Genomic DNA, 112,438 nt, shown 5'->3' with positions numbered 1-112,438 from the left:
TCAGTTTTTTAAGCCTGGTGAGCCGGCCACAAACCGACGATGACGAACGTGCTCCCAAAGGCAAAAAGGCGCTGGCGTCTACCCTGGCGGCGGTGCATCTGTTTGGCTCTGTCATTAACCTGTCTTCTGTCTTTATTATCGGCGACCGGCTGGCAAAGCAAGGCAGCGTAACCCGGGAGCAGGCGCTGGTGCTTATTCGTGGTTTTACCGCAGCGGCCTTCTGGTCTCCTTTTTTTGCCGCCATGGCGGTGTCGTTAAGTGTGGCACCCAATGCCAGTCTGGTCCGCCTGTGGCTGGTGAGCATGCCGCTGGCGCTGTGCAGTTTGCTGCTGACCGGCTGGCAGCTAAGTCGCCGGCCGGCTCATACGGAAAACGCCCCGGTGCAGCACTTTACCGGCTATCCGCTGCATGCCGGCGGCCTGTTGTTGCCCGGTTTGCTGGCGATGGCGGTGCTGGCCATGCATCAGTGGCAGCCGCAGTTATCCATTCTGGCAGTCATCACGCTAATGGCACCGGCACTCACCCTGATCATGCTGGCAGTGAAACGGCAGCCACCGCTGGCGGCGGTAAACGGGCTGACCCAGGGCCGGCTGCCGCAAATGGGCAATGAGCTGGCGCTGTTTCTGGCTGCCGGTGTGCTGGGTTATGGTCTGGAAAGTCTGTTTTCCACCCTGGGCGGCAGCCTGCCGTTAACCCGGTTTGGTGCTGTGGAGGCCAGCGTCACTTATCTGGCTACGGTCGGGTTGTCGTTACTGGGCATTCATCCCATCATCTGCATTGCGCTGGCAGGTGCTGTGCTGATGCCGCTGGAGCCTGATCATACCCTGCTGGCACTGGTGTTTTTGTCGTCATGGGCGGTGGGCACCTCTACCGGGCCGCTTTCCGGCATTAATCTGGCCTTTCAGGGGCGCTACGGGCTCGATTCATTTCGCATTATGCGCTGGAACCTGAGCTATGCGGCCATCATGTCGGTATTGGTGGTGGCAGCTATTTTTATCCTGACGAGTGTGCCGGGGCTGGCATAAGCTGAAAGAGGGTGTCACAATCCTGCTGAACAGGGCAGTAATGAAGCCCACGGGAGATAAGCGTGAAATTTATCTGGCTCAAGGTGTTACTGACCGTGATTATCTTTGCCGGCCTGTTTGGTTGGGTCTACTACAAAGTAGCCAACGGCGGTATATGAGTGCACTGGCATAAAAAAACGGGCCGGAGCGCGAAGACAAATCTGCACAAAAAGTACACGTAAACCCGCTTTGGCCATTTGCGCAGGGGCGGGTTCTGCTGCATAATGTGCGCCTCGAATTCTGAGGTGCGGTGTGCTGGTACTCTTCGCATGCTCCGTCTACTTCTTCAATCAACCATATAAAGTTGCATCATGTCTGATTTATCACATTACAGAAACATCGGTATTTTTGCTCACGTTGACGCGGGCAAGACCACCACTACCGAACGTATCCTCAAGCTGACCGGTAAAATCCACAAAGCGGGCGAGACCCACGATGGTGAGTCCACCACCGACTTCATGGAGCAGGAAGCCGAGCGCGGTATTACCATTCAGTCTGCAGCCGTAAGCTGCTTCTGGAAAGGTCACCGTTTTAACGTTATCGACACTCCCGGACACGTTGACTTCACCGTTGAAGTATACCGTTCACTGAAAGTACTGGACGGCGGCATTGGTGTGTTCTGTGGTTCCAGCGGTGTTGAGCCTCAGTCTGAAACCAACTGGCGCTATGCTAACGAATCCGGTGTTGCCCGTCTGATCTTCGTAAACAAGCTGGACCGCCTGGGTGCCGACTTCCTGAACGTGGTTCAGCAGACCCGTGACGTGCTGGCTGCCAACCCGGTTGTTATGACTCTGCCCATCGGCCGTGAAGACGAGTTCAAGGGTGTTGTTGACCTGCTGACCCGTAAAGCCTGGATCTGGGATGACTCCGGTGATGCCGACAACTACACCATCGAAGACGTACCGGCCGACATGGTTGAGCTGGTTGAAGAGTACCGTGAAAAGCTGATTGAAAGCGCCGTTGAGCAAGACGACGACCTGATGGAAGCCTACATGGAAGGTGAAGAGCCTTCTATCGAAGACATCAAGCGTTGTATCCGTAAGGGTACCCGCACCATGGATATCTTCCCGGCCTACTGTGGTTCCGCGTTCAAGAACAAAGGCATGCAGCTGGTGCTGGACGCCGTGAACGACTACCTGCCGAGCCCGACCGAAGTTGATCCGCAGCCGCTGACCGACGAAGAAGGTAACGAGACCGGCGAATACGCCATTGTTGATCCGGATGCGCCGCTGAAAGCACTGGCGTTCAAGATCATGGACGACCGTTTTGGCGCCCTGACCTTCGTACGTATCTACTCCGGCCGCCTGAAGAAGGGTGACACCATCCTCAATAGCGCCACCGGCAAAACCGAGCGCATAGGCCGCATGGTTGAAATGCAGGCCGACGAGCGTACCGAGCTGGACTCTGCCCAGGCTGGTGACATCATCGCCATCATCGGTATGAAGAACGTGCAGACCGGTCACACCCTGTGTGACGTCAAGCACCCCTGCACCCTGGAAGCCATGGTGTTCCCCGAGCCGGTAATCTCCATCGCCGTTGCGCCGAAAGACAAGAACGGCTCCGAGAAGATGGGCGTGGCCATTGGTAAAATGGTTGCTGAAGATCCGTCTTTCCGCGTTGAAACCGATGAAGATTCCGGTGAAACCATCCTGAAAGGCATGGGCGAACTGCACCTGGACATCAAGGTAGACATTCTGAAGCGTACCTACGGCGTTGAGCTGATTGTAGGTGAGCCGCAGGTAGCCTACCGCGAAACCATCACTTCTCAGGTTGAAGACAGCTACACCCACAAGAAGCAGTCTGGTGGTTCCGGTCAGTACGGTAAAATTGACTACATCATCCGCCCGGGCGAAGCCAACACCGGTCTGGTGTTCAAGTCTTCCGTAGTGGGTGGTAACGTACCGAAAGAATTCTGGCCTGCCATTGAAAAGGGTGTTGCCAGCATGATGGGTACTGGTCCTGTTGCCGGCTTCCCGGTACTGGACATTGAGTTTGAGCTGGTTGATGGTGCCTACCACGCCGTTGACTCCTCTGCCATCGCGTTTGAAATTGCCGCCAAGGGCGCTTTCCGTCAGTCTCTGCCGAAAGCCAACCCGCAGCTGCTTGAGCCGATCATGAAAGTTGACGTGTTCACTCCTGAAGATCACGTAGGTGATGTAATTGGTGACCTGAACCGTCGTCGTGGCATGATCAAAGATCAGGTAGCTGGCATGACCGGCGTACGCGTTAAGGCTGATGTACCCCTGTCCGAAATGTTCGGTTACATCGGTCATCTGCGCACCATGACTTCTGGCCGTGGCCAGTTCTCCATGGAATTCTCTCACTACGCTCCCTGCCCGGCCAACGTTGCCGAGAAAGTGGTAGCCCAGGTGAAAGAGCGCAACGCCGCTGAAGCCAAGAAGTAAGTTCGGTTAATTCCGGTTACTTTGATAAAAACCGCTGCTTAGGCAGCGGTTTTTTTATGCCTGCAAATCAAGACTGCGCTTTACGCACGGAAAATGTCAGTACCACTTTTGCACTATCAGGTAATGTTGTTATACTCTGCTCATAACATTAGTTTCAGGTGGTTCAGATGGATGGACTCGACATCCTGTTAAGTATGCATGGCGAGCAGGTTCATCGTGACGATGGCTACTGGTGGAAAATTGAGGCTTGGGTTGTTCCGCCAACCAAAGAGCGTCCTCATGGCGTGCGCTATAATCTCACGCTGCATAATAAGTATAATAAGCGTGTCTTTGGGCATGACAATGCACATGCTGTAAAACCGCCAAAAAGTAAAAAATTCAGTGGTAAGCGTTACGAATATGATCACCTGCATAGAACATCAGTTGATCAAGGAACTCCTTATGAGTTCTCCGATTGTTATATATTACTTCAGGACTTTTTTGAGGGTATTGACAGAACAATTTCGGCAATAGAAGGTAAATAATATGAAGGCAAGAATTGGCATTATGTCTGAAAAACTCATTCGCATGAGATTACTGGCTATTGCACAAGGAAAATACAAACCTCAGCCGAATGAGCCAAGGGTTTGGTATACCTCAATTAACGCAATTTCTCAGATCCTTCGTCCGGAGAATATTGAGCTGTTACGGCTGATTGATTCAGAAAGACCCGAAAGTCTGACCCAGCTCTCCGAGCTGACAGGGCGGGCCAAGTCTAATCTCTCCAATACACTTAAAGTGTTAAGCGAAAAAGGGTTTGTTCGACTGGAGCAAGGTAGTGGCAAAGCAGTAAAGCCCGTTGCGCTGTTCACTGACTTTGAAATAGTCACAGACTCTGAACTTGAGCACTACCTGTTACAGCTGTCGGTGGCGCAGTCAGTAGCCTGACTTGCTAAAGAAGAGCTATCTCATCAAGTTCGTCACTCCGGCGAACGCCGGAGCCTTTCTCACTAAAATATAAGATTTTTATAGTCACAATTGAAACCCAGCCATGACTGGGCCAGAATAGCTGCATCAAATTGAAAGCCAGCAGGGCACGGCGGCCCGTAACGCTTGGGCGGTAGCGTGCCTGATGCTGATGTTTTATACAGTGAATTGGCTAATTTTCAGGTTGGCTGCGCATTATCTCCAGACCATGCTCGTGTACAACAAAACGGGCTGAAAAAACGCTGTATTTTGAGAAGATTAAGGCAGGCGAATGTTGATAACGAGCAAGCGGCCGTTGATAGTGAGCGTGCTCATTTTTGCTCACTGCTGCATACGGAAATTGAGTGATAATTTATTTATTATCAATGGGTTAGGTGTGGGTGCTGCTCTGGTGTGCAGGAAGAAATATGAGCGTGCTTACTATTATAATGTTAACCCAGGATGAGAACCTTGAAAGTATCATTGATGGCTGCGAAAGCGAAAAACGGCGTGATTGGTTGCGGTCCAGACATACCCTGGTCCGCGAAAGGGGAGCAGCTACTTTTTAAAGCATTGACCTACAATCAGTGGCTTCTGGTGGGTCGCAAGACGTTTGAATCTATGGGCGCACTCCCCAATAGGAAATACGCGGTCGTTACCCGCTCAGGTTGGACATCAAATGATGACAATGTAGTTGTATTTCAGTCAATCGAAGAGGCCATGGACAGGCTAGCTGAATTCACCGGTCACGTTATAGTGTCTGGTGGCGGAGAAATTTACCGAGAAACATTACCCATGGCCTCTACGCTCCACTTATCGACGATCGACATCGAGCCAGAGGGGGATGTTTTCTTCCCGAGTATTCCAAATACCTTCGAAGTTGTTTTTGAGCAACACTTTACTTCAAACATTAACTATTGCTATCAAATTTGGAAAAAGGGTTAACAAAGCTATGCAATCGACGGCAAAAAGCTTCGTTCGCTTCGCGCACTACGCCTTTTCCGCGATTGATAGCGACGTTATGACTTTTACGAACCCGCTTGTCATTGCGTCTTTTGAGATTTGAATAAAGGAAACATTTTAGTGGCAATCATATTCCAAAAGCTTGCTAGGCGTGGTTACCTCCCCGCTCAAGCTCGTAATACGGCCTATCTGCAATCTGATAACTGGGATGATTTCGGTCATAAGACGCTATTTACCCTTACTGTCTTTGATGAACAAGGTAATAAGCGAGAAATCGGTAATCTTAAGATCGGCTTTGTTGGTCAAGATGGGGGGTGGACTGAAGAGCAGATCGCGCAACAGTTCGATGTGTTGCCAGAAAATTTCTTTTCTCTGGGCCAGGATGCCGACTACTACCGAAATATTATAGATAGCCTATCTAATGATATGGCAGTTAATGTGCTAACGGCGCTAGGCGATGTCACTCACGATCCAGGCCGCTTGGCTATAGCTGAGAATGAAGGTGCTTTTAATACCTCGTTAATGAGGAATGTTAATCGTTCAACTATAGAGCAGCAGTTTCGTAGGATTCTACGACACGAGGCTCCACTTACAAGCTATGATTTTTTCTACCAGAAGGCGCCGAATGAACGTTATTCGGGTATTACAGTTGAGTTTCGCGTTGAGCCAAATACCAAGCCTTCTTCCAATATCCATATATTGATTGGCCGTAATGGCGTAGGGAAAACAACCCTGTTGAATAATATGGTAGATGCATTGCTTCCTGAGCGGGGGGATGTGGTGGAAACGGGCTATTTTGCTACGCGCTCTGCCTGGTCAGGTGCCGCCGCGCTTCATGATGATTATTTCGCAGGAGTTGTATCAGTATCCTTTAGTGCGTTCGATCCTTTTACCCCCCCTGAAGACCAGCCTGATGAGAACGCAGGGATGCGTTACTACTACGTTGGATTAAAAAAGCGAGTAGCTCAACAAGGTCAGGCCCGGTGGAGCCTAAAAGAAAAAGATGATCTATGTCGAGATTTTACTGGAAGTTTAAAACTGTGCTTTGCGCTAATGGCAAAACGAAATCGGTGGGTTAATGCTGTTATAAAATTGGAGTCAGACTTTAATTTTGCAGAAATGGACTTGTGCCAGCTAACCAGTGTATATGACGAAGATCTATCGGATAACAAACGTCAATTTTCTGAAACAGCTACAGCGTTGTTTGATCGAATGAGTTCAGGTCATGCAATAGTACTTTTAACCATTACAAAATTGGTTGAAACCGTTGAAGAAAAAACATTAGTCCTACTTGATGAGCCAGAAAGCCATCTTCATCCGCCACTGCTTTCTGCATTCACTCGGGCGTTGTCTGATCTACTTGTTAATCGTAATGGCGTAGCGATTATCGCCACTCACTCCCCAGTTGTTTTGCAGGAGGTGCCTAAATCATGTGTGTCTATTCTTCGAAGAACCCGACTGGTTTCAAACGTCGATAGGCCAGAAAACGAGACTTTTGCTGAGAACGTGGGTGTTTTGACGCGAGAGGTATTCGGGTTAGAGGTTTCAAAGTCAGGTTTTCATGATTTGCTGGCAGGCTCAGTTGATGAGGGTAAGAGCTATGAAGAAATAGAGCAGGAATATCATTATCAATTGGGTTTTGAAGGTAAAGCGATACTGCGATCGATGATAGCAATTAGAAACTCACAGGCAGGTGCTCAAGAATGAGAGCCATGATCGCCCCAAATGAAGATCCGCAGGAAGTTTATCAAACCTGTGTTAATAGCATTACAGATGGAGATCTACGCATTCGGCTAAATGCATTAAAAAATGTTATCGGCGTTGCAGCTAGTGATTACCATCAAAGGGCTACGGCTAAACAGCTTTATACTCTTCCTCCAAATGATTGTGGTAATGAAGATATAGCATTAGGTACTGTAACTAAAAAGGAGCTAACGACTGTCTATAGCACGCATATGGTGGGCAGGGCCAAGCCTGCTAGGGCAATATATGATTCATTGTTGTCCCGAGCACCATTAGGTCGATGCCCATTTTGCGGAATGGGACATGCATCTACTCTCGATCACTATTTGCCGAAAACCAAGTATCCGCAGTTGTCGGTTGTGCCACTTAATCTCGTGCCTTCCTGTAAGGATTGTAATACGGGAAAAAGCATTGCTGTTTCTTCTACAGCAGGAGATCAGAGTCTACACCCATATTATGATCATCAGAGCTTTGTTGATGAGCAGTGGCTTTATGCTGAGGTTATGCACACGGCGCCGGCGACTATCCGTTTTTATGTTCAGGCGCCGACTCACTGGGATGACATTTCTAAGGCGAGGGTCCAATCTCATTTTAGAGACTTTAAATTGGCAGCTCGTTATTCGGTAGAAGCTAGTAACCAAATTGCTTGTTTGAGAGATACCTTATCGCGTTATAGAGAGTTGTTGGGTGCAGAGGGAGTCAGACAACACCTAATGATTGAAGCACAGGCAAACTATCGGCAGCACAGCAATTCATGGCAAACAGCCATGTTTCAAGCGCTTGCTATCAGTGATTGGTATTGTGATAGGGGGTTTTTGTGAGTGGTGCGATTGGAGGTCTAAGACTAGGTCATAACAAGCGCATATTGTCGGACTGGTTTTACGCTGCGCTCCAAACCAGCCGCAAATGCGAGCGTTAGGCAACACTAAGGAAGATCATGCCTTTAGCAGAAGAAACTAGAAATCTCATCCATGATTATTGTGTAAGAGATCTCCCTGGAGATATGTCTTGGCACATAGATAAATTCTCATTTATTGACGACGCTGAGCTTAGGCTTCGTTTGGGAAGGGCTTTTTACTCTGCACGTTATGTCTACAAACTAATGGAGGCTACATTCGTTCAAAATGACGAGCAGCATCCATTTGTGAAATTCCAAATTATGCAATATGCCTCTATATATGAGGCTGTGATAACCAACTTGTTGTGGGGGTTGCTTAAAGAACATCCAGAAGTGATGCAGCTTCAAACTCATAAGGCATATAAGCCAGTTAACGCCTTGGGCAGTCTAACCAAGGTTAAGTATGGGGACGAAGATATATTCACCTGCGTGTATCGCGACGCAAGAACCCCCAAAAATTCAATACCATTTAAAGATAAAGTTGATTGTGCAGTACGCATTGGCTTTCTCGAAGCGGCTTATGCTGAGGATATTAAGCGTACCTATGAGCTAAGAAACCTAGCTCATATTGAAACAGAAGCATCGAAACAGCTTGATGTAGAAATAGCTCAATCAAAAACTGCATATTGGCGTCTCGGCCCGTTTCTTGATTATGCTGCATCGTTTGTAAGTAACTACAATGCCTAACAAGTCAATCAACTACGCGCCTGCGGCGCCGGACAGCCTACATTCCGCTTCGCTGCATTTCGGCTGCCGGTTATTGAGGCGTTAGATGCACTAAGCACATAATTGCTCACAGCCAAACTATCAGGTCAAGTCTGCTTTTATTATTTTTAAGCGTGCATAATAAGCCCTACACAAATTGGGAGATATATCATGAAAGGCTGGCTTTTTCTTGTTATCGCAATAGTTGGCGAAGTAATCGCAACATCCGCATTAAAATCTAGCGAGGGCTTTACTAAGCTTGCCCCTTCCGCCGTTGTCATAATCGGTTATGGCATCGCATTTTATTTTCTTTCTCTGGTTCTGAAATCCATCCCTGTCGGTGTTGCTTATGCAGTCTGGTCGGGACTCGGCGTCGTCATAATTACAGCCATTGCCTGGTTGCTTCATGGGCAAAAGCTTGATGCGTGGGGCTTTGTAGGTATGGGGCTCATAATTGCTGCCTTTTTGCTCGCCCGATCCCCATCGTGGAAGTCGCTGCGGAGGCCGACGCCATGGTGACGGTGTTCGGCATTCTGAATCTCACCGAGGACTCCTTCTTCGATGAGAGCCGGCGGCTAGACCCCGCCGGCGCTGTCACCGCGGCGATCGAAATGCTGCGAGTCGGATCAGACGTCGTGGATGTCGGACCGGCCGCCAGCCATCCGGACGCGAGGCCTGTATCGCCGGCCGATGAGATCAGACGTATTGCGCCGCTCTTAGACGCCCTGTCCGATCAGATGCACCGTGTTTCAATCGACAGCTTCCAACCGGAAACCCAGCGCTATGCGCTCAAGCGCGGCGTGGGCTACCTGAACGATATCCAAGGATTTCCTGACCCTGCGCTCTATCCCGATATTGCTGAGGCGGACTGCAGGCTGGTGGTTATGCACTCAGCGCAGCGGGATGGCATCGCCACCCGCACCGGTCACCTTCGACCCGAAGACGCGCTCGACGAGATTGTGCGGTTCTTCGAGGCGCGGGTTTCCGCCTTGCGACGGAGCGGGGTCGCTGCCGACCGGCTCATCCTCGATCCGGGGATGGGATTTTTCTTGAGCCCCGCACCGGAAACATCGCTGCACGTGCTGTCGAACCTTCAAAAGCTGAAGTCGGCGTTGGGGCTTCCGCTATTGGTCTCGGTGTCGCGGAAATCCTTCTTGGGCGCCACCGTTGGCCTTCCTGTAAAGGATCTGGGTCCAGCGAGCCTTGCGGCGGAACTTCACGCGATCGGCAATGGCGCTGACTACGTCCGCACCCACGCGCCTGGAGATCTGCGAAGCGCAATCACCTTCTCGGAAACCCTCGCGAAATTTCGCAGTCGCGACGCCAGAGACCGAGGGTTAGATCATGCCTAGCATTCACCTTCCGGCCGCCCGCTAGCGGACCCTGGTCAGGTTCCGCGAAGGTGGGCGCAGACATGCTGGGCTCGTCAGGATCAAACTGCACTATGAGGCGGCGGTTCATACCGCGCCAGGGGAGCGAATGGACAGCGAGGAGCCTCCGAACGTTCGGGTCGCCTGCTCGGGTGATATCGACGAGGTTGTGCGGCTGATGCACGACGCTGCGGCGTGGATGTCCGCCAAGGGAACGCCCGCCTGGGACGTCGCGCGGATCGACCGGACATTCGCGGAGACCTTCGTCCTGAGATCCGAGCTCCTAGTCGCGAGTTGCAGCGACGGCATCGTCGGCTGTTGCACCTTGTCGGCCGAGGATCCCGAGTTCTGGCCCGACGCCCTCAAGGGGGAGGCCGCATATCTGCACAAGCTCGCGGTGCGACGGACACATGCGGGCCGGGGTGTCAGCTCCGCGCTGATCGAGGCTTGCCGCCATGCCGCGCGAACGCAGGGGTGCGCCAAGCTGCGGCTCGACTGCCACCCGAACCTGCGTGGCCTATACGAGCGGCTCGGATTCACCCACGTCGACACTTTCAATCCCGGCTGGGATCCAACCTTCATCGCAGAACGCCTAGAACTCGAAATCTAACGTCCGTTCGGGCATCGAGGTCCATGTCGGGGTGGGACGGGCCCGTGGCTTCAAGATCACTTGCAGTCCGACCGCGATGTCTTGGTTGCGCGAGAGGTTGTCGATATCCTCCACTTCCATCATCAACCCTGGATAATGCCGCCGCCGTCATCGCCGCCGACGCCCGTGCCGGGCTTTTCGGGCCTGTCAGGCTTGCTCGGCCTTCAGCCTGCCTGGGCGAGATCTCCGGCGGACGGATTAACGGCGGAGCTTCGCCGCCTTTCGTGCGTGTGAAGGCCGAAGATAGTTCTCTCAAAAACATCCGTTTATGAGAGATACCAAATGTCATTTTCAGAAGACGACTGCACCAGTTGATTGGGCGTAATGGCTGTTGTGCAGCCAGCTCCTGACAGTTCAATATCAGAAGTGATCTGCACCAATCTCGACTATGCTCAATACGGCACTGTTGCAAATAGTCGGTGGTGATAAACTTATCATCCCCTTTTGCTGATGGAGCTGCACATGAACCCATTCAAAGGCCGGCATTTTCAGCGTGACATCATTCTGTGGGCCGTACGCTGGTACTGCAAATACGGCATCAGTTACCGTGAGCTGCAGGAGATGCTGGCTGAACGCGGAGTGAATGTCGATCACTCCACGATTTACCGCTGGGTTCAGCGTTATGCGCCTGAAATGGAAAAACGGCTGCGCTGGTACTGGCGTAACCCTTCCGATCTTTGCCCGTGGCACATGGATGAAACCTACGTGAAGGTCAATGGCCGCTGGGCGTATCTGTACCGGGCCGTCGACAGCCGGGGCCGCACTGTCGATTTTTATCTCTCCTCCCGTCGTAACAGCAAAGCTGCATACCGGTTTCTGGGTAAAATCCTCAACAACGTGAAGAAGTGGCAGATCCCGCGATTCATCAACACGGATAAAGCGCCCGCCTATGGTCGCGCGCTTGCTCTGCTCAAACGCGAAGGCCGGTGCCCGTCTGACGTTGAACACCGACAGATTAAGTACCGGAACAACGTGATTGAATGCGATCATGGCAAACTGAAACGGATAATCGACGCCACGCTGGGATTTAAATCCATGAAGACGGCTTACGCCACCATCAAAGGTATTGAGGTGATGCGTGCACTACGCAAAGGCCAGGCCTCAGCATTTTATTATGGTGATCCCCTGGGCGAAATGCGCCTGGTAAGCAGAGTTTTTGAAATGTAAGGCCTTTGAATAAGACAAAAGGCTGCCTCATCGCTAACTTTGCAACAGTGCCGTTGCGGGCAACTTCAGCAGCACGTAGGGGACTTCCGCGTTTCCAGACTTTACGAAACACGGAAACCGAAGACCATTCATGTTGTTGCTCAGGTCGCAGACGTTTTGCAGCAGCAGTCGCTTCACGTTCGCTCGCGTATCGGTGATTCATTCTGCTAACCAGTAAGGCAACCCCGCCAGCCTAGCCGGGTCCTCAACGACAGGAGCACGATCATGCGCACCCGTGGCCAGGACCCAACGCTGCCCGAGATGCGCCGCGTGCGGCTGCTGGAGATGGCGGACGCGATGGATATGTTCTGCCAAGGGTTGGTTTGCGCATTCACAGTTCTCCGCAAGAATTGATTGGCTCCAATTCTTGGAGTGGTGAATCCGTTAGCGAGGTGCCGCCGGCTTCCATTCAGGTCGAGGTGGCCCGGCTCCATGCACCGCGACGCAGCGCCGGCAGGCAGAGCAAGTAGAGGGCAGCGCCTGCAATCCATGCCCACCCGTTCCACGTTGTTATAGAAGCCGCATAGATCGCCGTGAAGAGGAGGGGTCCGACGATCGAGGTCAGGCTGGTGAGCGCCGCCAGTGAGCCTTGCAGCTGCCCCTGACGTTCCTCATCCACCTGCCTGGACAACATTGCTTGCAGCGCCGGCATTCCGATGCCACCCGAAGCAAGCAGGACCATGATCGGGAACGCCATCCATCCCCGTGTCGCGAAGGCAAGCAGGATGTAGCCTGTGCCGTCGGCAATCATTCCGAGCATGAGTGCCCGCCTTTCGCCGAGCCGGGCGGCTACAGGGCCGGTGATCATTGCCTGGGCGAGTGAATGCAGAATGCCAAATGCGGCAAGCGAAATGCCGATCGTGGTCGCGTCCCAGTGAAAGCGATCCTCGCCGAAAATGACCCAAAGCGCGGCCGGCACCTGTCCGACAAGTTGCATGATGAAGAAGACCGCCATCAGGGCGGCGACGACGGTCATGCCCCGGGCCCACCGGAACGAAGCGAGCGGGTTGAGAGCCTCCCGGCGTAACGGCCGGCGTTCGCCTTTGTGCGACTCCGGCAAAAGGAAACAGCCCGTCAGGAAATTGAGGCCGTTCAAGGCTGCCGCGGCGAAGAACGGAGCGTGGGGGGAGAAACCGCCCATCAGCCCACCGAGCACAGGTCCCGCGACCATCCCGAACCCGAAACAGGCGCTCATGAAGCCGAAGTGCCGCGCGCGCTCATCGCCATCAGTGATATCGGCAATATAAGCGCCGGCTACCGCCCCAGTCGCCCCGGTGATGCCGGCCACGATCCGCCCGATATAGAGAACCCAAAGGAAAGGCGCCGTCGCCATGATGGCGTAGTCGACAGCAGCGCCGGCCAGCGAGACGAGCAAGACCGGCCGCCGCCCGAAACGATCCGACAGCGCGCCCAGCACAGGTGCGCAGGCAAATTGCATCAACGCATACAGCGCCAGCAGAATGCCATAGTGGGCGGTGACGTCGTTCGAGTGAACCAGATCGCGCAGGAGGCCCGGCAGCACCGGCATAATCAGGCCGATGCCGACAGCGTCGAGCGCGACAGTGCTCAGAATTACGATCAGGGGTCTGTTGGGTTTCACGTCTGGCCTCCGGACCAGCCTCCGCTGGTCCGATTGAACGCGCGGATTCTTTATCACTGATAAGTTGGTGGACATATTATGTTTATCAGTGATAAAGTGTCAAGCATGACAAAGTTGCAGCCGAATACAGTGATCCGTGCCGCCCTGGACCTGTTGAACGAGGTCGGCGTAGACGGTCTGACGACACGCAAACTGGCGGAACGGTTGGGGGTTCAGCAGCCGGCGCTTTACTGGCACTTCAGGAACAAGCGGGCGCTGCTCGACGCACTGGCCGAAGCCATGCTGGCGGAGAATCATACGCATTCGGTGCCGAGAGCCGACGACGACTGGCGCTCATTCCTGAAGGGCAATGCATGCAGTTTTCGACGGGCGTTGCTCGCTTATCGCGATGGCGCGCGTATTCATGCCGGGACGCGGCCAGCCGCGCCGCAGATGGAAAAAGCCGACGCGCAGCTTCGCTTCCTTTGCGATGCTGGCTTTTCGGCAGGTGACGCGACCTATGCGTTGATGGCAATCAGCTACTTCACCGTCGGCGCTGTTCTTGAGCAGCAAGCTAGCGAGGCAGACGCCGAGGAGCGGGGCGAAGATCAGTTGACCACCTCAGCGTCTACGATGCCGGCGCGCCTACAGAGCGCGATGAAAATCGTCTACGAAGGCGGTCCGGACGCGGCATTCGAGCGAGGCCTGGCTCTCATCATCGGCGGTCTTGAAAAAATGAGGCTCACTACGAACGACATTGAGGTGCTGAAGAATGTTGACGAATGACAGGGGGCGGCAGGTGCGGAGGGCGCGGTTGCTTCGTCATATGAAGCAAAGTCACCTAGCTGAATTAATGGGTGTGGATCAGGCAACCGTGTCGCGCTGGGAGCGGGGCACCCTTGCATTGTCGGATGGGAGGTGGTCAGCGGTTCTTCAATTGCTTACCGGGCCTTCCGATTCATCGTACGACGCTGCGCTGAAGCGTCTGGTGCAATCCTCCGCCCACAAAGTCCATCTGGTAGCGACCGGACACATTGTTTGCTCGCGGCATCTCCGGCCAGGCAAAGGGAATTGCGGATTGACCTAGCCGAACTCCTTGGTAAATCGCTGCGTGTTTATGCGTCCCCGAGATAGTTGCGGCCGACTCTGCGCTTAATGGGCTCGGTTGGCATGAGGGGCGGCTGGGGTCACTCGAGGTGGATACCGGCCCGAACTGGAGCGAGGAACTTCCATACTGCCAAGGCGAATGCTGTGGGAGCGCATCATGCTCGCTGATGGTAGCCCGGCACTACTTGTTACCACCACAGCTTAATGCGAAGGGTGCTCCTGTTCTTGTGCATATTTTATGCGCTGCTGATTGTGCATCGAACTGATAACCTCAACGGGTCTGCTTTGTAGTTCACCACACCCCTGACGCGCGCGTGCCGGATAAGCAGAACTATGGTGCCGATGGATGTCAGGAACACTCGGCCTGGTTCGTAACTAGGTCGTCCTGCGCGATCCTGCGGCTAGGGCCGGAATCGTGCTCGCCAGTCAGGCGCTGATGAAGCCTATGGGCACTGTTGCAAATAGTCGGTGGTGATAAACTTATCATCCCCTTTTGCTGATGGAGCTGCACATGAACCCATTCAAAGGCCGGCATTTTCAGCGTGACATCATTCTGTGGGCCGTACGCTGGTACTGCAAATACGGCATCAGTTACCGTGAGCTGCAGGAGATGCTGGCTGAACGCGGAGTGAATGTCGATCACTCCACGATTTACCGCTGGGTTCAGCGTTATGCGCCTGAAATGGAAAAACGGCTGCGCTGGTACTGGCGTAACCCTTCCGATCTTTGCCCGTGGCACATGGATGAAACCTACGTGAAGGTCAATGGCCGCTGGGCGTATCTGTACCGGGCCGTCGACAGCCGGGGCCGCACTGTCGATTTTTATCTCTCCTCCCGTCGTAACAGCAAAGCTGCATACCGGTTTCTGGGTAAAATCCTCAACAACGTGAAGAAGTGGCAGATCCCGCGATTCATCAACACGGATAAAGCGCCCGCCTATGGTCGCGCGCTTGCTCTGCTCAAACGCGAAGGCCGGTGCCCGTCTGACGTTGAACACCGACAGATTAAGTACCGGAACAACGTGATTGAATGCGATCATGGCAAACTGAAACGGATAATCGGCGCCACGCTGGGATTTAAATCCATGAAGACGGCTTACGCCACCATCAAAGGTATTGAGGTGATGCGTGCACTACGCAAAGGCCAGGCCTCAGCATTTTATTATGGTGATCCCCTGGGCGAAATGCGCCTGGTAAGCAGAGTTTTTGAAATGTAAGGCCTTTGAATAAGACAAAAGGCTGCCTCATCGCTAACTTTGCAACAGTGCCTTCTACGGCACGTTTGAAGGCGCGCTGAAAGGTCTGGTCATACATGTGATGGCGACGCACGACACCGCTCCGTGGATCGGTCGAATGCGTGTGCTGCGCAAAAACCCAGAACCACGGCCAGGAATGCCCGGCGCGCGGATACTTCCGCTCAAGGGCGTCGGGAAGCGCAACGCCGCTGCGGCCCTCGGCCTGGTCCTTCAGCCACCATGCCCGTGCACGCGACAGCTGCTCGCGCAGGCTGGGTGCCAAGCTCTCGGGTAACATCAAGGCCCGATCCTTGGAGCCCTTGCCCTCCCGCACGATGATCGTGCCGTGATCGAAATCCAGATCCTTGACCCGCAGTTGCAAACCCTCACTGATCCGCATGCCCGTTCCATACAGAAGCTGGGCGAACAAACGATGCTCGCCTTCCAGAAAACCGAGGATGCGAACCACTTCATCCGGGGTCAGCACCACCGGCAAGCGCCGCGACGGCCGAGGTCTTCCGATCTCCTGAAGCCAGGGCAGATCCGTGCACAGCACCTTGCCGTAGAAGAACAGCAAGGCCGCCAATGCCTGACGATGCGTGGAGACCGAAACCTTGCGCTCGTTCGCCAGCCAGGACAGAAATGCCTCGACTTCGCTGCTGCCCAAGGTTGCCGGGTGACGCACACCGTGGAAACGGATGAAGGCACGAACCCAGTGGACATAAGCCTGTTCGGTTCGTAAACTGTAATGCAAGTAGCGTATGCGCTCACGCAACTGGTCCAGAACCTTGACCGAACGCAGCGGTGGTAACGGCGCAGTGGCGGTTTTCATGGCTTGTTATGACTGTTTTTTTGTACAGTCTATGCCTCGGGCATCCAAGCAGCAAGCGCGTTACGCCGTGGGTCGATGTTTGATGTTATGGAGCAGCAACGATGTTACGCAGCAGGGCAGTCGCCCTAAAACAAAGTTAGACATCATGAGGGTAGCGGTGACCATCGAAATTTCGAACCAACTATCAGAGGTGCTAAGCGTCATTGAGCGCCATCTGGAATCAACGTTGCTGGCCGTGCATTTGTACGGCTCCGCAGTGGATGGCGGCCTGAAGCCATACAGCGATATTGATTTGTTGGTTACTGTGGCCGTAAAGCTTGATGAAACGACGCGGCGAGCATTGCTCAATGACCTTATGGAGGCTTCGGCTTTCCCTGGCGAGAGCGAGACGCTCCGCGCTATAGAAGTCACCCTTGTCGTGCATGACGACATCATCCCGTGGCGTTATCCGGCTAAGCGCGAGCTGCAATTTGGAGAATGGCAGCGCAATGACATTCTTGCGGGTATCTTCGAGCCAGCCATGATCGACATTGATCTAGCTATCCTGCTTACAAAAGCAAGAGAACATAGCGTTGCCTTGGTAGGTCCGGCAGCGGAGGAATTCTTTGACCCGGTTCCTGAACAGGATCTATTCGAGGCGCTGAGGGAAACCTTGAAGCTATGGAACTCGCAGCCCGACTGGGCCGGCGATGAGCGAAATGTAGTGCTTACGTTGTCCCGCATTTGGTACAGCGCAATAACCGGCAAAATCGCGCCGAAGGATGTCGCTGCCGACTGGGCAATAAAACGCCTACCTGCCCAGTATCAGCCCGTCTTACTTGAAGCTAAGCAAGCTTATCTGGGACAAAAAGAAGATCACTTGGCCTCACGCGCAGATCACTTGGAAGAATTTATTCGCTTTGTGAAAGGCGAGATCATCAAGTCAGTTGGTAAATGATGTCTAACAATTCGTTCAAGCCGACCGCGCTACGCGCGGCGGCTTAACTCCGGCGTTAAAAACCAAAGAGACTCGGAGTGCACATTGGAAATCAATATTATTGAAATGATGTCTCATGGAGAGAATCAAAACGTTGAGTTTCTACGCGCCGACGTCTCTCCACTCACCATCGCAAAAGTAGTGTCTGCATTTGCAAACACAGATGGTGGGACGATTCTGCTTGGGGTCAGTGATTCTTCTACTATAGATGGTGTAGATCCTGATTCAACAAGGACAAAGATCGAAAAAGCTCTTGGAATGCTCAGCTCATCTGATGTTGTAACTTTCGATATAAAGCAAACACGTACCGTGCTAAATGTTGCTGTTATAAGGGTCGAAAAATCGGATCAAATTGTCTTTTGTGACTCAGGTGCCTACATACGAAGCGGCGAGAACATTAGAGTGATGCACCAAGAGGAAATCAGGTCGTTACTCGGCTCATCAAGTGGCTCTATTGACGCCCTTTCTGGCGTTTTGGAAAAGCAAACTTTAATGATTGAAGCGCTAGAAAAGACCATTAGCAGTCTGAGCAGCGAAGTTTCTGAAGGAAATAGCTTGAAGTCGAAGATTAAAGACCATTCGATAGGTGGTATTGTCGGTGTGGTGGTCGGTATCACTCTTGGCGCAATCGGTTTTTAACAAGGCCAGGCACGGCGACGGTTTTTCCATTGCGGCTTCGCCTTCACTACAAAGCCGCGCGTGCTGGCGGCGTTAGGCAGAACATTATGATTTCAACATGTGAGTGGTTTTCTGTGAATTTGGGCGATGCGCTTATATCACAATCGATATTAAGTGAATATCAATGTCATCTGACCAAAGTTTATGAACAAGCCAGTAGCCCAGAGTACTTGGTTGCAGTATTTAGGCACGAATCCCGAGACCTCCATTGCCACATAAAGCTGTTTCTTACTTCGGAATTTCAGCAATTAGCAATGTTAGACGGTGCAGTAAGATGTGTTAAACCAAGCTTTGACAATACTAGCTATTTGGCTGGTAATCCAAACTATATGGCAAACAACAAGTAGTTATGCCTAACAAGGCGTTCAAGAGGGACAGTCAACGCGTGGCGACTTTGGCTTAAATGGTGGCATCTGTATTTTCGGTGGTAAATTGAAGTTTGGTGGTAGCGCGTTGCTGCCCCTTAACGCGGTGTTAGAACACCAAACTTAAGAGGGAATTGAGTGGCCTCAGAATTATTGAGAATCAAAAAAAGAAAGGAAACTCGAAATGAGTTGGTTTCCTTGTATGAAAAAGCAGACCAAGTTCTTCTGATTCATTACTCTTGTGAATCTTTTTATGACATCAAAGACGGAAGAACTCCACGCGTAACATCAATTGCTGTCAGAAATCTAAAGACGGCTCAAACTGAGAGTTTTTCTGTACATAAAATTGCTGAAAGAAATGGCGTGCCAATTGAAGAGATACCTGAAAGGTATGATGAGCTTGAAAAGGAAATGCTGGAAGATTTCTTCGAGTTTGTTAAATACAGACAGACCTTTCATTTTGTACATTGGAATATGCGTGATGGAGCATATGGCTTTTCTGCCATTGAGCATAGATTTCAAGCTCTTGGCGGTGAGCCCTATAAGATTCAGGATGATAAAAAGTTTGATCTAGCAAGGGCGCTCGTTTCTTTATTTGGCAGGCAATATGTAGGGCACAGCAAGGCAGGTCGATTTTTAGCTATCGTTGAGTTAAATAAGATAACTGATAAAGATGCGCTAAACGGAAAAGAAGAGGCTGACGCTTTCGAGGCTGGGGAATATGTAAAGCTTCATAGGTCAACGCTCAGAAAAATAGATTGCATGTCAAATATATTTGAAAGAACAATAGATGGTTCATTAATAACCAATGCTACATGGCAGGATCGTTACGGAATACACCCCAAGGCTATCGTTGAATACGTTAAAGATCACTGGTTATGGTCCACCATAGTAATCATCGCAATAATTAGTGGGCTTGTGGGGAAGATTGCAGGCCTGTTCTAACAATCAAAGGCTGCGGACGCCAAAAAGCGGCGCGCGCTGCTTTGGGCGTTAACTGATAAGGGACACAAGTGCCAGAATTTAAGCTGCGATTTCCTGAGAATGAGATATCAGCATGGGCCGAAAAATACCAGTTTGGTACAGATGATCGCCCTGAAAAAGTAGGAACGTTTGCCAAGGAGAATGGGTTCCTTGATGGACGTAACTTATACGATATTTGCGAATGGAAGAGCTCAAGAAAAGCTGGTAGTGCTAAGGAAAACTTGGAAGCTTCAGTTAAGGAGCTCACTAGGTTTTCGTTTTCTACAGCTGATGAATATTCGAGAATAGCAAGTCTAACGCTTTTAAAGGGCGTAATGTGGCCTACAGCAAGCGTCATACTTCATTTTTGTGTTTCAGAACGATATCCGATACTGGATGTTAGAGCGATTTGGAGTCTGGGCGAAGATAAGCCAAGTTATTACACTTTCGAGTACTGGCAAGAGTATGTAAGAACGTGCCAGGACATAGCAGACAGAAACAAAATATCCATAAGATATCTGGATAAAGCGCTATGGCAATATTCGCGAGAGAACCAAGACTTAATCAGTTAACAATCAGCAACAGCGGAAAAAACTACGCGCCGCCAATTTTTGGTTCGCTGCGCTCACTTTACCAAAAATTGGCTCTGCTCCGCTTTTCCGCTGTGCAGGGCGTTATGTGACGAAGTGAATTTTTAAGTATTTCTTCAATTTCGTTCTCTTTAACAATCCATTTTTCTGTTTCGGCAAATCAGTATTTTGGGCTCAAATTTTTGAATCCCTCAAACCGTAAAACATGCCAAAGTTCGTGAAGTTGCCTCATTAAAAATCGCATTTTGGCGTGGACAGTTTTTCGGGCGTAAAGTGGGAAACGCTGGATTTGTCAAAGAATACCAAGCTGAAGTATCTGTGGGCAAAAGAAAATAATCTGAAAGAAATGGATTTCAGCTTTAATCCTGATTTAATTCAGCTTGGTTTAAATTATAACCAGCTGACTGGAATCAATGTAAGCCAGAGCGAGTAGCTAAATAAATTGAGCCTGATGTATAACCAGCTCTCTGAACTGGATGTAAGCAAAAATATTAAGTTGACAAAGCTGTATCTGACAGACAACAAGCTTACTGCTCTGGATATTAGTCATAACCCTAAACTGAGGGCGCTGTGGGCAACCGGAAATCCGTTGGAAAGTCTTGATATCAGCGCTAACCCTTCATTAAGTGACTATGAAACAGACGAAGGTGTTTTAGTTAAACAATAATTTTTTACCATCAGCCCCAGCGCCTTGAGTGCCCGGCGCTGGGGTTGCCAGCATGCAGCATTAATACTATAAACTGGTTTACAATGGTTTATTTTTATACCAGCTTCAGGAGAAAAGTCATGATCAAGGCGCTCCCCCTTTTGTTAACGGTAACAGTCACTGTACTTTCCGGATTGCTCTTTTTCTTTTCAGCAGCTCCGGCCCTGGCGTCCTTGGACTGTGGAGAGTTAAAAGGGTGCGACAGAAAGTTCTGTGAGATAGAGAGTCAGCTTAAGATTGCTCAGGAAAGAGGCAATGATCGAAAAGCGGCTGGGTTAGCAAAAGCATTGGCCGAGGCAAAGCAGCATTGCACGGTTGAAGGCCTTCGCAAGGAGCTGGCCGAAGAAATAGAAGAAGCCAGGGAAGATCTGGCAGCGTATCGGGCTGATCTTAAGGAAGCTGAAGAAGATGGAGATGCGGATGATGTTCGAAAATACCAGCAAAAAATTGAAGAAGAGCAAGATGAAATTGATCAGCTTGAAAAGGAGCTTTCGGGTCTGAATTAAACAGAACTGCGCATAGTTATGGGCTGGAAGTAAGCTGACAGTGCGTGACATGTGTTTCAGTTTAACGCCATAAGAGAATTCCGATGACCATTCATTCCGGCTCCTGCCTGTGCGGCACTGTGCGTTTTGAGGTAAACGGCAAATTCGACAGCTTTTATCTGTGTTATTGCCGGCGCTGCCAGAAAGACACCGGTTCGGCCCACGGGGCTAATCTGTTCTCGCAATCGGCCAGTATTGAGTGGATCTCGGGAACGACGGCGGTCACGTCTTTTACGCTGCCAGGCACTCGCCACAGCAGAAGCTTTTGCAAGCATTGCGGCTCGGCCCTGCCCAACACACAAATAGCCGGCTTGCTGGTGGTGCCGGCCGGCTGTCTGGACACTGATATTTCTTTATTGCCCACGGCGCGCATTTTTACCTGCCATCAGGCGGACTGGAGTAAACAGCCAGATGGCGTGCCGGTGTTCAGCAAAATGCCGAATATAGATCCGTAAGACTACATTCCGGCTGCGCCGGCCTGTACCATTAGCGGTTTACTCCCCATAAGGCGCTGTTAGTTCATGTCCACTTTTCTTGCCGGCTTTGCCTTGAGCTTTTCTCTTATTCTGGCCATTGGCTCCCAGAATGCCTTTGTGCTGAAGCAGGGCATTAAGCGCCATCATGTGTTTGTGGTGTGTGCTGTATGTGCCCTGTCTGATGCGGTGCTTATCTCGTTGGGGGTGGCGGGTTTTGGTGCCATGGTGAAGCAGTTTCCGGCCATTGAAACGGTGGCCCGTTATGGCGGGGCGGCTTTTTTGGCGGTGTATGCGCTGTTAAGCTTTAAATCGGCCTTCAGTAACCGCCATGCCATGACGGCAGCCGGAGATACGCAGCAGTCGCTGCTGAAAACCGTGGCCATGTGTCTGGCCTTTACCTGGCTTAATCCGCACGTTTATCTGGATACCATGGTGCTGCTGGGCTCCATTTCTACCCAATATCAGGCCCAGGGACTGTTTGCCTTTGGTGCCATTTGTGCGTCACTGGTGTTCTTTTTCAGTCTGGGTTACGGAGCCCGTGTGCTGGCTCCGGTCTTTCAGCGGCCCCAGGCCTGGCGGGTGCTGGAGTTTGTGGTGGGGGTGATGATGACTACCATTGCAATCACGCTGGTGGCGGGAGCCTGAGGGTTATTTCAGCTCCGTCTCAATCAGCACTATATCCTGACTGCTGTTATTCAGCACATTGTGCTCAGTGCCGGCCGGCCGGTAATAGCACTCACCGGCACGCATTTCTGCCGGTTTGGGGCCATCGCCGGTATCAATGTGCAGCACACAGTTTTGCATGGGCACAATGACATAGTCGCGTTCATGACGGTGCCACCGGCTTTCGCCACCGGCAGGAAACAGCAGGTGATTAACGCAGGTGCGCTCGTTATCAATTTGCTGGGTAATCTGCAAAACCGGACGTTCAGACATTGACTGCTCCTTGTTAACGCTGTTGATAGTGCTGCACAGCCTGGATGATGCCGGCGGCATCCAGACCCAGGCGGGCCCAGATTTGCTGCTGGCTGCCTTGCTCCACAAAGCGGTCGGGTAACCCCAGGTTCAGCACCGGCATGGGCTTTTTATGCCGCATCAGGCATTCGTTTACCGCCGAGCCGGCACCGCCCATAATGGCGTTTTCTTCCAGTGTGACCAGCAGCTCGTGATCGGCTGCCAGCTCCAGCAGCAGGGCTTCGTCCAGGGGTTTTACAAAACGCATATCTACCAGGGTGGCATTCAGTGCTGCTGCGGCGGCTTCGGCCTCAGGCAGCAGAGTACCAAAGTTCAGCAGGGCAATCTTGCTGCCCTGGCGCAGCCGCCGGCCCTTGCCAATTTCCAGTGCCGTCATGGTGCTGTTCACTTCGGCACCGGGGCCGCCGCCACGCGGGTAGCGCACGGCGGCGGGGCCGGGGTGCATATAGCCGGTGTAGAGCATTTGCCGGCATTCGTTTTCGTCCGCCGGCGTCATGATCACCATGTTGGGCACGGTGCGCATAAAGCTTAAGTCGTAGGCACCCTGATGAGTGGGGCCGTCGGCACCCACTATGCCGGCACGGTCAATGGCAAAGAGCACATCCAGGTTCTGCAGCGCCACATCATGAATAAGCTGGTCATAAGCCCGCTGCAAAAAGGTGGAGTAAATGGCAACGATCGGCTTTTTGCCCTCTATGGCCATGCCTGCAGCCAGAGTGACGGCGTGCTGCTCGGCAATGGCCACATCAAAGTAGCGCTCGGGAAACTCCCGGGAATAGCGCACCAGCCCGGAGCCTTCGCGCATGGCGGGAGTAATGGCCATCAGCTTGTTGCACTGGCGGGCCATGTCGCACAGCCAGTTGCCAAAAATGGCGGAATAGCTGGGGCTGGCCGGCGCACTTTTGGGCAGGCTGTTGGTGGCGGGATCAAATTTGGGCACGCCATGATAACCAATAGGGTCTTGCTCGGCAGGCAAATAGCCTTTGCCCTTGCGGGTCATGACGTGCAGTAGCTGCGGGCCCTTGAGCTTGCGCATATTGCGCAGGGTGTCGGTAAGGGCACCAATGTCGTGGCCGTCTATCGGGCCCACATAGTTAAAGCCAAATTCTTCAAACAGGGTGCCGGGCACCACCATGCCTTTAAGGTGCTCTTCGGTGCGCTTGGCCAGCTCTTTCAGCGGCGGCAGCATCTCCAGCGCTTTTTTGCCGCCTTCGCGCAGGGTGCTGTAGAGCGAGCCCGACATAATGCGCGCCAGATGGTTGTTGAGTGCGCCCACGTTCTCGGAAATGGACATTTCGTTGTCGTTCAGCACCACCAGCAGATCTTTATGCAGATCACCGGCGTGGTTGAGCGCTTCAAAGGCCATGCCGGCGGTCAGGGCACCGTCACCAATCACGGCCACCACCTTGCGGTTCTGCTGCTCGGCATCGGCGGCCACCGCCATGCCCAGCGCCGCGCCTATGCTGGTGCTGGAATGGCCCACACAAAGGGTGTCGTATTCGCTTTCTTCCCGCCAGGGAAAGGGATGCAGGCCGTCCAGCTGGCGAATGCTGCTCATGCGCTCGCGCCGGCCGGTAAGAATTTTGTGCGGATAGGCCTGATGGCCCACATCCCACACCAGCCGGTCAAAGGGGGTGTTATACACATAGTGCAGCGCCACTGTCAGCTCCACCACGCCCAGCCCCGAGGCCAGGTGACCACTGCTGCGGCTTACCGAGTGCAGCAAATAGGATCTCAGCTCCTCACACAGGGCCGGCAGCCGCTCTTGCGGCAGGCTGCGCAGCTCTTCCGGCAGGTTGGCCAGAGCCAGTGTGGGATAATCGGCAATATTCAGACTCATCAATTCTGCGCGGGAACCCCCCTCCTTTTAGGACGGAGAGGGATAGCGCGGCGGCGTCAGCCGCCTCTGTTCCCGCCTCTCCTTTTAAACTGGCTATCTATACAGTGGTTTACTAAACTAAGCGCATGACAAAACGCGCTTATAAATATCGGTTTTACCCGATACCCGAACAGACTGATCTGTTGGCCCAGACCTTCGGCTGTGTACGTTTTGTTTATAACGCTATACTGCGCTGGCGTACTGATGCCTTTGAGCTGCGCCAGGAAAAAATCGGCTACGTTGGCGCTAACGCCCGGCTGACCGAACTCAAAAAAGATCCTGAACTGGCGTTTCTGTCTGAGGTGTCGTGTGTTCCCTTGCAACAGTGCCTGCGCCACCAGCAAACCGCCTTCAAACATTTCTTTGAAGGCCGCGCCAAGTATCCGGCATTCAAAAGCAAGCGGCAACGCCAGTCGGCGGAGTTCACCCGTTCTGCCTTCAAATACCGGGACGGTAAACTGTATCTGGCCAAGAGTAAAACCCCGCTGAATATTCGCTGGAGTCGTGAACTGCCCGGCGAGCCCAGTACCATAACCGTTTCCAAGGACTCGGCAGGCCGTTACTTTGTGAGCTGCCTGTGTGAGTTCGCGCCCAGCAAACTGCCGGTTACCCCCAACATGACCGGCATTGACTTGGGCCTGACAGATCTGTTTATCACCGACAAGGGGGAACGGGTCGGCAATCCCCGCCATACCGCGAAATACGCCGCCAGGCTGGCCAAGGCACAGCGCCGGCTGAGCAAGAAAAAGCTCGGCTCGGCCAACCGTGCCAAGGCCCGGCAGAAGGTGGCGAAACTTCACGCTAAAATCTCCGATTGCCGACAGGACAACTTGCACAAGCTGTCCCGCAGACTGATTAACGAGAACCAAGTAGTCTGCGTTGAATCCCTGAAAGTGAAAAACATGATCCGTAACCAGAAACTGAGCAAAGCCATTGCCGACGCCGGCTGGGGCGAGTTCGTGCGCCAGTTGGCGTATAAGGCAGAATGGGCCGGTCGCTTACTGGTCGCCATTGACCAGTGGTTCCCCAGCTCCAAACGCTGTTCGGGTTGCGGGCACACGTTATCGTCGCTGCCGTTGTCGGTCAGAAAATGGGACTGCCCCGAATGTGGCGCACACCATGACCGCGACATCAACGCCGCAACCAACATTAAAGCCGCCGGGCTGGCGGTGTTAGCCCTTGGAGAGAATGTCAGTGGCATGGGGTCAGTCTCCGTGTCCGGTTCTCGGTGAGTTGGGAATCCCCTTCCTTCAGGGAGGGGAGCAGTCAAAGGCTTATCGTTATTTAGTATTCGCGCTGCACTATGTAGTGGGCGAAAGCTTCCAGTGTGTCGGTATTGTAAGAAAGGCCGGCCAGCGCGGCCAGGGCGTCGTTGTGCAGGCGATCGGCCAGGGCTCGGGCACCGTCCAGCCCCAGCAGGGCAGGGTAGGTGCTTTTTTGCTGTTCCAGATCCTTGCCCCGGGTTTTGCCCAGGGTTTCGGTGCTGGCAGTAATGTCGAGAATATCGTCCTGCACCTGAAACGCCAGGCCAATGGCTTCGGCGTAGCGGCTCAGGGCATCCAGCTCTTCAGGCTGCACCGACACCGAGCAGAGCGCACCCATGCGCACGGCCGCACGAATAAGCGCACCGGTTTTATGCCGATGAATGGTTTCAAGCGTAGCAGCTTCTATTTGCCGGCCTTCATGATAAATATCCAGTGCCTGACCACCGCACATGCCGCCGTAGCCGCTGGCGGTGGCCAGCTCCTGCACCAGCTGCAGCCGGCGTTCGGCTGGCAGCCGGCCTCCGGCATCGCTCAGCAGCTCAAAGGCCAGAGTTTGCAGGGCGTCGCCGGCAAGAATGGCGGTGGCTTCGTCAAACGCCTTGTGCACCGTGGGCTTGCCCCGGCGCAGGTCGTCGTTGTCCATGGCGGGCAAATCGTCGTGGATCAGCGAATAGGCATGGATGCATTCAATGGCGGCGGCGGCGGCATCGGCGGCCGCCGGATCCGCATCCTCGGCAAGACCGGCAGTGGCATAAACCAGCATGGGGCGCACTCGTTTACCGCCCTGGGTCAGACCATATTCCATGGCGTCACGCAGTTGCGGTGAGAGCGGACCCAGCCGGCCAAGGGCCTGCTGCAGAACAGCATTAATGCGTTCACCATATTGCTGGTGCCATTGGGTGATCACGCCGGTTTCTCCGCCGGGTTAAAGTCGGCCAGAGTATCGCCGTCTTTCATCAGAATTTTTACCTGTTGCTCAGCCTGGCTCAGTCGTTGCTGGCCGGCACGCACCAGCTGCACGCCCCGTTCAAATGATTTAAGTGCCTGATCCAGGCTCAGCTCGCCCTGCTCCAGCTGATCCACCAGGCCTTCCAGCTCGGCGAGGGCGCTTTCAAAGTCCATGTTTTCCGGTTTTTTGGCAGCCACGGGCATCCTCTGTTCAATCACGTGCAAAATTGGGCCAATAGTAACACCGCTGTCCGGAATTTGGCGAAGGATTAGCAACATTCAGTTGCAGAACTGCTTCGCTGTTAAACATTTTTGCGCTGTGCCGATAACAACAACGGCGACAACTGCCGGGGCAAAGGGGTAAGATTGAGCCGTTTTTTGCCCGCATTGACAGAAAGAGGACTCCCATTTTGGATTTGGCAACACTCCTAGGACTGATTGGCGGACTGGCCTTTGTTGGCATGGCAATGGTTTTGGGTGGCAGCATCACCATGTATGTGGATGTGCCGTCCATTTTTATTGTGTTTGTGGGTTCACTGTTCGTGGTGATGATGAAGTTCAACCTGGGCCAATTTCTGGGAGCGGCCAAGGTGGCGGGCAAGGCGTTTATGTTCAAGCTGGAAAAGCCCGAAGAGCTGATTGAGCGGGTGGTACAGCTGGCCGACTCGGCCCGTAAAGGTGGCTTTCTGGCGCTGGAAGAAGCAGAAATTACCAATCCGTTTCTGCAAAAGGCGGTGAACATGCTGGTGGACGGCCACGATCAGGCGGTAGTGAAAGCCGCGCTGGAAAAAGACATTGATCTGAATGCCGAGCGCCAGGAGCAGGGAGCCAAAATCTTCCGCTCGCTGGGAGATGTGGCCCCGGCCATGGGCATGATTGGCACCCTGATTGGTCTGGTGGCCATGCTGGCCAACATGGACGATCCCAAGGCCATTGGCCCGGCCATGGCCATTGCTCTGCTAACGACCCTTTACGGTGCCATGCTGGCCAATATGATAGCCCTGCCCATTGCCGACAAGCTGGATTTGCGTTCGGAAGAAGAGCGTCTTAACCGCACGCTGATCATGGACGCCGTGCTGGGCATTCAGGACGGCCAGAACCCCCGGGTGCTGCAGGCGCTGCTGGAAAACTATCTGGCAGAGAATAAGCGCACCAAGGAGGAATAGTGGCCAAAAAGAACAAGCCGGCACCGGCAGGTGCTCCCGCCTGGATGGCCACCTTTGCAGACCTGGCCACCATTCTGATGAGCTTTTTTGTGCTGCTGCTGGCCTTTGCCGAAATGGATGTGCTCAAGTTCAAGCAAATTGCCGGCAGCATGAAGTTTGCCTTTGGGGTGCAGAATCAGATTGAGGTATCGGAAATTCCCAAGGGTACCTCCGTGATTGCGCTGGAGTTTCGCCCCGGCCGGCCCGAGCCTACGCCCATTAATACCATCATGCAGCATACCACCGACTCTACCCTGGCCGAGCTGGACTTTCAGCCCGGCGAGTCGGACCGGGCCTCGGGCCAGAGCAGGGAAGATGGCAACATGAGCGGCAGCCAGCAGCCGGAGCAGACCAGTGCCGAAGCCATCAGTCTGGCTCAGGCCATGGCCGAGCAGCTGAGCAGCGCCATTGAACAGGACGCCATTGAGATTGAAGCGCTGGGCCAGCAGGTGGTGATCCGCATTCGGGAAAATGCGTCTTTTCCCGCCGGCTCAGCATTTTTGCAGCCCAAGTTCTGGCCGGTTATTCGCCAGGTAGGGGCGCTGGTAAAAGATGTGCCCGGTGAAATTCTGGTGTCGGGCCATTCCGACGACATTGGCAGCGGCTATGAGCTGTTCAGCTCCAACTGGGAATTGTCTACTCAGCGGGCACTGGCGGTAGCGGATCAGCTCAGGCGCACCGAAGGCTTTGACGACAGCCGCATGGTGGTCATGGGCCTGGCCGACACCAAGCCCCTGGCACCCAACGATACACCTGAAAACCGCCGCCTTAACCGGCGGGTGGAAATTACCATTTCTCAGGGCAAGCCGGTCTACACAGAGCCGGTAGAGGCGGTTGCGCCCAACACCCCCTGAACTGCTTTTCTTTTAACCATAAGCCCGGCACGTGTATAATGCCGGGCTTATTTTTTTATGTGTTGTTCGAGCGTACCGAAATTATGAAATTTATTATCAAGCTTCATCCTGAAATGACCATCAAGAGCAAGTCGGTGCGCCAGCGCATGAGCAAGATCCTCTCGGGCAACATTCGCAATACCCTCAGGCCACTGGATGAAACCGTTAAAGTGCGGGTGGACTGGGACAAGATGGTGGTACGCAGCAATAACAATGACGAGGCCAGCCGCCAGCAGCTGACAGAGGCGCTCGGCTGCATTCCCGGCATTCAGTCGTTTCTGGAGGTGGTGGAATTCAAGGTCAGCTCCCTGGATGACATTCTGGAACACGCCCAGGCCATGTTTGGTGACCAGCTTGCCGGCAAAACCTTTTGTGTGCGTGCCAAGCGCCGAGGCAAGCAGGCGTTCAGCTCGCTGGATGTGGAGCGCTATGTGGGCGGCGGCCTGAACCAGCGTTGCAACACCGCCGGTGTTAAACTCAAGCAGCCCGATGTGCAGATTAATCTGGAGCTGGATGACGAGCGGCTGTATCTGGTGAGCAAGCAACACGCCGGCATGGGCGGTTATCCCATTGCCACTCAGGAAAGTGTGCTCAGCCTGATGTCCGGTGGCTACGACTCGGGCGTGTCGTCGTTTCAGTTCATCAAGCGCGGCAGCCGGGTGCATTACTGCTTCTTCAACCTGGGCGGGCGCGAGCATGAAGCCGGCGTGCGCGAGGTGGTGCACTTTTTGTGGAAGAAATACGGCTCGTCTCACCGGGTGAAGTTTATTTCGGTGCCCTTTGAAGGGGTGGTGGCCGAGATCCTGGAAAAAATCGACAAGGGCCATATGGGGGTGGTGCTCAAGCGCATGATGATGCGCGCCGGTGCCGAAGTGGCCCGGCGCCTGGCGGTTAATGCGCTGGTTACCGGTGAGTCCATGGGCCAGGTATCCAGCCAGACGGTGACCAATCTCAATGTGATCGACAGAGTGACCGACACCCTGATACTGCGGCCCTTGATCGCCACCGACAAGCAGGACATTATCGATCAGGCTCGGGCCATCGGTACTGCGCCTTATGCGGAAAAAATGCCGGAATATTGCGGTGTTATTTCGCAAAAGCCCACCATTAAAGCAGTGCTGAGCAAGGTGGAAGAAGAAGAAGCCAATTTTGACTTTGGTGTGCTCGACACCGCCGTGCAGTCCTCTTTTGTGGAAGACGTGCGCGATCTGGACAGAGTATGGGAGGTGCCGGAAGTGGAAATCAGCGAACAGGTAACGGAGCAGGAGGTGATCCTCGATATTCGTGCGCCGGAAGAAGAAGAGCAGTCTCCGCTGGAAGTGGCCGGCCACAGAGTGATACGTCTGCCGTTTTTCCGCCTGGCCAACCAGTTTGGCGAGCTGGACCAGAACAAAACCTACCTGCTTTACTGTGCCCGCGGCGTGATGAGCCGGCTGCAGGCCATTCACCTGAAAGAGCAGGGCTTTGAAAACGTAAAGGTGTATAAGCCCTGAATTAGCATGGTGAATAGCAGGCTGGGATTCGCTATGCGAATCCCAGCAACTTCAGCCGGCATCAACCATTCGTCACTCCGGTACTGAATCTAGTTCAGCATGACGGCGTTTTACACTTGCCCCTCGTGTTTTTTCACTTCCTGATACAGCTGCTGGCACACCGGCACCGGCAGTTCACCGGCGTGCTTGAGCAGATACCCTGTGATGTAGTCAATTTCCGTGGGCCGGCCGTGGGCCAGATCCTGGTGCATGGAAGAATAGTTGGTGGCGGTCAGTTCAATTACACTGTTCAGCCGGCGGCGATATTGCTCCAGGGTTTCGGTTTCACCCAGTGCGCTCAGCACAGTGTGAACTTCCTGGCTCAGCTGCTCCACCACATCGGCAAAGCGGGGCTCACTGAGCTGACCGTTATAAATATTGTGGCAGGCAGTGAGTGGATTAATCACGGCATTAATGGCGAGCTTACGCCGCTGCAGTGAGAGTATGTCTTCACTCCACCCGGCATGGCCCAGGGCTGAGGCCAGCGGTTTTGTCAGGTGTGAGAAGGACTTGCCTTTCTCATTAACCGGCCCCAGCCAGGTTTCGCCCTTACCGGTGTGGCGCACCTGTGAGTTACCTTCCCGCAGGGCACCATGGCTGGTTACGCCGGCCAGCAGCGGGTTGTGAGGCAGCAGTTTGGCTACGTCTTCGGCAATGCCCATGCCGTTGTGCAGCGATATTACCGGCACCTCACGAGACAGCCCCCGCAAACTGCCCAGCGCGGGCAGTACCTGATAGGCTTTGGTCATCACCAGCAAACACTCAATATCGGCTGCCTGCTCGGCAAAACGGTAGTGAGGGCTTACCAGCCGGCGGCGCTCATTCAGGGCAATAAACTCAAATGCCGGGTGAAAATGTCGGCGGCGACGGTCGCTCAGCATCAGCGATACCGGCCTTTTTTGTTCGGTCAGCAAAGCAGCAAAGGTGCAGCCCAGCGCGCCAGCTCCCAATATGGTCCACTCACGCATCATTCTCTCTCCGGTTTTTTGATATTATTCTGCGTTATTGATCCCATACGTTAGCCGTGAACCGCTTGGCTTGCCAGCGGTTTCGGCGCTTACTCAAGGAGCTTTCATGCCTTCTTTTGATATTGTTTCCGAAGTGGAAATGAATGAAGTACGCAACGCTGTTGAAAACGCCAGCCGCGAGCTGACCACCCGCTATGATTTTCGTGGTGTGGAAGCCAGCTTTGAGCTGAACGACAACAAGGTAAAGCTGGAAGCAGAAGCCGACATGCAGCTGCAGCAGATGCGTGACATATTACGCGGTGCCTTAATCAAGCGAGGCATTGATGTACGGGTGCTGGACGCCGGCAGCATTAATCGCACCGGAAAACGCCATGTGCAGGAAATGAGCTTTCTGCAGGGCATTGACAGTGCACTGGCAAAAAAGCTGGTAAAGAAGATTAAAGATAGCAAAATCAAGGTGCAGGCGTCCATTCAGGGCGAGCAGCTGCGGGTTACCGGCAAGAAGCGGGACGATCTGCAGCAGGTGATGGCCCTGCTGCGCGCCGAAGAGCAGGAGCAGCCGCTGCAGTTTAATAACTTTCGGGATTAAGGCAGCCAAGGCCGGGTTTCGTACCCGGCATGGCTTCTAGCTTTCGGCTTCCAGCTTGCCGACCCGCCGGGCGACTACCGCAATCAGTACCAGCACCGGCAGGCCAAGGGCGGCGGTGCCGGTAAAGAAGACCGCATAGCCCATGGCGTCCACCACCACTCCCGAGAAGCCGGCCATAAATTTGGGCAGCAGCAGCATCACTGAGCTGAACAGCGCATATTGAGTGGCAGAGAAGGCCACATTGGTCAGGCTGGAGAGATAAGTCACAAAGGCAGCGGTAGCAATGCCGGCGCTTAAGTTATCCAGCGAGATAATCACCGTCAGCAGGCGCACATCCGGGCCCAGCTGGCTCATCAGGGCAAAGAGTACATTGGTGCCGGCAGTCAGCACGGCACCCAGCATCAGAATGCGCAGTGTGCCAAAGCGCACCACCAGCACACCACCCAGGGCGGCGCCCAGCAGCGTCATTATCACGCCATACACCTTGGTCACGGTGGCAATTTCGGTTTTGGTAAAGCCCATATCCACATAAAAGGGATTGGCCATCACGCCCATGACGACATCTGCCACCCGATAGCTGGCAATCAGACTCAGGATCAACAGAGCATGCCAGCCATAGCGCTGAAAAAAGTCGGCAAAGGGGTTGACCACGGCGCTTTTGCCAAATGCGAGAAAGCCGGCCAGCCAGGCCGGCCAGCCCCGGTTTACCAGCTGCGCCTTGTGCTCCTGCTGAGACCGTTGCTGCTCACCCAGGTCTACCTTCGGCTCGTGCAGCAGCAGGCAGGTCAGTACACCCACCAGCATGCAGCCGGCCATGGTCAGATAGGCCACCTGCCAGCCGTACATGCTGTAGCTGATGTCGGAGCCGGCCCAGGCGGCAATGGCCAGCGCACCGGCCCCGGCCATGATCATCGCCAGCCGGTAGCCGGTCATGTAGGCGGCAGCCAGCGCCCCCTGCAGCCGCTCCGGAGCTGACTCTATGCGATAGGCGTCTATCACTATGTCTTGCGTGGCTGAAGCAAACGCGACGGCAAGCGCAAACAGTGCCAGTTGCACCAGGCTGACGGTGGGATCAGAAAACGCCATGCCCGCCAGCGCCGCCATAATAATCAGCTGGGAAAACAGCATCCAGCTGCGCCGCCGGCCCATCATACGGGATAACAGTGGCAGCGGCAGCCTGTCTACCAGCGGTGACCACAGCCATTTTACCCCGTAGGCCAGCGCCACCCAGCTGAAAAAGCCAATGCTGGTGCGGCTGACGCCGGCCTCGCGCAGCCAGAACGACAGGGTGCCAAACACCAGCAGCAGCGGCAGGCCGGAGGAAAACCCCAGTGCCAGCATAATCAGTACGCGCCGCTCAGTGTAGAGCGACAGACTTTGCTGCCATTTCAGTGCCCGGGTTTTGATGGTTATTCTCCGGGCAGGCGACGAACCTGCTCAAGAATAATGGGCTCTTCCGGTACTTCCCGGGAGCGCAGCTGCAGGTTCATGCCGGTGGGCACGGCAGCCATGCGCTGCAATACGTCCTCACCCTTTACCACTTTGCCAAAGACGGTGTAACCGGCACGGCGGCCGCCGTCCAGAGAGGTGTTATCAGCGAGGTTGATATAAAACTGGCGGGTGGCGCTGTGCGGATCCTGAGTGCGGGCCATGGCAATGGTGCCGGTGCTGTTCGACAGACCATTACCCGACTCATTCTGCACCGGATCACGGGTGGGCAGACGCTCATAATCGGCAGTAAAGCCGCCACCCTGAACCACAAACCCCGGGATCAGCCGGTGAAAAATGGAGCCGGCATAGCTGCCGTCGTCCACATAGCTCAAAAAGTTGGCCACTGTCTTGGGGGCGGCCTGTTCGTTCAGCTCCACTTCCAGGGTGCCCAGACTGGTGACCAGCTCCACGCGGGGGCCGGCCAGGGCGGTGGCGGACAGCAGGCCCGCCAGCAGGATTAATATGTTTTTCATTTAGTTACCGTTAATAAAGCTTTGTACGTCACGATCGGCCAGTATGTCCTGCACCATCAGGCTCAGCTGACGGTTAAGGGCATCGGTGACCTTGTCCAGCTCCGGATGCAGACGGCCGGGAAATTCCTGCTGGGCGCTGCGGCGATATTGCTTGGTAATGCGCTGGCCGTTGCGCTCCAGCACCAGCTGTACTCTTACCTTCTGTACCACGTCATAGCTGATATGACCGCGGATCACCCGGGCCAGTACTTCCTGCAGCTCCAGGGTAGCGCGGGTGTTGGCACCCTGCTCAATAAAGGCTCCCTGCGTGCTGAACCCTTGCGCCAGCGCCTGCTCCAGCTGCAGCCGCAGATTATTGGCCGCACCCACCACCACCGGTGATTTGTCTTTTTGTTCAATCTGAATGATGAAGTCACTGCTGCGGTTGTCACTGCTGGACAGCGCCAGGGTCTGGCCACGATAAACACCGCCGCTCACGTTGGCGGTAGCGGGATTTACATCTACCGCTATAGGGTAATAGCTGGCACAGGCAGACAGGCCCAGGGCCAGCAGGGGAATAGTTAACCATTTGATACGATTCATGAACAGGTCCTTCAGGCGGTATGAATGGCTCTCAGAATAACGAATTTGCGGTTGGATGCCACTACTCGCTGATTACCGAACAGTCGTTTAAGTTTCTGGTGATAGTCGAGGTGGCGGTTACCCACCAGTAACAGCTCGCCGCCCCGGCGCAGTACCCGGCGGGCATCGGTCATCATTTGCCAGGCAATATGATCGGTAATGGCCTGCTGCTGATGAAAGGGCGGATTGCACAGCACCAGATCGGCACTGTCGGGGGCTACGCCGTCAAGACAGTTATTGACCATAAAGCGCGCCCGGGGCAGGGCATCGGGCAGGTTGTGCTCCACATTAAGCCGGGCACTGGCCACTGCCATATGGGATTCATCCACAAAGGTGACGGTGGCTTGCGGATTGCGGGCCAGGGCCATCAGCCCGAGCACGCCGTTGCCGCAGCCCAGGTCGATGATTCTGCCCGGCCGGTTGGCGGGCAGCTGCTCCAGCATAAAGCGGGCACCAATATCCAGGCTGGCGCGGGAGAACACAGCGGCATGGTTATAAATGGTGAAGGCGCTGCCCTCCAGCGGCCAGGCCAGCGGGGCCGGCGCGGGAGAGGGGGCAATGGCCATATTCCGCTCGGTAAAAATCAGCCTTGCCTTTTTCCAGGCCAGGCTGGTGCGGGTGGGGCCAAGCAACTGCTCAAACAGCGTCAGAGTAGATGTATGCACGTCCTTGGCCTTGGCACCGGCCACTATTCGCGTGTTTGGCCCCGCTACCCGGCTGATGGCGGCGAGCTGGTGTTCAAGCATGGCATTGGTCTTGGGCAGCTTGAGGATCACCAGGCCGGGCGCTGCGGGCAACTCGTCCAGGCTGGTGAGCGAGTGCCACTCAGGCTCAAGCCCGTTGTCGGTGGCGTTGGCAGCCAGCGCCAGCCCGGCTACCCGGGAGTCGGTAACGGTAAAGGGCCGGTACTGGTGCAGGCCCAGCGTCAGGGCACCAAAGCCATCGTTAAGAATCACCAGGGGAGCAGTCCGGTCCCACTCCAGGGTGGCCAGTTCGTTCATGATATATTCGTCCGCCGCTTCCCAGGCCTGCAGACCGTGGCGGGCCTGGCGGGGGTAGCGGTGCAGCGTCAGCTCGCCGCCCTCGGCAAGAGGAAAGTGATGATTCATGGGGTTGATGCCTGATTATTTGCAAAGAGCGGCATTTTAGCAGTTTAAAGAGGAAAATCAGCATGCAGCTATGGTCAGAGCCAGAGTGGCTCACGCTCAAGCAGGGCCGTCTTTTATGGTGGCCGGACGCCTTTGCCGCCGACGCCGGTGCCTGGCAGGCTGAGCTTGAGCAAAGCATTCCCTGGCAGCAGCACCGGTTAATGATGTTTGGTCGTGAGCTGAATGAGCCGCGGCTGTCCTGCTGGATGGGCGACTGGCCCTATCGTTATTCCGGCCGGCAGCGTGCGCCTGAGCCCTGGCATCCTTTGGTAAAGGAAATAGCCGGCCGTCTTGAGCGAATTTGCGGTCAGCCCTTTGATGGTGTGCTGCTTAATTGTTACCGCAACGGCCAGGACAGCATGGGCTGGCATGCCGACAATGAGCCCGAGCTGGGCCGGGACCCCATGATAGCGTCGGTCAGTCTGGGAGCGGGCAGGCGTTTTTTGCTGCGTCATCATCAGGGGGAGCAGCGTGAATTATGGCTGGAGCACGGCAGTCTGCTGGTGATGGCGGGACAAATGCAGCATCATTGGCAGCATGCCCTGCCCAAAATGGCCCGGGAGCCAAATTTGCGTATCAACCTCACATTTCGGCGGTTTGCCGGCACCGGGTGAAAGTGCCCGAGCGTCGGACCTGTCCTTTGTTGTGAATATCACCGGAGATTAACATGTCGATTCAGAACACCATTGAACAAAAAGTGATGGCTGCGCTGTCACCTGAGCATCTGGACGTGATAAATGAAAGCTACATGCACAGAGTGGAGCCCGGCTCGGAAACCCACTTCAAGCTGGTGGTGGTGAGCGATGCCTTTGAAGGTCAGCGGCTGCTGGCCCGTCATCGTACCCTGAACACCCTGCTGGCCGAGGAGCTGGCCGGTGGTGTGCATGCGCTGGCACTGCATACCCTGACGCCTGCCGAATGGCGTGCCCGTGGCGGTGTGCCCGACAGCCCCAACTGCATGGGCAAGGCGGGAGTGTCGGTTTAAGATATCTGTTATTTGTGGTTAGCAGATTTGTTACCAGCCCGATGTGACTGGAAATCACTTCCATTTTTCCGCCTTGTGCGACCAAAGCATGATTCTGCCTTGAAAATCATGGCCTTATTTTTGCTTGGTGAAAAATGAAACAAGCTGGTTTTACTGACTGCGGCGGTAAATTTTAGCAATTGCCGTGGCAGCCGCCGCTTTAAAAGTGCTAGAATTACGCGCCTTTTAAATCGGGCTGGATGTTACCGGAGTGTAGTCGTGCTGTTGTCAGGGCGATGCCAACATGCCGGTAGCGACTCATCAGCATGTTGTCATGTTTTTCATGGCAAGTACCTGTCTTCCCCTAACAAGTAGTGCAAGTGAGTATGATTACAATTAAAAAAGGACTGGACCTCCCAATTGCCGGGGCACCAGAGCAAGTAATCTACGATGGTCCCTCCATCAAGCGCGTTGCTACGCTGGGCGAGGAGTATGTGGGTATGCGCCCTACCATGCACGTCAAGGTAGAGGATCGCGTCAAGAAAGGTCAGATTCTGTTTGAAGATAAAAAGAATCCTGGCGTTAAATTCACAGCTCCCGCCGCAGGTACCGTGGTTGAAATCAACCGGGGTGCCAAGCGTGTTTTGCAGTCTGTTGTTATTGCCGTAGACGACAGCGAAGAGCAGATTACTTTTAAAAGCTATAGCTCTGCCGAACTGGCCAAACTGGAACGTGAAACTGTGCAGGAGCAGCTGGTTGAATCCGGCATGTGGACTGCGCTTCGTACCCGCCCCTTCAGCAAGGTGCCGGCGCTGGACTCTGCTCCGCGCTCCATCTTTGTGACCGCCATGGACACCAACCCGCTCAGTGCCAATGCCGAGCTGGTGATCAAGGAAAACGCCCAGGCGTTTACCGATGGTCTGCAGGTGCTGAGCCGCCTGACCGACGGCCAGGTGCACGTATGTAAAGGCGAAGGCAGCCTGCCACAGGCCAACTCCGCGAACGTAAAAGAACACGTTTTCAGCGGTGTGCACCCTGCTGGTCTGGCCGGTACCCACATTCATTTCATTGATCCTGTGGTACCCGGCAAGGTGGTCTGGTACATCAACTATCAGGACGTGATTGCCTTTGGCAAGCTGTTTACCAGCGGTGAAATCTGCACCGACCGTGTGGTTGCTCTGGGCGGCCCCGTGGTGAACAAGCCCCGCCTGCTGCGCACCCGTATCGGCGCATCTCTGGATGAGCTGACTGCCGGCGAGCTGCAGGAGGGTGAAAACCGCGTGATTTCCGGCTCGGTACTGGCCGGCACCAACGCTAATGGTCCGCATGCTTATCTGGGTCGCTACCATTTGCAGGTCTCCGCACTGAAGGAAGGCCGCGAGAAGGAATTGTTCGGCTGGCTGGCGCCGGGTTCCAACAAGTTCTCGGTTACCCGTGCTTACCTGGGCCATCTGGCCAAGGGCAAGCTGTTTGACCTGACCACGACCACCAACGGCTCTGCCCGTGCCATGGTACCAATTGGTAACTATGAGCGCGTGATGCCGCTGGATGTTCTGCCGACCCTGTTGCTGCGTGATTTGCTGTCCGGTGACACCGACAGCGCCCAAAGCCTGGGCTGTCTGGAGCTGGATGAAGAAGATCTGGCGCTGTGCACCTATGTTTGCCCGGGCAAATACGATTATGGCCAGGTGTTGCGTGAGTGCCTGACCAAGATTGAGCTGGAGGGCTAAGAAGTGAGCTTAAAGCAGACTCTGGAAAACATGGAGCACCACTTTGAGCAGGGCGGTAAATACGAGAAGTTTTACGCTCTGTACGAAGCGGTTGCTACCGTACTTTACACTCCGGGCATGGTTACCCGTAAATCCTCCCATGTACGTGACAGCATCGATCTGAAGCGCATCATGATCATGGTGTGGATGGCCACTTTCCCGGCCATGTTCTTTGGTATGTACAACGCCGGTGGCCAGGCCATTGCGGCCCTCACCAGCATGTACAGCCCGGCCGATCTGGCTGGTGTGATTGATGGCAACTGGCGTTACAGCCTGGCCAGCGGTCTGGGGGCAACCCTGGGCGAAGGTGCCGGCTGGGGCAGCAAAATGCTGCTGGGTGCGACTTACTTCCTGCCTATCTACCTGACTGTGTTCATTGTGGGTGGTTTCTGGGAAGTGCTGTTCGCCTCTGTGCGCAAGCATGAAGTGAACGAAGGCTTCTTTGTTACTTCCGTGCTGTTCGCCCTGATCGTGCCCGCCACTCTGCCCCTGTGGCAGGCAGCGCTGGGCATCACCTTTGGTGTGGTCATGGCCAAGGAAATCTTTGGCGGTACCGGCAAGAACTTCCTCAACCCGGCACTGGCAGGCCGTGCTTTCCTGTTCTTTGCCTACCCGGCCGAGATCTCCGGTGACACCGTATGGACTGCCGTAGACGGCTTCTCTGGTGCTACTGCACTGGGTCAGTGGGCTGCCGGCGGCCAGGCTGCACTGATGGACGCCAACACCGGCGCTGCCATCAGCTGGATGGATGCCTTTATCGGTAACATTCAGGGCTCTATCGGTGAAGTCTCTACCCTGGCCATTCTGATTGGTGGTCTGTTCATCATCTATATGGGCATTGCCTCCTGGCGCATTGTGGCTGGTGTGATGATCGGTATGGTAGTGACTGCCACTCTGTTCAACCTGATCGGTTCTGACACCAACGCCATGTTCTCCATGCCCTGGCACTGGCACCTGGTGCTGGGTGGTTTTGCTTTCGGTATGATGTTTATGGCAACCGATCCGGTTTCTGCCTCCTTTACCAACAAGGGTAAATGGTGGTACGGCGCCCTGATTGGTCTGATGGTGGTGCTGATCCGTGTGGTCAACCCGGCCTTCCCTGAAGGCATGATGCTGGCCATTCTGTTCGCCAACCTGTTCGCTCCCCTGTTCGATCACTTCGTGGTTCAGGCAAATATCAAACGGAGGCTGGCCCGTGGCTAAGAAAGAATCTATCGGCAGAACCTTTGCCGTTGTTGGCGGCCTGTGCCTGGTCTGCTCCATTATTGTATCCGGGGCTGCTGTCTCGCTGAAGCCGACTCAGCAGCGTAATCAGGCGCTGGACGTGCAGACCAACATTGTCAGTGTGGCCGGTCTGGGCCGTGAAGATGTAGCGGAAACCTATGACCGTTTCATTGAAGCACGCCTGCTTGACCTGACCACCGGTCAGCTCACTGACGAAGCCGCTGCCGGCTACAACCAGCGCAATGCCGCCAAGGATCCGGCCACCAGCATCAAGCTGAGCCCCGATGAAGATCCCGCCGGCATTCGCCGCCGTGCCAACCTGGCCCCGGTTTACCTGGCCAAGAACGAAAACGGCGAGCTGGACAGCATCATTCTGCCGGTACATGGCCAGGGCCTGTGGTCTACCATGTATGCGTTTGTGGCTGTGGCACCCGATGGCAACACCATCAAGGGCATCACTTACTACGAGCAGGGTGAAACTCCCGGACTTGGCGGTGAGGTGGAAAACCCTAACTGGCGCGCTCAGTTTGTTGGCAAGAAGCTGTATAACGAAGACGGCGAGCCGGCACTGAAAGTGGTAAAAGGCGGTGCTCCTCAGGGTGCTCCTTCCAGTGTTGATGGCCTGTCTGGCGCAACCCTGACTTCCGACGGTGTGCAAAAAACCTTTGAATTCTGGCTCGGTGAGAAAGGCTTTGGTCCTTTCCTGGCCAAGGTTCGTGAAGGAGAACTGAACAATGGCTGATAAAGCTGAAATGAAAAAGGTTCTGTTCGGTCCCATCATTGGCAACAACCCCATCGCCCTTCAGGTGCTGGGTATCTGTTCTGCCCTGGCGGTGACCTCGCAGATGCAGACGGCATTCGTTATGTCGCTGGCGGTAATTGCGGTAACGGCGTTCTCCAACCTGTTTATCTCACTTATCCGCAACCAGATCCCCAACTCGGTACGGATTATTGCCCAGATGGCGATTATCGCCTCTCTGGTAATCGTGGTGGACCAGATCCTGAAAGCTTATGCCTATGACATCTCCAAGCAGCTGTCGGTATTCGTAGGTCTGATCATCACCAACTGTATCGTAATGGGCCGCGCCGAAGCCTATGCCATGAAGAGCCCGCCCATGATGTCGTTCCTGGACGGTATCGGTAACGGTCTGGGCTACGGCCTGATCCTGCTGGTGGTGGCCACCTTCCGTGAACTGTTCGGTTCCGGCACCTGGTTCGGCATCGAAATCCTGCCGCTGATCAAGAACGGTGGCTGGTATCAGGCCAACGGTCTGCTGCTGCTGCCGCCGAGCGCCTTCTTTATCATCGGTGGCATTATCTGGGTACTGCGTACCTTCCGTCCCGAACAGGTGGAGGCCAAGGAGTAAAAGATGGAACATTATCTGAGTCTGTTTGTTCGTTCAGTGTTCATCGAGAACCTGGCCCTGGCCTTCTTCCTGGGTATGTGTACCTTCCTGGCGGTGTCCAAGAAGGTAAAGACCTCCTTTGGTCTGGGTGTGGCGGTTACCGTGGTACTGACCATTTCGGTCCCGGTTAACAACCTCATCTACAACTTCATCCTGAAGGATGGCGCCTTGGCCGAAGGAGTGGATCTGAGCTTCCTGAACTTCATTACCTTTATCGGGGTAATTGCGGCGTTGGTACAGATCCTGGAAATGCTGCTGGACAAGTTCTTCCCGGCGCTCTACAACGCCCTGGGTATCTTCCTGCCGCTGATCACCGTAAACTGCGCCATCTTTGGTGGCGTGTCGTTCATGGTGCAGCGGGACTACAACTTTAGCGAGTCTATCGTCTACGGTTTTGGTTCCGGTGTGGGCTGGATGCTGGCTATCGTACTGCTGGCCGGTTTGCGTGAGAAGATGAAGTATGCGGATGTGCCCGATGGCCTGCGTGGTCTGGGTATCACCTTTATTTCCGCCGGTCTGATGGCCCTTGGCTTCATGTCTTTCTCTGGCATTTCTCTGTAAACCCAGTGACGGAAAAGGAATAAACGATGGAAATCATTTTAGGTGTGGTCATGTTCACCGTGATCGTGCTGGCTTTGGTAAGCATCATTTTGTTTGCCAAGTCCAAGCTGGTTGCGGAAGGGGATGTGACTATCAGCATCAATGACGATCCCGACAAGGCGATCACATCCGGTGCCGGTGTCAAGCTGCTGGGTGCTCTGGCGGCCAACGGTATCTTCGTCTCTTCTGCCTGTGGCGGCGGTGGCTCCTGTGGCCAGTGCCGGGTGCGGGTGCTGGACGGTGGCGGTGAAATTCTGCCGACCGAGCTGGATCACATTTCCAAGCGCGAAGCCCGTGAAGGCGAGCGTCTGTCCTGTCAGGTAAACGTTAAGCAGGACATGAAGATCGAGCTGCCTGAAGAAGTGTTCGGCATCAAGAAGTGGGACTGTGAAGTTATCTCCAACGATAACAAGGCGACCTTTATCAAGGAACTCAAGCTGAAGATTCCCAATGGCGAAAGCGTACCTTTCCGCGCCGGTGGTTATATTCAGATTGAAGCGCCGCCTCACCACGTCAAGTACAAAGACTTTGATGTACCGGAGAAATTCCGCGAAGACTGGGACAAGTTCAAGATCTTTGATCTGGAGTCCAAGGTAGACGAAGAAACCATTCGCGCCTACTCCATGGCCAACTATCCGGAAGAAGAAGGCATCATCATGCTGAACGTGCGGATTGCCACGCCGCCGCCCAGCAACTGGACCGCGCCTCCCGGCAAGATGTCTTCCTACATCTGGTCGCTGAAGCCCGGCGACAAGGCCACCATTTCCGGTCCCTTCGGTGAGTTCTTCGCCAAAGATACTGATGCCGAGATGGTGTTCATTGGTGGTGGTGCCGGTATGGCGCCGATGCGTTCGCACATCTTTGACCAGCTCAAGCGCCTGAACTCCAAGCGCAAGATCAGCTTCTGGTATGGTGCCCGTTCCAAGCGTGAAATGTTCTATGTGGAAGATTTTGACGGTCTGCAGGAGCAGTGTGAGAACTTCCAGTGGCATGTTGCCCTCAGTGATCCGCTACCCGATGACAACTGGGACGGTTACACCGGCTTTATCCACAACGTACTGTATGAAAACTATCTGAAGGATCACGAAGCGCCGGAAGATTGTGAGTTCTACATGTGTGGACCGCCCGTGATGAACGCCGCCGTTATCAACATGCTCAAGAACCTGGGCGTTGAAGACGAGAACATCATGCTGGATGACTTTGGTGGTTAATCACAAATGATGATTCGCGTAATTAACTGGCTGGCCCCACTGGGGCTGGCCTTTTTATTGGCGGCCTGCCGGCCGGCAGATGATGTTGTAACTCAGCTGCACCTGACTGGCAACACCATGGGTACTTACTATTCCGTTAAAGTAGTGGGTGCCGGTGACAGCCAGGCCGAGGTATTGCAGGCTGAAATCGACCGCCGGCTGGAGTTGGTCAATGATCAAATGTCCACTTACCGTGAACACTCCGAGCTGAGCCGGTTTAACCAGTATCGGGACCAGGCTCCCTTTAAGGTATCCAGCGACACCGCCAAGGTGGTAACTGCCGCGCTGCAGCTGGGGCGGGACAGCAACGACGCTCTGGATGTGACCGTCGGGCCGCTGGTCAACCTGTGGGGCTTTGGCCCTGACGCCCGGCCAACACATATTCCCAGTGATGAACAGCTGGCAGAGACCAAGGCCGAGACCGGTCTGGCTCACCTGTCGGTGATCACCCGTGCCGATGGTGACTATCTGCAAAAATCCCTGCCCGGGCTTTATGTCGACCTGTCGTCCATTGCCAAGGGCTTTGGTGTGGATGCGGTGTCGGAATACCTCTCCGAGCAGGGACTGACCAATCATCTGGTGGAAATTGGTGGTGAGGTGAGAACCCGGGGCCTGAATGCTCATGGTCAGGACTGGCGTATAGCGGTGGAAAAACCCGGTGCAGGTGAGGGCATGGTACAGCAGGTGGTAGCCATTGCCGGTACCAGTGTGGCGACTTCCGGTGATTATCGTAATTACTACGAGCTGGATGGTGAGCGGGTTTCTCATACCATTGATCCGGCTACCGGCAAGCCCATTACTCACCGGTTGGCGTCGGTGACAGTGATCCATCCGTCCTGTATGATGGCAGACGGTCTGGCCACGGCGCTGACGGTGATGGGAACCGAGCGAGCACTGGCATTTGCCGAGCAGCGGGGGCTGGCGGTCTATCTGCTGACCAAAACGGACGATGGCTTTAAAGTGGATATGTCCAGCGCCTTCAAGAAGTATCTAAGAGGTTGATATGCTGTATTTTCTGATTACTTTTGGCGTTTTTGCGCTGGTGGTGGCGGCCATGGCCATTGGCTATATTATTCAGCGCAAGACCATTTCCGGCTCCTGCGGCGGCCTGGGTGGCATTGGTGTAGAAAAAGCCTGTGACTGCCCGGATCCATGCGACAACCGCAAAAAGAAAATGGCCAAGGAAGAAGCCCGCCGCCAAATGCTGGAAGAAAACCGCATCATCTAAAAGACAGCTGGAAGCCGTTAAAAGGCAGCTATAAGCCGTAAGCTTGAAGCCATCAGCTGCTCGAAGCAGTCTGTGGTTCTGGCTTACGGTTTTATTTGTTGTGTTGCTTGGCTGGACTCATTATCTACAACGCACTCGGGCTGCTTACAGCTGATAGCTTAAAGCTTACAGCTTTGTTTTATGCGTAAAATCATTCATGTGGACATGGACTGTTTCTTCGCGGCGGTGGAGATGCGGGCTCACCCTGAGTGGCGGGACATTCCTCTGGCCATTGGCGGCAGTGCCAGCCGGCGGGGAGTGATTGCCACCTGCAACTATCCGGCCCGCCAATACGGTGTGCGCTCGGCCATGCCCAGTCATCAGGCGCTGCGGTTGTGCCCTCATCTGTTGCTTATTCGCGGTAATATGGCGGAATACAAGCGGGTATCTCAGCAAATCCGTGCCATCTTTTATCGCTACACCGAGCTGGTTGAGCCCCTTTCCCTTGATGAAGCCTACCTGGATGTGACCGGCAGCCCGCTGTTTAACGGCAGCGCCACCTTAATTGCCGAGGATATACGCCGGGCCATTCGTGACGAGCTGCAGCTGACTGCTTCGGCAGGCGTGGCACCCAACAAGTTTCTGGCCAAAATTGCTTCTGATGAAAACAAACCCGATGGTCTCTTTGTGCTGTCACCGGGGAAGGTGCCTGAGTATGTGCGTGACCTGGCACTGAGCAAGATTCCCGGTGTAGGCCAGAAAACCGCAGAAAAACTCGCTGCCATGGGGCTGGAAACCTGCGCTCAGGCCGTGGCTGCCGGTGAAGATACTCTGGTGCGCCATTTCGGCAAATTTGGTTATGCGCTGTGGCAGCGGGCTCAGGGCGTTGACGAACGGCCGGTGCAGACCGACAGAGTACGTAAATCGGTGGGCGTGGAAACCACACTGGCTGCGGATATTTATGCTGCTGAGCAGGGCAGGGAAATATTACAGCAGCTCTGGCCGGAACTGCTGCGCCGGCTGGCTGAACGGCCCATCAGTGGTCTGTGTATCAAGCTCAAGTTTGACGATTTTGAACAGACCACACTATCACGGCGCACCACAGTGCCCGAGCTGGAGTCAGCCCTTAAGCTGTGTGAACAGATCTGGGAGCGGGCAGAAGGCCGCGGCGTGCGGCTGGTGGGTATAAGCGCGGAGCTGGCTGGGGAAGACAGCGGCGTCCAGCTCGGGTTTGAGTGGGATTGAAACCAGGGAATAGGGATTAGGGAGCAGGGATTCCCTATTCCCGACTCCCCATTCCCGGGTTATTTAAGGTGATCTTCTTCCACAAACCAGCCCTGATTAGATTGTGGGGCCGCCGGTGCGGCTTGTGCGCTGCCCACCACGGCGGCGGGACCGCTGCTCTGTGCCTGCGCTGAGCTTGTCGTGGCTGTGCCCGGCTCCAGTGCCGGCGCATCACGGCCGTCATCGGGATGGGCCTGGTTTTGCTGGTAGCCGTCATTGTTGTAGTCATTCTGCACACCCGGGGCCAGCTTGCGGGTTTCATCCAGCAGTTCACGGCCAAAATCAACAGCCCGGCTGAGAAGGTTGTCGGCCAGTGCCGGTGTGGTCACCAGCACACCAAGCAGTAACAGGGATTTTGCTTTCATCGGGCACCTCCATAATAAACTGCCCAAATCATAAGCGAAAATCCCTGTGCTGAATATGTCTTCGGCCTTGTCTTTGTCGTTAACTGACGCGCTCGGGTGTTTGCTCCAGTACGCGCACCAGTAATTGCCAGAAGCGCTCCACAGCACTGATGCTGACCCGCTCATCGGGAGAGTGAGCACCCTGAATGGTCGGCCCGAACGACACCATGTCCCAGTGCGGGTACACATGGCCCAGCAAACCGCATTCCAGGCCGGCATGAATAACCTTAACCGCCGGCAGCTCGCCAAATACGTCTTTGTGCGTATCCAGCACCAGCTTCATGATGGGGGAGTCCGGGTTGGGCTGCCAGCCCGGATAGGCACCGTCCAGCATCACGGTGGCACCGGCCAGCTCAAATACAGCGGTGGTCATGGCGGCCACCCTGTCTCGTCCGGCATTATCCAGCGAGCGGATCAGGCATTGCACATGAATATGATCATCGCGGGTTTCAATGACTCCCAGGTTACTGGACGTCTGTGTAACGTCAGGCATGGTACGGCTCATGGCCAGGGCACCGTGAGGGCAGGCCAGCAGAGCCCGCACCAGCTGTTGCTGGAGGGGCCGGTTCATTATTCGCCCGGGCAGTGCGCAAGGAAGCAGTTCTAGCTGAATAAAATCGTCAACACCCTGAAACTCACTGCAGTATTGCTGCTGATATTGCGCCAGCAGCGCGTGCAGTTCGGGCCGGTCCTGCTCGGGCAATACCAGCACAGCACTGGCTTCCCGGGCGATGGCATTGCGCAGGGTACCGCCGGCAAGCGTGCTCAGCCGCACTTGCTCAAACCGGCTGAAGGCATGCAGCAGCTCTGCCAGCAGCTTGTTGGCACTGGCCCGGCCTTCATGAATATTGATGCCGGAATGACCACCACGCAGGCCCTTGATGTTCAGCTGCAGCGCCACCAGGCCTGGTGGTACCGGCTCGGCCTGATAGGGCAGGGTAATGTTGGCATCCACACCACCGGCACAGCCCATATAAACGTCACCGTCCTGCTCCGAGTCGGTATTGAGCAGTATCTCGCCTTCAAGCCAGCCGGGCTGAAGATTAAAAGCGCCTGTCATGCCGCTTTCTTCATCGACGGTCAGCAGCACTTCCAGCGGACCGTGTTTGAGGGTGTTGTCGGCCAGCACGGCCAGACAGGCGGCCATGCCAATGCCATTGTCGGCACCCAGGGTGGTGCCGGTGGCACAGACCCAGTCACCGTCAATGCGCGGACGAATGGGATCCCTGGTAAAGTCATGCTGCGTGCCGGCATTGGCCTGAGGCACCATATCAAGGTGGGCCTGCAGCACCACTCCCTTGCGGTTTTCCATGCCGGGACTGGCGGGCTTTTTAATAAGCAGGTTACCGATCTCATCCTGTTGTACCACCAGGCCAAGATCGTTGGCCCATAGAGTGATCCAGCGACGCAGTTCGGCTTCATGGCCGGAAGGGTGAGGAATGCTGCAGATGGTGTCAAAAAAGCCCCAGACACTGGCCGGGGCTAAAGTACGTATGGAAGTCATGCGGTTACCGGCAAATAAAACAGTGCATTCAGCTTACCCTGCCTCTGCGGCCGTTATCCATTACCGGCCTCAAAATCTGAGAGGCTCAGGCTTTAAAACCGTCAACTTCTGCTGACAGCCGCTGTCCCAGACCGAGCAGGGCGGTACCGGCACTGTCGGTTTCATGGGTTTTGCTGCGCACTTCTTCTGCCAGTTCGCTCAGACGGCTGAGGTTGCGGCTCATTTCTTCCGTGGTCTGGCGCTGCTGCTCGGCGGCGGTGGCAATCTGGTTGTTCATGTCGTTAATCAGCGTCATGCGCTCGGTAATGGTCGCCAGAGCCTCACCTGCCTGTACCGCGCTGCCCTGAGTTTCCTCGGCGCGCTGCATCAGCGTCTGCATGCGGGTGACAGTATCATCCGACTCCTGCTGAAGACCATGAATAATTTGCTCAATCTCATTGGTGGAACTTTGGGTGCGGGTGGCCAGCTCCCGTACCTCGTCGGCCACCACCGCAAAGCCGCGGCCCTGCTCACCGGCCCGGGCTGCTTCAATGGCGGCATTCAGTGCCAGCAGGTTGGTTTGCTCGGCAATGGTGCGGATCACCTCCAGCACGGTACCAATTTCCTTGGTACGTTCTGCCAGCGCTCCCAGCCGTTGCTGAGCCTGACTGAGTTCATTGACCAGCGCGGAGGAATGCTCGCAGGTCTCTGCTACCTGTTGCGAGCCCTGCTGGGCAGCAACGGAGGACTCCCGGCTGGCGTTGGCAGCCTGGCCGGCGGAGCGGGCAACCTCACTGCTGGTGGCCAGCATTTCCTGCATGGCGGTGGCCACTTGCTCGGTTTCAGCGGACTGCTGCTCCGACACACTGCGGTTATGACGTACGATTTCCGACAGCCGGCCGGATGCCTGCGTAACTTCCTGGCTGATGGGCGAGAGCCGGCGAATGGTGTCGCCCAGGCGGGCACAGAACTGGTTAAAGCTCTGGCTGAGCTGGGTAATTTCATCCCTGCCGCTTTCATCCAGGCGCTGGCGCAAGTCACCCTCACCGTGAGAAATATCCCTCAGGGCACTGACTGTCTGACTCACCGGATTAAGAATGCTGCGGATCAGTACCACGGCTACCAGCACCGCCACGGCACCCAGGCCCAGCATCAGCAGCATGACCTTGCCTGCCAGCTCAAACAGCTGAGTTTCTACATCATCAATATAAATACCGGTGCCGATAATCCAGCCCCAGGGGTCGAACAGCTGGACGTAAGAGACTTTTTCTACCGGTTCACTCAGGCCGGGCTTGGGCCAGAGATAGTGTACAAAGCCGCGGCCACCGGTTTCTATTTCCCGCACCATTTCAACAAACAGCCGCTTGCCATTGGGATCCTGAAAGCCGCTCAGGTCTTCACCGTTCAGCTCCGGCTTCATGGGATGCAGTATCATGCGGGGGTGATGATCATTGATCCAGAAATAGTCATCGTTGCCATAGCGCAGGCCGGCTACCGCGACCTTGGCCAGCGAGCGGGCCTGGGCTTCTGAAAGCTGGCCGCTTAATTGCTGAGCGTAATAATGTTGAATAACACTGCTGGCCTGCTGTACCTGATGCATGGCCTGAGTGCGCTTTTCTTCTACCAGGCTCTGATAAAAAAACCACAACATCAGCAGAGTGACACCAAGAATGCCTGCAGACAGTAATAACAGATTCAGGTAGAGCCGTTTTGCGATGGTCAGAGAGCGAAGCCAGTTCACATTAAATTCCTTTTTATTGTGGTCAGATTCCGTGCCGAACTCATTCTAGGTACTAATTCCCACAAAGTAAGTATGTATTCAGGGAAATGAGATAAAGTCGTCTTAGACTTTGGTCTAACATGGTGGGGAAGGATCTTCGCCGAAAAAGCTGTTTAGCTGGTCAAGAATGAGCGCGATCTTTATAATGCGCCCATTGTTTGCCCGCCAGTCCGTCAATGCAGGCTGCCGGGTGGCCATTCTGTTTTAAAGCCAACACCCAAAGGTTCTTTTATATGTCCAACAAATTCGTCGTCACCTGGGACTCTTTTCAGCGCGAAGCGCGCAAGCTGGCCGCCCGCCAGCTGCCGGCCAGCCAGTGGAAAGGCATTATTGCCGTCAGCCGCGGTGGTCTGGTGCCTGCCGCCATTCTGGCCCGTGAGCTGGGTATTCGTCACGTAGACACCCTGTGCATTTCCAGCTACGACCATAATCAGCAGCGTGATGATCTGCAGGTACTCAAGCAGGTAAACGGCGACGGCGAAGGTTTCCTGATTGTGGATGATCTGGTTGATACCGGTAATACCGCCAAGGTGATCCGCGAGCTGTATCCCAAGGCCAAGTTCATTACCGTGTTTGCCAAGCCCAAAGGCGAGCCGCTGGTAGATGACTTTGAAGTGCGTGTTGGCCAGGATACCTGGATTGAACAACCCTGGGACATGAGCGTGACCTTTGTAACGCCTCTGTGCGATCAGGACCAGGCATGATAAAAAGGCTCTTCGGGGCCTTTTTTATTTTCAGACGCCGGAGTGCCGATGACAGACCTGCAAAGCAACCTGACCGAGCAATTGTTTTCAGCTGTACACCATGTTCCTGAAACATCCACCATCAGCTATGCCGGCCGGCGCACGGCGGTACCACAAGAGCCGGCTCCATTTGTAGATGGTGCCGATCTGCCCGCCTTTTACCGGCTGCAAAAGCGGGCTCTCTGGCACTGGCAGGGCATAGACAGTATCGAAATAGAAGCCACACTGGCGCGCATGGCCATGGCTACCGGCAGGCGCAGTGTGGATGCCTGGCTGGATACGCTGGTGGAATATGGGCCCGGCCACTGGGTATTTGAGTGGAGTCAGCTGGGAGCGGCGGCACAACAAAAGGCGCGTCAGGCCAGTGGTCAGCATCAGGCTCAGCAGCACTTTCTGGCGGCGGCCCGTTACTTTTCGCTGGCCAGTTATCCTCATCTGAAAGGTGACCGGCTTGCGTTGCAGGCTCAGTTACTGGCCAATCAGGCTTACCGGGAAGCCGGGCGGTTGCTGCCGGTGCCGTTAAAAGAACTGCGTATTCCCTTTAACGGCAAGGAAGTGCAGGGTTATCTGCATCTGCCCGCCGCCGACAGACCACTGCCTTTAGTGATAGTAAGCGGTAGCCTGGACAGCCTGCAGCTCGACTTCTGGCATTTTTATCATCGTTTTCTGGCTCCGGCGGGTATTGCCATGCTGACCGTTGACATGCCCGGTATCGGTTACTCTTCTCACTGGCCTCTGGTACAGGACAGCAGCCGGCTGCATCAGGCGGTGCTGCGTTATGTGCCGAATATTCCCTGGGTTGATGAACGCCGGGTCGCCATGCTGGGGGTGCGCATGGGCGGCAATGTGGCGGCCCGGCTGGCCAGTCTGGAGCCATTCCGGCTGCGGGCTGCCGTCAGCATTGCCGGTGCCGCCAATTTGTTTTTCAGCGAACAGGAGCGCTTTATGCGGGCACCGGCCATGCTGAGAGACAGTGTGGCCAACCGGCTGGGCATGATCAGTAACGACTGGAACAGCGTGTTTCATCATTGCCGGGGACTGTCTTTAAAAACCCAGGGACTGATGGCACGAAAAACCTCCGTCCCCTTGCTCAGTATTGGCCATCGTCATGACTTTTTATGCCCGGAGCAGGAAATTCAGGCGCTGGCGGGGATCAGCCGCAGTGGCCAGGCGCAGGTGCTGGATAAACTGCCCTTGCTGGATGTATATGAAACTGCCTTGACCCGTGCCCGTGACTGGTTGCTAGACCACCTTTAAATTCGGGGCAAGGTATGGTTGCGACTTTTTTGCTCATCAGTGCTGCGTATCCTTTATTCTTGAGCGAAAAAGCGTTACATATAGGCCAGTTACCAGGGAGGTGGTTATGAGTACTGAAACAGTAAGTCATGGCAAACTGTTGCGTCTGTTTGCGGCCATTGGCCCCTATCTGCGCAGTGAGCAGTCCAGTCAGGACGGTTACTTCTTTGATTGCCTGGCGGTGTGCGTCAGTGCGAAGGCGGAGCCGGAAAAACGGGAATTCTGGGGCTGGTGGCTGAAGCTTGTGCCTAAGAGCGACCAGTATTTTGAATTTCATTATCGTCTTGGTCACTTTGGTGGCGAAGGGGGTGAGTGGCAGGAGCGGGATATTCCCCGCAAGCATGAAGAGGAAGTTGCCCGTACCCTGCGTGACTTCTACGACAAGCTGGCTGCCTGTCTTGACGAACTTTCTCTCAGTGCCGGCCCGGCACCGGAGCTTGGTGACAAGCACCTGCTGAGCCCCGCCTAAGCGTTTTTCGGCCCGCCGCAAAACCAAATTTTAAATAACAATTGCCGGCACCATGCCGGCATTGCTGTGTAGTAAAGGAGCCGCAGGGCGTTCCATGAAAGGCAAAACCATTGTTGTAAAACTGGGTACCAGTGTGCTCACCGGCGGCACCCGCCATCTCGACAAGGCACACATGGTGGAGCTGGTGCGCCAGTGCGCCAGCCTGCACCGGGCTGGCCACCGCATTATTGTCGTTACCTCAGCCGCTATTGCTGCCGGCCGTGAGCACCTGGGCTTTCCTGAACTGGCCGGTACCATGGCCAACAAGCAGATGCTGGCAGCCGTTGGCCAGACCCAGCTGATCCAGACCTGGCAGTCGTTATTCAATATCTATGGCCTGCATGTGGGCCAGTTGCTGCTGACCCGTGCCGATCTGGAAGACAGAGAGCGCTATCTCAACGCCCGGGACAGTCTGCGTGCCCTGCTGGATCACCGTATTATTCCGGTGATCAACGAAAACGACGCCGTGGCCACCAATGAGATCAAGGTGGGGGATAACGATAATCTGTCTGCCCGCGCCGCCATTCTGGCCGAGGCCGACTTGTTAATCCTGCTGACCGATCAGCGTGGTCTCTTTACTGCCGATCCGCGCAATAACCCAGATGCCCAGCTGATTGAAGAAGTGCAGACCATAGACGATACCCTGCGCAAGCTGGCCGGGGGCAGTGTCAGTGGTCTGGGCACCGGTGGTATGGCCACCAAGCTGCAGGCCGCCGACGTCGCCCGCCGGGCCGGGGTGGACGTGGTGATTGCTACCGGTCAGATTCCGGAAGTGGTAGGCCGGCTGGCTGCCGGCGAGCGGGTGGGTACCCGTTTTCCGGCACTGGCCACGCCGCTGGAAAGCCGCAAGCGCTGGATCCTGGCGGGCCCGCCTCCCCATGGTGAGATTCATATTGATACCGGCGCTGTGCGGGCGGTAACAGACAAGGGATCCAGCCTGCTGCCCAAGGGCATAGTACGGGTGGAAGGGCGTTTTCGCCGGGGTGAGGCCGTGCGTATTGTCAATGCCGACGGCCGGGAAGTGGCCCGGGGTATTTGCCGTTACGACGCACAGGATCTGGACCATATTAAAGGACAGCACTCTGATCAAATAGAAACACTGCTTGGCTATGGCTATGGCAGTGTTGCCATTCATCGTGACGATCTGGTGCTTTTGTAGGAGATATCATGGATTTGCAACAAATGGGCGATGCTGCCCAACAGGCCTCTTATGTGCTGGCGCAAGCCAGTACCCAAACCAAGAATGCGGCCCTCATTGCCATGGCCGGTGCGCTTGAGCAAAACGCGGCTGCCATTCTGGCGGCTAATGAAAAGGATCTGGCCATTGCCCGGGAAAACGGCATTGGTGATGCCATGCTCGACCGTTTGATGCTGAACAGCGCACGGCTTACCGCCATTGCCGACGATGTACGCAATGTGGTGCGGCTGCCGGATCCTGTGGGTGCCGAGCTTGAGTCCCGGGTGCTGGAGAATGGCATGCGGCTATCCCGCCGCCGGGTACCGCTGGGCGTGGTAGGCGTTATTTATGAAGCTCGCCCGAATGTCACCATCGATATTGCTGCTCTGTGCCTGAAAACCGGAAATGCCAGCATTTTGCGCGGCGGCCGGGAAACCTTTCATACCAATCAGGAACTGGTAAAAGTGATCCGTCAGGCACTGGCAGCCTGCGATTTGCCTGAATCCTGTGTGCAGTATATCGGTGAGCCGGGACGGGAGTGGGTGAGCGGTTTGCTCAAGCTGGATCAGTATGTAGACATGATTATTCCGCGTGGCGGCCCCGGTCTGCACCAGCTGTGCAAGGAGCAGTCTACCATTCCGGTCATTATCGGTGGCTTTGGTATTGGCCATATGTTTGTGGACGAAAGTGCCGACCTGGTGCGTGCTGTTGAGGTCATTGATAATGCCAAGACCCAGCGTCCCAGTGTATGCAACACCATAGACACGCTGCTGGTGCATGAACGGGTTGCCGCTGACCTGCTGCCAGCCCTGAGTGTTCGCATGGCGGAAAAAAATGTGACCCTGGTGGCTGCTCCGCCGGCACTGGCACTATTGCAAAACGGCCCCGCCACGGTGCGCGCTGCTGAAGACGGCGACTTTGATACCGAATGGCTGAGCCTGACGCTGGGCGTGAAGCTGGTGAGCGATGTTGACGCGGCGCTGGCCCATTTGCGGGCACACAATGCGGCTCACTCCGATGCCATTCTGACCAATAGTCTGGTTAATGCCGAGCGTTTTATTAATGGCGCGCCGTCTGCGGCCGTGTACGTGAATGCATCTACCCGCTTTACCGATGGTGCCCAGTTTGGCCTGGGGGCCGAAGTGGCGGTCTCTACCCAGAAGCTGCATGCCCGGGGGCCAATGGGGCTGGAAGAGCTGACCAGCTACAAATGGGTAGGCCAGGCCGATTATCTTATTCGCGAGTAACCACCGGCCCCGTATCAGGGGCCGGAACTTTATTGAGGGGAGAGGACTGATATGCCATCCAAGTTGCTGGATGCCCTGTTGCTGGCGATGCCGTTATCGCCCACGCTGGAGTCCTGGCGTCAGCATCTGATTAATCACCTGAACTATCCGGTGCAGGGAGCCCAAAGTCTGTTTATCGGCGATCCTGTGCTGGTTATCGTGTCGTTTCAGCATGGTCAGGCGGAAGTGTTATTGCCTGCCATGGAGTGGCGGCATCATGATATGCAAACGACCAAGCCCACCTCTCAGGGCGTGGTAGACGGCAATACCGGCACCCTGGAGCAGTTGCTGGCGCTGGTTGAAGAAGGCATTGCCCTGCGGCTGAAGTCATTTCATGAATGCAGCCACTGCGGCAAACGCTGTGCGCCGGAAGAGCTGGGCTCGCTGATGGGGGATCCCACCTGCCGGACATGCCTTAAAGGCCGGCGGGTGCTGTTTTAACGGCAGAGAATGGGGAGCGGGGAATAGCATCCCCAATCCCCAATCCCCAGCCCCCAGTCCTTAGTCCCCGAACTGAACCAGCCAGCGTCTGAGCATCATGCCCGGCAGCGTGGTAAAGCCGGTAGTGGCCAGTTTCAGTTCACCCTTGTGCACTATCATCAGGGTGGGCGTTACGCCAATGCCCAGCGCACGTGCCAGCCGGTTGTTTTCATCGTTAATCACCGGAAAGTCATAGCCCTTGTCGTTCATATAGGCCTGTACTTTTTCACGGCTGCCTGACGCAATGGCAATACTCATCACCCGGCCCGGTACCAGATCCACCATGGGAGACACCAGCCGGCATACGCCGCACCAGCTGGCCCACACATACAGCAGCACCGGCTCGTGCTGACTTTGCGTGGCCAGACTCACCGGCTTGCCCTGCAGAGTGACCAGACCGTCCAGTGCGTCAGCCGAAGCCGGCAGACTGCGGCTGCGCCATAAATCTACAGCCGTCATCACCACCAGCAATACCAGGGCATAGCCCAGCAAGCGTTTAAGCCAGCTCATTGTGCCGCTTCCAGTGCTGAAATAACCCTGTCGCTGGTCAGCAGCACCTCCAGATCCCGTCCTTCGGGCAAGCCGGGACCAAACACCTGATTAAAGGGAATACCGGCCCGGCCATGGGCCCGCAGGTAGTCGGTGATGGCCGGATCGGGCCGGGTCCAGTCGCCCTGCATCAGCACCACATCATGCTTGCTCAGTGCACTGTATACCGGATCCCGCTGGATCACGCCCACCTTGTTGGCCTTGCAGGTAATGCACCAGTCAGCAGTGATATCTACAAATACACGCTTGCCCGCCACCACTTCCTGCTCGATGCGGGCTACATCAAGGGGCTGCCAGGGCAGCTCTGGCTTGGCCGGCGTGACCCAGTGCTCCTGGGTAAGCAGTGCCACACCGCCCAGTACCGCACCGGCCAGGCTGATGCCGGCGGCACCAAAGACAAGCGCGCGCATGCCATGACGGCGCAGCAGGGACCAGAGCGGCAATATGACCAACAGAGCGGCCAGTAACAGGCTGATGGGGCCACCCAGAGTAGCTGACAGCAGCGACAGCAACCACAGGCTGGTGGCCAGCAGCATCAGGCCAAACAGCCATTTGACTTTGACCATCCAGGGGCCGGGCCTGGGCATAAAGCGCACAAAGCCCGGAAAGGCCGCCAGCACCAGCCAGGGCAGGGCCATGCCCAGCCCCAGACCAGTAAAGATGGCAATCAGGATCAGTGGTGATGACGCCAGGGCCGCCGCCACTGCGGTGCCCAGAAACGGTGCACTGCAGGGAGTAGCCAGCAAAGTGGCAAACATGCCCTGCAGCAGATGGCTGCTGTTGTCGCCGCCCGGACGGGTGGCCAGCCAGGTACTCAGAGCGCTGGGCAGACGAATTTCAAATAACCCGAACAGGTTAAGAGAAAACAGGGCTGTGACCGCCAGCATAAAGCCGATAAAGCCCGGCTGCTGAAACTGAATGCCCCAGCCAAGCTGAGCGCCGGACCAGGTGAGGAACAGCATAAAGGCTGCCAGACCCCAGAACGACAGCATGATGCCGGCAGCAGACAGCAGCAGCGGTCTGCGTACCTGTGCACGGCTGCGCTCGCCCAGTAACAGGGTGTTTAGCTTCAGCCCCAGCACCGGCAGCACACAGGGCATGATGTTGAGAATAAGACCGCCGAGCAGGGCATAACCGAGCACCAGCAGCAGGCCGGGCTGACTGCTGGCTGCAGCTGCCAGTGTGCCTTGGGTCACCGAAGCGCTCAGCTCTTCGGCCAGGCTGTCATCGGCCACGGTAACGGTGAGCTGTTGGTCATGCAGGTTGAGCTCCGGATCCCAGCTGCTGACGGTAAAGCGCGCTTCCAGTTGGTTGCCTGTAGTGCTGAGTTGAGGCTGGCTGAATACGGCGGTGTCGGTATCGTCTACAAATACCTTCGGGCTGCTCCAGCCAGCGTCGTGCAGCAAGCGAATGGCCAGCTGTTCTTTTTCTGCGTCCCAGCGCCAGTCACCGGCCTGCACAAGCGTTGCCGGACGCGGCACTTGCGACAGCGCCTGCTGAAAATCATGGTTAACGGTTTCATTCAGGGGAGCATCAGCCTGCAGCGGCAGCGTCAGCTGATATTCGGTGAGCACACAGATGGTGGTGCAGCTGGGCAGGGTCAGAGTGGCATTGAAGGTAGCCGGTGCCTGGCGTTTTTCTGGTGTGATATAGACCGGAAAGTTCACATCGTGCTGATAACCCTGAGTTTCTATGCCCAGCAGATGAAAGCGCTCGGGCAGGGGCCAGCGCCAGTCAAAGGCCTGAACATTTTGTGATGTCTGCCAGTCGAGTTTGGGCGCTATGCCGCCCTCACCGGGAGAACGCCAGTAGGTTTTCCAGTCGTCAGCCAGACGCACCTGCAGCAGGGCGGCATATTGACCGGTGGCCTCGTTCAACGGGCCGTTTTGTACCAGCCGCACCTGCACAGGCGGATGGTCGGGAGCTTGCAGCCAGCCGGTGTCGGTGGCCTGAGCGCTCAGGGTGACAAGCAGCAAACAGAAGTAAAAAAGTCTATACACGATTAATGTCTCCGGTAATCAACGCAAAAGATAAGAAAGCCTTACGTTGACTGTCATTCCCGAAATACACACAACAACAGGTGTCGCCGGCATTCCGGCACCGGCTCGGGAGGAGGTATCAGCCGGCGGCCATGACGGCGGGGCGGCAGCCACCACCAGCACAGCAATGCAATCAGCCCCAGCAGCAGGCTGTCGGGATGATCCCAGAACTTGGTCAGCAGTTGTTCCGACAGCGAGCAGCGCTCATGGCTGTCCGCGCCGGCGGCATCGTCGCTCTGGCTTATCTGGGTTTGTTGCACACATGGGTTCATTATGCCCATACGCTGACCCAGGCAAAGCACGCCCACCAGCAACACCAGCATAATGGCCAGCCGGCCCCGGCTCAGCCCAGTGCCAGCCATAACGCCACACCCAGCATCAGACTGCCGGCAATGCGGTTCATCAGCTGAACCTTACCTTTTTGCTGCAATATCCGGCTTAATGTCCGGCCACCGCTGGCATAGAGCAGCATACAGATAAACTCCAGCGTCAGAATAATGGATATCAGTCCGGCCAGCTGCCCGGGCAGCGGTGCCCGGTTATCGATAAAGGGAGGCAGCAGGGCAATAAAAAAAGCCCAGCCCTTGGGATTGGCAATGGCGGTAATAAAGCCCTGACTAATCAGGTTAACAGCCGGAATATGGCGCGGACCTGCATCCACCGGACTTAACGCCAGCTTGCCTCTGGAACGCCACAGCTGAATACCGAGCCAGGCCAGATAAAGACCGCCGCCGTATTTAAGCAGCAGAAACAGCTGCGGGTATTGCAGCATCAGAGCAGCCACTCCCACTACCGCCAGACAGGCCACCAGCCCCACGCCCGCCAGCTCCCCCAGCATCATCCACAGGGTGCGTTTAACGCCCACTGTCATACCCAGTGACAGCGCCAGTGTCATGCACATGCCCGGGGTGATGGACACAAAGAAAAAAGTGGGCACAAACACCATTAAAACCGATGCGTTAATAGATCACCTGCCTGCCAGTGGCGCTAGGACTAAATAAAATCATCGCCATTGTAGGCCAAATGCCATCTATCAGACCAGCCTAGCGCGTTTGTGTCAGTCACTGAAACGGGGGCTGAGTACCAGCCGGCCGGGCACAATATCCAGCGCCAGCGGTACATTTTTCACCCAGCGATAACGGCCATCATCAAGACGGTATACCGGCTGGTTTTCAAGCACAGCTCGCACCAGCTGCATCATGCCGGCTGACGCGATCCCGACTTCCCCCTGATAGCCAAAGGCATTAACCTTGCTGTTCAGCAGATTGAGATCCCGAATAAAGATGGCGTTTTTCTGACGATCGTAGACCGGACGGCCTTCAATCTGCAGATCCAGCATGGCGGGAAAACGTGCCACTATGGCATTGATGGCGGTTTCGCCGCGAATATCGAGGCGCACCACCTGACGGTTATCCGGCCCTATGGTGAGATTCAAATCGTCAATGCGTGTTTCTACCAGCCCCTGCGTGAGTGTAGGGGCCTGCTGCTCCAGCTGAGTATAAAGCGCTTTTTCCAGCTCGCTTTCAGACACGCTGTATTGACTGACGCCGGCGCAGGCGCTCAGCAGCAGAGCACCAAGAGCAAGGGTAAGGGTTCTGAACATGGTGTACCTCTTTCGGGAGCTGTCAGCTATAAGTAAAACTACTTCTGCATGACTGCGAACCTTGGTTTAAAAGCCTGCAGCCCGGCAAAAAGTGTAAGTTTTTTGTTCATGTTTCAGCGCGTACAAGCCATCTTGTCTTACAGCTTAAAGCTGGCCGCTGCGAAAAGCCTATGGCCTTGAGCTTAAAAGCCGGTCGAGCTGGTTGGCAAAGGCCTGACGGTCGGCCTGGCTCAGGGCGGGCGGGCCGCCGGTCTGTACGCCGCTGGCGCGCATTGTGTCCATAAAATCACGCATGGTCAGTTTGGCGCGAATGGTGCCCTTGTCAAAGCGCTCGCCACGGGGGCTGAGCACGTCAGCTCCCTGTTCCAGGGCCTCTGCCGCCAGTGGAATATCCGCGGTAATGAGCAAATCACCGGACTCAATACGTTGCACAATTTCGTTATCAGCTACGTCAAACCCTTTCGCCACCTGCAGCTGGCGCACCAGTTTTGAGGCGGGCACCGGCAACACATGATTGGCCACCAGAATCAGTGGTGTGCCGGTGCGCTCGGCGGCGCGCAGCAAGATATCCCGAATAACCCGGGGGCAGGCATCCGCATCTACCCAAACCTGCATCAGTTGTGCCGCCCTGAGGACTTTTTGCGATCCAGCGCGTCTTTCAGCTCGTAAGGATCCACCACTATGCCGGTTTCATTCAGGGTAGGGAATACGGCCACCAGCAGCTCGTCGTCGGTCATGCCCGGCACCCAGCGCTTCAGCCACACATTCAGGCTGATGGCTTCCGGTTTGCAGTGCTGCCAGTCGCCCTGGGCCCAGTCCTGGGCATAGCCGGCGTGGGGCCATACCGGAATGCAGTCTTCATCATCGTCTGTGGTCAGCATCATGCAGCCGTGTTCATCGGTGAGGATCCAGAGCTCCTGTTGTTCGTTTACCCGGTTGACCAGGTGATTGAAACGCTCGTTATCGCTCAGGCTCAGTACCTGCGCCTTGTCTTGTTCATTGAGGGTATAGCTCATACCGGTTCTCGCTCTGGTGAATTAGCTGGCATGTTCACACTACACCAGTGGCTTTGTCCAGCTTATGTGCATGAAAGCGTTGCCATGCCTTTTCATGAAAGAAGTAGGCCACTGTATTGATCAAGGGCTCCACCAGTGCAATCAGCCCGCCTACCAGCAGACTGCCTGAAAGCAGCCAGGCCACACTGAAAGCGACGGTGAAATGCACCAGTGCGAAGGTCAGTGTTTTGTACATAACAGGCTCCTTGAGCAAAGGGGGTTCACATCTCAAATGATAATTATTATTGTAAATAGGTCCAATCGTTCCTTGTTATCGGTTTCATCGGCATTTTCTCTGTTACAAATGGGCTGTAAGGCTAATGGAGCGTTTACAGCCGGACCCTGCTCGGGATAGATTGGAAAAACACAGTGAATTCGAGCCAGGTTGCTCATCAGTAAATATAAAGCAGGGTTGCTCATGCATTTTCAGACCGACGATATCCGCATTAACGAAATCAAAGAGCTGTTGCCGCCGGTGGCGGTGCTGGAGAAATATCCGGCCACCGATACCGCCTCGGCCACCGTGTTTGAATCCCGGGAGGCCATTCACCGCATTCTGGCCGGTGAAGACGATCGCCTGCTGGTGGTGGTGGGGCCCTGCTCCATTCATAACACCGACGCTGCCATTGAGTATGGCCGGAAGCTGAAGGCGCTGCGTGAGCGCTATGCCGACACGCTGGAAGTGGTGATGCGGGTCTACTTTGAAAAGCCGCGTACTACCGTTGGCTGGAAAGGACTTATCAACGATCCTTATCTCGACAACAGCTTTCAGATCAACGACGGGCTGCGCATCGGCCGCAAGCTGCTGCTGGATCTCAACGACATGGGCCTGCCCACCGCCAGCGAATTTCTCGACATGATCACGCCGCAATATCTGGCAGATCTGATGAGCTGGGGCGCCATTGGTGCCCGCACTACCGAGTCTCAGGTGCACCGCGAGCTGGCGTCGGGTCTGTCCTGCCCGGTGGGCTTCAAGAACGGCACCGACGGCACCATCAAGGTGGCGGCAGATGCCATTGGTGCCGCCAGTGCCTCTCATCATTTTCTGTCGGTTACCAAATACGGCCATTCCGCCATTGTTTCCACTGCCGGCAACCCGGACTGCCATATTATTCTGCGGGGCGGCAAAGAGCCCAACTACAGCGCAGAGCATGTTGCGGCGGTGTGTGAAGGGCTGGAAAAAGCCGGTTTACCGCAAAAGCTGATGATCGACTTCAGCCATGCCAACAGCAGCAAGCAATATCAGCGGCAGATGCTGGTGGCGGAAGACGTGTGCGGCCAGATTGCTGCCGGTCAGCAGGCCATTATGGGCGTGATGGTGGAAAGTCACCTGGTGGAAGGCCGCCAGGATCTGAAAGAGGGCTGTGAGCTGACCTGGGGTCAGAGCATTACCGATGCCTGCATCGGCTGGGAAGATACCGAGAAAATGCTGGCACAGCTGGCAGAAGCCGTGGCGGCCCGCCGTCAGGCGTAATCTAAGTGAGGAGAGAGGAGTCAGAGGGGGAGGGGGTTAACTACCTCCGACTTCTGAGCTGAACAAAAAAGGAGCCTTTAGGCTCCTTTTTTGTGTCTGATGGTGATGATGGAAGGGCTGGACTTTTCTCTTCACCCTTCACCCCTCACCCTCACGGGGTTATTTCACTTCCACACCCTGTGCCTGCAGATCGGCGTGGTAGGACGAACGCACGAAGGGGCCACAGGCGGCATGGGTAAAGCCGATGCTGTCGGCCACCTCTTTCAGCTCGTCAAACTCCGCGGGCGGCACATAGCGCTTCACCGGCAGGTGGTGACGGCTGGGCTGCAGATACTGGCCCAGGGTCAGCATGGTGACGTTATGTTCACGCAGATCCTTAAGCACTTCCATGATCTCTTCATTGGTTTCACCCAGCCCCATCATCAGGCCAGACTTGGTGGCCACCTGAGGATGCATTTCCTTGAACCGGCGCAGCAGCTCCAGTGACCATTTATAGTCGGCACCGGGGCGGGCTACCCGATACAGGCGGGGGGCGGTTTCCAGGTTGTGGTTGAACACATCCGGCGGCGTGTCTTTGAGGATCTCCAGCGCCGTGTCCATGCGGCCACGGAAGTCCGGGGTCAGAATTTCAATTTTGGTATTAGGGCTTTGCTCGCGAATGGCCTTGATGCAGTCGGCAAAGTGCTGGGCACCGCCATCGCGCAGGTCGTCCCGGTCGACCGAGGTGATCACCACATATTTCAGACCCAGCTCTTTGATGGTCTTGGCCAGCTTGGCTGGCTCTTCCGGATCCACCGGCAGCGGGCGGCCGTGAGCCACATCGCAGAATGGGCAGCGGCGAGTACAGATGGCACCCAGAATCATAAAGGTGGCGGTGCCGTGGTTAAAGCATTCGGCCAGATTGGGGCAGGAGGCTTCCTCGCACACAGAATGCAGGTTGTTCTCGCGCATAATGTTTTTGAGACCCTGTATGCGCTGATTGCTGGGAGGAAGTTTAATCTTCATCCACTCCGGCTTGCGCAGCACTTCTTCTTCTTGCTCGGGCATGAATTTGACCGGAATAAGGGCCATTTTGTCGGCGTCGCGCAGTTTTACGCCGGGTTCGACGCGCACAGGTTTACTCATAATGATACTTCTCTGTGGTGTAGTAGAGATGTTGATAGCCCAACCGGCCGGCAAGCAGGGGGACCAGGCGAGACTGGGCTTCATCCAGGTTCTGAGGACCACCCAGAGTACTGCACTGGGTCATGGCCATGCCGGCATAGCCGCAGGGGTTAATACGCAAAAACGGACTGAGATCCATGTTGACGTTAAGCGCCAGCCCATGAAAAGAGCAGCCCCGACGTACCCGCAGGCCCAGAGAGGCAATTTTGCTGTCGGCGACATACACGCCGGGAGCATCGGCCTTGGCGTAGGCTTCCACGTTATATTCTTTCAGCAGGGCGACAATTGACTCTTCCATGGCGGTAACCAGGTTACGCACCCCCAGTTTTTTGCGGCGCACATCCAGCAGCAGATACAGCACCAGCTGGCCAGGGCCGTGATAGGTAACCTGACCGCCACGATCGGCCTGAATGACCGGAATATCACCGGCGTTAAGCACATGCTCAGCCTTGCCGGCCTGACCCTGGGTAAATACCGGCATATGCTCCACCAGCCAGAACTCATCACCGGTGTTTTGATCACGCTGGTCGGTGAAGTGTTGCATGGTGTGCCAGACGTGCTCGTAAGACGCCAGCCCCCAGTTTCTGATGGTGAGTTTGTCCTGCTGCATGAGTGAGTGCCTCAGAGTACGTATTTAACCAGCTCGATTTTTCCAAGCTCGGTATAAAGCAGCTCTATGTGCTCTTTGCTGTGCACCGTCACATTGACGCTGACAGCGTGATAATTGCCTTTGCTGCTGGGACGCACCTTGGGACTGTAGTCGCCGGGAGCGTGCTGCTGCAGTACTTCCACGATCAGATCGGGCAGGCGCTCGTCAGCCAGGCCCAGCACCTTGAAGGGAAAGTGGCAGGGAAAATCAAGCAACTCATCAAATTTGGTATTCATGGCAACCTTTGAAACAGCAGTATTCAATCGGGAATGGTGTAAATTTTCACAACCCATGTCGCATTTCTAACATAAAAACGGTTAATCTGAAACCGACAACTTGCAGGGTTATTGGTGAAGAGAGAAGCGGGAACGGGGCCGTTTGAGTGCGGCCCCAATAAGATATTATTTAAACAGACCTTGAATCAGCAGCGTAATATAGTCAATAAACCGGCTGAACAGACCACCCTGCTCTACATTTTCCAGCGCCACCAGCGGTACGGTAGCGACTTCACTGTCATTCAGCTTCAGGTGCAGTGTGCCTACCTGTTCGCCTTTCGCCAGCGGTGCCTTCAGGGCCTGATCCAGGGTGAAGTCGGCTTGCAGATTCTGAGCCTGGCCACGGGGAATGGTCACTGCCACCGCCTTGTCTACGCCCAGGGCGACAGTGTCTTTGTCACCCATCCAGATTTGCTGATCTACCAGCTTGCTGCCCGCTTCATACGGGGTCAGGGTCTGGTAGAAGCGAAAGCCATAAGTCAGCAGTTTTTTACTTTCGGCAGCCCGGGCACGCTCGCTGCTGGCACCCATCACTACCGCAATCAGACGCATATCATCCTTGGTGGCAGAAGATACCAGGTTGTAGCCCACAGCACTGACATGGCCGGTTTTGATGCCGTCTACATTGAGGGACTGATCCCACAGCAGGGAGTTGCGGTTGTGCTGAGTAATGCCGTTAAAGCTAAACGACTTCTCGGCATAGATGGCATATTCCTCGGGCACATCGCGGATCAGCGCCTGACCCAGTTTGGCCATGTCCCGGGCGGTGGTATACATCTCATCACTGTGCAGGCCGTGGGGCGTGACAAAGTGGCTGTCATTCATTCCCAGCCGTGCGGCCCAGGAGTTCATCAGGTCCGCAAAGGAGTTGACGCTGCCCGCCAGGTGTTCGGCTACGGCCACGGTGGCATCGTTACCCGACTGAATAATGATGCCCCGGTTCAGATCATCAATACTCACTTGCTTGCCGACTTCCAGAAACATCACCGAAGAGCCGGGGAAGTTCTGGGCCCAGGCCGCTTCACTGATGGTCACCATGTCGTCACGCTTGACCTTGCCTTCTTCCAGTGCCTGGCCCAGCACATAGGAGGTCAGCATTTTGGTCAGGCTGGCCGGCGGCAGCTTCTGATCAGCATTTTCTGCCACCAGCACCTGGCCGCTGGCATAGTCCATCAGCACATAAGATTTGGCCGCAATGGCCGGCGGCTCGGGGATCATGGAAATGGTATTTTGTGCCTGAGCGGAAAAAGACATCAGGCCGGCAATGGCGAGAGTAGGCAGAATGTTGACCGTACGCATAAGGTAAATCAGACCTTTATTAAATAATGAATGGCGTGAATTGCCGTTTTATGATGGATATCAGGTTATTTAGTTCAGGAAATATGCCTGTTCAAAGCCTTCAGCCACCAAACGGGTAAGAATCTTATCTGTTTGAGTAGCCGGAATGGGACCCATTTGCAATCGGTACCAATCAGAACGCTGCTCTACCCGGGCCGGAAAACCATACTCTTTGCTCAGGCGGGCAGCAAGTGCTCTGGCCTTGTCGCCGGAACGGGTAGCCAGCAGCTGAATATGACGACCTGTGGCTTTATTGGCCAGAAGACTGTCCTGCTTGCCGGGAGACATTTTAATCAGCTCGATCTTTACCGGGGCTGTGCCTTTATCGAGCATACCCAGCTTCCAGGCTGCAGCATAAGACAAATCGATAATACGGCCGTCGTGAAACGGTCCGCGGTCGTTTACTCGCACTATGACCTGTCTGCCGTTGGCAGTATTGGTCACTTTGACAAACGACGGCAGCGGCAGGTTCTTGTGAGCAGCCGTCATGGTATACATGTCGTACACCTCACCGTTGGATGTGTCGTGACCATGAAACTTGGCTCCATACCATGAGGCCATGCCTTCATCCCGGTAATTTTCTACCTCGCGCCAGACTTCATAGTCCTGACCCCAGACGTTGTAATCTTTATTACCCCGGCGGCTGTAAGGCTCAAAGCGCGGCACCGCATCCTTGACATGAGACATGTCGGGCATTTCGCCCGGTGCCTTATCCTGGCGCATGGAATAGCGGCCACCGGCGGTTTCGCGGTCGTAGCTGTCATCTTTGGTCTGCTCCGGAGCATCGGGCTGGCTGCTGCAGGCGGCCAGCAGCAGTGCCGCCAGTGGCAGCAGCAGCCCGGAGCGCACAAGCTTAACGCTGTTGTTCAAACGCATGTTTTATCTCTTCACTCAGTTGATACACCGCCATGGCATAGAGCGGGCTGCGATTATAACGGGTAATGACATAAAAGTTATGCTGTGCCACCCAATATTCCGGACCATCTGCACCTTCCAGTTTGAGCAGTTTGACCGGCGTATCCGGAGCCAGTTTGACGGCGGTGGTAATGCCGGCAGCGTTCAGCTCGGCCCAGCTGTAATCCAGCTCAAGAGCGGCAGACACCATGGCATCGGCAGCATCGGTATCGGTCACGCTGGCCTTGTGCACCACGGGCTCACCCGGCTGCCATTTATGCTGGTGGAAATAGTTGGCCACGCTGCCAATGGCGTCCACAGGCTCAAACAGATTGATGTGGCCGTCATCATTAAAATCGAGCGCATAGTGACGGTAGCTGGAGGAAATAAACTGGCCCATGCCCATGGCACCGGCATAGGAGCCTTTTTGTTCATCCAGTGCCCACTGCTGCTGCTCGGCCAGTTTCAGGTAATGGCCCAGCTCGGAGCGGAAAAATGCGCCTCTGGGCGGGTAATGAAAGCCAAGAGTATAGAGTGCATCCAGTACCCTGTGAGTGCCCATGTGGGCACCATAGTAGGTTTCCACACCAATAATGGCGGTAATGATCTGGGCCGGCACCTGCAGTTCCTGCTCGGCGCGGGCCAGCAGAGCCTCATGCTTTTTCCAGAAAACGGCACCCTGCTCAATACGCTTGTCGGTCAGAAAAATGGGGCGATAATCACGCCATGGTTTGGCCTCGGCCGGACGGGTCATGGCATCAATAATGGACTGCTGATAGGTAGCGCCGGCAATGGCCTGATCCAGATCTTGCTGGCTCAACTCAAATTTGTCCGCCAGCTCATTCAGCCATTGCTGCTGCTCGGTAACAGTGGGGGCGGCTGAAACCGAGGTTGAAAACCAAAGTGCCGCTGAAAGGAGAGCGAGGCGCATTGCGTGATTCCTTGTGTGTTATTTTGCCAACAGGCGTTTGTGAGTATGCACGGACATGAGAATGCCAAATCCGGCCATCAGTGTCACCATGGAGGTGCCACCATAACTGATCAGCGGCAGCGGGACGCCCACCACCGGCAGCAGGCCGCTGACCATACCGATATTCACGAACACATAAACAAAAAAGGTCAGTGTCAGTGCACCTGCCAGCAGCCTGGGAAAAGCTCCCTGAGCCTGTACTGAAATTTGCAGGCCCCGGCCAATAATAAACAGATACATCAGGATCAGCACACTGACTCCCACCAGCCCGAATTCTTCTGCCAGCACCGCAAAAATAAAGTCGGTATGGCGTTCGGGCAGAAATTCCAGCTGAGACTGAGTGCCGTGCAGCCAGCCTTTTCCCCACAGCCCGCCTGAGCCTATGGCGATTTTAGACTGAATAATATGATAGCCGGCACCGAGTGGATCACTTTCCGGGTTGAGCAGGGTCAGTACTCGTCGTTTCTGATAGTCGTGCATCAGAAAATACCAGAGCGCCGGCAAAAAGGCCGCCAGACCCGCCAGTGCCAGCATGATCAGGCGCCAGGGCAGACCGGCAAGAAAAATAACAAACAGACCAGAGGCGGCAACCAGCAGAGACGTCCCCAGATCCGGCTGCTTGGCAATCAGCAGAGTAGGGACCAGCACCAGGGCAAAAGCCAGTGCCACATGCAGCAGGCTGGGCGGCAGCGGATAGCGGCTGATATAGGCAGCAATGGTAATGGGCATGGCCAGCTTCAGTGCTTCTGACGGCTGAAACCGGAATGAGCCAATTTCCAGCCAGCGCTGGGCTCCCTTGCCAACATCACCGATCAGCAGCACCAGTATCAGCAGCACAACGCCAATGATAAAGACAGGAGGAGCCCAGCGGGCATAAAAGCCCGGAGAGAACTGGGCCAGTATCACCATCACACTGAGTGATACAGCAATATGTATGCCCTGACGGGTTAAGGTATCGGTATTTTCCCCGCTGGCAGAATAGAGAATCACCAGGCTGGCAGTCAGTAAGATCAGCAGGCCGCCCAGCAGCGGCCAGTCCAGATGCAGGCGCTCACCCAAAGAGCGGCGATGCTTATTCATGAGCGGTGACCTCTTCATTCAGCTCGGGCGTATCAGGCAACAGATAGGCGTCCAGCATGGCCCTGGCCACGGGAGCGGCATGAGAGCTGCCGCCACCGACATTTTCCAGTACCACAGAGACCACGGCTTCAGGTTCATCAAAGGGAGCAAAGGCCACAAACAGGGCATTATCCCGCAGGTGTTCCTTCAGACTTTGATGATCATACTGTTGGTTTTCCGCCAGACTGAACACCTGAGCCGTACCTGACTTGCCGCCGGCAATATAGGGAGTATCGGCAAAGGCCCGGCGGGCAGTGCCCTCCTTGCCGTTAATGACTCGCCACATGCCGGTGAGCGCCACATTCCAGTGATTATCCTGCTTGAGCTCGATAGGATCGCCATGACTGATCGGCATGCTGACTTTTTTACCATTCAATACAATGGCATTGAGCAGGCGCGGATGCACGGTATCGCCGTGATCGACCATAATGGACGTGGCCCGGGCCAGCTGCAGCGGGGTGGCGGTCCAGTAACCCTGACCAATGCCCACGGAAATGGTGTCGCCCTGATACCAGGGCTGCTTATGCCGGCGTTGTTTCCAGTCCCGGGATGGCATGGTGCCGCTTGCTTCTTCGTGCAGATCAATGCCCGAGTTCTGGCCAAAGCCAAAACGGCTCATGTAATCGTGCATGGTATCTATGCCCAGCCGGTAGGCTATATCGTAAAAGAATGTATCAGCCGAGATTTCAATGGCTCTGTATACGTCCATCCAGCCATGCCCCCAGCGCCGCCAGTCACGGAATTTACGTTTGGTATTGGGGATCTGAAAGTAAGGACCACCAAAAAAACGGGTAGACGGAGTAATGGCTCCCTCATTCAGCGCCATAACCGACAGCATGGGCTTGACCGTCGAGGCGGGGGCATAAATACCCTGGCTGGCGCGGTTAATCAGAGGACGATCGGGATTTTGCAGCAACTCGCGATAATCCGGACCACTGATGCCGTGCACAAACAGGTTGGGATCATAGCTGGGGTTGGAGACCAGCGCCCGTACCTGACCGTCTTTCGGGGTCATCATCACAATGGCACCGCGCTTGCCGTCCAGCAATGCCTGGGCCTGCTGCTGCAGGCGAATATCAAGATTAAGATAAATGTCGGTGCCGGGCACCGGTGGCTCATATTTCAGCGTGCGGATCACCCGGCCCCGGTTGTTGACCTCCACTTCCTGGTAGCCCACATGACCATGCAGCAGGTCTTCGTAATAGCGCTCAACGCCCAGTTTGCCGATATCCCGGGTGGCGGCATAGTTGGCCAGCTTGTTGTCCTGTTTCAGTCGCTCCACGTCTCTGTCATTGATTTTGGCCATATAGCCCAGTACGTGGGTAAGTGTGTCTTTGTAGGGATAGTAACGCTTCAGGTAGGCTTCAATGGACGCGCCGGGGAACTTGTGCTGATTAATACTGAAACGGGCCACCTGATCTTCATTCAGACGGCTGACCAGCACCACCGGGTTAAAACGGCGATGACGCTGTACATCATGAAAAAAACGTTCTTTCAGCTCAGGATCCAGATCCAGCAGGGTGATCAGCTGCTCGATGGTATCATTGAGGTCATTCGACTTTTCCGGCGTGATCTCCAGGCTGTAAATGGGGCGGTTTTCTGCCAGCAGCACGCCGTTACGATCATAAATAAGCCCCCGGGTAGGTGCGATGGGCACTACCTTGATGCGGTTGTCGTTGGACCTGGTCTGGTAGCTCTGATGCTCTTCAATCTGCAGATGATAGAGGTTGGCAAACAGGCCGCCCATCATCAGCACAATGGCGATAAACGACACCAGGGTGCGCCGCCAGTGCAAAGAAGATTCGGCGACATGATCGCGCATTTTTACCCGGGATTTGGCCACGACTTACTCCCGGTGATAGGGATGGTTATTGTTGATGCTCCAGGCACGATAAAGGCTTTCAGCGGCCAGCACCCTAACCAGCGGATGGGGCAAAGTGAGCGGTGAAAGTGACCAGCTTTGCTCGGCAGCTGCCTTGCAGGCCGGCGCCAGCCCTTCGGGGCCACCGATCAGAATGGCCACATCCCGGCCGTCGTGCTGCCAGCGGGTAAGTTGCTCGGCCAGCTGCTCTGTGGTCCAGGGTCTGCCGGGAATATCCAGGGTGACGATGCGGGCTGATTTATTGATGGCAGCCAGCATCTGTTCGCCTTCTTTATGCAGAATGCGGTCAATATCGGCATTTTTTCCCCGCTTGCCGGCGCTGATCTCGGTGAGTTCCAGAGGCATATCCCGGGGAAAGCGACGCTGATATTCCTGAAAGCCCGTGGTTACCCAGGCCGGCATTTTGGTACCGACCGCCACCAGCTGGAGTTTCATCCGGCCAGGGCTCCGGCGGCGCTGCCACCCCAGAGTTTTTCCAGCTGATAAAAATCGCGGGTTTCTTCCTGCATCACATGGACGATGGCATCACCCAAATCGACCAGCACCCATTCACCGGCATCCTGACCCGCCATGCTCAGCAGATTAAGGCCGGCATGCTTGGCTTCGGTAGCCAGGTGGTCTGCAATGGAGTTAACGTGCCGGCTTGAATTACCGGAACAGACGATCATGCAGTCTGTGATAGTGGATTTACCGGTTACATCCAGCACACGAATGTCCCGGGCTTTGAGATCGTCCAGTTTATCGACGATAAAATCGTGCAGTGCTTTGTCTTGCAAAAGTGCATTCTCCTTGATGATACAACCGTGAATTATACCATGGTGCCGGTATAGAGTCCCTGCTGTCGAATGTAGTTGGCCACTGCCTCGGGCAACAAATATTGCGGATTGTTCCCCGCTTTGATGCTGTTGCGTATTTGTGTGGATGATACTTCAAGCTCGGGGTTGTTCAGCAGAAAAATATGGCCGGCGGGTGTCTGATGCAGTCGCTCTCTGTCCTGAGTGCCGTGATGCTCAAGCAGGGCGGTTAACCTGGTGTTCAGCTTCGGTTTCCAGCCGGGCCTGTGACTGACCACCAGATGCGCATATTCCAGCAGCTCCTGCCAGCGATGCCATTTATCAAGACTGCACAGCGAGTCCATACCCATAATAAAGCACAAGGGCCGGTCACCCTGCTCGGCACGAAGGGCTGCCAGGGTGTCGACCGTATAAGAGGGTGTGCTGCGGGTCAGTTCGCGTTCGTCTGCCACCAGTCCGGGGGTAGCCGCAGCGGCCAGGCGCACCATGGCCAGCCGGTGTGCCGGTGCGCTGTCGGGGGTGGCTCTGTGAGGAGGAATATGATTGGGCAGCAGCCGTACTTCATTCAGGCCCAGTTGTTCTTTGGCCACAATGGCAGTACGCAGATGAGCAATGTGGACGGGATCAAAGGTCCCTCCGAGTAATCCGATGGGGGCAGTCATGGCAGTATGACGGGCTCCTTGTCGTCGAAAAATCCCACGCACAGGGCCTGCAGCCAGCGCCAGGCACTGTCGTCATCAAACCCGGCCACGGCAGCATCGGCCGCAGCCAGCATGCGGGAGAGGGCGGTAATTTTAGGGCCTTTAAGCCGGTTGAGTGCGGCCTGCATCAGCGGCTGGCGACTGGACCACACATGCAAAGCGGCAGCGGCCTGCTGAAAAGACTGTCCGCCGGCCAGTGCCGCGTGCAGGCTTTGCAGTGTATTCAGCTCTTTGGTCAGCAGGTAACAAAGCATGCCTGCTTCTACACCTTCCTGGCGAAGCTGCTGCAGAATACGGCAGCCCCGCTTTACCTTGCCCTGCAACAAAGGATCCAGCAGCTGAAACGGGTTGAAATGGTAATGGGGCTGCACATGCTGCTGCAGCGCCGGTAAGGTCAGCGGCTGAGGCAGGTTAAGCAGGGCCAGCTTTTCAATTTCGCCGGCAGCGGCCAGCAGGTTACCTTCAAAGGCCAGAGTCAGCCAGTGCAGGGCATCGGGCTCGGCAGCAAGCTGATGCTGGCGCAGGCGCAGCTCGAGCCAGCGTGCCAGGTGGCGGGCATCGGGTGTAAATACCGGGATCACCGGGCCGGCGGCAGCGAGGGCTTTGTACCAGGCGGTTTTTTGTTGCTGCTGGTTAAGGCGGGGACCGCTTATCAGTAACAACAGATCGGAGTGGCTTTGAGCAAGCAGCTCTCTGAGCCGGTCTGAGGCGGTTTTGTCCAGTTTCTCCGGGAGTGCCAGCTCGATAATCTGCCGGCTGCTGAACAGGCTCATGCTCTGACTGGCATCAAAAATCGCATCCCAGTCCGGGCCGTTGTCGGCATCGAAGCGGTAACGCTCATCAAAGCCCTGTGCCCGGGCGGACCGGCGCAACTGATCCAGGGCCTCCTGCCTGAGCAGTGGCTCATCACCATAAATAAAATAGCAGGGGGCCAGCCCTGCCTGAAGATGTTTACTCAGTTGCTCCGGATACAGACGCATCAGAATGACAGACGGCTCAGCTGCCGCACAATTTGCTCTGCGGCTTCATGCTCCATCTGCTCCCGCAGTTGCTGTTGTTCCCGGCTTGATGCCAGCGCCTGAGACGACTTGTCGAGAAAGCTGCGGTTAAAGGTAACATTAAATACCTGACGGGGCTCATCGGGCATATCCAGGGTAAAGCGAGTGCCAAAACGCATGGCATATTCCAGGGTGTCACCGGAAGGCTTGACCGACGCTGTGGTGTTGCCCTGACCGACACCGGTAATAGAGAGAACAGGGGTATCACCGTCGTTGTCTACCAGCACCACACCGGCGCGCAGCAACCGGGCCGAGACCAGCCGGTAGAACTGGGTTTTGTCATCGCCATTCAGCACCAGCCGCTGCAGCTGAGGCGGCAGGTTATCCCCGCCGCGCAGCTGAAAGCCGCAACCGGCCAGTGCCAGGGTCAGCGACAGCAGCACAATGGCCTTGATTCGAGTGAGCATAACTACTCCTATAAAACATAGTCTGAAGCTGGAAGCCGGAAGCTTGAAGAAAAACACAGACACACCAGCTTGTTGTGCCATGGTTTCTTCTAGCTTCTAGCTTCTAGCTTCTAGCTTCTAGCTTCTAGCTTCTAGCTTCTAGCTTCTAGCTTCTAGCTTCTAGCTTCTAGCTTCTAGCTTCCAGCTTCCAGCTATCAATTAGCCACTATGTTCAGCAGCTTGCCGGGTACGTAGATCACCTTGCGAATGGTTTTGCCGTCCAGGTGACGGGCTACATTATCATCGGCGGTGCCGGCAGCTTCTACCGCGTCTTTATCCGCATCGGCGGGCACGGTAATTTTGCCCCGTACCTTGCCGTTCACCTGTACCACCACCAGTTTTTCATCTTCCACCAGGGCATCGGCATCCACCACCGGCCAGGCGGCGTGGTCGATATCGTTCTGGCCCAGGGCGCGCCACAACTCAAAGCAGGTGTGCGGCACAATCGGGTGCAGCATTACCACCACGGCTTCCAGCGCTTCCTGCAGCAGGGCCCGGTTCTGCCCGTCATTCATGTCCACTTTGGCCAGATGGTTGAGCAGCTCCATAATGGCGGCAATGGCAGTGTTAAAGGTCTGACGGCGGCCGATATCGTCGCTCACCTTGGCAATGGTTTTGTGCAGTTCCCGACGCAGGGTTTTCTGGTTGCCATCAAGAGCAGCCTTGTTCAGAGCCGGAGCAGTGCCATGAGACTGGTGCTCAAACACCAGCTTCCACACTCGCTTGAGGAAGCGCTGGGCACCTTCCACCCCGGAGTCGGACCACTCCAGGGTCATGTCGGCGGGAGAGGCGAACATCATAAACAGGCGCACGGTATCGGCACCGTAGCGGTCGATCATGACCTGGGGATCAATGCCGTTGTTCTTGGACTTGGACATCTTGGTCATGCCGGTGTGCACCAGCTCGCGGCCGTCGGCGTCGGTGGCTTTCTTGATGCGGCCTTTTTCGTCCCGCTCCACGGTCACGTCGAGCGGGCTTACCCAGACGCGGGCACCCTTGTCGTCGGTGTAGTAGAAGGCGTCGGCCAGTACCATGCCCTGACACAGCAGGCGCTTGAACGGCTCGTCGGACTCGACCAGACCAGTGTCACGCAGCAGCTTGTGAAAGAAGCGGGCGTAGAGCAGGTGCATACAGGCGTGCTCAATGCCGCCGATGTACTGATCCACCGGCAGCCAGTAGTTGGCCTTTTCCACGTCCAGCATGCCTTCGTCGTAATTCGGGCTGCAGTAGCGAGCATAGTACCAGGACGACTCCATAAAGGTGTCAAAGGTGTCGGTTTCACGCAGCGCCGGCTGGCCGTTATAAGTGGTTTTGGCCCACTCGGGATCCGCCTTGATCGGGCTCTGAATGCCGTCCATCACCACGTCTTCCGGCAGCACCACCGGCAGTGTGTCTTCCGGCGCACCCACGACTGTGCCGTCTTCCAGATTGAGCATGGGAATGGGCGCGCCCCAGTAGCGCTGGCGGCTGACGCCCCAGTCGCGCAGGCGGAAGTTCACGGTCTTGCGGCCCAGACCTTTTTCTTCCAGGGTCTTGGCGATGGCGTCAAAGGCCTGCTCAAAGTTCATACCGTCAAACTCGCCGGAGTCGAACAGCACACCTTTTTCGGTGTAGGCCTCGGTGCTTACGTCCAGTTCGCTGCCGTCGGCGGGCTTGATCACCGGTACTATGTCGAGGCCGTACTTGCCGGCAAACTCATAGTCACGCTGATCGTGGGCGGGCACGGCCATAACAGCACCAGAGCCGTAATCCATCAGCACAAAGTTGGCCACCCACACCGGCACCTGCTTGCCGGTGAGCGGGTGCACAGCCATCAGGCCGGTGGCCATGCCCTTTTTCTCCATGGTGGCCATCTCGGCTTCGGCCACCTTGTTATGTTTGCAGTCGTCGATAAAGGCAGCCAGCTCCGGATTGTTTTCGGCGGCTTTGGCGGCCAGCGGGTGACCGGCGGCAATGCCCACATAGGTCACACCAAACAGGGTATCGGGGCGGGTGGTGTACACCTCAAAGCTGTCGTCGGCTCCGGCCACATCAAAGCGCAGGGTCACGCCTTCACTGCGGCCAATCCAGTTACGCTGCATGGTTTTCACCTGATCGGGCCAGCCTTCCAGCTCGTCGATATCGCGCAGCAGCTCATCGGCGTAGTCGGTGATCTTGATAAACCACTGAGGAATTTCCTTTTGCTCTACCGGCGTGTCGCAGCGCCAGCAGCAGCCGTCGTTGACCTGCTCGTTGGCGAGCACGGTTTCGTCGTTGGGGCACCAGTTCACTGAAGAGGTCTTTTTATATACCAGGCCTTTTTCATACAGCTTGGTAAAGAACCACTGCTCCCAGCGGTAATATTCCGGCGTGCAGGTGGCCAGCTCACGGTTCCAGTCGTAACCAAAACCCAGTCGCTTGAGCTGGTTTTTCATGTAGTCGATATTTTCGTAGGTCCAGGGGGCCGGCGCTGTCTTGTTGTTGATGGCAGCGTTTTCGGCGGGCAGACCAAAGGCATCCCAGCCGATGGGCTGCAGCACATTTTTGCCCTGCAACCGTTGATAGCGGGAGATAACGTCGCCTATGGTGTAGTTACGGACGTGCCCCATATGTAGCCGACCTGAAGGATAGGGGAACATCGAAAGGCAATAAAATTTGTCTTTGCCGGCTTGTTCGGTGGCCTTGAAGGTCTGCTGCTCGTCCCAATGGCGTTGCACCTGGGGTTCGATATTCTGGGGGTTATATTGCTCTTGCATTATGACGTCCGGTTCCGTAAATGAGTGGTAACACCAGCGATAAATCGGCATAGAATACCTTAGGGGGTAGCCGGCAACAATACCGGCCCCGGCACTGACTGTGAGGATAACGTCATGAGCGAACAAGACGACAAGCAGAAAAAAGGGTATGACGCCTTTGTGGAAGAGCTGCAGCGTCAGTGGGAAATGGCTGAAACCACCACGCTAAAAGAAGCGGTGGAAAAAACCCAGGCCTATATGGAAGCGGCCAGCGATCTGACCAAAGACGAGCTTGCGCTCATCGCTGAATATGTAAAACGGGATCTGGCCGCTTTTGGCGAAGAGAAAGGCGGCTTTCGCGACAGCCTGTTTTATCGTCGCATCAGTGAGACTGTATGGAGCTGGCTGGCTGACATTACCGACAGAAGCCAGCTGGAATGGCAGGAGCTGCGCGAAGACCTGGCTCATCACGGCGAATATCAGGCCGGTGAAGTGGTGGGGCCGGGTCTGTATGACTGCACCCTGTGCGCCCACCGCCACGAGGTGACTCACCCAGAGGTGCTGACTACCTGCCTGGAGTGCAATCACCACACCTTTATTCGCCATCCGTTAACGCCCTGAGGGCGTTATCAGAACATTGATTATTTAAATAATTGTCGCTCTGCCATGACCAGCCGGTTGTTGGCCGGCTGGCGGCAACGCAGGCCAATCAGCAGGCTGAATGCCAATATGCCCAGCAGCGGCAGGCTGCCAAATCGGGCGTAGGGTGTCAGCCCAGTCATACCAATGACGTCGGCGGTAAGCACCCCTTTTTCAAACTGAGGCAGACTGGCGGTCATGCGGCCTTTTTCATCGGTGACCAGGGTGACGCCATTATTGGTAGCACGGATCATGGGCCGGCCTAGCTCCAGCGCGCGCATACGGGCAATTTGCTGGTGCTGCCAGGGGCCGATGGAGCGGCCAAACCAGGTGTCGTTCGATACCGTCAGCAGAAAGTCGGTTTCCGGCTTCAGGTTATCGCGTACCAGGCCGGGAAAGGCCACTTCATAGCAGATAGCCACACTCATGTCCCTGCCGGCGGCCTTCAGATCCGCCTGCTCGTTTGTGCCCCGGGAAAAAGACGACATGGGCAGGTTGAAAAAGGGAGCCAGCGGGCGCAGCAGATTACCAAAGGGCACAAACTCACCAATGGGCACCAGTTGTTGTTTGTAATAGCGGTTACTCTGACCGGGCTGATAATCACCGCTGCCAAGGCCCAGTACGGCGTTATAAACATGGTCGTCGTTGGGGCGGGACACCAGGCCGGTGATCAGCGATTGTCCCCGTTCAAACATCAGTTTGTCGACCTGCTCCAGCCAGGGGGCCAGTTGCTGCTCCGAGGCAGGCAGAGCTGACTCGGGCCAGATCACCACATCGGCATTTAATGCCGGGCGGGTCAGATCCAGATAACGTTGCAGGCTCAGCTCCAGCTGGCCCGGAATCCACTTCAGGGATTGCTCTATGTTGCCCTGCACCAGAGCCACTCTAAGCGGTTGTGTGGGAGACACCCATTGCAGCTGCTGACTGGCCACCCCTAGCCCCCAGAGCACACCGGTAAAGGCCAGTGCACGCCAGCGCCGGTTTGCCCCTGCCCACCAGAGCACAGCGGCAGAAAAGGTCAGCAACCAGCTGATGCCCTGCACTCCCAGTATGGGGGCCAGCCCTGCCAGCGGGCCGTCGAGCTGGGAATAGCCCGCCCACAGCCAGGGAAAGCCGGTCAGCACCCAGCCCCGCAGCCAGTCGGCACCGATCAGCAGCACGGGTAACACCCATAGCAGTCTTGCCCGGGGGGAAGCCACAAACCGGTGGGCCAGCCATAATGCCAGGCTGGTGTAGGCCGACAGATAGGCCGCCAGCAGGGCCACCAGCACAAAGGCCACCGGCAGCGGCAGGCCGCCGAACAGTGTCATGCTGTTGTGGATCCACCAGAGCCCGGGCAGGTACAAGCCCAGGCTCCAGGCAAAGCCACGGCGGGCAGCAGCGCCCGGGGCGCAGTGATGAGTGAAGGCAAACAGGCCCGTCAGTGATACCAGCGCCAGAGGCCAGATATCAAAAGGACTGAAGGCTAAAACGCCAAGGGCCCCGCATAGCAGGGCCCCGAATAATGGCAGCAATTTATACACTTATGCCGGCTCCGATGAGGAGGTTTCCTGATTGTCCGGTATCTTAACCTGTAACTGCAGCAGGCGTCGACGGTCGGCATGAGCCACCTTAAATACAAAACCGTTCAGCTCCAGCTGTTCGCCCTTGCTGGGCAGGTGGCCAAAAGCGTGCATCACCAGACCGCCGACGGTATCGGCTTCTTCATCGCTGAAGTCGGAGTTGAAAAAGTCGTTGAAATCATCAATGTCGGTAAGTGCCGCCACCGAGAACACCCGCTTGCTGATCTGGCGGATTTCAGCGCTTTCTTCGGCATCAAACTCGTCTTCAATATCACCCACAATCAGCTCGAGAATATCTTCAATGGTGACCAGGCCCGACACGCCGCCAAATTCATCCACGACGATGGCCATGTGGTAGCGCTCTTCGCGGAATTCCTTGAGCAGCTTGTCGAGGCGTTTACTCTCGGGCACCACCACGGCGGGACGAAGGACCTTTTCAATGGAAAAGTCTTCTTCGGTGAGGCCAAAGCCGTAGGGCAGCAGATCCTTGGCCAGCAGTATGCCTTCAATATGATCCTTGTCTTCGTTCACTACCGGAAAACGGGAGTGGGTAGACTCGATAATCATCGGCAAAAAGCTGGAGACCGGCTGGGATTTTTCCACCGTCACCATCTGGGAGCGGGGGATCATGATGTCGCGAACCCTGAGTTCGCTCACTTCCAGTACGCCTTCAATCATGTCTTTGGTGTCCTGATCAATCAGATCCCGTTCACCCGCGTCCATGATTACTTCTACCAGTTCTTCCCGGTTCTTCGGTTCGCCCTGAAACATCTGGCCCAGTCGTTCAAGCCAGTTTTTCTTTGCGGACGAACCGTTGTCTGAGTGTGAATTGTCGTCGCTCACTTGTTAACCTTCGTCGTCGTCTTGATAGGGGTTATCCATGCCCAGCCCGGCCAGAATAACAATCTCTCTGGCCTCCATTTCTTCGGCTTCATCATCCTTAATATGGTCAAACCCGAGTAAATGCAAGCAACCATGCACCACCATGTGCGCCCAGTGTGCCTGCAAGGGCTTATTTTGCTCGGCGGCTTCCCGCTCTACTACCTGCCGGCAGATCACCAGATCGCCCAGCAGCGGCAGCGCTATGCCGGGTGGTGCCTCAAAAGGAAACGACAGCACATTGGTTGGTTTGTCTTTGCCGCGGTAGTCCCGGTTAAGCGCCTGACTTTCTGCTTCATCTACCAGCCGCACCGTCATTTCGGTTTCATCGCGCTCACCGTTGAGGGCGGCAGTCAGCCACCGCTCAAAATCCTGCTCGGTTGGCAGGCCAGGTGCCTCATCGCAGGCGATTTGCAGATCCAGCCACAGTGTCATGCTGATGATGCTCCGTTGGTGTTGCTTTGCTGGCGCTTCTGGGCGTCATCAAAGGCTTCATAGGCGCGCACAATGCGGGCCACCACAGGGTGGCGTACCACGTCTTCGGCGCGAAAGAAGTTGAACGACAGGCCTTCTACGCCGCTCAAGACCTCAATGGCGTGGCGCAGGCCGGATTTGGCGTTGCGAGGCAGGTCAATCTGAGTGATATCACCGGTGATCACCGCCTTGGAATTAAAGCCAATACGGGTAAGGAACATTTTCATCTGCTCCACAGTGGTGTTCTGGCTTTCATCCAGGATTACAAAGGCATCGTTCAGGGTGCGCCCGCGCATGTAGGCCAGCGGGGCCACTTCAATGACGTTGCGCTCAATGAGCTTTTCCACCCGCTCAAAGCCCAGCATTTCAAACAGGGCATCGTAAAGCGGGCGCAGGTAAGGATCCACTTTCTGGCTCAGGTCGCCGGGCAGAAAGCCAAGCTTCTCGCCTGCTTCCACTGCCGGCCGGGTAAGCAGAATGCGGCGGATTTCCTGACGCTCCAGCGCGTCGACTGCCGCAGCTACCGCCAGATAGGTTTTGCCGGTGCCTGCCGGGCCAATACCAAAGGTGATATCGTGGCTCAGAATATGGGCCACATAGTGCGCCTGATTGGGGCTGCGCGGCTTGATAAGGCCCCGCTTGGTCTTGATGGTCACTTCCTTGCCGTAGCGATAGCCGGCATCGTCTTCGTCGTCCTGCTCCAGCACGCGGCTTTCCTTGATGGCCAGATGTACCTGCTCAGGGGTGATATCGGGCACGGGCTGGCCCTTGACGGACTGAGTGTCGACGTAAAGGCGGGTGAGAATGTCGTTGGCCACCTGAGCCAGACGCGCGGGGCCGACAATCTGAAAGTGCTCATCGCTGTGGTTAATTTCCACCCCTAAACGGCGTTCCAGCTGTTTGATATTGTCGTCAAAGGGGCCGCACAGGCTGACCAGACGCTGGCCGTCGGCGGGTTGCAGTTCAAGGTCCAGATGAGTGACGTTGGCTGTCAAGGTAACTCCTGTTGCCAAAAAGCTTTAAGCTGTAAGCCGTAAGCTTGAAGCTAAAAACAAACATACTCCTGTTGGAGCTGTGTCGGTAGTCTGATTACAGTACCGGGCTGGTTCAGCACCATAAACTAATATGGCTGTGTAGTCTGAACCAAGCCTGGCAATGGCAGCCGATGCTGTTTGTCTTACAGCTTAAAGCTGATAGCTTACAGCTGCTGTTAAGGGGTAAAAGTGGCGACACCGGTGTCGTCGGGCACGCCGTCTGGGCGGCGGGCCAGAATGCTTTGGGGTGACACCTGAGTGCGCAGATCCATGCCGTCTTCGCCGTGCAGGAATTTGCCGCGCAGGCTGTGGGGCATCACTTCGGTGATCTCCACATCGGCAAAACCGCCAATCAGGGTATGCGGGCCTTCAAAGTTCACCACCCGGTTGTTCTCGGTGCGACCGCGCAGCTCCATGGGGTTCAGCTTGGACGGCCCTTCCACCAGAATACGCTGGACGGAGCCGAGCATCTGCCGGCTGATCAGCTGTGCCTGATTATTGATGGTGTTCTGCAGCCGGTACAGGCGCTGTTTTTTCTCTTCCATCGAAATATCGTCGGGCAAATCGGCGGCCGGCGTGCCCGGGCGGGGGCTGTAAATAAAGCTGAAGCTCATATCAAAGCCCACGTCTTCAATGAGTTTCATGGTCTTTTCAAAGTCGTCGGCCTCTTCACCGGGAAAGCCCACAATAAAGTCGGAGCTGATGGTGATGTCGGGGCGCGCGGCCCTGAGCTTGCGAATCTTGGACTTGTATTCAATGGCGGTGTGCGGGCGCTTCATCAGGGTGAGAATGCGATCCGAGCCGCTTTGCACCGGCAGGTGCAGGAAACTTACCACTTCAGGCGTGTCTTTATACACCTCAATAATGTCATCGGTGAACTCGATGGGATGACTGGTGGTGTAACGAATGCGGTCGATGCCGTCGATGGCGGCCACCAGCCGCAGCAGCTCGGCAAAGGTGCAAATGTCGCCGTCATGAGTTTCGCCCCGGTAGGCGTTGACGTTCTGGCCCAGCAGGTTCACTTCCCGCACGCCCTGATCGGCAAGCTGGGCGATTTCATAAAGCACATCGTCCAGCGGGCGGCTCACTTCCTCGCCGCGGGTATAGGGCACCACGCAGAAGGAGCAATATTTGGAGCAGCCTTCCATAATGGACACAAAGGCGGTGGCACCTTCGGCTTTGGGCTCGGGCAGGTTGTCGAACTTTTCAATTTCCGGGAATGCCACGTCTACCTGAGCACCACGGCCCTCAAGTACGGATTTGATCATGGCGGGCAGCCGGTGCAGGGTTTGCGGACCGAACACAATGTCCACAAAAGGCGCGCGGGCACGAATGGCATCGCCTTCCTGGGACGCCACGCAGCCGCCCACACCAATCACCAGTTTGGGGTTGGCTTCCTTGAGCGGACGCCAGCGCCCGAGCTGATGAAAGACCTTCTCCTGGGCCTTCTCGCGAATGGAGCAGGTGTTAAGCAGCAGCACATCGGCTTGGTCTGCTTCTTCGGTAAGCTGGTAGCCGTGGCTGGCATCCAGCAGATCGGCCATCTTGGATGAATCGTATTCGTTCATCTGACAGCCCCAGGTTTTGATATGAAGTTTTTTGCTCATGGCGCTCTAGTTACTGCTGTGAGTCGTGCATTTTGGACCGGGCATTCTACTCTTTTCTCTGCACAGTGGCCAGATAATATCCAGTCGCGGTCCGGTGCCAAATGAGCAAATTGCCGTCGGCCAAACAATGAGAGTTAGGGTAGAATAACGGAAAAATCCGGAGGGTAAACAATGCAACAGTGTGATATCGCTATTGTAGGCGGCGGCATGGTAGGGGCGTTGGCCGCTGCCATGCTGGCACCTGCCGGGCTATCCATTCGCGTGCTGGAAGGCCGCCAGCCCGTCGAGTTTTCACCCGCACAACCTCATGATCTGCGTATTTCTTCCATCAGTGCCGCCTCGGTAAGGCTGTTGCAGCAGGCCGGTGCCTGGCAGGCCATTACTCACATGCGCGCCTGGCCTTACCAAAAGCTGGAGGCGAGCGAGTGGCAGGGCTTTGCCACTCATTTCAGTGCTGAAGAGCTGGACTGTGAGTATCTGGGCTACATGCTGGAAAACCGTATTATTCAGTTGGGTCTGTGGCAGACCCTGGCCCAGTGGCATAACGTGACCATCGACTGCCCTCAGACCATGGAGACACTGCAACAAACCCCCGAAGGTGCCTTGCTTACCCTGGGTAATGGCGAGCAATTGCAGGCCCGGCTGGTGCTGGCCTGCGACGGGGCCGAGTCCCGGGTGCGGCAGCTGGCGGGCATGGGCGTCACCGCCTGGGATTATGCCCAGCAGTGTATGCTGATCAGCGTGGCAGGAGCGCAGCTTGAGCAGGACATTACCTGGCAGCAGTTCTGTTCATCCGGCCCCCGGGCGCTGTTACCGCTGGGCAACGGCAAAGCCTCGCTGGTGTGGTATGACAGCAAAGACCGTATTGAACAGCTGGCGGCCCTGAGTAATGAGGCGCTGGCTGCCGAGGTGGCGGCGCATTTTCCGCCCCGGCTTGGCCCGGTGACCGTGCTCGATAAAGGCCACTTTCCTCTGCGCCGGCGTCATGCCAACCAGTACGTAAAGGGAAGTGTGGTGCTGCTGGGGGATGCGGCCCACACCATCAATCCGCTGGCGGGGCAGGGGGTAAACCTGGGCTTCAAGGACGTGGCGGTGCTGAGTGAGCTGGTTCATCAGGCGGTGGAGCAGGGTGAGGATATTGCCGCTCCTGAGCTGCTCAAGCGCTTTGAACGCCGCCGCCGTCCCGACAACCTGCTGATGCAGGGGGCCATGGATGTGTTTTATCAGGCCTTCAGCAACGAGCTGCCACCGCTCAAGCTGCTGCGTAACCTGGGGCTAAAGGCCGCCGAGCACAGCGGACCGCTGAAAAAGCAAGTGATGAAATACGCCATGGGACTTTAACTGCGGGGGAGCAGGGAATGGGGAATTGGGACAGGTACGATTCCCTAATCCCTAATCCCTAATCCCTAATCCCTAATCCCTAATCCCAGAAAGCAAAAAACCAGCCGAAAGGCTGGTTTTTTGCTTTAGATGGCTGGGGTACCAGGATTCGAACCTGGGAATGGCGAGATCAAAACCCGCTGCCTTACCGCTTGGCGATACCCCAATTTTTTAAATGGTGCGGGAGGCGAGACTTGAACTCGCACACCTTGCGGCGCCAGAACCTAAATCTGGTGCGTCTACCAATTTCGCCACTCCCGCAAAAGAGTGGTGGCTATGGCGGGATTCGAACCTGCGACCCCATCATTATGAGTGATGTGCTCTAACCAACTGAGCTACATAGCCACATAAAGCATTGAGTCGCCTCAATGTTCCTGAAACGTCTGAAGTGCATCTGGTGCTGTATCTTCAACATTTCCTGAAAATGGCTGGGGTACCAGGATTCGAACCTGGGAATGGCGAGATCAAAACCCGCTGCCTTACCGCTTGGCGATACCCCAACAGCTGCGCCCGTATTTTTAACATATACCAGCACATTTGAAAATGGCTGGGGTACCAGGATTCGAACCTGGGAATGGCGAGATCAAAACCCGCTGCCTTACCGCTTGGCGATACCCCAGCAATGGTGGCTATGGCGGGATTCGAACCTGCGACCCCATCATTATGAGTGATGTGCTCTAACCAACTGAGCTACATAGCCACTGCTTGTTGATGACCTTCCGTCACCGAACGGGGCGCATTATGCGTATCCGTTCCGACAGCGTCAACCTCTTTTCTTCAAAAAATTGCTTTGCAGCAGCCGGTTGGCCACAAACTGAACGGCTTGTCGTGAAGCTGAGCAAAAGCCGGTGAGATTAACAGCAGGCTGGAGGGAATGGGGATTAGGGATTAGGCCATTCCCCATTCCCTGCTCCCCACTCCCTCAAAAGGACTTACACGTTAAACAGGAAGTTCATCACATCACCGTCTTTAACGATGTAATCCTTGCCCTCGGCACGCTGTTTGCCCGCTTCCTTGGCACCCTGTTCACCTTTATAGGTGATGTAGTCTTCATAAGCTATGGTCTGGGCGCGTATAAAGCCTTTTTCAAAGTCGGTATGAATTTTACCGGCGGCCTGAGGGGCGGTGGCACCCACAGGAATGGTCCAGGCGCGTACTTCTTTCACTCCGGCAGTAAAGTAAGTCTGCAGGTTAAGCAGCTCATAACCGGCGCGGATCACCCGGTTCAGGCCCGGCTCTTCCAGACCCATGTCGTCCATGAATTCGGCGGCTTCTTCTGCATCCAGCTCGGCAATTTCCGACTCCATGGCGGCACATACCGGCACTACGATGGCGTTTTCAGCGGCAGCAATGGCTTCCACCTCGGCCAGCAGGGGATTGTTTTCAAAGCCGTCTTCATTGACGTTGGCAATGTACATAGTGGGTTTGATGGTAAGGAAGTTCAGATAGTCGATGGCCGCCCGCTCTTCCTTGGTCAGCTCCACGCTGCGCAGCACTTTGGCTTCTTCCAGTACCGGCAGCAGTTTTTCCAGTACCGAGACCTCGAACTTGGCATCCTTGTCGCCGCCCTTGGCTTTCTTGGCATTGCGGGTAATGGCACGCTCACAGGTGTCGAGATCCGCCAGGGCCAGCTCGGTATTAATGATTTCGATATCGTCTTTCGGTGATACCTTGCCGGCCACATGCACTATATTGTCGTTTTCAAAGCAGCGTACTACATGACCGATGGCATCTGTCTCGCGAATATTGGCCAGGAACTTGTTGCCAAGACCTTCGCCCTTGGAAGCACCTGCTACCAGACCGGCGATGTCCACAAACTCCATGGTGGTGGGCAGCACCCGCTGAGGGTTAACAATTTTGGCCAGGGCGTCGAGACGCTTGTCCGGCACCGGCACCACGCCGGTGTTCGGCTCTATGGTACAGAACGGAAAGTTGGCCGCTTCGATGCCGGCCTTGGTCAGTGCGTTGAACAGGGTGGATTTGCCTACGTTGGGCAGACCCACAATACCGCATTTAAAACCCATGATAATGTCCTGAATTACTTGGTGGAATTGGCGTTGAAGGCATGCAGGCGGTTCATTGCCTTGACCATGCCTTCACTGAATAAAATATCGGTGGCGCGGGCAGCTTCGTCCACGGCGGCATCAAGCAGAGTCTGCTCGGCAGCCGGGGCCTTGGTCAGTACAAAGCCAGAGACCCGGGATTTATCGCCCGGATGGCCTATGCCCAGCCGCAGCCGGTAAAAGTTCTTGTTGTTGCCAAGGCAACTGATAATGTCGCGCAGGCCATTATGGCCGCCATGGCCGCCGCCCTGCTTGAAGCGGGCTATGCCCGGTGACAGGTCCAGCTCGTCGTGGGCCACCAGAATTGACTCGGGCGGGATCTGGTAAAAGTTGGCCAGAGCCGCTACCGCTTTACCCGAGCGGTTCATAAAGGTGGCGGGCACCAGCAGACGCACCTCTTTGCCGCCAATGCGCACGCGCCCGGTCCAGCCGAAGAATTTGCCTTCTTCCTTGAGCTGAGTGCCGTGCATGCGGGCCAGCTCGGCCACATACCAGGCACCGGCATTGTGCCGGGTCTGGGCGTATTCCGGGCCGGGGTTAGCCAGTCCGACAATAAGTTCGATAGATTGCATAGCTGAATTGGCCGTTAAAATGACGCCATATTCTAATGAAGTGCGGTGATAATGGCCACCATGAGGGACTTTCAGGTTCATTGTTTACAATCTGTGCTATGATTGTTCATTCAAAAGTGAGTCCTTCACTTTTTGCTTTATCTGCACAGAATCTATTTTACGGACATCATCATGCTTGAACTTTTGGGCTGGTCCCTGCTTGCCGGCGTGGTTAATGCGCTGGCCGGTGGCGGCCTGTTTTTTACTCTGCCGGCGCTGCTGGGGGCGGGCATTCCCAGCACCGGGGCTGTGGCCACCGCCAGTGTGGCGTCCTGGCCCGGTTATGTGAGCGCCTTCTGGGGCATGCGCAAGCGTCTGCGCGGCGGCCCGCTGCTGGCGCTGACGCTGATTGGCCTGGCCGGTGGCGGTCTGGGCGCTTTTGCTCTGACCCGGTTTCAGGCTGACAATTTTAACTATCTGGTGCCCTGGCTGCTGCTGGGGGTGAGCCTGCTTTATGGCCGCCAGCTGCTTAGCAGCAAAGGGTTTGAGGGACCTTTGCTGATGAAACCTGCAGCCTGGCCGGCACTCCTGGGGGGCAGTTTTTACGGCGGCTTTTTTGGCGGTGGCCTTGGGGTTCTGCTGATGGCGCTGATGGGCCAGCTGCGCATGGGCTCCAGTCTGCAGCAACATGCCATCAAGTTGTATCTGTCGATGCTGGCCAGCGGTGCCACTATAGTGGTGTATTCCGTGTCGGGGCTGGTGTACTGGCATGAGGCGCTGCTGCTGGCGCTGGGTTATCTGCTTGGCGGCAAGCTGGGTGCCCGGGTGCTGGAATGGATAAAGCCCCGCCTGCTGGCCTGGGGCATTGTCGCCTTTGGTATGGCGTTGAGCGGGTATTATTTTATTCGTTTTTACACCCCCTTCGGGGAGCTGTAATGGATACGCAATGTGAAGCATCAGTGCGGTTACGCTCCGCCGACACGCTTCGGGCCCATCCCTGGGACGCTCGGCAAATGTCATCCATGACATTTGACGGTCGGCTTCGGCAATCCCCACTGCTGCTTCATTAAACATTGGCGTTGACTGTATGCATGTCCGTTGCAATTACAAAAAAGCCCGCGAATCTCGCGGGCTTTTACTTCCGGCTTTCAGCTTCAGGCTTCCAGCTGTTTTGTCCGTGCTTATTGCTCGAACATGGCGGAGATGGACTCTTCGTTGCTGATGCGACGAATGGCCTCGGCCATCATGGGCGACAGGGTCAGTTGCTTGACCTTGCTGATGGCCTTGATTTCATCGCTCAGGGGCACGGAGTCGGTGATGATGACTTCATCGATTACTGAGTCCTTGATGTTCTGGGCGGCGTTGCCGGAGAACACGGCATGGGTGGCATAGGCAAATACGCGCTTGGCACCACGGTTTTTCAGCGCTTCAGCGGCCTTGCACAGGGTGCCGCCGGTGTCGATCATGTCGTCGACGATCACGCAGTCACGGCCTTCCACGTCACCGATAAGGTGCATTACCTGAGACACGTTGGCGCGGGGGCGGCGCTTGTCGATAATGGCGATATCGGTTTCGTCCAGCAGTTTGGCCACGGCACGGGCACGCACCACACCACCAATGTCGGGAGACACCACAACGGCATCCTGCAGGCCTTTGGCTTTCATGTCTTCCAGCAGTACCGGGGTACCGAATACGTTGTCTACCGGCACGTCAAAGAAGCCCTGAATCTGCTCGGCGTGCAGATCTACGGTGAGTACTCTGTCTACACCCACGCTGGACAGGAAGTCGGCCACTACCTTGGCAGTGATCGGCACCCGGGCAGAACGCACACGGCGATCCTGACGAGCGTAGCCGAAGTAGGGAATGACAGCGGTAATACGACCGGCAGAGGCCCGACGCAGGGCGTCGACCATGACGATAAGCTCCATCAGGTTGTCGTTGGTGGGCGCACAGGTGGACTGGATGATGAAGACATCGCCGCCGCGTACATTTTCGTTGATTTGTACGCTGATCTCACCATCGCTGAAACGGCCAACATCGGCAGCACTCAGTTTGATGAAAAGACGATCGGCGATACGTTGGGCGAGTTCCGGCGTTGCATTACCAGCAAACAGCTTCATGTCGGGCACGGTTTAAAACCTCGGGGTTGCTTCGTGGGTGGTGGTTTCGGAATTTTAGTCTGGTTCGGAACGCCAGTCAGGGTGTTGAATGAGAGCATTCAACGGTGAGCCGGCCATTGGCCGTGTCGTCCTGCTGGCGACCGCCGGCAGCGAACTGACCCTTGGGATAAGGGAGAAAACGAGCCCACCCCGTTTTCATGCCATCGCTGCCTGATTCTGTCTTGTTCACGGGTTATTGACGGTTGCTTACAGGGCCTTGATTGCCGTAAGCAAAGGAGACTGGTTGCAGCCTTTGGCAACAAACCCCACTGTGCCTGCCGGCGCATTTTCAAGCGCATTTTCAGCTGCTTTCCGGCTGTCAAAGGTGCCGAAAACACACGCACCTGTGCCCGTCATTCGTGACGGCGCATATTCTAGCAACCAGCTCAGAAGTTTGGCAACCTCGGGGTGTCGCTTTTTAACCAGTGCTTCGCAGTCGTTTTGCCAGGGTGAGTTAAGGCGCTGTTCGAGGCTCATTACCGGACTGTTACGGGGCAGTTCAGGATCGGTAAAAACAGCCGGTGTCGACACTTCCACCCCCGGGTTCAGCACCAGATACCAGGGCTCGGGTGGCGCCGCATCGGTAAAAATATCGCCCACCCCTTCGGCAAAAGCGGCGCGGCCATGCACAAACACCGGCACGTCTGCACCCAGCTGAAGTCCCAGGCTTGCCAGCTCGTCATTACCAAGACCCAGCTGCCATAACCGGTTCAGCCCCACCAGGGTGGTAGCGGCATCGCTGGAGCCGCCGCCCAGTCCACCGCCCATGGGCAGCCGCTTGGTGAGGGTAATATGTGCGCCTTTATGGCTGCCGGTGTGTGCCTGCAGCAGGCGCGCGGCTTTTATGATGAGGTTACTCTCGGGTGCGACGCCGTGCAGCTCAGGAGACAAGGTCAGCTCATCGGCGGTTTCAAAGCCGAGCTCATCGCCAAAGTCCACAAACTGAAACAGGGTCTGCAGGTTGTGGTAGCCATCATCACGGCGACCGGTAATGTACAGAAACAGGTTGAGCTTGGCCGGGGCGGGCAGGCATATCATGGGTTCAGCTCCCAGCGGCTGACTGCCAGCTTTAGGGTAGTGGTGTTGTGGCTCAGCTCCAGCCGGCTGGGCAGCCAGAGCCGGTCTATTTGGGTATACCCCAGATAGCGCAGCTGCCAGCCATGAGACTGTACTTGTGCCGGGCGGCCATCGGCATCAAAACTGACGGTGTCGGCATCGCCGGGCATGCCTTTTATCCAGTCGGCCAGCTGTTCCACCGGCAGATCCCAGCCGGTAAGGGCATACACCAGATCCCGGGCATTGCTGGCGGTGTGGCGCTGGCCTTCGCTGTCGATCAGTTCAATACGGCCATTGCGCCGGCTGAGATCAAATACCCGTTTGCCCACCACATTGGTGAGATTAAGGCGGTAATCGTCACTGTTATTGCGCCAGAACAGGCTCAGGCTGCCGCGCTCGTCGGGGGTGATGATGCCGAGTTTGGCCGCCAGCTGCCAGTTTTCCAGCTCACTCAGCTGTTGCTTCTGAGCCAGCCAGGAACCTGCCGGCGCCTGTTCGGCCCGGTAGGCACAGCCGGAAACCAGCAACAAGCCAATAAAAATCAATACAGTACGCACGTAAGGCACCCCGCTGAAAAAAGAGAAAGCCAGTATAAGGGCAAGGCCGGTGACTTTTAAAGATTTGGCCTTTCTCGTACAATAGACGGCTAATCGAAAAACGATGTGAGCCGCATAAAATCCTCATGAGCCTGCTGGTACTGGGAATCAATCATAAGACAGCGTCCGTCGCCCTGCGCGAGCGGGTGGCGTTTGGCCCTGATCTTGCCCCTCGGGCACTGCAGGAGCTGATGAGCGCGCCCGGCGTGGCAGAAACCGTGATCCTGTCTACCTGCAACCGCACCGAGCTGTATTGCAGCCTGAGTGAGGGCGGCGACAGTGACGTGGTGCGCCACTGGCTGCAGCAGTTTCACAATCTTGACGAAGACGAACTCACTGCCTGCCTGTATCAGCATCAGGGTGAAGAGGCCATTCGCCATTTAATGCGAGTGGCTTGCGGGCTGGATTCTCTGGTGCTGGGCGAGCCGCAGATACTGGGGCAGATCAAGCAGGCCTATAGTCAGTCCCATCAGGCGGGCAGCCTGAAAGGCCTGCTGGAGCGGCTGTTTCAGAAGTCATTTTCTGTCGCCAAACGGGTACGCACTGAAACCGACATTGGTGCCAGTGCCGTGTCGGTGGCCTTTGCCGCCGTCAGTCTGGCCAAGCGTATATTCTCGGATCTGGGCCGCACCAAGGTGCTGCTGGTGGGCGCCGGTGAAACGGTCGAACTGGTGGCCCGGCACCTGCGTGAGCAATCGGTCACTCAAATGATGGTGGCCAACCGTACTCTGGAGCGGGCTCAGAACCTGGCGCAGGAATTTGAAGCCGAGGTGATGACGCTTGAGCAGATCCCCGACTTTTTGCCTCAGGCCGACATAGTGATCAGCTCCACCGCCAGCCCCCTGCCCATTATCGGCAAAGGCATGGTGGAGCGGGCGCTCAAGGCCCGCCGGCACAAGCCCATTCTGCTGGTGGACATTGCCGTACCCCGGGACATTGAGCCCGAGGTGGATGAACTGAACGACGCCTACCTTTATACCGTGGACGATCTGCAGGGCATCATCGAGCAGAATATGGAAGCCCGCAAACGGGCCGCGGCTCAGGCCGAGCGCATTATTCTGGAAGAGCGGGATCAGTTTATGGCCTGGTACCGCTCGCTGCACTCGGTGGATCTGATCCGCCATTACCGCGCTCAGGCCGAGGCGGTGCGCGAGCAGGAGCTGGCCCGGGCATTGCAGGCGCTGGCCCAGGGCGAAGACGCCACCCAGGTGGTGCAGCAGCTGACCCGCCGGCTGACCAACAAGCTTATTCATACTCCCACCCAGGCCCTGAGTCAGGCCGGCAAAGACGGCGATCAGGACATGCTGGCGGTGCTGTCCCGCAGCCTGGGCATCAGCCGGCCCTGACCGGCACAACCGCGAGACGCTGATGAACGAATCCGTACTGAAAAAACTGGAAGGCCTGGAAGAGCGCTACCAGGAAGTGCAGGCGCTGCTGGGCGAGGCCTCGGTAATCAACAACCAGGATCAATATCGCGCCCTGACCCGGGAATATGCTCAGCTGGAAGACGTGGTGGCCTGTTTTCAGCGTTACCGCCGGGCCGAGGAGAATCTGGCCGAGGCCAAAGAAATGCTGGCGGAAGACGACGCCGAAATGAAAGCCATGGCAAAGGAAGAAATCGACAGCGCCGAAGCCGCCATCGAGACCCTGAGCCAGGAGCTGCAGATTTTGCTGCTGCCCAAGGATCCGCGCGACGATAACAACTGCTTTCTGGAAATTCGCGCCGGGGCCGGCGGCGACGAGGCGGCCATTTTTGCCGGCGACTTGTTCCGTATGTACAGCCGCTATGCCGAGACTCAGCGCTGGCGGGTGGAAATTGTCAGCGCCAGCGAGGGCGAGCACGGCGGCTTCAAGGAGATCATTGCCCGCATTGAGGGCAGCGGCGTGTACGGTCAGCTCAAGTTCGAGTCTGGCGGTCACCGGGTGCAGCGGGTGCCGGAAACCGAATCTCAGGGCCGCATTCATACCTCTGCCTGCACGGTGGCGGTGATGCCGGAAATTCCCGAGGCCGAGGCCCCGGAGATCAATCCGGCGGATCTCAAGGTAGACACCTTCCGCGCCTCCGGTGCCGGTGGTCAGCACGTTAACAAAACCGACTCTGCCATTCGTATTACTCACTTGCCCACCGGCATGGTGGTGGAATGTCAGGACGAACGCTCCCAGCACAAGAACCGGGCCAAGGCTATGGCGGTGCTGGCCTCGCGTCTGGCTCAGGCCGAGCAGGACAAGCGCCACGCCGAAGAGCAGAGCACCCGCCGCAACCTGCTGGGCAGCGGTGATCGCTCCGATCGCATTCGCACCTACAACTACCCGCAGGGCCGGGTGTCGGACCACCGCATCAACCTGACTCTGTACCGGCTGAGTGAAGTGCTGGAAGGCCAGCTCGATATGCTCACCCAGCCCATTTTGCAGGAGCACCAGGCCGATTTGCTTGCCGCCCTGGCGGGACAATAATGCGCCTGAGCGAACTGCGCGCTCAACTGCGCGAACAACTGGCCGGCGGCGAATCCCCGGCGCTGGATGCGGACGTGCTGCTGTGCCATGTGCTGAACAAGCCCCGCAGCTTTCTGCTGGCCTGGCCCGAGTTTGAGGTGTCTGCCGGGCAGAAGGCCGAGCTGGCCGAGCTTATTCGCCGTCGCCAGCAGGGCGAGCCGGTGGCTCATCTTACCGGCCAGCGGGAGTTCTGGAGCCTGATGCTGGACGTCTCTCCGGAAACACTGATCCCAAGGCCCGACACCGAAACACTGGTTGAAGCGGCGCTGGCACGCCTGCCCGAAAGGCCGGCACGGGTGGTGGATCTGGGCACCGGCACCGGTGCCATTGCGCTGTCCATTAAATGCGAGCGCCCTGACGATACCGTTATGGCGGTGGAGTTTAACCCGCAAGCCGCCGCTCTTGCCCGGCGCAATGCCGAGCAGCTGGATCTCGATGTGGAAGTGCGCCAGGGCAGCTGGTTTGAACCCCTCGCCGGCCTGACCTTTGACATGATAGTCTCCAATCCGCCCTATATTGATGCCGCCGATCCGCATCTGGCTCAGGGGGATGTGCGCTTTGAGCCGCTGTCGGCCCTGGTGGCCGACGATCAGGGACTCGCTGATATTCGCCATATTGCCAGCCTGGCACCGGCCCACCTCTGTGCCGGCGGCTGGCTGCTGGTGGAGCACGGCTGGCAGCAAGGTGAGGCGGTGCAGTCCGTTTTTACCGACAATGGTTTTGAACAGGTCACAACGCTGCGCGACTACGGCGGGCAGGACAGAGTGACCCTGGGCCAGTGGCCCGGGAGGAAGCATGCTTGAAAGTAATATCAGTGAGCGCTGGCACAGCGACGAACCGCTGGATCTGATGACGCTGGCGCTAGATGTGGTGGAAAGCCTGGAAGGGCCGGCGGCCCGGGATGAAGCCGAGCGGGAGCTGTTTGCGCTGGAGCGGGCGCTGGCGGAAGAGCTGGAAGACATGATAGCCCCCCTGCATCTGCTGCCCTGTCTCTATGACGGACTGGGCTTTGCCGGCGACAGCGACACCTTTTTCTCCGTTGATAACTGCCTGATGAACCGGGTACTGGCCCGGCGGGAAGGTATTCCGGTGAGCCTCGGCATCCTGCTTATTCATCTGTGCCGGCGCTTTGGGGTGGATGCCGAAGGCATTAATTTTCCCGGCCATTTTCTTGTTCGTATGTGGTCGGAAGAAGAAGGGGCGGTGATCGACCCTTTCACCGGCCGGCAATTGCCCCGTCATGAAGTAGAGCTGTTGCTGCGGGGTGCCCGGGGCAACCTGGCCCGGCTGACACCGGAGCACCTTAAAGGCACCTCAGACACAGAAGTGCTGGTGCGGCTGCTGAACGTGACCAAGGCCGCCTATATCAATCAACAGCAGTTTGGCAAGGCGCTGGCCTGCAGCGAGCTGCTGCTGCGGCTCAAGCCCGACTGCCCCTTTGAGCGGCGGGACAGGGGCTTTTTGTATGAGCAGCTGGACTGCGGCAAACTGGCCGCCGACGACTTTGAATTCTTTATTGAGCACAGACCGGATGATCCCATTGCCGATGTGCTCAAAGCCCAGATAGCCGGCCTGGATCTCAGCCCCAAAACCCTTCACTAGGAAGCCGATATGAAAACCGTACACATCAATAACATTGCGGTCGCCAACAACAAGCCCATGGTGCTGTTTGGCGGCATCAACGTGCTGGAGTCCCGGGATCTGGCCATGCAGGCCTGCGAGCACTATGTAAAGGTGACCGAAAAGCTGGGCATTCCCTATGTGTTCAAGGCCAGCTGGGACAAGGCCAACCGCTCTTCCATTCATTCCTTCCGTGGTCCGGGTCTGGAAGAAGGCATGAAGCTGCTGCAGGAAGTAAAAGACACCTTTAAGGTGCCGGTGATCACCGACTTGCACGAGCCCCATCAGGCGGCAACCGTGGCCGAGGTGGCAGACGTGATCCAGCTGCCGGCCTTTCTGGCCCGCCAGACCGATCTGGTGCAGGCCATGGCCGACACCGGCCGGGTGATTAACATCAAAAAGCCCCAGTTCCTCAGCCCGGGGCAGATGAAAAACATTACCGACAAGTTTATTGAATGCGGCAATGACCAGCTTATTCTGTGCGAGCGGGGCAGTAACTTTGGTTACGACAACCTGGTGGTGGACATGCTCGGCTTTGGCGTAATGAAAAAGGCTACGAATGACGCCCCTATCATCTTTGATGTGACTCACGCCCTGCAGTGCCGGGATCCTTTGGGTGAAGCGTCCGGCGGTCGTCGTGAACAGGTGCTGGATCTGGCCCGGGCCGGCCTGTCTACCGGTCTGGCCGGTCTCTTCCTGGAGTCTCACCCGGATCCGAGCAAGGCCCGCTGTGACGGCCCCAGCGCCCTGCCACTCGACAAACTCGAGCCCTTCCTGACCCAGCTCAAGGCGCTGGATGACTTGATCAAGAGTTTTGAGCCCCTGAATATTCGGTAATCTTCACAACCCCACCCTGACCCTCCCCTTGAAAAGGGGAGGGAATAAAGCTGTAAGCGAGAAGCTTAAAGTTGTCCGGCTGGGTTTGCAGGTATACAGCCGAGCTTGCCAGCTCGGCTTTTTTGTTATTCCTGCACAGGGGGCGGAAAGGTTTTTTCTTACAGCTGGACTGGCCCGAGAAAAGTAGACACCTTCATTTAATGAGAAGGTGTTATGAAATACAAACCCCGCCGTCGCTTTAGCGACACATTCAAACGTGAGGCCGTCGAGGCCTCGCTGTCTACCACCAAGACACAAGCTCAGTTTGCTGACAAACTTGGTGTTCATCCATCCCAATTACAGCGCTGGCGTAGAGAGTGGATCATGGCCAAAAAAGCATCTGATAAAGCAGTTGAAAACACCGGACCAGAAAAAAGCTTGCAGGATCTGGAGCGTGAAAATGCTCGACTGAAGAAGCTGCTTGAACGAAAAGAGCTGGAGAGCGAAATCCTAAAAAAGGCGCAAGAGTACTTCGCCAAGCACAGCAAGTAAGGTTTGCCTTTATCGAGGCCCAACGAAGTCAACGCTGGCGGGTCTCGATAATGTGTGAAGTACTCAATGTGTCACGAGCGGGATATTATCGTTGGCGAGCACGTCAGCATACTCCGGGAGAGCGTGCCATCAAGCGACAAACTCTGAAAACCTTCCTGCTCGAGCGAGCCAGGCAACTGAAGAATGTGCCGGGATATCGGAAGCTATGGCTGGACGCGCGGGATGCCGGATTCTGTTGTGGTAAAAATCAGGTGCAGCGGTTGCTACGAGACGCTGGTTATCGTTCATGCACGGCTCCTAAAGCAGGATATCAAAAGCCAGCATCATCCTTGCCTGTGTTGCCGAATCTGCTGAATCGCCAGTTCTCGGTGGGGTCAGCGAACCGAGTTTGGGTATCAGATATCACCCAAATCCGGTGCAGTGAAGGCTGGCTCTACATTGCTGCAGTCCTGGACCTGGGCACACGCCGCGTGGTGGGCCGAGCCATGGGTGCGATCAATAGCGCTCAGCTGGTGCTGGAGGCCCTTGAGCAGGCGTGGCAACAACAGCAGCCAGATGGGAAACAGCTGCTGTTTCACTCAGACCAAGGCAGCCAGTATCGGAGCGAAGAGGTGATGCGTTGGCTCAATAAACGGGGAATTACCATCAGCATGTCACGCCGAGGTAACTGCTGGGACAACGCCTGTTCGGAAAGCTTCTTCGCGCTGCTCAAGAAGGAGTGGACTCGCCCTCTGGGAATGCTCGGAAGAGACGAAATGGCAGATGAAGTCCGGTATTATACGGACGAGTATTACCCGAAAGTGCGGCGCCACATGGCGCTGGGAGGAATAACTCCCAATGCCTACGCAGCGGCCGCTTAACTTAAGTGTCTACTTTATCGGGGCCACTCCACACTCCACACTTATAGCTTATAGCTTATAGCTTATAGCTTATAGCTTATAGCTTACGGCTTACAGCTTGCTTAAGTCATTTGCGTTGGCCCGTCGGGGTCTTCCGGCGGTTCGTCCGAACTCATTTTCTGCAATATTTTTCCCAGCTCCATGGGCAGGGGAAACACCACGATTTTGCTGTTGTCGCTGCTGATCTCGGTGAGGGTCTGCAGATAGCGCAGCTGAATGGCTTCCGGCTGTTGCCCCAGCATGCGGGCCGCTTCCAGCAGTTGTTTTGAGGCCTCCAGCTCACCGGTGGCGTGGATCACCTTGGCCCGGCGGGATCGCTCCGCCTCGGCCTGCCGGGCAATGGCCCGAATCATGGACTCGTCAAGATCCACATGCTTGATCTCCACCGCCGATACCTTGATGCCCCAGTTATCGGTGCTTTGATCCAGAATGCGCTGCAGATCCGCATTTAAGGTGTCCCGGGCGGAGAGGATCTCGTCCAGCTCATGTTGCCCCAGCACAGAGCGCATTGTGGTCTGGGCCAGCTGACTGGTGGCCTCCAGATAATTCTCTACGTTAATGATCGCCTTTTGCGGATCCAGCACGCGAAAATACAGCACGGCGTTTACCCGCACGGTCACGTTATCCTTTGAGATCAGATCCTGAGAGGGAATATCCATGGTCACAATACGCAGATCCACCCGCACCATCTGTTGCACAAAGGGGAGCAGAATAATAAAGCCGGGTCCTTTTACCTTGTAAAAACGCCCCAGCAGAAACACCACGCCCCGCTCGTATTCCCGAAGAATGCGGAACATGCTGGCAAACAGCATGACCAGCAGAATAACGATCAACAGCTGAAAATAAATAAAATCAATGATCATGCTTCGGCCTCCTGTATCGGTGTTACCTCTACCACCAGATCGTGCACCGCCACCACCACCACGGCGCTGTCGGCGGCAATCCGGCTGTGGCTGTGCGCCTGCCAGCGTTCGCCCTGCAGCAATACGGTGCCGTCGGGATCCAGCGCCGTTATTGTTCTGGCCTGCTCGCCAATCATGGCCGCCGCCCCCGAGACAGGAGCCGCCCGACGCTGTTTTACGATCAAGCGCACCACTACAAGCACCAGGCTGAGGGAGACAAGGGTAAAGGCGGCAATAAAGGGCCAGGCCACGCGAAAGGCCTGATCGGGTGTGTCGAACAGCAGCACAGAGCCAATCACAAAGGCCACCAGACCACCGCCGCCAAGAATGCCAAAACTGGGGGACAGGCCTTCCGCTACCATCAGCGCCAGCCCCAACGCCAGCAACCCCAGCCCCACCATATTAAAGGGCAGCATTTGCAGCGATAGCATGGCCAGCAGCAGGCAGATGGCACCAATCACGCCCGACACGCCAAAGCCCGGGCTGTAAAACTCCAGCAGCAGACCATAAACGCCCACCAGCATCAGCAGGTAGGCGATATTGGGGTTGCTGATGGTAATAATAAACTGCTGCCGCCAGTCGGGCCGGCGCTGTTCGGCAATCAGTCCGGAGGTGGCCAGGGTAAGGGTGTCGTTTTTAAGGAAGACTTCGCGACCGTCGAGCTGCTGCAGCAGTTCGGCAATATCACTGGCCACCAGCTCAATCACCTTCTGCTCCAGTGCCTCGGGGGCGGTGAGGGTGGCGGCGTTGCGCACTGCCTGCTCGGCCCACTCCACATTGCGGCCGCGCAGCTGGGCCAGGCTGCGCAGATAGGCGATGGCATCGTTAAGGGACTTGCGCTCCATGGCGCTACCGGCAGGCGGACTGCTGCCATCCTTTTCTTCGTCTTTATCCGCCTCGCCGGCTGGTGGCGTGCCGGCGGGCATCATCTGTACCGGGGTGGCGGCCCCCAGGTGAGTGCCCGGGGCCATGGCGGCCACATGGCTGGCATAAAGAATATAAGTACCGGCAGAGGCGGCCCGGGCACCGCCGGGCGAGACATAAACCACCACGGGCATACTGGACTCCAGCATGGCACTGATAATATCGCGGGTGGCGCTGTACAGGCCGCCGGGGGTGTCCATGGTCAGCAGCACCAGCGCCGGGCGTTCACTCTGGGCCTGATTAATCTCGGTCACCAGATAGTCGGAAATGCCGGGGCCTATGGCCCCCTTGATATCGAGCTGCCAGTAACGCTCCTCGGCCGGCACCATAACGCTGACCAGCAGCAGCCACCATGCCCACCAGCCTGTTCGCCACGTCATGCTGCCTCCTTTTGTACACATTTAAAGCGTAGCTGTTAGCTTATTATTTAAACAGTTGGAGTGGGCAGGATGGCGTAGCTGTAGCTACCGCTTTAGCCGGCAGGGCCTGTGCAACAGGCCTTTAATGCGCTTACCATACTTGCCCGCAATACAAGGATAAGGAACAATTGATGACGATAAGAACTGCAATCAAGGGCGATCTTGCGGCGGTCTATGGCCTGGAGTGCGCCGCTTTTGGCAGCCACGGCTACCCTGACTTTTTTCTGCGCCAGGCCTGGGATCTGTGGCCGGGCTCGTTATTGGTGGCAGAAAGTGAAAGTGAGCTGCTGGGCTATGTGCTGGCGGGCCGGGGCGAAAGCGCCACCGAGGGCTGGATCTTGTCGCTGGCAGTAACACCGGCGGCACAGGGTAGAGGGTTGGGTCGGCAACTGCTGCAGGCGGCGGTCGCCGTACTGGAAGAGCAGGGCTGCGCGCGCATTAAACTGACGGTATTGCCCGACAACCCGGCCCTGCAGCTTTACCAACGCCTCGGCTTTGCCGAAGCCGGCCGTGAAAACGATTACTTCGGCCCCGGCGAGCCAAGGCTGTTGATGGTGAGAGGTTAAGCTCTGGCTGCCTGCTCCAGGCTGCGCCAGTCGCTGAACAGGTGCACAGGATCACACACCTTGCGCATGGCGTGCAGGGCGGTGGCGTAGCCCAGCTGCAGGCCAAACAGGCGCACGCCCAGGGCTTCCTTGCCGTGTTCCACCTGAGCCTGCAGCTCTCTGGAGACTTCAAACTCGCCGTCGCTCACCAGCAGAATATCCGCCTGCCGCCATTCCTGCTGCTGCAGCCGGGTGAGGGCGGCATTGAGCGGCGTGCTCACATCGGTGCCGCCACTGAAGGAGCCGCGCAGCATGTCGAGCAGCTCGGGCAGGGTCAGGGTCTGATTGTCGAGCACCAGCAGCTCGCCGGCGCCACCAAAGAGATACACCAGACAGCCTCTTTGCTGCTTTTTGGCCATGCGCAGAGCTTCCAGTACCATGGCCTTGGACACCTGCTCCGCCAGGCCGTGCATGGAGGCGGACGTGTCCAGACACAGAATAATGGGGCCCAGCTGAGTGCCCTTGCCGTCACCTTCGCCCTTGCCCGCCCGGGGCAGGGGCCAGTCGTTGCCAGAGTCGATGGGCATCACCCCGGCCACGGCGTAGCTGAGCAGGCTCTGCTCGGCCCGGCGTGCGTGCCACAGCATATGCAAAGACGGATGCCCCAGCAGGGCCGCTTCCAGTGCCAGCATGCGGGACAGGTTATCGGAGCGGGTAATGCCCTGGGTTTCCATGGGAATGCCCGGCAGCCGCCGCTCTCTGGGACCGTTTTCCCGCGGGCTCATCATCTGCTGCAGCTGACTCAGGGTGGCGCTCTGCTCCGGATCCGGACGCTGCTGGCCCATGAGTTTAAGCAGTTTTTGTAACTCACGAATCTCCGCCACCCAGCGGGCCAGCCGCAGCAGATCAAACCAGGCGCGATCGCGCAGGTTGCCGCTGTCTTTATCGGTGCCGATGGCCGGTGCAATGCCGAATTCCTCGGCCACGTCATCCAGCGCCTGCCAAAGAGTGATGCGCTGCTGCCACTGCTCCGCCAGTCTGGTGAGGGCCTGCCGTGTGTGCCGGGCCCGGGCACGGCGCTCGGCCCGCTCGGCGGCAATGCCTAGTTGTTGCGTAAGCAAACCGGCGGTGGCCGGCCAGTCCAGCTCCACCTGCTCCAGCACCAGCAATATGTCCTGCACGATGGCCCGGGCCACGTCCGGGGTTTCCTTGCTGTATTCCAGCGCATTGGCGCGCACCAGTAGCTGACGAATGCGCCGCTCCGTGCTGGTGCTCAGCCAGTTGCCGGGGGCCGGCAGCCGGCCCTTGTCGAGCTCGCTCAGCATGGCCAGCACCCGGTTGGCCCGGGGCAGCAGGCTGCCCAGGGGGTGAGTGACCACCAGGCTGAACAGGCTGTCGGGCAGCTCGCTTAACGGCGCCAGGCCGGCGCTTTGGGCAGAGGCCATGTCAGCCTTCTACCGGCAGGTCGGCAAAGGCCTCACGCAGGGCCTGCAGCCGCTCATGCTGGCGGCTCAGGCCGGCCTGCTGCTGCTCCAGCTGAGCGCGGGCGCGCTCACCCAGCTCCGGGCTCAGCCACAGGTGCTGACGCAAACGCTGGCCCAGACCCTGTTGCTGGGTATCCAGCCAGGCCAGATAGTCCGCCAGCTCGTTAATGCGTTCATCCAGCTGGCGCAGACGCGAGGCCACGTGGCTGGCGGGCCAGGCCTTGGGCTGCAGGGCGCTGGGGCGTACATAATCTTCCAGCAGCGGCTGATATTGATCCAGGTTGCCGCCCAGGTTGCGAATTTCCTGCTCGGTAAATACCGAGTCGGGCAGCCGGGGCTGACGATAGAGCAGCTGGCCGCTTTCATTGCGCTTGTGGCGCTGGCCTTTGGCTTCGGTGACCGGCTGGCCCTGCTCGTCGAGATAAAGCTGATAGCCCTGCTCGTTGAGGGACGGCAGTACCGGATCGGCGTCCTGATCCAGCCGCTCCTGCCAGCTGTCTACCATATCGCTCACCAGCTGCGGACTGAAGCCCGGGTCGGCGGCAATGTGTTCGTGCAACCAGTCGGTGAGGCGGCCATGCTGATCCGGCTGCTGCCACAGGCAGTGGGGCAGCAGCCAGGCATCAAGCAGATCGGCCTGTGACTGACCGTTGCAGCAGGCCGACACCTTGAGCAGCTTGACCACCTTGCGCCAGCGCCGGTCCGAGACCGGAATTTCCTGCTCGGCGAGAAAACGGCGCAGGCTGTGCAGCAGGCGGATCAGCGCCGGCGACAAGGGCAGCTGTTCGGCTTGGCTGCGCAGATCGGCCAGTTCGGTGCTGGTCAGCTTCAGCTCGGCCGCCGGAGCCTGATAGTCACTGTTCAGGGTGAGCAGGCCGGTAAAGGCATCGTCGCCCACCGGGGCCACCTGAAAACGCAGCAGAAAACGGTCATAGAGGGCGTTCAGCTCGGCCCCTTCCGGCAGCTCGTTACTGGCGGCAATCACAGACACCAGCGGCACCGGCAGGCGCGCGTTGCCGTTATCGAACTGGCGCTCGTTCAGCAGGGTCAGCAGGCTGTTGAGAATGGCGCTGTTGGCCTTGAAGATTTCATCAATAAAGGCAATGGACGCCTCGGGCAGGTAGCCTTGCGTCTGGCGCAGGTAGCGGTCCTGCTCCAGCGCCTTGATGGACAGCGGGCCAAACAGCTCTTCCGGTACCGAGAAGCGGGTCAGCAGCCGTTCAAAATAGCTGCCGTCGTGCATCAGGGTGTGCAGCCGGCGCGACAGCTCGCTCTTGGCGGTGCCGGGCGGTCCCAGCAGCAGCAGGTGCTCGCCGGAAAGGGCCGCCAGCAGCGCCAGCCGGGCCGGGGTTTCCCGCTCCAGCAGGCCATGCTGCAGGTGTTCGATCAGTGCCGCAATGCGGTTTTTTGCGTCCATGTGCCAGACCTGTAAGTAATTTGTATTAAAAGCTTGGCAACATTGTACTTAAAAAGCCGAGTGTGACCAATGTCACGAAAACAATTCCAGGCAGCGAGCCCCGTTATAAAACACCCCCGCCAGGCCCATCAGCAACAGCAGCCAGGCGGAAAGCCGGCCAATCCGCTCGCCCTGTTTGCCCGCCATCCAGCGGCCGATAACCCAAATGTATAAAGACAGCACCAGCAGATCGAACAGCACCCACAGGCCGGACAGGATCAGCAGGCTGGCACCGGTATTGTGAGTAATGCTGATGAACTGAGGAAAAAACGCCACAAAGAACAATAGATCCTTGGGGTTGGAAATGCCGGTCCAGAATCCTCTGGCCACACCGCCGCTGCCGGCCTCAGCCGGGCCGCCCGCCGGGCCGGCCCGCAAATCCTGCCAGGCCGTTACGCCAATATAACCGGAGCCCGCCAGTGCCAGCCCGTATAACAGCGGCCCGGGCAGGGTGAGCAGGCCCGCTAGCATAAGGGAAGCCAGCATAATCAGCACCAGAGACGCAGCATTGGTGCCCAGCACAGTGGCAAAGGCCCGGCGCGGGCCATGACGGGCGGCGGTGCCGGTCACCAGGGCTACCACTGGGCCGGGAGTGAGCAACAGCAGAAGCACGGCACTGATGTAGGCCAGCAGCAGAGCAAGGTTCATATAAACAACCCGGTATCATCAATAAAATATGACGGCATTGTTGCTATGACCGCCGTGCTTGAAAAGCGGATAAAGCTGCCATTTAATGTGAGTAAAACTCAATATGGAGCCTGCCGTGTCCCTTCCGCCTCTCTATGCCTTACGCGCCTTTGAAGCCGCCGCCCGCCTGGGATCGTTCAGCAGGGCCGCCGCCAGCCTGCATGTGACCCCGGGGGCGGTAAGCCGGCATATTCGCACTCTGGAAGCCTGGTTTGGCTGTGAGCTGTTTGTGCGCAAAGGCCCCAGGGTGAACATTACCGCCGCCGGCAAGGTGCTGGCGGGCCAGCTGGGCGAAGGGTTTCAGCTGCTGGAAAAAGCCTGTCACGGCTTTCGCCGGCAGCAACAGGAGCTGCGGCTGAAGGCACCGTCCACCCTTACCATGCGCTGGCTGCTGCAGGTGCTGAGCGAGTTTCAGCAGCGCCACAAAACGCCGCTGGTACAAATAAGCAGTGTGTGGATGGATGTGGACGAGGTGGACTTCAGCCGGGAAGCCTTTGACTGCGCCATTTTGCTGGGCAAGGGCCAGTTCGGCCCGGGCACCCAAAGCCTGCCCTTGTTTGAAGAGTGGCTGATCCCCGTGTGTGCGCCGGCACTGCTGCCCCGGGCCCGGCAAAATCTGGCTGAGTGTGAGCTGATCCATCCTTCGCCGGACCGGCGCGACTGGCAGCGCTGGCTGGCTGCCACCGGCCGCAGCGAGCAGGTTGAGCTGTTCACCGGCAAGGTGTTCGACACCCTGGAGCAGGGCAGTCTGGCGGCTATCAGCGGTCATGGCGTGTCGGTAGGAGATCTGTTTCTCAGCCGGGAGGCAATCAACAGCGGCCTGCTGGCGCTGCCTTTTAACACGGCGGTGGCCACCGGCGACGGCTATTATCTGGTCTGGCCCGTCAACACGCGGTGCCGGCAGCAGATTGATCAGTTTTATGAATTTATTGTTAGCCGGCGGCCTGAAAAACTGCCCGACAATATAGCGCAGGTGCGGCTGAACTAACCCGGGGGCCGCCGCCGGCTTTCCGCTTTGCAGCAGTTATGCCAAAATGCGTTTTTACCGCAAGAATGAGGCCATTACATGTATCAGAGTTTGATCCGCAGTGAGCTGAACGAAGCCGCCGAGGTACTGAATCGCTTTCTGGCCGATGACGCCAATATTGCCGCCATTGAGCAGGCCGCCAAATTGCTGGCCGACAGCTTCAAGGCCGGTGGCAAGGTGCTGTCTTGCGGCAATGGCGGCTCTCATTGCGACGCCATGCACTTTGCCGAAGAGCTGACCGGCCGCTACCGGGAAAACCGCCCGGGTTACCCCGCCATTGCCATTTCCGATCCCAGCCATCTTTCCTGTGTGTCTAACGATTTTGGTTTTGAATTTGTGTTCTCCCGCTATCTGGAAGCGGTAGGCCGCCAGGGCGATGTGCTGCTGGGCTTATCCACCAGCGGCAACTCGGCCAATATTCTCAGGGCCATTGAAGTAGCCAGGGCCAACGGCATCAAAACCATTGCCCTTACCGGCAAAGACGGTGGCAAAATGGCCGGCCTGGCCGACGTGGAAATTCGTGTGCCGCACTTTGGCTATGCCGATCGCATTCAGGAAGTGCACATCAAGATCATTCATATTCTGATCCAGCTGGTTGAAAAGGAAATGGAGAACAAGTAACCGCCATGTGTGAACTGCTAGGGATGAGCGCCAACGTACCCACAGATATCTGCTTCAGCTTTACCGGCCTGATGCAGCGGGGCGGGCGTACCGGCCCCCATAAAGACGGCTGGGGCATTGTATTTTACGAAGGCAAGGGATTGCGTACCTTTAAGGATCCGCAGCCCTCCAGCCAGTCGCGTATTGCTCAGCTGGTGCAGGAATATCCGATCAAAAGTTGCTCCGTGGTCAGCCATATACGCCAGGCCAACCGGGGCGGCATTGCCCTGGAAAACACCCATCCCTTTACCCGTGAACAATGGGGCCGTTACTGGACCTTTGCCCATAATGGCCAGCTGAGTGGCTATAACAAGCTGAAAACCGGCCGCCACAAGCCGGTGGGCGATACCGACAGCGAGCTGGCCTTTTGCTGGATATTGCACGAGCTGGAGCAGAAATATCCGCGCAAGCCCGGCAATATGGCGGCCATGTTCCGCTATGTGGCCACCCTGTGCGATCAACTGCGTGGTCTGGGTGTGTTCAATATGCTGCTCACCGACGGCGAATACCTGATGACTTACTGCAGCAATAATCTGCACTGGATCACCCGGCGCGCGCCCTTTGGCCCGGCCCGGCTCATTGACGAAGACGTGGAAATCGACTTTCAGAAAGAAACCACCCCCAACGACATTGTGACCGTGATCGCCACTCAACCGCTGACCAATAACGAGCAATGGCACAAAATGCAGCCAGGAGAATACAACCTGTTCTGGCTGGGCGAGCGGGTGGCTGGTAACGGCGAAAATCCCACGCCTTAAGGCTTATTAGCTAAGCTTTGTGCAGAAAGTTTGCATGAGGCTTGCCATGACAGCTATATCTCCGCTTGAACCCCACCGGCTTTATCGCGCCTGCGATGAAGCTCTGTTCAGTTTTGCTACCACAGACGAACTCAGCGACAGCGGTGCCCTGGTTGGGCAGGAGCAGTTGCTTGAGGCGCTGGCGTTTGGCACCGGTATTCGCCGTCAGGGCTTTAATATTTATATGATGGCGCCGGAAAGCTGTAACCGGCATACCCTGATTAACCGCTTTCTTCGTGGCCGGGCCGAAAGTGAAATCGTGCCCGCCGACTGGTGCTATGTGCACGGTTTTGAAGATTCGATAAAGCCCGGGCTGCTGCGTCTGCCGGCGGGAGTGGGGCGGCGCTTTCGTGCCAGTCTGGATCGGCTGGTGGATGAATTGCTGCAGGCCATTCCGGCTATTTTTCAGGCAGAAGAATACCAGAGCCGGGTGGATGAGCTGAATCAGCAGCTGGCCGAGCGTCAGACCACGGCCATCAATGAAATCAAGGCTCTGGCAGCAGCCGAAAAGGTGACGCTGATTAAAACGCCCACCGGATTTAACCTGGTACCCGGTTATAACGATGACGTAATGAGTGCCCGGCAATTTGAACAGTTACCCGAGGCAGAACGGATGGCGCTGGAACAGGCCATTGAACGGGTAGAGGCTCGCTTGCAGGCGGTGTTGCAGCAGTTTCCTCAATGGAAGCGGGAAACCCAGCAGCATATACAGTGGCTGAATGAAGAGATGCTGGTATTTGCCGTTGGCAGCCTGATTGATGAGCTGCGCGCTGAATATGCAGGCTGCGAGCCGGTTATTCAGCATCTGGAAGCCATTCAGCAGGACTTGTCGGGCAATGTGAACCTGCTGCTGACCCATATGCGTGAAGGTGAGCTGCCGGCAGCTCTGCTGACCCGCTACCGGCTGAATTTGCTGGTAGATCATGCCGACACTCAGGGTGCGCCGGTGGTCTATGAAGACTGGCCCAATCTGGCGCGATTAATGGGCCGGGTGGAGCATCATGTGGAGCAGGGGGCGCTGTTAACCGACTTCACGCTGATCCGTGCCGGTGCCTTGCACAGAGCCAACGGCGGTTATCTTATTCTGGATGTGCATCGCTTGCTGCAGCAGCCCATGGTGTGGGAGATCTTTAAACGGGCGCTTTATGCCAGGGAGATCCGTATTGAATCACCGGAGCATGTCTATGGTCTGGCCAGCACTGTGAGCCTGGAGCCCCAGCCGGTGCCGCTGGATCTTAAAGTGATCCTGGTAGGTGACCGGCGGTTTTATTATTTGCTGGCGGCCCATGATCCTGACTTTGGCAAGCTGTTCAAGGTGCAGGCGGATTACAACGATGACATAGAAGTGAGTAATGAAAACCTGCAGCGCTATGCCCGTTTTATTGGCTGGCTGGCCCGTCAGCAGGATCTGCGTCCGCTTACCCGCTGCGGTGTGGCCCGTGTCATTGAATATGCCGGCCGGCTGGCCAGTGATCAGCAGCGGCTGTCGGCCCTGACCGAGCATCTGACCGATTTACTGCAGGAAGCCAACTATCTGAGTGAAAGTCACGGCCAGCCTCATATAAATGGTGAGGCGGTGGAGCGAGCACAAATAGCCGCCCGCATGCGGGCGGCGCGTATTCACAGGCGCATGGAAGAGTCGATTCTGCGGGGCAGCAAACTGATTGATACCGAAGGCACAGTGGTGGGGCAGGTAAATGGTCTGACGGTGCTGGATCTGGGTAATTACCGTTTTGGTCAGCCGGCGCGCATTACCGCCACCGCCAGGCTGGGTACAGGAGCTGTGCTCGATATTGAACGGGAAGTAAAACTAAGCGGTGCCGTGCATGCTAAGGCCATATTGATTTTATCGCGTTTTTTAAGTCAGCGTTATGCCGCCGAAGGGCCCATGCCGGTATCTGCCAGCCTCGCCTTTGAGCAGTCTTACGGCATGATAGAAGGTGACAGCGCGTCCATTGCCGAGTGTTGCGCGCTGATTTCTGCCATGGGTGAGGTGCCCGTTAATCAGGCGCTGGCAGTGACCGGCTCCATTAACCAGTTTGGCCGGGTACAGCCCATTGGCGGCGTCAATGAAAAAATTGAAGGCTTTTTTGAGGTGTGCCGGGCGCGGGGGCTGGCCCGCGGGCAGGGGGTGATTATTCCTGCCGCCAATCTGGATAATCTGATGCTGAGCCAGGAAGTTCGCCAGGCAGTCGCACAAGGGCTGTTTTATATTTATGCCGTCAGCGAGCTGGATGAAGCACTGGCGCTGCTTACCGGCATCAGCGCCGGCAAGCCCGGCAAAAACGGCCAATATCCTGCCAGCTCGGTCAATGGCCGGGTACAGCAGCGGCTGGCACGGCTGGCAAAGGTGCAGAATAAGCTGCAGGCTCAGTCAGATAATAAGGAGCAGATATAAAAAAAGAATGCCAAGGCATTCTTTTTTATTCAGTGTTGTGAGCGGCTCAGTCGCCGGCATGACCCTGCGGCGGCAGGGGGGTACCGTCGAGCCAGGCCCGGCCGTCTTTCATGGCCAGCCGGCCGTCGCAGAACCAGCGCACTGCCAGCGGATAAATGGCGTGCTCCTGCACTTGCACCCGCTCGGCCACGGCGGCGGCGTCGTCTTCGGCAAATACCGGCACCCGGGCCTGTAACACCACGGGGCCGCCGTCCAGCTCTTCGGTAACAAAGTGCACGCTGCAGCCATGCTCGGCGTCGCCGGCATCAATGGCCCGCTGATGCGTGTTCAGACCCTGATATTTGGGCAGCAGAGACGGATGGATATTGAGCATGCGCCCGGCATAGTGGCGCACAAAGCCGGGAGTGAGAATGCGCATAAAGCCGGCCAGCACCAGCAAGTCGGGCTGGTGGCTGTCTATCAGCGCCATCAAATCGGCATCAAAGCGTTCCCGCTCGGCATAGTCCTTGCCCGGCAGCACCGCCGTGGCCACGCCGGCGGCGCGGGCCCGCTCCAGGCCATAGGCGTCGGCCTTGTTGCTGATCACCGCTACCACACTGCCATTCAGGCGGCGGTTAGCCGCCTGATCAAGCAAGCTTTGCAGGTTGCTGCCGTTGCCGGAGATCAGCACCACTATGCGGTTCATTTAATCTCGACCTGCTCTTCGCCCTCGGCGGCCTGTTCAATGTGGCCGATCACCCAGGCGTTTTCGCCGGCGTTCTGCATAAACTTCACGGCGGCGTCGGCCTGCTCGGCGGGCAGGGCAATCACCATACCCACACCACAGTTGAAGGTGCGATACATTTCATGGGTTTCCACATTGCCGGCCTGCTGCAGCCAGGCGAACACTTCCGGCCATTGCCAGCTGGCGCCGTCTATCACCGCCTTGGCACCTTCGGGCAGCACGCGGGGAATGTTTTCCCAGAAGCCGCCGCCGGTAATGTGGCTGAGGGCATGAATGTCGAACTGCTTGATAAGCTCCAGCGCCGGCTTTACATAGATGCGGGTAGGGGCCATCAGGGCATCGGCCAGGGTGGCGTTGCCCAGGGGCTGGTTGAGGTCGGCCTGGCTTACTTCCAGAATTTTGCGGATCAGGGAATAGCCGTTGGAGTGCGGGCCGCTTGAGCCCAGGGCGATCAGGGCGTTGCCGGCGGCCACCTTGGTGCCGTCGATAATGCCGCTTTTTTCTACCACACCCACACAAAAGCCTGCCAGATCATAGTCGCCGGCTTCATACATGCCGGGCATTTCCGCGGTTTCACCACCAATCAGGGCACAGCCGCTCAGCTCACAGCCTTCGCCAATGCCGGTCACCACGTCGGCGGCGGTGTCTACATCCAGCTTGCCGGTGGCGTAATAGTCGAGAAAGAACAGCGGCTCGGCACCCTGCACAATCAGATCGTTCACGCACATGGCCACCAGATCGATGCCCACGCCCTGATGGCGCTTGAGATCAATGGCCAGGCGCAGCTTGGTGCCCACACCGTCGGTGCCGGCTACCAGCACCGGCTCTTTATAACCGGTGGGCAGCTGGCACAGGGCACCAAAGCCCCCGAGGCCGCCCATGACTTCCGGGCGCTGAGTGCGGCGGCTAACGCCTTTAATGCGTTCAACCAGGGCGTTGCCCGCGTCAATATCGACACCGGCGTCTTTATAGCTCAGGGGTTTGTTCTGCGTCACGTGTTGTTACCTTGTCATTGGTGTTTGGCCTGCGCGGTGCTCTTCGGCACCCTTGCCGGCCCGGGGGTATATGTTTCGCCGGCTATTCTAATTTAATGCGGGTGTCAGTGCCACTGGCAGCGGCAACAGATGGCGTAAGCAGCCGGCTCTGGGTTTGCTAAAATAAGTGCTGAAAGTCTGCCGTGGTTCACTATTTTATGCTAAAATTCCGCGGTTTTTTGATTCGTTATTCAGTGCGTCGGGAGAGTTGTCAATGAAAGTCGTTGAGGTTAAGCACCCTTTGGTGAAACACAAGCTGGGTCTGATGCGGGAAGCCGATATCAGCACCAAACGCTTTCGTGAACTGGCCAAGGAGGTTGGCAGCCTGCTGACCTATGAAGCCACTGCCGATTTTGAAACCGAAAAAACCACCATAGACGGCTGGACCGGCCCCACCGAGGTCGACAAGCTGAAAGGCAAAAAGGTCACGGTCGTGCCCATTCTGCGTGCCGGCCTGGGCATGATGGACGGCGTGCTCGAGCATATGCCCAGCGCCCGGGTGAGTGTGGTGGGGGTTTACCGGGATGAAGAAACCCTGCAGCCGGTGTCTTATTTCAGTAAGCTGGTCAGCCACATTGACGAACGCATGGCCCTGATAGTGGACCCCATGCTGGCCACCGGCGGCTCCATGATCGCCACCATAGACCTGCTCAAGCAAAACGGCTGCACTCACTTCAAGGTAATTGTACTGGTGGCGGCACCGGAAGGGGTGCAGGCGCTGGCCGAAGCTCACCCGGATGTGGAGCTGTATTGTGCTTCCGTGGATGAGCGGCTGGATGAGCACGGCTATATCATTCCTGGTCTCGGCGATGCCGGCGACAAGATTTTTGGTACCAAGTAAGCACGTAAAACCGGCAATGGCCGGTTTTTTTCTGTTATTTTTTGAGGTTAGCAGTTAATGAATTCCGCTGAACGCACCGAGCAGCTGGCATCCGGCCAGCCGGTGGTGAACACGCCCCTGCGCCAGGCCCTGGCCGGCTCCCAGATGTTGTTTGTGGCCTTTGGTGCCCTGGTGCTGATGCCGCTGATCACCGGCCTGGATCCAAACGTGGCGCTGTTTACCGCCGGTATCGGTACTCTGGTATTTCAGGTGTGCACCAGGCGCCAGATCCCGATTTTTCTGGCGTCTTCCTTTGCCTTTATTGCGCCCATTCTTTACGGCGTGCAAACCTGGGGCATTCCCGCCACCATGAGCGGCCTGATGGCGGCGGGCATTATGTATGTGCTGCTGAGCCAGCTGGTGCGCTGGCGCGGTACCGCCCTGTTAACCCGTTTGCTGCCGCCTGTGGTGGTGGGTCCGGTGATTATGGTGATTGGTCTGGGGCTGGCCCCCATGGCGGTCAACATGGCCATTGGCAAAAGCGGCGACGGCAGCGCCGTGCTGGTGGAGCACAACACGGCGCTGTGGCTGTCTTTGGCGTCTCTGATCACCACTTTGCTGGTGTCTACCCTGGCCAAAGGCGTATTCCGGCTGGTGCCCATTACCGCCGGTATTGCCGTGGGTTATGGCATGGCGCTGTTTATGGGCGTGGTCGACTTTTCTCCGGTGCGGGACGCGGCCTGGTTCTCAATGCCCAATTTTGTGGCACCTGAGTGGAACTGGCAGGCGGTACTGTTCATGATTCCGGTGGCCATCGCTCCCGCCATTGAACACATTGGCGATGTGCTGGCCATTGGCTCCGTGACCGGCAAGGACTATCTGAAAAAGCCCGGTCTGCACCGCACCCTGCTGGGCGACGGCCTGGCCACGGGCGCGGCTTCTCTGTTTGGCGGGCCGCCCAACACCACTTATTCCGAAGTGACCGGTGCCGTTATGCTGACCAAAAACTTCAACCCGGTGATCATGACCTGGGCCGCCGGCTTTGCCATTGCGCTGGCCTTTGTGGGCAAGTTCGGTGCCCTGATGCTGAGCATTCCGGTGCCGGTGATGGGCGGCATCATGATATTGCTGTTCGGCTCCATTGCCACCGTGGGCCTTAACAGTCTGATCAAGCATCAGGTGGATCTGTCGCAGGCACGCAATCTGTGCATAGTGGCGGTGATCCTGGTATTTGGTATTGGCGGCATGGCCTTTGGCATTGGTGAGTTCAGCCTGCAGGGCATCAGTTTGTGCGGCATTGTCGGCATTCTGCTGAACCTGGTGCTGCCCAAAGAGCGGCCCCATTGATTCTGGCATGCGCTTCGGTCAGTGGTTATCATAAGCGTCCTGTTTACGACAATGGCCCGGTTATGCTGAAACAACTGCTGCTGTCATTGATGCTGTTGTGTGTCTCCGCCACCGCAGCCGCATCGGTATTTGATGTGCAACTCGACGCCGCTCCTTACAGCCGAGAAAAGGCCCGGGAGCAGGCGGTTAACATTCTGCTGTCCCGCCTTGGAGGCAGTGCTGCCGCCGGCTCCTGGGTGGCGCAGGAAATTCTGAATGACTGGTCCCGCTATACCCTGAGCACATCAACCGCGGGGGGCTATACAGTGCAGTTTGCCGAAGCCGAGCTGAGCCCCCTGTTTCACAGTGCCGGCCTGAGCCTGTGGCGGGGCAAACGCCCGGCGGTTCTGGTATGGCAGGTGAATGACGGCCAGGCCAAAGACATGCCCGACACCAGCTGGCGCAAGGCATCACGTTATTATGCCATTCCGCTGCTCTGGCCTCTTTGGGATCTGCAGGAGCATATGCAGATTGATAAAACCGGCCTTCAGAACCTTGCTGAAGCCAGCCAGCGCTATGGCGCTGAAGTGTGGCTGGCGGTGCAGCAACAGGAGCATCGTCTGAACTGGCAGCTTTATCACAAAGACGCTGAGCAGCCTCTGACTCAGGGAGCTGCGGCGTCGGCAGAGCAAGTGCTTGCCGACGTGAATAACTACTGGGTAGCCCGGCAGGCTGCCATGGCCGAGACCCGACCAGATAACAGCGCGCCGGCGCAGGCACTGCAGGCTGGTGCCGATGCCCCCGGTGAACTCACCATAGTGGTAACCGGCCTGACACAGTTTGCCGATATGGTCCGTCTGGAGCAGCGACTGAGCGACCTTGATGGTGTGGCCGGTGTCTCTGTGCTGGACAGCGCCGGTGATCAGGCCCGTTTTCGGCTTGAGCTTGAGTCTGCTGCTGTCCGCCCGGTGCTGAGCCGGGCCGGACTGAGTGCCCTGGGTGAGCGCCGCTACCGGCTGGAGCGCACCGAGTGAACCGCGACGGCGACGAGGAACAGCAGCCAGCCCAGCTGGCGCTGGCGGTGCAGCTGCCCGATGATGAAACCTTTGCCAGTTTTTATCCGGGTGACAATGCCCAGCTGATCACCGCCCTTAAAAATGCCGCCGTGGGTCAGGGGGATGAAGTTATTTATCTCTGGGGGCAGCCCGGCTCGGGCCGCTCTCACTTGCTGCATGCGGCCTGCGCCGAGGTAAATGCCGCCGGCGAGGCGGCCACCTGCCTGCC

At 56.5% G+C, this 112,438-nt stretch carries 117 protein-coding genes, 6 tRNA genes and 2 pseudogenes (2 of these 125 cut by a window edge); 66 read left to right on the top strand and 59 right to left on the bottom strand.

All coding sequences use genetic code 11. The features are described 5' to 3' along the window. From N2M06_RS12060 to N2M06_RS11995, 14 genes are all read left to right on the top strand, one after another. Window positions 1-1,025 carry the 3' portion of a hypothetical protein gene (locus N2M06_RS12060; protein ID WP_346350868.1) on the top strand. It extends 316 nt beyond the left edge of the window, so only the last 1,025 of its 1,341 coding nucleotides appear in the window; its start codon lies off the left edge, out of view; the stop codon is at window positions 1,023-1,025. Window positions 1,026-1,375: 350 nt separating this feature from the next. Continuing rightward, complete coding sequence (gene fusA, locus N2M06_RS12055) at window positions 1,376-3,469, top strand: elongation factor G (RefSeq protein WP_346350867.1); 2,094 nt, start codon at window positions 1,376-1,378, stop codon at window positions 3,467-3,469. Window positions 3,470-3,636: 167 nt separating this feature from the next. Next, on the top strand, window positions 3,637-3,993 hold the full coding sequence (locus N2M06_RS12050) for a hypothetical protein (protein ID WP_346350866.1): 357 nt from the start codon (window positions 3,637-3,639) through the stop codon (window positions 3,991-3,993). Between the two features lies 1 nt (window position 3,994). Next, complete coding sequence (locus N2M06_RS12045) at window positions 3,995-4,396, top strand: helix-turn-helix domain-containing protein (RefSeq protein WP_346350865.1); 402 nt, start codon at window positions 3,995-3,997, stop codon at window positions 4,394-4,396. Between the two features lie 177 nt (window positions 4,397-4,573). Then, window positions 4,574-4,783 (top strand): hypothetical protein, encoded by a 210-nt coding sequence (locus N2M06_RS12040; RefSeq protein WP_346350864.1) that lies wholly within the window; start codon window positions 4,574-4,576, stop codon window positions 4,781-4,783. 102 nt (window positions 4,784-4,885) lie between these two features. Next, window positions 4,886-5,359, top strand: a complete 474-nt coding sequence (dfrA14, locus tag N2M06_RS12035; protein ID WP_004201280.1) for a trimethoprim-resistant dihydrofolate reductase DfrA14 — start codon at window positions 4,886-4,888, stop codon at window positions 5,357-5,359. A 138-nt stretch (window positions 5,360-5,497) separates the two neighbouring features. Continuing rightward, window positions 5,498-7,084, top strand: coding sequence for an AAA family ATPase (locus tag N2M06_RS12030; RefSeq protein WP_346350863.1), 1,587 nt, complete (start codon window positions 5,498-5,500; stop codon window positions 7,082-7,084). Beyond that, the gene (locus N2M06_RS12025) at window positions 7,081-7,941 is read left to right on the top strand and encodes a hypothetical protein (protein ID WP_346350862.1); all 861 of its coding nucleotides are present in this window, start codon (window positions 7,081-7,083) and stop codon (window positions 7,939-7,941) included. The genes N2M06_RS12030 and N2M06_RS12025 overlap by 4 nt, the downstream gene beginning before the upstream one ends. Window positions 7,942-8,057: 116 nt before the next feature. Beyond that, window positions 8,058-8,705: a hypothetical protein gene (locus tag N2M06_RS12020; RefSeq protein ID WP_346350861.1), complete on the top strand. Its 648-nt coding sequence runs from the start codon at window positions 8,058-8,060 to the stop codon at window positions 8,703-8,705. Between the two features lie 189 nt (window positions 8,706-8,894). Then, a complete protein-coding gene (locus tag N2M06_RS12015) occupies window positions 8,895-9,242 on the top strand; it encodes a quaternary ammonium compound efflux SMR transporter QacE delta 1 (RefSeq protein WP_000679427.1) in 348 nt (115 codons plus the stop codon). Beyond that, window positions 9,236-10,075, top strand: a complete 840-nt coding sequence (gene sul1, locus N2M06_RS12010; protein WP_000259031.1) for a sulfonamide-resistant dihydropteroate synthase Sul1 — start codon at window positions 9,236-9,238, stop codon at window positions 10,073-10,075. Before N2M06_RS12015 ends, sul1 begins: the two co-directional genes overlap by 7 nt. A gap of 127 nt (window positions 10,076-10,202) precedes the next feature. Then, entirely contained in the window at window positions 10,203-10,703 is a 501-nt protein-coding gene (locus N2M06_RS12005; protein ID WP_000376623.1) for a GNAT family N-acetyltransferase, read from the top strand. Between the two features lie 501 nt (window positions 10,704-11,204). Beyond that, the gene (locus tag N2M06_RS12000; protein ID WP_001067848.1) at window positions 11,205-11,909 is read left to right on the top strand and encodes an IS6-like element IS26 family transposase; all 705 of its coding nucleotides are present in this window, start codon (window positions 11,205-11,207) and stop codon (window positions 11,907-11,909) included. A 264-nt stretch (window positions 11,910-12,173) separates the two neighbouring features. Continuing rightward, window positions 12,174-12,302 (top strand): type VI secretion protein, encoded by a 129-nt coding sequence (locus N2M06_RS11995; RefSeq protein WP_001260374.1) that lies wholly within the window; start codon window positions 12,174-12,176, stop codon window positions 12,300-12,302. 55 nt (window positions 12,303-12,357) lie between these two features. On the opposite strand, the gene tet(A) is transcribed toward N2M06_RS11995, so the two are convergent. Further along, on the bottom strand, window positions 12,358-13,548 hold the full coding sequence (gene tet(A) / locus N2M06_RS11990; protein ID WP_047706567.1) for a tetracycline efflux MFS transporter Tet(A): 1,191 nt from the start codon (window positions 13,546-13,548) through the stop codon (window positions 12,358-12,360). A gap of 105 nt (window positions 13,549-13,653) precedes the next feature. Here tet(A) and tetR point away from each other — a divergent pair, with 105 nt between their 5' ends. After that, window positions 13,654-14,313 carry a tetracycline resistance transcriptional repressor TetR gene (gene tetR, locus N2M06_RS11985; RefSeq protein ID WP_128297852.1) on the top strand — a complete coding sequence of 220 codons (660 nt, stop codon included), beginning with the start codon at window positions 13,654-13,656 and terminating at the stop codon, window positions 14,311-14,313. 832 nt (window positions 14,314-15,145) lie between these two features. Continuing rightward, window positions 15,146-15,850, top strand: coding sequence for an IS6-like element IS26 family transposase (locus tag N2M06_RS11980; protein ID WP_001067855.1), 705 nt, complete (start codon window positions 15,146-15,148; stop codon window positions 15,848-15,850). 52 nt (window positions 15,851-15,902) lie between these two features. On the opposite strand, the pseudogene intI1 reads toward N2M06_RS11980, so the two are convergent. Continuing rightward, a pseudogene (gene intI1, locus N2M06_RS11975) lies at window positions 15,903-16,700 on the bottom strand (class 1 integron integrase IntI1); the annotation flags it as partial. 145 nt (window positions 16,701-16,845) lie between these two features. Between intI1 and N2M06_RS11970 the strand changes: the two are divergent. The 8 genes and pseudogenes from N2M06_RS11970 (at window position 16,846) to N2M06_RS11935 (ending at window position 22,644) form a co-directional block, all read left to right on the top strand. Continuing rightward, window positions 16,846-17,684 (top strand): annotated as a pseudogene (locus N2M06_RS11970) (AadA family aminoglycoside 3''-O-nucleotidyltransferase). A 37-nt stretch (window positions 17,685-17,721) separates the two neighbouring features. Next, entirely contained in the window at window positions 17,722-18,315 is a 594-nt protein-coding gene (locus N2M06_RS11965; protein WP_346350860.1) for an ATP-binding protein, read from the top strand. A 542-nt stretch (window positions 18,316-18,857) separates the two neighbouring features. Next, window positions 18,858-19,664 carry a hypothetical protein gene (locus N2M06_RS11960; protein ID WP_346350859.1) on the top strand — a complete coding sequence of 269 codons (807 nt, stop codon included), beginning with the start codon at window positions 18,858-18,860 and terminating at the stop codon, window positions 19,662-19,664. Between the two features lie 68 nt (window positions 19,665-19,732). Then, window positions 19,733-20,254, top strand: coding sequence for a hypothetical protein (locus N2M06_RS11955; RefSeq protein ID WP_346350858.1), 522 nt, complete (start codon window positions 19,733-19,735; stop codon window positions 20,252-20,254). Window positions 20,255-20,723: 469 nt separating this feature from the next. Then, complete coding sequence (locus N2M06_RS11950) at window positions 20,724-20,939, top strand: hypothetical protein (RefSeq protein WP_346350857.1); 216 nt, start codon at window positions 20,724-20,726, stop codon at window positions 20,937-20,939. A 119-nt stretch (window positions 20,940-21,058) separates the two neighbouring features. Next, window positions 21,059-21,484 (top strand): DUF1090 domain-containing protein, encoded by a 426-nt coding sequence (locus N2M06_RS11945; RefSeq protein WP_346350856.1) that lies wholly within the window; start codon window positions 21,059-21,061, stop codon window positions 21,482-21,484. Between the two features lie 83 nt (window positions 21,485-21,567). After that, window positions 21,568-21,978, top strand: coding sequence for a GFA family protein (locus N2M06_RS11940; RefSeq protein WP_346350855.1), 411 nt, complete (start codon window positions 21,568-21,570; stop codon window positions 21,976-21,978). Between the two features lie 66 nt (window positions 21,979-22,044). Then, window positions 22,045-22,644, top strand: coding sequence for a LysE/ArgO family amino acid transporter (locus N2M06_RS11935; protein WP_346350854.1), 600 nt, complete (start codon window positions 22,045-22,047; stop codon window positions 22,642-22,644). Between the two features lie 3 nt (window positions 22,645-22,647). Here N2M06_RS11935 and N2M06_RS11930 read toward each other — a convergent pair whose 3' ends face one another. Beyond that, the gene (locus tag N2M06_RS11930; protein WP_019934411.1) at window positions 22,648-22,935 is read right to left on the bottom strand and encodes a cupin domain-containing protein; all 288 of its coding nucleotides are present in this window, start codon (window positions 22,933-22,935) and stop codon (window positions 22,648-22,650) included. 13 nt (window positions 22,936-22,948) lie between these two features. Continuing rightward, a complete protein-coding gene (dxs, locus tag N2M06_RS11925) occupies window positions 22,949-24,814 on the bottom strand; it encodes a 1-deoxy-D-xylulose-5-phosphate synthase (RefSeq protein ID WP_346350853.1) in 1,866 nt (621 codons plus the stop codon). A gap of 125 nt (window positions 24,815-24,939) precedes the next feature. On the opposite strand from dxs, the gene N2M06_RS11920 reads away from it, so the two are divergent. Beyond that, window positions 24,940-26,085 (top strand): RNA-guided endonuclease TnpB family protein, encoded by a 1,146-nt coding sequence (locus tag N2M06_RS11920; RefSeq protein WP_346350852.1) that lies wholly within the window; start codon window positions 24,940-24,942, stop codon window positions 26,083-26,085. Window positions 26,086-26,137: 52 nt separating this feature from the next. Here N2M06_RS11920 and ispA read toward each other — a convergent pair whose 3' ends face one another. Both ispA and xseB read right to left on the bottom strand, forming a co-directional pair. Next, the gene (ispA, locus tag N2M06_RS11915; protein ID WP_346350851.1) at window positions 26,138-27,025 is read right to left on the bottom strand and encodes a (2E,6E)-farnesyl diphosphate synthase; all 888 of its coding nucleotides are present in this window, start codon (window positions 27,023-27,025) and stop codon (window positions 26,138-26,140) included. Then, window positions 27,022-27,270: an exodeoxyribonuclease VII small subunit gene (gene xseB, locus N2M06_RS11910; protein ID WP_346350850.1), complete on the bottom strand. Its 249-nt coding sequence runs from the start codon at window positions 27,268-27,270 to the stop codon at window positions 27,022-27,024. The genes ispA and xseB overlap by 4 nt, the downstream gene beginning before the upstream one ends. Window positions 27,271-27,476: 206 nt before the next feature. On the opposite strand from xseB, the gene pomA reads away from it, so the two are divergent. From pomA to thiI, 3 genes are all read left to right on the top strand, one after another. After that, a complete protein-coding gene (gene pomA / locus N2M06_RS11905) occupies window positions 27,477-28,232 on the top strand; it encodes a flagellar motor protein PomA (protein ID WP_026344749.1) in 756 nt (251 codons plus the stop codon). Continuing rightward, window positions 28,229-29,125 (top strand): flagellar motor protein MotB, encoded by an 897-nt coding sequence (locus N2M06_RS11900; RefSeq protein ID WP_156816461.1) that lies wholly within the window; start codon window positions 28,229-28,231, stop codon window positions 29,123-29,125. The genes pomA and N2M06_RS11900 overlap by 4 nt, the downstream gene beginning before the upstream one ends. Before the next feature lie 83 nt (window positions 29,126-29,208). Beyond that, window positions 29,209-30,657, top strand: coding sequence for a tRNA uracil 4-sulfurtransferase ThiI (thiI, locus tag N2M06_RS11895; protein WP_026344748.1), 1,449 nt, complete (start codon window positions 29,209-29,211; stop codon window positions 30,655-30,657). Window positions 30,658-30,767: 110 nt separating this feature from the next. Here thiI and N2M06_RS11890 read toward each other — a convergent pair whose 3' ends face one another. Beyond that, window positions 30,768-31,667 carry a 2-dehydropantoate 2-reductase gene (locus tag N2M06_RS11890; RefSeq protein ID WP_346350849.1) on the bottom strand — a complete coding sequence of 300 codons (900 nt, stop codon included), beginning with the start codon at window positions 31,665-31,667 and terminating at the stop codon, window positions 30,768-30,770. Between the two features lie 103 nt (window positions 31,668-31,770). On the opposite strand from N2M06_RS11890, the gene N2M06_RS11885 reads away from it, so the two are divergent. Then, window positions 31,771-32,253: a YajQ family cyclic di-GMP-binding protein gene (locus tag N2M06_RS11885; protein ID WP_346350848.1), complete on the top strand. Its 483-nt coding sequence runs from the start codon at window positions 31,771-31,773 to the stop codon at window positions 32,251-32,253. Window positions 32,254-32,289: 36 nt separating this feature from the next. On the opposite strand, the gene N2M06_RS11880 is transcribed toward N2M06_RS11885, so the two are convergent. From N2M06_RS11880 to N2M06_RS11865, 4 genes are all read right to left on the bottom strand, one after another. Next, window positions 32,290-33,594 carry an AmpG family muropeptide MFS transporter gene (locus N2M06_RS11880; protein WP_317075137.1) on the bottom strand — a complete coding sequence of 435 codons (1,305 nt, stop codon included), beginning with the start codon at window positions 33,592-33,594 and terminating at the stop codon, window positions 32,290-32,292. A 68-nt stretch (window positions 33,595-33,662) separates the two neighbouring features. Then, entirely contained in the window at window positions 33,663-34,217 is a 555-nt protein-coding gene (locus N2M06_RS11875; RefSeq protein ID WP_317075138.1) for a peptidylprolyl isomerase, read from the bottom strand. Next, window positions 34,218-34,799 (bottom strand): YajG family lipoprotein, encoded by a 582-nt coding sequence (locus N2M06_RS11870; protein ID WP_317075139.1) that lies wholly within the window; start codon window positions 34,797-34,799, stop codon window positions 34,218-34,220. An 11-nt stretch (window positions 34,800-34,810) separates the two neighbouring features. Continuing rightward, window positions 34,811-35,947, bottom strand: coding sequence for a methyltransferase (locus N2M06_RS11865; RefSeq protein ID WP_346350847.1), 1,137 nt, complete (start codon window positions 35,945-35,947; stop codon window positions 34,811-34,813). Window positions 35,948-36,009: 62 nt separating this feature from the next. Between N2M06_RS11865 and N2M06_RS11860 the strand changes: the two genes are divergently transcribed. The 11 genes from N2M06_RS11860 to dinB all read left to right on the top strand — a co-directional run bounded on the left by N2M06_RS11860 (window position 36,010) and on the right by dinB (window position 45,651). Further along, a complete protein-coding gene (locus N2M06_RS11860; protein WP_346350846.1) occupies window positions 36,010-36,600 on the top strand; it encodes an alpha-ketoglutarate-dependent dioxygenase AlkB in 591 nt (196 codons plus the stop codon). A 53-nt stretch (window positions 36,601-36,653) separates the two neighbouring features. Further along, window positions 36,654-36,971: a BolA/IbaG family iron-sulfur metabolism protein gene (locus N2M06_RS11855; RefSeq protein ID WP_019934397.1), complete on the top strand. Its 318-nt coding sequence runs from the start codon at window positions 36,654-36,656 to the stop codon at window positions 36,969-36,971. A gap of 365 nt (window positions 36,972-37,336) precedes the next feature. Next, the gene (locus N2M06_RS11850) at window positions 37,337-38,680 is read left to right on the top strand and encodes a Na(+)-translocating NADH-quinone reductase subunit A (protein WP_040614528.1); all 1,344 of its coding nucleotides are present in this window, start codon (window positions 37,337-37,339) and stop codon (window positions 38,678-38,680) included. 3 nt (window positions 38,681-38,683) lie between these two features. Continuing rightward, a complete protein-coding gene (locus N2M06_RS11845; protein ID WP_346350845.1) occupies window positions 38,684-39,922 on the top strand; it encodes an NADH:ubiquinone reductase (Na(+)-transporting) subunit B in 1,239 nt (412 codons plus the stop codon). Next, window positions 39,915-40,685, top strand: a complete 771-nt coding sequence (locus tag N2M06_RS11840; RefSeq protein WP_346350844.1) for a Na(+)-translocating NADH-quinone reductase subunit C — start codon at window positions 39,915-39,917, stop codon at window positions 40,683-40,685. Before N2M06_RS11845 ends, N2M06_RS11840 begins: the two co-directional genes overlap by 8 nt. Next, entirely contained in the window at window positions 40,678-41,310 is a 633-nt protein-coding gene (locus N2M06_RS11835) for an NADH:ubiquinone reductase (Na(+)-transporting) subunit D (protein ID WP_346350843.1), read from the top strand. The genes N2M06_RS11840 and N2M06_RS11835 overlap by 8 nt, the downstream gene beginning before the upstream one ends. Window positions 41,311-41,313: 3 nt before the next feature. Further along, complete coding sequence (gene nqrE, locus N2M06_RS11830) at window positions 41,314-41,910, top strand: NADH:ubiquinone reductase (Na(+)-transporting) subunit E (protein ID WP_346350842.1); 597 nt, start codon at window positions 41,314-41,316, stop codon at window positions 41,908-41,910. Window positions 41,911-41,936: 26 nt separating this feature from the next. Further along, entirely contained in the window at window positions 41,937-43,160 is a 1,224-nt protein-coding gene (nqrF, locus tag N2M06_RS11825) for an NADH:ubiquinone reductase (Na(+)-transporting) subunit F (protein ID WP_317075145.1), read from the top strand. A gap of 6 nt (window positions 43,161-43,166) precedes the next feature. Beyond that, complete coding sequence (locus N2M06_RS11820; RefSeq protein ID WP_346350841.1) at window positions 43,167-44,201, top strand: FAD:protein FMN transferase; 1,035 nt, start codon at window positions 43,167-43,169, stop codon at window positions 44,199-44,201. Between the two features lies 1 nt (window position 44,202). Next, window positions 44,203-44,427 (top strand): (Na+)-NQR maturation NqrM, encoded by a 225-nt coding sequence (gene nqrM, locus N2M06_RS11815; RefSeq protein WP_019934390.1) that lies wholly within the window; start codon window positions 44,203-44,205, stop codon window positions 44,425-44,427. A 180-nt stretch (window positions 44,428-44,607) separates the two neighbouring features. Next, a complete protein-coding gene (gene dinB, locus N2M06_RS11810) occupies window positions 44,608-45,651 on the top strand; it encodes a DNA polymerase IV (protein ID WP_346350840.1) in 1,044 nt (347 codons plus the stop codon). Window positions 45,652-45,710: 59 nt separating this feature from the next. On the opposite strand, the gene N2M06_RS11805 is transcribed toward dinB, so the two are convergent. The 3 genes from N2M06_RS11805 to N2M06_RS11795 all read right to left on the bottom strand — a co-directional run bounded on the left by N2M06_RS11805 (window position 45,711) and on the right by N2M06_RS11795 (window position 49,318). Then, the gene (locus N2M06_RS11805) at window positions 45,711-46,055 is read right to left on the bottom strand and encodes a hypothetical protein (protein ID WP_346350839.1); all 345 of its coding nucleotides are present in this window, start codon (window positions 46,053-46,055) and stop codon (window positions 45,711-45,713) included. 79 nt (window positions 46,056-46,134) lie between these two features. Continuing rightward, the gene (locus N2M06_RS11800; RefSeq protein ID WP_346350838.1) at window positions 46,135-47,598 is read right to left on the bottom strand and encodes an aminoacyl-histidine dipeptidase; all 1,464 of its coding nucleotides are present in this window, start codon (window positions 47,596-47,598) and stop codon (window positions 46,135-46,137) included. Window positions 47,599-47,683: 85 nt separating this feature from the next. After that, the gene (locus tag N2M06_RS11795) at window positions 47,684-49,318 is read right to left on the bottom strand and encodes a methyl-accepting chemotaxis protein (RefSeq protein ID WP_019934386.1); all 1,635 of its coding nucleotides are present in this window, start codon (window positions 49,316-49,318) and stop codon (window positions 47,684-47,686) included. A gap of 272 nt (window positions 49,319-49,590) precedes the next feature. Here N2M06_RS11795 and gpt point away from each other — a divergent pair, with 272 nt between their 5' ends. The 6 genes from gpt to N2M06_RS11765 all read left to right on the top strand — a co-directional run bounded on the left by gpt (window position 49,591) and on the right by N2M06_RS11765 (window position 54,808). Continuing rightward, a complete protein-coding gene (gene gpt, locus N2M06_RS11790; protein WP_019934385.1) occupies window positions 49,591-50,061 on the top strand; it encodes a xanthine phosphoribosyltransferase in 471 nt (156 codons plus the stop codon). Between the two features lie 48 nt (window positions 50,062-50,109). After that, window positions 50,110-51,357 (top strand): esterase FrsA, encoded by a 1,248-nt coding sequence (gene frsA, locus N2M06_RS11785; protein WP_346350837.1) that lies wholly within the window; start codon window positions 50,110-50,112, stop codon window positions 51,355-51,357. 106 nt (window positions 51,358-51,463) lie between these two features. After that, complete coding sequence (crl, locus tag N2M06_RS11780; protein ID WP_019934383.1) at window positions 51,464-51,865, top strand: sigma factor-binding protein Crl; 402 nt, start codon at window positions 51,464-51,466, stop codon at window positions 51,863-51,865. A 94-nt stretch (window positions 51,866-51,959) separates the two neighbouring features. After that, the gene (gene proB, locus N2M06_RS11775) at window positions 51,960-53,063 is read left to right on the top strand and encodes a glutamate 5-kinase (RefSeq protein WP_317075151.1); all 1,104 of its coding nucleotides are present in this window, start codon (window positions 51,960-51,962) and stop codon (window positions 53,061-53,063) included. 8 nt (window positions 53,064-53,071) lie between these two features. Next, window positions 53,072-54,328, top strand: coding sequence for a glutamate-5-semialdehyde dehydrogenase (locus tag N2M06_RS11770; protein WP_317075152.1), 1,257 nt, complete (start codon window positions 53,072-53,074; stop codon window positions 54,326-54,328). Between the two features lie 51 nt (window positions 54,329-54,379). Continuing rightward, a complete protein-coding gene (locus N2M06_RS11765) occupies window positions 54,380-54,808 on the top strand; it encodes a hypothetical protein (RefSeq protein ID WP_019934380.1) in 429 nt (142 codons plus the stop codon). Window positions 54,809-54,868: 60 nt separating this feature from the next. On the opposite strand, the gene N2M06_RS11760 is transcribed toward N2M06_RS11765, so the two are convergent. From N2M06_RS11760 to N2M06_RS11725, 8 genes are all read right to left on the bottom strand, one after another. Continuing rightward, a complete protein-coding gene (locus N2M06_RS11760; RefSeq protein ID WP_019934379.1) occupies window positions 54,869-55,357 on the bottom strand; it encodes a protein disulfide oxidoreductase in 489 nt (162 codons plus the stop codon). Next, window positions 55,354-57,396 (bottom strand): protein-disulfide reductase DsbD domain-containing protein, encoded by a 2,043-nt coding sequence (locus tag N2M06_RS11755; protein WP_346350836.1) that lies wholly within the window; start codon window positions 57,394-57,396, stop codon window positions 55,354-55,356. The genes N2M06_RS11760 and N2M06_RS11755 overlap by 4 nt, the downstream gene beginning before the upstream one ends. A gap of 53 nt (window positions 57,397-57,449) precedes the next feature. Then, complete coding sequence (locus N2M06_RS11750; protein WP_346350835.1) at window positions 57,450-57,797, bottom strand: hypothetical protein; 348 nt, start codon at window positions 57,795-57,797, stop codon at window positions 57,450-57,452. After that, complete coding sequence (locus N2M06_RS11745; protein WP_019934376.1) at window positions 57,779-58,381, bottom strand: LysE family translocator; 603 nt, start codon at window positions 58,379-58,381, stop codon at window positions 57,779-57,781. Before N2M06_RS11745 ends, N2M06_RS11750 begins: the two co-directional genes overlap by 19 nt. Before the next feature lie 111 nt (window positions 58,382-58,492). After that, on the bottom strand, window positions 58,493-59,038 hold the full coding sequence (locus tag N2M06_RS11740) for a DUF1439 domain-containing protein (protein WP_317075156.1): 546 nt from the start codon (window positions 59,036-59,038) through the stop codon (window positions 58,493-58,495). A gap of 168 nt (window positions 59,039-59,206) precedes the next feature. Beyond that, entirely contained in the window at window positions 59,207-59,653 is a 447-nt protein-coding gene (locus N2M06_RS11735) for a YaiI/YqxD family protein (protein WP_346350834.1), read from the bottom strand. Further along, window positions 59,653-60,054: a DUF2750 domain-containing protein gene (locus N2M06_RS11730; RefSeq protein ID WP_019934373.1), complete on the bottom strand. Its 402-nt coding sequence runs from the start codon at window positions 60,052-60,054 to the stop codon at window positions 59,653-59,655. The genes N2M06_RS11735 and N2M06_RS11730 overlap by 1 nt, the downstream gene beginning before the upstream one ends. A 34-nt stretch (window positions 60,055-60,088) precedes the next feature. Next, a complete protein-coding gene (locus tag N2M06_RS11725) occupies window positions 60,089-60,289 on the bottom strand; it encodes a DUF2061 domain-containing protein (protein ID WP_317075158.1) in 201 nt (66 codons plus the stop codon). A 222-nt stretch (window positions 60,290-60,511) separates the two neighbouring features. Between N2M06_RS11725 and aroG the strand changes: the two genes are divergently transcribed. After that, complete coding sequence (aroG, locus tag N2M06_RS11720; RefSeq protein ID WP_317075159.1) at window positions 60,512-61,567, top strand: 3-deoxy-7-phosphoheptulonate synthase AroG; 1,056 nt, start codon at window positions 60,512-60,514, stop codon at window positions 61,565-61,567. Window positions 61,568-61,726: 159 nt separating this feature from the next. Here aroG and lipA read toward each other — a convergent pair whose 3' ends face one another. The 14 genes from lipA to leuS all read right to left on the bottom strand — a co-directional run bounded on the left by lipA (window position 61,727) and on the right by leuS (window position 75,592). Then, a complete protein-coding gene (gene lipA / locus N2M06_RS11715; protein ID WP_346350833.1) occupies window positions 61,727-62,692 on the bottom strand; it encodes a lipoyl synthase in 966 nt (321 codons plus the stop codon). Then, window positions 62,685-63,341 carry a lipoyl(octanoyl) transferase LipB gene (gene lipB / locus N2M06_RS11710; RefSeq protein ID WP_019934369.1) on the bottom strand — a complete coding sequence of 219 codons (657 nt, stop codon included), beginning with the start codon at window positions 63,339-63,341 and terminating at the stop codon, window positions 62,685-62,687. Before lipB ends, lipA begins: the two co-directional genes overlap by 8 nt. Window positions 63,342-63,352: 11 nt before the next feature. Then, on the bottom strand, window positions 63,353-63,616 hold the full coding sequence (gene ybeD / locus N2M06_RS11705) for a DUF493 family protein YbeD (RefSeq protein ID WP_019934368.1): 264 nt from the start codon (window positions 63,614-63,616) through the stop codon (window positions 63,353-63,355). A 165-nt stretch (window positions 63,617-63,781) separates the two neighbouring features. After that, on the bottom strand, window positions 63,782-64,954 hold the full coding sequence (locus N2M06_RS11700) for a serine hydrolase (RefSeq protein ID WP_019934367.1): 1,173 nt from the start codon (window positions 64,952-64,954) through the stop codon (window positions 63,782-63,784). 69 nt (window positions 64,955-65,023) lie between these two features. Further along, window positions 65,024-65,869, bottom strand: coding sequence for a septal ring lytic transglycosylase RlpA family protein (locus N2M06_RS11695; RefSeq protein WP_019934366.1), 846 nt, complete (start codon window positions 65,867-65,869; stop codon window positions 65,024-65,026). Then, complete coding sequence (gene mltB, locus N2M06_RS11690) at window positions 65,847-66,818, bottom strand: lytic murein transglycosylase B (protein ID WP_346350832.1); 972 nt, start codon at window positions 66,816-66,818, stop codon at window positions 65,847-65,849. Before mltB ends, N2M06_RS11695 begins: the two co-directional genes overlap by 23 nt. 18 nt (window positions 66,819-66,836) lie before the next feature. Then, entirely contained in the window at window positions 66,837-67,937 is a 1,101-nt protein-coding gene (gene rodA, locus N2M06_RS11685; RefSeq protein ID WP_019934364.1) for a rod shape-determining protein RodA, read from the bottom strand. Next, a complete protein-coding gene (mrdA, locus tag N2M06_RS11680; protein ID WP_019934363.1) occupies window positions 67,930-69,819 on the bottom strand; it encodes a penicillin-binding protein 2 in 1,890 nt (629 codons plus the stop codon). The genes rodA and mrdA overlap by 8 nt, the downstream gene beginning before the upstream one ends. A 3-nt stretch (window positions 69,820-69,822) precedes the next feature. Continuing rightward, a complete protein-coding gene (rlmH, locus tag N2M06_RS11675) occupies window positions 69,823-70,293 on the bottom strand; it encodes a 23S rRNA (pseudouridine(1915)-N(3))-methyltransferase RlmH (RefSeq protein ID WP_019934362.1) in 471 nt (156 codons plus the stop codon). Next, entirely contained in the window at window positions 70,290-70,634 is a 345-nt protein-coding gene (gene rsfS, locus N2M06_RS11670; RefSeq protein WP_346350831.1) for a ribosome silencing factor, read from the bottom strand. Before rsfS ends, rlmH begins: the two co-directional genes overlap by 4 nt. Before the next feature lie 32 nt (window positions 70,635-70,666). Next, window positions 70,667-71,314 (bottom strand): nicotinate-nucleotide adenylyltransferase, encoded by a 648-nt coding sequence (gene nadD, locus N2M06_RS11665; protein ID WP_019934360.1) that lies wholly within the window; start codon window positions 71,312-71,314, stop codon window positions 70,667-70,669. Further along, window positions 71,311-72,333 (bottom strand): DNA polymerase III subunit delta, encoded by a 1,023-nt coding sequence (gene holA, locus N2M06_RS11660; protein ID WP_317075162.1) that lies wholly within the window; start codon window positions 72,331-72,333, stop codon window positions 71,311-71,313. The genes nadD and holA overlap by 4 nt, the downstream gene beginning before the upstream one ends. After that, window positions 72,333-72,818 (bottom strand): LPS assembly lipoprotein LptE, encoded by a 486-nt coding sequence (gene lptE, locus N2M06_RS11655; RefSeq protein WP_019934358.1) that lies wholly within the window; start codon window positions 72,816-72,818, stop codon window positions 72,333-72,335. Before lptE ends, holA begins: the two co-directional genes overlap by 1 nt. 194 nt (window positions 72,819-73,012) lie before the next feature. Further along, the gene (gene leuS, locus N2M06_RS11650) at window positions 73,013-75,592 is read right to left on the bottom strand and encodes a leucine--tRNA ligase (RefSeq protein WP_346350830.1); all 2,580 of its coding nucleotides are present in this window, start codon (window positions 75,590-75,592) and stop codon (window positions 73,013-73,015) included. Window positions 75,593-75,706: 114 nt separating this feature from the next. Between leuS and N2M06_RS11645 the strand changes: the two genes are divergently transcribed. Next, the gene (locus tag N2M06_RS11645; protein WP_019934356.1) at window positions 75,707-76,192 is read left to right on the top strand and encodes a zinc ribbon-containing protein; all 486 of its coding nucleotides are present in this window, start codon (window positions 75,707-75,709) and stop codon (window positions 76,190-76,192) included. A gap of 20 nt (window positions 76,193-76,212) precedes the next feature. On the opposite strand, the gene lnt is transcribed toward N2M06_RS11645, so the two are convergent. The 5 genes from lnt to miaB all read right to left on the bottom strand — a co-directional run bounded on the left by lnt (window position 76,213) and on the right by miaB (window position 81,766). Continuing rightward, window positions 76,213-77,733 carry an apolipoprotein N-acyltransferase gene (lnt, locus tag N2M06_RS11640; RefSeq protein ID WP_346350829.1) on the bottom strand — a complete coding sequence of 507 codons (1,521 nt, stop codon included), beginning with the start codon at window positions 77,731-77,733 and terminating at the stop codon, window positions 76,213-76,215. Continuing rightward, a complete protein-coding gene (gene corC, locus N2M06_RS11635) occupies window positions 77,734-78,615 on the bottom strand; it encodes a CNNM family magnesium/cobalt transport protein CorC (RefSeq protein WP_346350828.1) in 882 nt (293 codons plus the stop codon). Between the two features lie 3 nt (window positions 78,616-78,618). Beyond that, complete coding sequence (gene ybeY, locus N2M06_RS11630; protein ID WP_019934353.1) at window positions 78,619-79,086, bottom strand: rRNA maturation RNase YbeY; 468 nt, start codon at window positions 79,084-79,086, stop codon at window positions 78,619-78,621. Continuing rightward, entirely contained in the window at window positions 79,083-80,120 is a 1,038-nt protein-coding gene (locus N2M06_RS11625) for a PhoH family protein (protein ID WP_019934352.1), read from the bottom strand. Before N2M06_RS11625 ends, ybeY begins: the two co-directional genes overlap by 4 nt. A gap of 215 nt (window positions 80,121-80,335) precedes the next feature. Further along, the gene (gene miaB, locus N2M06_RS11620; RefSeq protein WP_019934351.1) at window positions 80,336-81,766 is read right to left on the bottom strand and encodes a tRNA (N6-isopentenyl adenosine(37)-C2)-methylthiotransferase MiaB; all 1,431 of its coding nucleotides are present in this window, start codon (window positions 81,764-81,766) and stop codon (window positions 80,336-80,338) included. Window positions 81,767-81,937: 171 nt separating this feature from the next. Here miaB and N2M06_RS11615 point away from each other — a divergent pair, with 171 nt between their 5' ends. Continuing rightward, window positions 81,938-83,107 carry an FAD-dependent monooxygenase gene (locus N2M06_RS11615; RefSeq protein ID WP_317075166.1) on the top strand — a complete coding sequence of 390 codons (1,170 nt, stop codon included), beginning with the start codon at window positions 81,938-81,940 and terminating at the stop codon, window positions 83,105-83,107. 130 nt (window positions 83,108-83,237) lie between these two features. On the opposite strand, the gene N2M06_RS11610 is transcribed toward N2M06_RS11615, so the two are convergent. The 8 genes from N2M06_RS11610 to pth all read right to left on the bottom strand — a co-directional run bounded on the left by N2M06_RS11610 (window position 83,238) and on the right by pth (window position 85,781). Next, window positions 83,238-83,312, bottom strand: a tRNA-Gln gene (locus N2M06_RS11610). 10 nt (window positions 83,313-83,322) lie between these two features. Beyond that, window positions 83,323-83,407 (bottom strand) — tRNA-Leu (locus tag N2M06_RS11605). Between the two features lie 7 nt (window positions 83,408-83,414). Beyond that, a tRNA-Met gene (locus N2M06_RS11600) sits at window positions 83,415-83,491 on the bottom strand. Between the two features lie 80 nt (window positions 83,492-83,571). Beyond that, window positions 83,572-83,646: transfer RNA gene (locus N2M06_RS11595), tRNA-Gln, on the bottom strand. Window positions 83,647-83,690: 44 nt separating this feature from the next. Beyond that, window positions 83,691-83,765, bottom strand: a tRNA-Gln gene (locus tag N2M06_RS11590). 4 nt (window positions 83,766-83,769) lie between these two features. After that, window positions 83,770-83,846 (bottom strand) — tRNA-Met (locus N2M06_RS11585). 232 nt (window positions 83,847-84,078) lie between these two features. Continuing rightward, window positions 84,079-85,170, bottom strand: coding sequence for a redox-regulated ATPase YchF (gene ychF, locus N2M06_RS11580; RefSeq protein ID WP_019934349.1), 1,092 nt, complete (start codon window positions 85,168-85,170; stop codon window positions 84,079-84,081). A gap of 14 nt (window positions 85,171-85,184) precedes the next feature. Continuing rightward, a complete protein-coding gene (gene pth / locus N2M06_RS11575; RefSeq protein ID WP_346350827.1) occupies window positions 85,185-85,781 on the bottom strand; it encodes an aminoacyl-tRNA hydrolase in 597 nt (198 codons plus the stop codon). 171 nt (window positions 85,782-85,952) lie between these two features. Between pth and N2M06_RS11570 the strand changes: the two genes are divergently transcribed. Further along, window positions 85,953-86,696 (top strand): TSUP family transporter, encoded by a 744-nt coding sequence (locus N2M06_RS11570; protein ID WP_019934347.1) that lies wholly within the window; start codon window positions 85,953-85,955, stop codon window positions 86,694-86,696. A 245-nt stretch (window positions 86,697-86,941) separates the two neighbouring features. Here the strand turns inward: N2M06_RS11570 and N2M06_RS11565 are convergent, their stop codons facing one another. Continuing rightward, entirely contained in the window at window positions 86,942-87,889 is a 948-nt protein-coding gene (locus N2M06_RS11565) for a ribose-phosphate pyrophosphokinase (RefSeq protein ID WP_040614524.1), read from the bottom strand. Window positions 87,890-87,968: 79 nt separating this feature from the next. Here N2M06_RS11565 and N2M06_RS11560 point away from each other — a divergent pair, with 79 nt between their 5' ends. Then, window positions 87,969-88,094 (top strand): hypothetical protein, encoded by a 126-nt coding sequence (locus N2M06_RS11560; RefSeq protein WP_346350826.1) that lies wholly within the window; start codon window positions 87,969-87,971, stop codon window positions 88,092-88,094. 32 nt (window positions 88,095-88,126) lie between these two features. On the opposite strand, the gene ispE is transcribed toward N2M06_RS11560, so the two are convergent. Further along, window positions 88,127-88,957 carry a 4-(cytidine 5'-diphospho)-2-C-methyl-D-erythritol kinase gene (gene ispE / locus N2M06_RS11555; RefSeq protein WP_346350825.1) on the bottom strand — a complete coding sequence of 277 codons (831 nt, stop codon included), beginning with the start codon at window positions 88,955-88,957 and terminating at the stop codon, window positions 88,127-88,129. Beyond that, complete coding sequence (lolB, locus tag N2M06_RS11550; protein ID WP_346350824.1) at window positions 88,954-89,532, bottom strand: lipoprotein insertase outer membrane protein LolB; 579 nt, start codon at window positions 89,530-89,532, stop codon at window positions 88,954-88,956. The genes ispE and lolB overlap by 4 nt, the downstream gene beginning before the upstream one ends. Window positions 89,533-89,657: 125 nt before the next feature. Here lolB and hemA point away from each other — a divergent pair, with 125 nt between their 5' ends. From hemA to N2M06_RS11520, 6 genes are all read left to right on the top strand, one after another. Next, window positions 89,658-90,917: a glutamyl-tRNA reductase gene (gene hemA / locus N2M06_RS11545; RefSeq protein ID WP_346350823.1), complete on the top strand. Its 1,260-nt coding sequence runs from the start codon at window positions 89,658-89,660 to the stop codon at window positions 90,915-90,917. Window positions 90,918-90,939: 22 nt separating this feature from the next. After that, window positions 90,940-92,025 carry a peptide chain release factor 1 gene (gene prfA, locus N2M06_RS11540; protein ID WP_346350822.1) on the top strand — a complete coding sequence of 362 codons (1,086 nt, stop codon included), beginning with the start codon at window positions 90,940-90,942 and terminating at the stop codon, window positions 92,023-92,025. Beyond that, window positions 92,025-92,867, top strand: a complete 843-nt coding sequence (gene prmC / locus N2M06_RS11535; RefSeq protein ID WP_346350821.1) for a peptide chain release factor N(5)-glutamine methyltransferase — start codon at window positions 92,025-92,027, stop codon at window positions 92,865-92,867. The genes prfA and prmC overlap by 1 nt, the downstream gene beginning before the upstream one ends. Further along, complete coding sequence (locus N2M06_RS11530; RefSeq protein ID WP_317075173.1) at window positions 92,860-93,666, top strand: tetratricopeptide repeat protein; 807 nt, start codon at window positions 92,860-92,862, stop codon at window positions 93,664-93,666. Before prmC ends, N2M06_RS11530 begins: the two co-directional genes overlap by 8 nt. Before the next feature lie 9 nt (window positions 93,667-93,675). Beyond that, a complete protein-coding gene (kdsA, locus tag N2M06_RS11525; protein ID WP_346350820.1) occupies window positions 93,676-94,521 on the top strand; it encodes a 3-deoxy-8-phosphooctulonate synthase in 846 nt (281 codons plus the stop codon). Window positions 94,522-94,734: 213 nt separating this feature from the next. Further along, a protein-coding gene (locus N2M06_RS11520; protein WP_346350819.1) for an IS3 family transposase occupies window positions 94,735-95,912 on the top strand; the annotation gives its coding sequence in 2 pieces (ribosomal slippage) (window positions 94,735-95,026 and window positions 95,026-95,912; 1,179 coding nt in all). A 101-nt stretch (window positions 95,913-96,013) separates the two neighbouring features. Here N2M06_RS11520 and N2M06_RS11515 read toward each other — a convergent pair. Beyond that, the gene (locus tag N2M06_RS11515) at window positions 96,014-96,814 is read right to left on the bottom strand and encodes a slipin family protein (protein WP_346350818.1); all 801 of its coding nucleotides are present in this window, start codon (window positions 96,812-96,814) and stop codon (window positions 96,014-96,016) included. Then, entirely contained in the window at window positions 96,811-98,157 is a 1,347-nt protein-coding gene (locus N2M06_RS11510; protein WP_346350817.1) for a nodulation protein NfeD, read from the bottom strand. The genes N2M06_RS11515 and N2M06_RS11510 overlap by 4 nt, the downstream gene beginning before the upstream one ends. 170 nt (window positions 98,158-98,327) lie before the next feature. On the opposite strand from N2M06_RS11510, the gene N2M06_RS11505 reads away from it, so the two are divergent. After that, a complete protein-coding gene (locus tag N2M06_RS11505) occupies window positions 98,328-98,762 on the top strand; it encodes an N-acetyltransferase (RefSeq protein ID WP_346350816.1) in 435 nt (144 codons plus the stop codon). On the opposite strand, the gene N2M06_RS11500 is transcribed toward N2M06_RS11505, so the two are convergent. The 3 genes from N2M06_RS11500 to N2M06_RS11490 all read right to left on the bottom strand — a co-directional run bounded on the left by N2M06_RS11500 (window position 98,759) and on the right by N2M06_RS11490 (window position 102,329). After that, window positions 98,759-100,186: a VWA domain-containing protein gene (locus N2M06_RS11500; protein WP_346350815.1), complete on the bottom strand. Its 1,428-nt coding sequence runs from the start codon at window positions 100,184-100,186 to the stop codon at window positions 98,759-98,761. The two genes, N2M06_RS11505 and N2M06_RS11500, sit on opposite strands and share 4 nt — an antisense overlap. Window position 100,187: 1 nt before the next feature. Further along, a complete protein-coding gene (locus N2M06_RS11495; RefSeq protein WP_346350814.1) occupies window positions 100,188-101,642 on the bottom strand; it encodes an AAA family ATPase in 1,455 nt (484 codons plus the stop codon). A 72-nt stretch (window positions 101,643-101,714) separates the two neighbouring features. Further along, entirely contained in the window at window positions 101,715-102,329 is a 615-nt protein-coding gene (locus tag N2M06_RS11490) for a LysE family translocator (protein ID WP_346350813.1), read from the bottom strand. A gap of 115 nt (window positions 102,330-102,444) precedes the next feature. Here N2M06_RS11490 and N2M06_RS11485 point away from each other — a divergent pair, with 115 nt between their 5' ends. The 4 genes from N2M06_RS11485 (at window position 102,445) to N2M06_RS11470 (ending at window position 107,250) form a co-directional block, all read left to right on the top strand. Beyond that, window positions 102,445-103,356, top strand: coding sequence for a LysR substrate-binding domain-containing protein (locus N2M06_RS11485; protein WP_346350812.1), 912 nt, complete (start codon window positions 102,445-102,447; stop codon window positions 103,354-103,356). Window positions 103,357-103,434: 78 nt separating this feature from the next. After that, the gene (lpcA, locus tag N2M06_RS11480; protein ID WP_019934331.1) at window positions 103,435-104,016 is read left to right on the top strand and encodes a D-sedoheptulose 7-phosphate isomerase; all 582 of its coding nucleotides are present in this window, start codon (window positions 103,435-103,437) and stop codon (window positions 104,014-104,016) included. Window positions 104,017-104,021: 5 nt separating this feature from the next. Continuing rightward, window positions 104,022-104,813: a class II glutamine amidotransferase gene (locus N2M06_RS11475; protein WP_026344739.1), complete on the top strand. Its 792-nt coding sequence runs from the start codon at window positions 104,022-104,024 to the stop codon at window positions 104,811-104,813. A gap of 46 nt (window positions 104,814-104,859) precedes the next feature. Continuing rightward, window positions 104,860-107,250: an ATP-binding protein gene (locus tag N2M06_RS11470; protein WP_346350811.1), complete on the top strand. Its 2,391-nt coding sequence runs from the start codon at window positions 104,860-104,862 to the stop codon at window positions 107,248-107,250. A 46-nt stretch (window positions 107,251-107,296) separates the two neighbouring features. Here N2M06_RS11470 and purN read toward each other — a convergent pair whose 3' ends face one another. Both purN and purM read right to left on the bottom strand, forming a co-directional pair. Then, entirely contained in the window at window positions 107,297-107,935 is a 639-nt protein-coding gene (gene purN / locus N2M06_RS11465; protein ID WP_019934328.1) for a phosphoribosylglycinamide formyltransferase, read from the bottom strand. Beyond that, window positions 107,932-108,969, bottom strand: coding sequence for a phosphoribosylformylglycinamidine cyclo-ligase (gene purM / locus N2M06_RS11460; protein WP_346350810.1), 1,038 nt, complete (start codon window positions 108,967-108,969; stop codon window positions 107,932-107,934). Before purM ends, purN begins: the two co-directional genes overlap by 4 nt. A gap of 253 nt (window positions 108,970-109,222) precedes the next feature. Here purM and upp point away from each other — a divergent pair, with 253 nt between their 5' ends. From upp to hda, 4 genes are all read left to right on the top strand, one after another. Next, entirely contained in the window at window positions 109,223-109,849 is a 627-nt protein-coding gene (gene upp, locus N2M06_RS11455; RefSeq protein ID WP_019934326.1) for a uracil phosphoribosyltransferase, read from the top strand. Window positions 109,850-109,906: 57 nt separating this feature from the next. Then, on the top strand, window positions 109,907-111,175 hold the full coding sequence (locus N2M06_RS11450; protein WP_019934325.1) for a uracil-xanthine permease family protein: 1,269 nt from the start codon (window positions 109,907-109,909) through the stop codon (window positions 111,173-111,175). Window positions 111,176-111,237: 62 nt separating this feature from the next. Next, a complete protein-coding gene (locus N2M06_RS11445; RefSeq protein ID WP_346350809.1) occupies window positions 111,238-112,188 on the top strand; it encodes a DUF2066 domain-containing protein in 951 nt (316 codons plus the stop codon). Next, on the top strand, window positions 112,185-112,438 hold the 5' end (the start) of the coding sequence (gene hda, locus N2M06_RS11440) for a DnaA inactivator Hda (RefSeq protein WP_019934324.1). Its footprint extends 469 nt past the window's final position; the window shows 254 of its 723 coding nt (coding positions 1-254); its start codon is at window positions 112,185-112,187; the stop codon falls past the right edge of the window. Before N2M06_RS11445 ends, hda begins: the two co-directional genes overlap by 4 nt.

This window comes from Oceanimonas sp. AH20CE76 (assembly GCF_039654065.1).
In the GTDB taxonomy this organism is placed as follows: Bacteria; Pseudomonadota; Gammaproteobacteria; order Enterobacterales; family Aeromonadaceae; genus Oceanimonas; species Oceanimonas smirnovii.
The sequence above is the reverse complement of the archived record's forward strand: the minus strand, read 5'-3'. Positions and strand labels throughout refer to the sequence as shown.

Coding starts and splice junctions, on each gene's coding strand:
- N2M06_RS11805 (WP_346350839.1), bottom strand. CDS start 46,055: ATGAAAGCAAAATCCCTGTTACTGCTTGGTGTGCTGGTGACCACACCG.
- N2M06_RS11765 (WP_019934380.1), top strand. CDS start 54,380: ATGCCATCCAAGTTGCTGGATGCCCTGTTGCTGGCGATGCCGTTATCG.
- N2M06_RS12000 (WP_001067848.1), top strand. CDS start 11,205: ATGAACCCATTCAAAGGCCGGCATTTTCAGCGTGACATCATTCTGTGG.
- N2M06_RS11820 (WP_346350841.1), top strand. CDS start 43,167: ATGATGATTCGCGTAATTAACTGGCTGGCCCCACTGGGGCTGGCCTTT.
- prfA (WP_346350822.1), top strand. CDS start 90,940: ATGAACGAATCCGTACTGAAAAAACTGGAAGGCCTGGAAGAGCGCTAC.
- N2M06_RS12015 (WP_000679427.1), top strand. CDS start 8,895: ATGAAAGGCTGGCTTTTTCTTGTTATCGCAATAGTTGGCGAAGTAATC.
- N2M06_RS11875 (WP_317075138.1), bottom strand. CDS start 34,217: ATGAAAAACATATTAATCCTGCTGGCGGGCCTGCTGTCCGCCACCGCC.
- prmC (WP_346350821.1), top strand. CDS start 92,025: ATGCGCCTGAGCGAACTGCGCGCTCAACTGCGCGAACAACTGGCCGGC.
- gpt (WP_019934385.1), top strand. CDS start 49,591: ATGTCCAACAAATTCGTCGTCACCTGGGACTCTTTTCAGCGCGAAGCG.
- N2M06_RS11725 (WP_317075158.1), bottom strand. CDS start 60,289: ATGTACAAAACACTGACCTTCGCACTGGTGCATTTCACCGTCGCTTTC.
- N2M06_RS11470 (WP_346350811.1), top strand. CDS start 104,860: ATGACAGCTATATCTCCGCTTGAACCCCACCGGCTTTATCGCGCCTGC.
- N2M06_RS11530 (WP_317075173.1), top strand. CDS start 92,860: ATGCTTGAAAGTAATATCAGTGAGCGCTGGCACAGCGACGAACCGCTG.
- N2M06_RS11735 (WP_346350834.1), bottom strand. CDS start 59,653: ATGCAGGTTTGGGTAGATGCGGATGCCTGCCCCCGGGTTATTCGGGAT.
- nqrF (WP_317075145.1), top strand. CDS start 41,937: ATGGAAATCATTTTAGGTGTGGTCATGTTCACCGTGATCGTGCTGGCT.
- N2M06_RS11475 (WP_026344739.1), top strand. CDS start 104,022: ATGTGTGAACTGCTAGGGATGAGCGCCAACGTACCCACAGATATCTGC.
- lpcA (WP_019934331.1), top strand. CDS start 103,435: ATGTATCAGAGTTTGATCCGCAGTGAGCTGAACGAAGCCGCCGAGGTA.
- N2M06_RS11770 (WP_317075152.1), top strand. CDS start 53,072: ATGGATTTGCAACAAATGGGCGATGCTGCCCAACAGGCCTCTTATGTG.
- lptE (WP_019934358.1), bottom strand. CDS start 72,818: ATGCTCACTCGAATCAAGGCCATTGTGCTGCTGTCGCTGACCCTGGCA.
- N2M06_RS11615 (WP_317075166.1), top strand. CDS start 81,938: ATGCAACAGTGTGATATCGCTATTGTAGGCGGCGGCATGGTAGGGGCG.
- N2M06_RS11870 (WP_317075139.1), bottom strand. CDS start 34,799: ATGAATCGTATCAAATGGTTAACTATTCCCCTGCTGGCCCTGGGCCTG.
- tetR (WP_128297852.1), top strand. CDS start 13,654: ATGACAAAGTTGCAGCCGAATACAGTGATCCGTGCCGCCCTGGACCTG.
- proB (WP_317075151.1), top strand. CDS start 51,960: ATGAAAGGCAAAACCATTGTTGTAAAACTGGGTACCAGTGTGCTCACC.
- crl (WP_019934383.1), top strand. CDS start 51,464: ATGAGTACTGAAACAGTAAGTCATGGCAAACTGTTGCGTCTGTTTGCG.
- N2M06_RS12045 (WP_346350865.1), top strand. CDS start 3,995: ATGAAGGCAAGAATTGGCATTATGTCTGAAAAACTCATTCGCATGAGA.
- mltB (WP_346350832.1), bottom strand. CDS start 66,818: ATGCGCCTCGCTCTCCTTTCAGCGGCACTTTGGTTTTCAACCTCGGTT.
- N2M06_RS11445 (WP_346350809.1), top strand. CDS start 111,238: ATGCTGAAACAACTGCTGCTGTCATTGATGCTGTTGTGTGTCTCCGCC.
- N2M06_RS11940 (WP_346350855.1), top strand. CDS start 21,568: ATGACCATTCATTCCGGCTCCTGCCTGTGCGGCACTGTGCGTTTTGAG.
- hemA (WP_346350823.1), top strand. CDS start 89,658: ATGAGCCTGCTGGTACTGGGAATCAATCATAAGACAGCGTCCGTCGCC.
- N2M06_RS12005 (WP_000376623.1), top strand. CDS start 10,203: ATGGACAGCGAGGAGCCTCCGAACGTTCGGGTCGCCTGCTCGGGTGAT.
- lipA (WP_346350833.1), bottom strand. CDS start 62,692: ATGAGTAAACCTGTGCGCGTCGAACCCGGCGTAAAACTGCGCGACGCC.
- N2M06_RS12025 (WP_346350862.1), top strand. CDS start 7,081: ATGAGAGCCATGATCGCCCCAAATGAAGATCCGCAGGAAGTTTATCAA.
- miaB (WP_019934351.1), bottom strand. CDS start 81,766: ATGAGCAAAAAACTTCATATCAAAACCTGGGGCTGTCAGATGAACGAA.
- dxs (WP_346350853.1), bottom strand. CDS start 24,814: ATGAGTCTGAATATTGCCGATTATCCCACACTGGCTCTGGCCAACCTG.
- ybeD (WP_019934368.1), bottom strand. CDS start 63,616: ATGAATACCAAATTTGATGAGTTGCTTGATTTTCCCTGCCACTTTCCC.
- pth (WP_346350827.1), bottom strand. CDS start 85,781: ATGCAATCTATCGAACTTATTGTCGGACTGGCTAACCCCGGCCCGGAA.
- N2M06_RS11950 (WP_346350857.1), top strand. CDS start 20,724: ATGTATAACCAGCTCTCTGAACTGGATGTAAGCAAAAATATTAAGTTG.
- N2M06_RS11865 (WP_346350847.1), bottom strand. CDS start 35,947: ATGAATCATCACTTTCCTCTTGCCGAGGGCGGCGAGCTGACGCTGCAC.
- aroG (WP_317075159.1), top strand. CDS start 60,512: ATGCATTTTCAGACCGACGATATCCGCATTAACGAAATCAAAGAGCTG.
- N2M06_RS11730 (WP_019934373.1), bottom strand. CDS start 60,054: ATGAGCTATACCCTCAATGAACAAGACAAGGCGCAGGTACTGAGCCTG.
- nadD (WP_019934360.1), bottom strand. CDS start 71,314: ATGACTGCCCCCATCGGATTACTCGGAGGGACCTTTGATCCCGTCCAC.
- nqrE (WP_346350842.1), top strand. CDS start 41,314: ATGGAACATTATCTGAGTCTGTTTGTTCGTTCAGTGTTCATCGAGAAC.
- N2M06_RS11745 (WP_019934376.1), bottom strand. CDS start 58,381: ATGGTGTTTGTGCCCACTTTTTTCTTTGTGTCCATCACCCCGGGCATG.
- N2M06_RS11885 (WP_346350848.1), top strand. CDS start 31,771: ATGCCTTCTTTTGATATTGTTTCCGAAGTGGAAATGAATGAAGTACGC.
- N2M06_RS11645 (WP_019934356.1), top strand. CDS start 75,707: ATGAGCGAACAAGACGACAAGCAGAAAAAAGGGTATGACGCCTTTGTG.
- rlmH (WP_019934362.1), bottom strand. CDS start 70,293: ATGAAACTCCAGCTGGTGGCGGTCGGTACCAAAATGCCGGCCTGGGTA.
- N2M06_RS11500 (WP_346350815.1), bottom strand. CDS start 100,186: ATGGCCTCTGCCCAAAGCGCCGGCCTGGCGCCGTTAAGCGAGCTGCCC.
- N2M06_RS11980 (WP_001067855.1), top strand. CDS start 15,146: ATGAACCCATTCAAAGGCCGGCATTTTCAGCGTGACATCATTCTGTGG.
- purN (WP_019934328.1), bottom strand. CDS start 107,935: ATGAACCGCATAGTGGTGCTGATCTCCGGCAACGGCAGCAACCTGCAA.
- N2M06_RS11860 (WP_346350846.1), top strand. CDS start 36,010: ATGCAGCTATGGTCAGAGCCAGAGTGGCTCACGCTCAAGCAGGGCCGT.
- ybeY (WP_019934353.1), bottom strand. CDS start 79,086: ATGACACTGTGGCTGGATCTGCAAATCGCCTGCGATGAGGCACCTGGC.
- fusA (WP_346350867.1), top strand. CDS start 1,376: ATGTCTGATTTATCACATTACAGAAACATCGGTATTTTTGCTCACGTT.
- rodA (WP_019934364.1), bottom strand. CDS start 67,937: ATGAATAAGCATCGCCGCTCTTTGGGTGAGCGCCTGCATCTGGACTGG.
- kdsA (WP_346350820.1), top strand. CDS start 93,676: ATGAAAACCGTACACATCAATAACATTGCGGTCGCCAACAACAAGCCC.
- N2M06_RS12020 (WP_346350861.1), top strand. CDS start 8,058: ATGCCTTTAGCAGAAGAAACTAGAAATCTCATCCATGATTATTGTGTA.
- N2M06_RS11890 (WP_346350849.1), bottom strand. CDS start 31,667: ATGATGCGTGAGTGGACCATATTGGGAGCTGGCGCGCTGGGCTGCACC.
- N2M06_RS11505 (WP_346350816.1), top strand. CDS start 98,328: ATGACGATAAGAACTGCAATCAAGGGCGATCTTGCGGCGGTCTATGGC.
- N2M06_RS11855 (WP_019934397.1), top strand. CDS start 36,654: ATGTCGATTCAGAACACCATTGAACAAAAAGTGATGGCTGCGCTGTCA.
- xseB (WP_346350850.1), bottom strand. CDS start 27,270: ATGCCCGTGGCTGCCAAAAAACCGGAAAACATGGACTTTGAAAGCGCC.
- upp (WP_019934326.1), top strand. CDS start 109,223: ATGAAAGTCGTTGAGGTTAAGCACCCTTTGGTGAAACACAAGCTGGGT.
- N2M06_RS11945 (WP_346350856.1), top strand. CDS start 21,059: ATGATCAAGGCGCTCCCCCTTTTGTTAACGGTAACAGTCACTGTACTT.
- N2M06_RS11930 (WP_019934411.1), bottom strand. CDS start 22,935: ATGTCTGAACGTCCGGTTTTGCAGATTACCCAGCAAATTGATAACGAG.
- thiI (WP_026344748.1), top strand. CDS start 29,209: ATGAAATTTATTATCAAGCTTCATCCTGAAATGACCATCAAGAGCAAG.
- N2M06_RS11835 (WP_346350843.1), top strand. CDS start 40,678: ATGGCTGATAAAGCTGAAATGAAAAAGGTTCTGTTCGGTCCCATCATT.
- dinB (WP_346350840.1), top strand. CDS start 44,608: ATGCGTAAAATCATTCATGTGGACATGGACTGTTTCTTCGCGGCGGTG.
- N2M06_RS11995 (WP_001260374.1), top strand. CDS start 12,174: ATGCGCACCCGTGGCCAGGACCCAACGCTGCCCGAGATGCGCCGCGTG.
- N2M06_RS11490 (WP_346350813.1), bottom strand. CDS start 102,329: ATGAACCTTGCTCTGCTGCTGGCCTACATCAGTGCCGTGCTTCTGCTG.
- lipB (WP_019934369.1), bottom strand. CDS start 63,341: ATGCAGCAGGACAAACTCACCATCAGAAACTGGGGGCTGGCGTCTTAC.
- N2M06_RS11850 (WP_040614528.1), top strand. CDS start 37,337: ATGATTACAATTAAAAAAGGACTGGACCTCCCAATTGCCGGGGCACCA.
- N2M06_RS11495 (WP_346350814.1), bottom strand. CDS start 101,642: ATGGACGCAAAAAACCGCATTGCGGCACTGATCGAACACCTGCAGCAT.
- holA (WP_317075162.1), bottom strand. CDS start 72,333: ATGCGTCTGTATCCGGAGCAACTGAGTAAACATCTTCAGGCAGGGCTG.
- N2M06_RS12050 (WP_346350866.1), top strand. CDS start 3,637: ATGGATGGACTCGACATCCTGTTAAGTATGCATGGCGAGCAGGTTCAT.
- N2M06_RS11935 (WP_346350854.1), top strand. CDS start 22,045: ATGTCCACTTTTCTTGCCGGCTTTGCCTTGAGCTTTTCTCTTATTCTG.
- N2M06_RS11695 (WP_019934366.1), bottom strand. CDS start 65,869: ATGCGTTTGAACAACAGCGTTAAGCTTGTGCGCTCCGGGCTGCTGCTG.
- sul1 (WP_000259031.1), top strand. CDS start 9,236: ATGGTGACGGTGTTCGGCATTCTGAATCTCACCGAGGACTCCTTCTTC.
- N2M06_RS11920 (WP_346350852.1), top strand. CDS start 24,940: ATGACAAAACGCGCTTATAAATATCGGTTTTACCCGATACCCGAACAG.
- N2M06_RS11800 (WP_346350838.1), bottom strand. CDS start 47,598: ATGACTTCCATACGTACTTTAGCCCCGGCCAGTGTCTGGGGCTTTTTT.
- N2M06_RS11450 (WP_019934325.1), top strand. CDS start 109,907: ATGAATTCCGCTGAACGCACCGAGCAGCTGGCATCCGGCCAGCCGGTG.
- N2M06_RS11740 (WP_317075156.1), bottom strand. CDS start 59,038: ATGTTCAGAACCCTTACCCTTGCTCTTGGTGCTCTGCTGCTGAGCGCC.
- frsA (WP_346350837.1), top strand. CDS start 50,110: ATGACAGACCTGCAAAGCAACCTGACCGAGCAATTGTTTTCAGCTGTA.
- N2M06_RS11700 (WP_019934367.1), bottom strand. CDS start 64,954: ATGCGTACGGTCAACATTCTGCCTACTCTCGCCATTGCCGGCCTGATG.
- N2M06_RS11760 (WP_019934379.1), bottom strand. CDS start 55,357: ATGAGCTGGCTTAAACGCTTGCTGGGCTATGCCCTGGTATTGCTGGTG.
- ychF (WP_019934349.1), bottom strand. CDS start 85,170: ATGGGTTTTAAATGCGGTATTGTGGGTCTGCCCAACGTAGGCAAATCC.
- N2M06_RS11880 (WP_317075137.1), bottom strand. CDS start 33,594: ATGCTGGCACTGGGGTTTTCCTCCGGCCTGCCGCTGCTGCTGGTGTTT.
- N2M06_RS11560 (WP_346350826.1), top strand. CDS start 87,969: ATGAGAGCATTCAACGGTGAGCCGGCCATTGGCCGTGTCGTCCTGCTG.
- ispE (WP_346350825.1), bottom strand. CDS start 88,957: ATGATATGCCTGCCCGCCCCGGCCAAGCTCAACCTGTTTCTGTACATT.
- N2M06_RS11510 (WP_346350817.1), bottom strand. CDS start 98,157: ATGACGTGGCGAACAGGCTGGTGGGCATGGTGGCTGCTGCTGGTCAGC.
- N2M06_RS11515 (WP_346350818.1), bottom strand. CDS start 96,814: ATGATCATTGATTTTATTTATTTTCAGCTGTTGATCGTTATTCTGCTG.
- leuS (WP_346350830.1), bottom strand. CDS start 75,592: ATGCAAGAGCAATATAACCCCCAGAATATCGAACCCCAGGTGCAACGC.
- nqrM (WP_019934390.1), top strand. CDS start 44,203: ATGCTGTATTTTCTGATTACTTTTGGCGTTTTTGCGCTGGTGGTGGCG.
- N2M06_RS11750 (WP_346350835.1), bottom strand. CDS start 57,797: ATGGCTGGCACTGGGCTGAGCCGGGGCCGGCTGGCCATTATGCTGGTG.
- N2M06_RS11570 (WP_019934347.1), top strand. CDS start 85,953: ATGCTTGAACTTTTGGGCTGGTCCCTGCTTGCCGGCGTGGTTAATGCG.